General features: G+C 70.7%; 100 protein-coding genes and 2 pseudogenes (2 of these 102 only partly in view). 50 read left to right on the top strand and 52 right to left on the bottom strand.

Translation table 11 applies throughout. The annotated features are described in order from the left end of the window. Positions 1-3,801 carry the 3' portion of a helix-turn-helix domain-containing protein gene (locus tag ACZ7LE_RS08385; protein WP_470402829.1) on the top strand. Its footprint begins 285 nt before the window's first position, so the window shows 3,801 of its 4,086 coding nt (coding positions 286-4,086); the start codon falls outside the window, past its left edge; its stop codon occupies positions 3,799-3,801. A gap of 390 nt (positions 3,802-4,191) precedes the next feature. Here the strand turns inward: ACZ7LE_RS08385 and ACZ7LE_RS08380 are convergent, their stop codons facing one another. The 3 genes from ACZ7LE_RS08380 to ACZ7LE_RS08370 all read right to left on the bottom strand — a co-directional run bounded on the left by ACZ7LE_RS08380 (position 4,192) and on the right by ACZ7LE_RS08370 (position 7,016). Continuing rightward, the gene (locus ACZ7LE_RS08380) at positions 4,192-4,917 is read right to left on the bottom strand and encodes a hypothetical protein (RefSeq protein WP_470402828.1); all 726 of its coding nucleotides are present in this window, start codon (positions 4,915-4,917) and stop codon (positions 4,192-4,194) included. 183 nt (positions 4,918-5,100) lie between these two features. Continuing rightward, complete coding sequence (locus ACZ7LE_RS08375; RefSeq protein ID WP_470402827.1) at positions 5,101-5,598, bottom strand: SAM-dependent methyltransferase; 498 nt, start codon at positions 5,596-5,598, stop codon at positions 5,101-5,103. Between the two features lie 14 nt (positions 5,599-5,612). Continuing rightward, entirely contained in the window at positions 5,613-7,016 is a 1,404-nt protein-coding gene (locus ACZ7LE_RS08370; RefSeq protein ID WP_470402826.1) for a hypothetical protein, read from the bottom strand. Between the two features lie 242 nt (positions 7,017-7,258). Between ACZ7LE_RS08370 and ACZ7LE_RS08365 the strand changes: the two genes are divergently transcribed. The 8 genes from ACZ7LE_RS08365 (at position 7,259) to ACZ7LE_RS08330 (ending at position 14,645) form a co-directional block, all read left to right on the top strand. Next, positions 7,259-7,525 carry a hypothetical protein gene (locus tag ACZ7LE_RS08365; protein WP_470402825.1) on the top strand — a complete coding sequence of 89 codons (267 nt, stop codon included), beginning with the start codon at positions 7,259-7,261 and terminating at the stop codon, positions 7,523-7,525. Next, entirely contained in the window at positions 7,522-8,640 is a 1,119-nt protein-coding gene (locus ACZ7LE_RS08360) for an HAD family hydrolase (protein ID WP_470402824.1), read from the top strand. The genes ACZ7LE_RS08365 and ACZ7LE_RS08360 overlap by 4 nt, the downstream gene beginning before the upstream one ends. Before the next feature lie 196 nt (positions 8,641-8,836). Next, positions 8,837-10,177 (top strand): hypothetical protein, encoded by a 1,341-nt coding sequence (locus ACZ7LE_RS08355; RefSeq protein ID WP_470402823.1) that lies wholly within the window; start codon positions 8,837-8,839, stop codon positions 10,175-10,177. Further along, positions 10,174-11,379: a metallophosphoesterase gene (locus ACZ7LE_RS08350; protein WP_470402822.1), complete on the top strand. Its 1,206-nt coding sequence runs from the start codon at positions 10,174-10,176 to the stop codon at positions 11,377-11,379. Before ACZ7LE_RS08355 ends, ACZ7LE_RS08350 begins: the two co-directional genes overlap by 4 nt. Further along, the gene (gene dcd, locus ACZ7LE_RS08345; protein WP_470402821.1) at positions 11,376-11,909 is read left to right on the top strand and encodes a dCTP deaminase; all 534 of its coding nucleotides are present in this window, start codon (positions 11,376-11,378) and stop codon (positions 11,907-11,909) included. The genes ACZ7LE_RS08350 and dcd overlap by 4 nt, the downstream gene beginning before the upstream one ends. Next, positions 11,906-12,442 (top strand): dCTP deaminase, encoded by a 537-nt coding sequence (locus tag ACZ7LE_RS08340; protein ID WP_470402820.1) that lies wholly within the window; start codon positions 11,906-11,908, stop codon positions 12,440-12,442. The genes dcd and ACZ7LE_RS08340 overlap by 4 nt, the downstream gene beginning before the upstream one ends. After that, positions 12,439-13,524 carry a glycosyltransferase family 4 protein gene (locus ACZ7LE_RS08335; RefSeq protein ID WP_470402819.1) on the top strand — a complete coding sequence of 362 codons (1,086 nt, stop codon included), beginning with the start codon at positions 12,439-12,441 and terminating at the stop codon, positions 13,522-13,524. The genes ACZ7LE_RS08340 and ACZ7LE_RS08335 overlap by 4 nt, the downstream gene beginning before the upstream one ends. A gap of 77 nt (positions 13,525-13,601) precedes the next feature. After that, positions 13,602-14,645 carry a serine hydrolase domain-containing protein gene (locus ACZ7LE_RS08330; protein WP_470402818.1) on the top strand — a complete coding sequence of 348 codons (1,044 nt, stop codon included), beginning with the start codon at positions 13,602-13,604 and terminating at the stop codon, positions 14,643-14,645. Between the two features lie 405 nt (positions 14,646-15,050). Here the strand turns inward: ACZ7LE_RS08330 and ACZ7LE_RS08325 are convergent, their stop codons facing one another. Continuing rightward, the gene (locus tag ACZ7LE_RS08325) at positions 15,051-15,290 is read right to left on the bottom strand and encodes a response regulator transcription factor (RefSeq protein ID WP_470402817.1); all 240 of its coding nucleotides are present in this window, start codon (positions 15,288-15,290) and stop codon (positions 15,051-15,053) included. Between the two features lie 545 nt (positions 15,291-15,835). Between ACZ7LE_RS08325 and ACZ7LE_RS08320 the strand changes: the two genes are divergently transcribed. The 5 genes from ACZ7LE_RS08320 to ACZ7LE_RS08300 all read left to right on the top strand — a co-directional run bounded on the left by ACZ7LE_RS08320 (position 15,836) and on the right by ACZ7LE_RS08300 (position 22,204). Next, positions 15,836-16,414 carry a hypothetical protein gene (locus tag ACZ7LE_RS08320; RefSeq protein WP_470402816.1) on the top strand — a complete coding sequence of 193 codons (579 nt, stop codon included), beginning with the start codon at positions 15,836-15,838 and terminating at the stop codon, positions 16,412-16,414. A gap of 682 nt (positions 16,415-17,096) precedes the next feature. Then, positions 17,097-18,146, top strand: a complete 1,050-nt coding sequence (locus tag ACZ7LE_RS08315; protein WP_470402815.1) for a CBASS cGAMP-activated phospholipase — start codon at positions 17,097-17,099, stop codon at positions 18,144-18,146. Next, a complete protein-coding gene (locus ACZ7LE_RS08310) occupies positions 18,143-19,168 on the top strand; it encodes an SMODS domain-containing nucleotidyltransferase (protein ID WP_470402814.1) in 1,026 nt (341 codons plus the stop codon). Before ACZ7LE_RS08315 ends, ACZ7LE_RS08310 begins: the two co-directional genes overlap by 4 nt. Further along, the gene (locus ACZ7LE_RS08305; protein WP_470402813.1) at positions 19,165-21,045 is read left to right on the top strand and encodes a ThiF family adenylyltransferase; all 1,881 of its coding nucleotides are present in this window, start codon (positions 19,165-19,167) and stop codon (positions 21,043-21,045) included. The genes ACZ7LE_RS08310 and ACZ7LE_RS08305 overlap by 4 nt, the downstream gene beginning before the upstream one ends. Continuing rightward, positions 21,032-22,204 carry an SAVED domain-containing protein gene (locus ACZ7LE_RS08300; protein WP_470402812.1) on the top strand — a complete coding sequence of 391 codons (1,173 nt, stop codon included), beginning with the start codon at positions 21,032-21,034 and terminating at the stop codon, positions 22,202-22,204. The genes ACZ7LE_RS08305 and ACZ7LE_RS08300 overlap by 14 nt, the downstream gene beginning before the upstream one ends. Before the next feature lie 78 nt (positions 22,205-22,282). Here ACZ7LE_RS08300 and mobF read toward each other — a convergent pair whose 3' ends face one another. Beyond that, positions 22,283-27,616 (bottom strand): MobF family relaxase, encoded by a 5,334-nt coding sequence (gene mobF, locus ACZ7LE_RS08295; RefSeq protein WP_470402811.1) that lies wholly within the window; start codon positions 27,614-27,616, stop codon positions 22,283-22,285. Positions 27,617-28,015: 399 nt separating this feature from the next. On the opposite strand from mobF, the gene ACZ7LE_RS08290 reads away from it, so the two are divergent. Further along, positions 28,016-29,434: a hypothetical protein gene (locus tag ACZ7LE_RS08290; RefSeq protein ID WP_470402810.1), complete on the top strand. Its 1,419-nt coding sequence runs from the start codon at positions 28,016-28,018 to the stop codon at positions 29,432-29,434. A 466-nt stretch (positions 29,435-29,900) separates the two neighbouring features. Here ACZ7LE_RS08290 and ACZ7LE_RS08285 read toward each other — a convergent pair whose 3' ends face one another. The 8 genes from ACZ7LE_RS08285 to ACZ7LE_RS08250 all read right to left on the bottom strand — a co-directional run bounded on the left by ACZ7LE_RS08285 (position 29,901) and on the right by ACZ7LE_RS08250 (position 35,773). Further along, complete coding sequence (locus ACZ7LE_RS08285; RefSeq protein ID WP_470402809.1) at positions 29,901-30,908, bottom strand: methyltransferase domain-containing protein; 1,008 nt, start codon at positions 30,906-30,908, stop codon at positions 29,901-29,903. Further along, the gene (locus tag ACZ7LE_RS08280; RefSeq protein ID WP_470402808.1) at positions 30,905-31,345 is read right to left on the bottom strand and encodes a lasso peptide biosynthesis B2 protein; all 441 of its coding nucleotides are present in this window, start codon (positions 31,343-31,345) and stop codon (positions 30,905-30,907) included. The genes ACZ7LE_RS08285 and ACZ7LE_RS08280 overlap by 4 nt, the downstream gene beginning before the upstream one ends. Next, a complete protein-coding gene (locus tag ACZ7LE_RS08275) occupies positions 31,342-31,551 on the bottom strand; it encodes a PqqD family peptide modification chaperone (RefSeq protein WP_470402807.1) in 210 nt (69 codons plus the stop codon). Before ACZ7LE_RS08275 ends, ACZ7LE_RS08280 begins: the two co-directional genes overlap by 4 nt. Before the next feature lie 10 nt (positions 31,552-31,561). Further along, positions 31,562-33,322: an asparagine synthase-related protein gene (locus tag ACZ7LE_RS08270; protein ID WP_470402806.1), complete on the bottom strand. Its 1,761-nt coding sequence runs from the start codon at positions 33,320-33,322 to the stop codon at positions 31,562-31,564. A gap of 125 nt (positions 33,323-33,447) precedes the next feature. Then, entirely contained in the window at positions 33,448-33,594 is a 147-nt protein-coding gene (locus ACZ7LE_RS08265) for a lasso RiPP family leader peptide-containing protein (RefSeq protein ID WP_470402805.1), read from the bottom strand. Between the two features lie 312 nt (positions 33,595-33,906). Next, the gene (locus ACZ7LE_RS08260) at positions 33,907-34,368 is read right to left on the bottom strand and encodes a deaminase (protein ID WP_470402804.1); all 462 of its coding nucleotides are present in this window, start codon (positions 34,366-34,368) and stop codon (positions 33,907-33,909) included. Next, entirely contained in the window at positions 34,365-35,021 is a 657-nt protein-coding gene (locus tag ACZ7LE_RS08255) for a RibD family protein (protein ID WP_470402803.1), read from the bottom strand. The genes ACZ7LE_RS08260 and ACZ7LE_RS08255 overlap by 4 nt, the downstream gene beginning before the upstream one ends. 17 nt (positions 35,022-35,038) lie before the next feature. After that, positions 35,039-35,773 (bottom strand): helix-turn-helix transcriptional regulator, encoded by a 735-nt coding sequence (locus ACZ7LE_RS08250; RefSeq protein WP_470402802.1) that lies wholly within the window; start codon positions 35,771-35,773, stop codon positions 35,039-35,041. 294 nt (positions 35,774-36,067) lie between these two features. On the opposite strand from ACZ7LE_RS08250, the gene ACZ7LE_RS08245 reads away from it, so the two are divergent. Together ACZ7LE_RS08245 and bglS are read left to right on the top strand one after the other, a co-directional pair. Next, a complete protein-coding gene (locus ACZ7LE_RS08245) occupies positions 36,068-37,366 on the top strand; it encodes a glycoside hydrolase family 6 protein (protein WP_470402801.1) in 1,299 nt (432 codons plus the stop codon). 63 nt (positions 37,367-37,429) lie between these two features. Continuing rightward, positions 37,430-38,233: a beta-glucanase gene (bglS, locus tag ACZ7LE_RS08240; RefSeq protein WP_470402800.1), complete on the top strand. Its 804-nt coding sequence runs from the start codon at positions 37,430-37,432 to the stop codon at positions 38,231-38,233. A gap of 17 nt (positions 38,234-38,250) precedes the next feature. Here bglS and ACZ7LE_RS08235 read toward each other — a convergent pair whose 3' ends face one another. Continuing rightward, entirely contained in the window at positions 38,251-39,273 is a 1,023-nt protein-coding gene (locus ACZ7LE_RS08235) for a LacI family DNA-binding transcriptional regulator (RefSeq protein WP_470402799.1), read from the bottom strand. Positions 39,274-39,423: 150 nt separating this feature from the next. On the opposite strand from ACZ7LE_RS08235, the gene ACZ7LE_RS08230 reads away from it, so the two are divergent. Beyond that, a complete protein-coding gene (locus ACZ7LE_RS08230; protein ID WP_470402798.1) occupies positions 39,424-39,675 on the top strand; it encodes a hypothetical protein in 252 nt (83 codons plus the stop codon). 95 nt (positions 39,676-39,770) lie between these two features. On the opposite strand, the gene ACZ7LE_RS08225 is transcribed toward ACZ7LE_RS08230, so the two are convergent. Then, entirely contained in the window at positions 39,771-40,685 is a 915-nt protein-coding gene (locus ACZ7LE_RS08225; RefSeq protein WP_470402797.1) for a phosphotransferase, read from the bottom strand. 60 nt (positions 40,686-40,745) lie between these two features. Further along, a complete protein-coding gene (locus tag ACZ7LE_RS08220) occupies positions 40,746-41,093 on the bottom strand; it encodes a cupin domain-containing protein (RefSeq protein WP_470402796.1) in 348 nt (115 codons plus the stop codon). Between the two features lie 82 nt (positions 41,094-41,175). Here ACZ7LE_RS08220 and ACZ7LE_RS08215 point away from each other — a divergent pair, with 82 nt between their 5' ends. Continuing rightward, positions 41,176-42,177, top strand: a complete 1,002-nt coding sequence (locus ACZ7LE_RS08215; RefSeq protein ID WP_470403293.1) for a DUF1990 family protein — start codon at positions 41,176-41,178, stop codon at positions 42,175-42,177. Between the two features lie 10 nt (positions 42,178-42,187). Continuing rightward, positions 42,188-42,685, top strand: a complete 498-nt coding sequence (locus tag ACZ7LE_RS08210; protein ID WP_470402795.1) for a hypothetical protein — start codon at positions 42,188-42,190, stop codon at positions 42,683-42,685. Positions 42,686-42,708: 23 nt separating this feature from the next. On the opposite strand, the gene ACZ7LE_RS08205 is transcribed toward ACZ7LE_RS08210, so the two are convergent. Genes ACZ7LE_RS08205 through ACZ7LE_RS08195 form a run of 3 tightly spaced genes read right to left on the bottom strand, consistent with a single transcriptional unit; the run spans position 42,709 to position 44,512 of the window. After that, positions 42,709-43,245 (bottom strand): flavoprotein, encoded by a 537-nt coding sequence (locus tag ACZ7LE_RS08205; protein ID WP_470402794.1) that lies wholly within the window; start codon positions 43,243-43,245, stop codon positions 42,709-42,711. A gap of 46 nt (positions 43,246-43,291) precedes the next feature. Then, positions 43,292-43,759: a hypothetical protein gene (locus ACZ7LE_RS08200; RefSeq protein ID WP_470402793.1), complete on the bottom strand. Its 468-nt coding sequence runs from the start codon at positions 43,757-43,759 to the stop codon at positions 43,292-43,294. A gap of 27 nt (positions 43,760-43,786) precedes the next feature. After that, the gene (locus ACZ7LE_RS08195) at positions 43,787-44,512 is read right to left on the bottom strand and encodes a DUF2625 family protein (RefSeq protein WP_470402792.1); all 726 of its coding nucleotides are present in this window, start codon (positions 44,510-44,512) and stop codon (positions 43,787-43,789) included. Between the two features lie 91 nt (positions 44,513-44,603). Between ACZ7LE_RS08195 and ACZ7LE_RS08190 the strand changes: the two genes are divergently transcribed. The 4 genes from ACZ7LE_RS08190 (at position 44,604) to ACZ7LE_RS08175 (ending at position 49,427) form a co-directional block, all read left to right on the top strand. Beyond that, on the top strand, positions 44,604-45,806 hold the full coding sequence (locus ACZ7LE_RS08190) for an MFS transporter (RefSeq protein WP_470402791.1): 1,203 nt from the start codon (positions 44,604-44,606) through the stop codon (positions 45,804-45,806). A gap of 43 nt (positions 45,807-45,849) precedes the next feature. Further along, the gene (locus ACZ7LE_RS08185) at positions 45,850-46,887 is read left to right on the top strand and encodes a DNA polymerase III subunit beta family protein (RefSeq protein ID WP_470402790.1); all 1,038 of its coding nucleotides are present in this window, start codon (positions 45,850-45,852) and stop codon (positions 46,885-46,887) included. 1,460 nt (positions 46,888-48,347) lie between these two features. Continuing rightward, complete coding sequence (locus ACZ7LE_RS08180) at positions 48,348-48,893, top strand: GNAT family N-acetyltransferase (protein ID WP_470402789.1); 546 nt, start codon at positions 48,348-48,350, stop codon at positions 48,891-48,893. Between the two features lie 87 nt (positions 48,894-48,980). Continuing rightward, a complete protein-coding gene (locus ACZ7LE_RS08175; RefSeq protein WP_470402788.1) occupies positions 48,981-49,427 on the top strand; it encodes a DUF7144 family membrane protein in 447 nt (148 codons plus the stop codon). Positions 49,428-49,431: 4 nt separating this feature from the next. Here ACZ7LE_RS08175 and ACZ7LE_RS08170 read toward each other — a convergent pair whose 3' ends face one another. After that, complete coding sequence (locus ACZ7LE_RS08170; RefSeq protein ID WP_470402787.1) at positions 49,432-50,298, bottom strand: helix-turn-helix transcriptional regulator; 867 nt, start codon at positions 50,296-50,298, stop codon at positions 49,432-49,434. Positions 50,299-50,459: 161 nt separating this feature from the next. Here ACZ7LE_RS08170 and ACZ7LE_RS08165 point away from each other — a divergent pair, with 161 nt between their 5' ends. Continuing rightward, positions 50,460-51,299: an SDR family oxidoreductase gene (locus tag ACZ7LE_RS08165; RefSeq protein WP_470402786.1), complete on the top strand. Its 840-nt coding sequence runs from the start codon at positions 50,460-50,462 to the stop codon at positions 51,297-51,299. A gap of 28 nt (positions 51,300-51,327) precedes the next feature. Here ACZ7LE_RS08165 and ACZ7LE_RS08160 read toward each other — a convergent pair whose 3' ends face one another. The 3 genes from ACZ7LE_RS08160 to ACZ7LE_RS08150 all read right to left on the bottom strand — a co-directional run bounded on the left by ACZ7LE_RS08160 (position 51,328) and on the right by ACZ7LE_RS08150 (position 54,264). Beyond that, positions 51,328-51,876, bottom strand: a complete 549-nt coding sequence (locus tag ACZ7LE_RS08160; protein WP_470402785.1) for a chorismate mutase — start codon at positions 51,874-51,876, stop codon at positions 51,328-51,330. Positions 51,877-51,896: 20 nt separating this feature from the next. After that, on the bottom strand, positions 51,897-53,297 hold the full coding sequence (locus ACZ7LE_RS08155) for an FAD-binding oxidoreductase (protein ID WP_470402784.1): 1,401 nt from the start codon (positions 53,295-53,297) through the stop codon (positions 51,897-51,899). A 100-nt stretch (positions 53,298-53,397) separates the two neighbouring features. Next, positions 53,398-54,264: an alpha/beta fold hydrolase gene (locus ACZ7LE_RS08150; RefSeq protein WP_470402783.1), complete on the bottom strand. Its 867-nt coding sequence runs from the start codon at positions 54,262-54,264 to the stop codon at positions 53,398-53,400. A gap of 68 nt (positions 54,265-54,332) precedes the next feature. Here ACZ7LE_RS08150 and ACZ7LE_RS08145 point away from each other — a divergent pair. Further along, positions 54,333-54,608 (top strand): annotated as a pseudogene (locus ACZ7LE_RS08145) (GrpB family protein); the annotation flags it as partial. A gap of 190 nt (positions 54,609-54,798) precedes the next feature. Next, positions 54,799-55,431, top strand: a complete 633-nt coding sequence (locus ACZ7LE_RS08140) for a dihydrofolate reductase family protein (protein WP_470402782.1) — start codon at positions 54,799-54,801, stop codon at positions 55,429-55,431. Positions 55,432-55,560: 129 nt separating this feature from the next. On the opposite strand, the gene ACZ7LE_RS08135 is transcribed toward ACZ7LE_RS08140, so the two are convergent. Beyond that, on the bottom strand, positions 55,561-57,171 hold the full coding sequence (locus ACZ7LE_RS08135) for a HEAT repeat domain-containing protein (protein WP_470402781.1): 1,611 nt from the start codon (positions 57,169-57,171) through the stop codon (positions 55,561-55,563). A 207-nt stretch (positions 57,172-57,378) separates the two neighbouring features. Between ACZ7LE_RS08135 and ACZ7LE_RS08130 the strand changes: the two genes are divergently transcribed. From ACZ7LE_RS08130 to ACZ7LE_RS08120, 3 genes are all read left to right on the top strand, one after another. Continuing rightward, a complete protein-coding gene (locus ACZ7LE_RS08130; protein ID WP_470402780.1) occupies positions 57,379-58,182 on the top strand; it encodes an alpha/beta fold hydrolase in 804 nt (267 codons plus the stop codon). 13 nt (positions 58,183-58,195) lie between these two features. Then, a complete protein-coding gene (locus ACZ7LE_RS08125; protein WP_470402779.1) occupies positions 58,196-58,975 on the top strand; it encodes a MerR family transcriptional regulator in 780 nt (259 codons plus the stop codon). A 207-nt stretch (positions 58,976-59,182) separates the two neighbouring features. Continuing rightward, complete coding sequence (locus ACZ7LE_RS08120; RefSeq protein ID WP_470402778.1) at positions 59,183-62,413, top strand: discoidin domain-containing protein; 3,231 nt, start codon at positions 59,183-59,185, stop codon at positions 62,411-62,413. A gap of 104 nt (positions 62,414-62,517) precedes the next feature. Here the strand turns inward: ACZ7LE_RS08120 and ACZ7LE_RS08115 are convergent, their stop codons facing one another. The 3 genes from ACZ7LE_RS08115 to ACZ7LE_RS08105 form a co-directional block, all read right to left on the bottom strand. After that, positions 62,518-62,709 (bottom strand): hypothetical protein, encoded by a 192-nt coding sequence (locus ACZ7LE_RS08115; RefSeq protein ID WP_470402777.1) that lies wholly within the window; start codon positions 62,707-62,709, stop codon positions 62,518-62,520. Between the two features lie 42 nt (positions 62,710-62,751). Beyond that, the gene (locus ACZ7LE_RS08110; RefSeq protein ID WP_470402776.1) at positions 62,752-63,042 is read right to left on the bottom strand and encodes a UBP-type zinc finger domain-containing protein; all 291 of its coding nucleotides are present in this window, start codon (positions 63,040-63,042) and stop codon (positions 62,752-62,754) included. A 70-nt stretch (positions 63,043-63,112) separates the two neighbouring features. Beyond that, positions 63,113-64,138 (bottom strand): LacI family DNA-binding transcriptional regulator, encoded by a 1,026-nt coding sequence (locus tag ACZ7LE_RS08105; RefSeq protein WP_470402775.1) that lies wholly within the window; start codon positions 64,136-64,138, stop codon positions 63,113-63,115. Between the two features lie 290 nt (positions 64,139-64,428). Between ACZ7LE_RS08105 and ACZ7LE_RS08100 the strand changes: the two genes are divergently transcribed. Then, positions 64,429-64,953 carry a GNAT family N-acetyltransferase gene (locus ACZ7LE_RS08100; protein WP_470402774.1) on the top strand — a complete coding sequence of 175 codons (525 nt, stop codon included), beginning with the start codon at positions 64,429-64,431 and terminating at the stop codon, positions 64,951-64,953. A 120-nt stretch (positions 64,954-65,073) separates the two neighbouring features. Then, positions 65,074-67,404: a glycoside hydrolase family 43 protein gene (locus tag ACZ7LE_RS08095; RefSeq protein ID WP_470402773.1), complete on the top strand. Its 2,331-nt coding sequence runs from the start codon at positions 65,074-65,076 to the stop codon at positions 67,402-67,404. Positions 67,405-67,432: 28 nt separating this feature from the next. Here ACZ7LE_RS08095 and ACZ7LE_RS08090 read toward each other — a convergent pair whose 3' ends face one another. Then, positions 67,433-68,317 (bottom strand): helix-turn-helix transcriptional regulator, encoded by an 885-nt coding sequence (locus ACZ7LE_RS08090; protein WP_470402772.1) that lies wholly within the window; start codon positions 68,315-68,317, stop codon positions 67,433-67,435. 192 nt (positions 68,318-68,509) lie between these two features. Here ACZ7LE_RS08090 and ACZ7LE_RS08085 point away from each other — a divergent pair, with 192 nt between their 5' ends. After that, the gene (locus tag ACZ7LE_RS08085; protein ID WP_470402771.1) at positions 68,510-69,376 is read left to right on the top strand and encodes an SDR family NAD(P)-dependent oxidoreductase; all 867 of its coding nucleotides are present in this window, start codon (positions 68,510-68,512) and stop codon (positions 69,374-69,376) included. Between the two features lie 165 nt (positions 69,377-69,541). Here the strand turns inward: ACZ7LE_RS08085 and ACZ7LE_RS08080 are convergent, their stop codons facing one another. Further along, positions 69,542-70,447, bottom strand: coding sequence for an SDR family oxidoreductase (locus tag ACZ7LE_RS08080; RefSeq protein WP_470402770.1), 906 nt, complete (start codon positions 70,445-70,447; stop codon positions 69,542-69,544). A gap of 91 nt (positions 70,448-70,538) precedes the next feature. On the opposite strand from ACZ7LE_RS08080, the gene ACZ7LE_RS08075 reads away from it, so the two are divergent. Beyond that, complete coding sequence (locus ACZ7LE_RS08075; protein WP_470402769.1) at positions 70,539-71,129, top strand: TetR/AcrR family transcriptional regulator; 591 nt, start codon at positions 70,539-70,541, stop codon at positions 71,127-71,129. A gap of 6 nt (positions 71,130-71,135) precedes the next feature. On the opposite strand, the gene ACZ7LE_RS08070 is transcribed toward ACZ7LE_RS08075, so the two are convergent. Both ACZ7LE_RS08070 and ACZ7LE_RS08065 read right to left on the bottom strand, forming a co-directional pair. Continuing rightward, the gene (locus tag ACZ7LE_RS08070; protein ID WP_470402768.1) at positions 71,136-71,912 is read right to left on the bottom strand and encodes an ABC transporter permease; all 777 of its coding nucleotides are present in this window, start codon (positions 71,910-71,912) and stop codon (positions 71,136-71,138) included. Next, entirely contained in the window at positions 71,909-72,664 is a 756-nt protein-coding gene (locus tag ACZ7LE_RS08065) for an ABC transporter ATP-binding protein (RefSeq protein WP_470402767.1), read from the bottom strand. Before ACZ7LE_RS08065 ends, ACZ7LE_RS08070 begins: the two co-directional genes overlap by 4 nt. A gap of 113 nt (positions 72,665-72,777) precedes the next feature. On the opposite strand from ACZ7LE_RS08065, the gene ACZ7LE_RS08060 reads away from it, so the two are divergent. After that, on the top strand, positions 72,778-73,875 hold the full coding sequence (locus tag ACZ7LE_RS08060; RefSeq protein WP_470402766.1) for a histidine kinase: 1,098 nt from the start codon (positions 72,778-72,780) through the stop codon (positions 73,873-73,875). Continuing rightward, positions 73,872-74,516 (top strand): response regulator, encoded by a 645-nt coding sequence (locus tag ACZ7LE_RS08055; RefSeq protein ID WP_470402765.1) that lies wholly within the window; start codon positions 73,872-73,874, stop codon positions 74,514-74,516. Before ACZ7LE_RS08060 ends, ACZ7LE_RS08055 begins: the two co-directional genes overlap by 4 nt. A 73-nt stretch (positions 74,517-74,589) precedes the next feature. On the opposite strand, the gene ACZ7LE_RS08050 is transcribed toward ACZ7LE_RS08055, so the two are convergent. From ACZ7LE_RS08050 to ACZ7LE_RS08040, 3 genes are read right to left on the bottom strand one after another with little or no spacing between them, the layout of a single operon-like run. Continuing rightward, entirely contained in the window at positions 74,590-75,489 is a 900-nt protein-coding gene (locus ACZ7LE_RS08050; protein WP_470402764.1) for a carbohydrate ABC transporter permease, read from the bottom strand. Further along, positions 75,486-76,415: a carbohydrate ABC transporter permease gene (locus tag ACZ7LE_RS08045; protein ID WP_470402763.1), complete on the bottom strand. Its 930-nt coding sequence runs from the start codon at positions 76,413-76,415 to the stop codon at positions 75,486-75,488. Before ACZ7LE_RS08045 ends, ACZ7LE_RS08050 begins: the two co-directional genes overlap by 4 nt. Then, positions 76,412-77,740 carry an ABC transporter substrate-binding protein gene (locus ACZ7LE_RS08040; RefSeq protein WP_470402762.1) on the bottom strand — a complete coding sequence of 443 codons (1,329 nt, stop codon included), beginning with the start codon at positions 77,738-77,740 and terminating at the stop codon, positions 76,412-76,414. The genes ACZ7LE_RS08045 and ACZ7LE_RS08040 overlap by 4 nt, the downstream gene beginning before the upstream one ends. A 127-nt stretch (positions 77,741-77,867) precedes the next feature. Here ACZ7LE_RS08040 and ACZ7LE_RS08035 point away from each other — a divergent pair, with 127 nt between their 5' ends. After that, the gene (locus ACZ7LE_RS08035) at positions 77,868-79,394 is read left to right on the top strand and encodes a glycoside hydrolase family 43 protein (RefSeq protein WP_470402761.1); all 1,527 of its coding nucleotides are present in this window, start codon (positions 77,868-77,870) and stop codon (positions 79,392-79,394) included. On the opposite strand, the gene ACZ7LE_RS08030 is transcribed toward ACZ7LE_RS08035, so the two are convergent. The 7 genes from ACZ7LE_RS08030 to ACZ7LE_RS08000 all read right to left on the bottom strand — a co-directional run bounded on the left by ACZ7LE_RS08030 (position 79,359) and on the right by ACZ7LE_RS08000 (position 88,016). Continuing rightward, complete coding sequence (locus ACZ7LE_RS08030) at positions 79,359-80,369, bottom strand: LacI family DNA-binding transcriptional regulator (protein ID WP_470402760.1); 1,011 nt, start codon at positions 80,367-80,369, stop codon at positions 79,359-79,361. The two genes, ACZ7LE_RS08035 and ACZ7LE_RS08030, sit on opposite strands and share 36 nt — an antisense overlap. A gap of 106 nt (positions 80,370-80,475) precedes the next feature. Then, positions 80,476-81,663 (bottom strand): AI-2E family transporter, encoded by a 1,188-nt coding sequence (locus tag ACZ7LE_RS08025; protein WP_470402759.1) that lies wholly within the window; start codon positions 81,661-81,663, stop codon positions 80,476-80,478. Between the two features lie 98 nt (positions 81,664-81,761). After that, a complete protein-coding gene (locus ACZ7LE_RS08020) occupies positions 81,762-82,802 on the bottom strand; it encodes a 1-aminocyclopropane-1-carboxylate deaminase (RefSeq protein WP_470402758.1) in 1,041 nt (346 codons plus the stop codon). 3 nt (positions 82,803-82,805) lie between these two features. Beyond that, positions 82,806-83,510, bottom strand: a complete 705-nt coding sequence (locus tag ACZ7LE_RS08015; RefSeq protein WP_470402757.1) for a GntR family transcriptional regulator — start codon at positions 83,508-83,510, stop codon at positions 82,806-82,808. Positions 83,511-84,071: 561 nt separating this feature from the next. Beyond that, entirely contained in the window at positions 84,072-85,715 is a 1,644-nt protein-coding gene (locus tag ACZ7LE_RS08010) for an N-acyl-D-amino-acid deacylase family protein (RefSeq protein WP_470402756.1), read from the bottom strand. Continuing rightward, positions 85,699-86,949, bottom strand: coding sequence for a glycoside hydrolase 5 family protein (locus ACZ7LE_RS08005; RefSeq protein WP_470402755.1), 1,251 nt, complete (start codon positions 86,947-86,949; stop codon positions 85,699-85,701). The genes ACZ7LE_RS08010 and ACZ7LE_RS08005 overlap by 17 nt, the downstream gene beginning before the upstream one ends. A gap of 44 nt (positions 86,950-86,993) precedes the next feature. Continuing rightward, positions 86,994-88,016, bottom strand: coding sequence for a LacI family DNA-binding transcriptional regulator (locus tag ACZ7LE_RS08000; protein WP_470402754.1), 1,023 nt, complete (start codon positions 88,014-88,016; stop codon positions 86,994-86,996). Between the two features lie 158 nt (positions 88,017-88,174). Between ACZ7LE_RS08000 and ACZ7LE_RS07995 the strand changes: the two genes are divergently transcribed. The 6 genes from ACZ7LE_RS07995 to ACZ7LE_RS07970 all read left to right on the top strand — a co-directional run bounded on the left by ACZ7LE_RS07995 (position 88,175) and on the right by ACZ7LE_RS07970 (position 96,081). Further along, positions 88,175-89,461 (top strand): ABC transporter substrate-binding protein, encoded by a 1,287-nt coding sequence (locus ACZ7LE_RS07995; protein WP_470402753.1) that lies wholly within the window; start codon positions 88,175-88,177, stop codon positions 89,459-89,461. Positions 89,462-89,490: 29 nt separating this feature from the next. Continuing rightward, positions 89,491-90,426 (top strand): carbohydrate ABC transporter permease, encoded by a 936-nt coding sequence (locus ACZ7LE_RS07990; protein WP_470402752.1) that lies wholly within the window; start codon positions 89,491-89,493, stop codon positions 90,424-90,426. 42 nt (positions 90,427-90,468) lie between these two features. Beyond that, the gene (locus tag ACZ7LE_RS07985) at positions 90,469-91,332 is read left to right on the top strand and encodes a carbohydrate ABC transporter permease (protein WP_470402751.1); all 864 of its coding nucleotides are present in this window, start codon (positions 90,469-90,471) and stop codon (positions 91,330-91,332) included. Beyond that, positions 91,329-93,668 carry a glycoside hydrolase family 3 protein gene (locus ACZ7LE_RS07980; RefSeq protein ID WP_470402750.1) on the top strand — a complete coding sequence of 780 codons (2,340 nt, stop codon included), beginning with the start codon at positions 91,329-91,331 and terminating at the stop codon, positions 93,666-93,668. Before ACZ7LE_RS07985 ends, ACZ7LE_RS07980 begins: the two co-directional genes overlap by 4 nt. Continuing rightward, the gene (locus ACZ7LE_RS07975) at positions 93,656-94,999 is read left to right on the top strand and encodes a glycoside hydrolase family 125 protein (RefSeq protein WP_470402749.1); all 1,344 of its coding nucleotides are present in this window, start codon (positions 93,656-93,658) and stop codon (positions 94,997-94,999) included. The genes ACZ7LE_RS07980 and ACZ7LE_RS07975 overlap by 13 nt, the downstream gene beginning before the upstream one ends. A 149-nt stretch (positions 95,000-95,148) precedes the next feature. Continuing rightward, positions 95,149-96,081 (top strand): patatin-like phospholipase family protein, encoded by a 933-nt coding sequence (locus ACZ7LE_RS07970; protein WP_470402748.1) that lies wholly within the window; start codon positions 95,149-95,151, stop codon positions 96,079-96,081. A 4-nt stretch (positions 96,082-96,085) separates the two neighbouring features. Here the strand turns inward: ACZ7LE_RS07970 and ACZ7LE_RS07965 are convergent, their stop codons facing one another. The 3 genes from ACZ7LE_RS07965 to ACZ7LE_RS07955 form a co-directional block, all read right to left on the bottom strand. After that, on the bottom strand, positions 96,086-97,117 hold the full coding sequence (locus ACZ7LE_RS07965) for a DNA topoisomerase IB (protein WP_470402747.1): 1,032 nt from the start codon (positions 97,115-97,117) through the stop codon (positions 96,086-96,088). A 135-nt stretch (positions 97,118-97,252) separates the two neighbouring features. After that, entirely contained in the window at positions 97,253-98,869 is a 1,617-nt protein-coding gene (locus ACZ7LE_RS07960; RefSeq protein WP_470402746.1) for a helix-turn-helix transcriptional regulator, read from the bottom strand. Between the two features lie 417 nt (positions 98,870-99,286). Then, positions 99,287-102,112 (bottom strand): DUF7507 domain-containing protein, encoded by a 2,826-nt coding sequence (locus tag ACZ7LE_RS07955; RefSeq protein WP_470402745.1) that lies wholly within the window; start codon positions 102,110-102,112, stop codon positions 99,287-99,289. Between the two features lie 369 nt (positions 102,113-102,481). Between ACZ7LE_RS07955 and ACZ7LE_RS07950 the strand changes: the two genes are divergently transcribed. Continuing rightward, positions 102,482-104,293, top strand: a complete 1,812-nt coding sequence (locus ACZ7LE_RS07950; protein ID WP_470402744.1) for a M15 family metallopeptidase — start codon at positions 102,482-102,484, stop codon at positions 104,291-104,293. Positions 104,294-104,320: 27 nt separating this feature from the next. Here ACZ7LE_RS07950 and ACZ7LE_RS07945 read toward each other — a convergent pair whose 3' ends face one another. The 3 genes from ACZ7LE_RS07945 to ACZ7LE_RS07935 are packed head-to-tail and all read right to left on the bottom strand — an operon-like array spanning position 104,321 to position 105,805. After that, positions 104,321-104,725: a pilus assembly protein CpaE gene (locus tag ACZ7LE_RS07945; RefSeq protein WP_470402743.1), complete on the bottom strand. Its 405-nt coding sequence runs from the start codon at positions 104,723-104,725 to the stop codon at positions 104,321-104,323. Between the two features lie 52 nt (positions 104,726-104,777). Further along, on the bottom strand, positions 104,778-105,167 hold the full coding sequence (locus ACZ7LE_RS07940) for a VOC family protein (protein WP_470402742.1): 390 nt from the start codon (positions 105,165-105,167) through the stop codon (positions 104,778-104,780). Further along, entirely contained in the window at positions 105,164-105,805 is a 642-nt protein-coding gene (locus ACZ7LE_RS07935) for a TetR/AcrR family transcriptional regulator (RefSeq protein ID WP_470402741.1), read from the bottom strand. The genes ACZ7LE_RS07940 and ACZ7LE_RS07935 overlap by 4 nt, the downstream gene beginning before the upstream one ends. A 100-nt stretch (positions 105,806-105,905) precedes the next feature. Between ACZ7LE_RS07935 and ACZ7LE_RS07930 the strand changes: the two genes are divergently transcribed. From ACZ7LE_RS07930 to ACZ7LE_RS07915, 4 genes are all read left to right on the top strand, one after another. Continuing rightward, entirely contained in the window at positions 105,906-106,559 is a 654-nt protein-coding gene (locus ACZ7LE_RS07930; RefSeq protein WP_470402740.1) for a CatB-related O-acetyltransferase, read from the top strand. A gap of 2 nt (positions 106,560-106,561) precedes the next feature. Then, positions 106,562-107,767: a macrolide family glycosyltransferase gene (locus ACZ7LE_RS07925; protein ID WP_470402739.1), complete on the top strand. Its 1,206-nt coding sequence runs from the start codon at positions 106,562-106,564 to the stop codon at positions 107,765-107,767. 82 nt (positions 107,768-107,849) lie between these two features. Then, complete coding sequence (locus tag ACZ7LE_RS07920) at positions 107,850-108,071, top strand: hypothetical protein (protein WP_470402738.1); 222 nt, start codon at positions 107,850-107,852, stop codon at positions 108,069-108,071. Between the two features lie 102 nt (positions 108,072-108,173). Further along, entirely contained in the window at positions 108,174-108,566 is a 393-nt protein-coding gene (locus ACZ7LE_RS07915; RefSeq protein ID WP_470402737.1) for a BlaI/MecI/CopY family transcriptional regulator, read from the top strand. A gap of 350 nt (positions 108,567-108,916) precedes the next feature. Here the strand turns inward: ACZ7LE_RS07915 and ACZ7LE_RS07910 are convergent, their stop codons facing one another. Beyond that, positions 108,917-109,633, bottom strand: coding sequence for a DUF5134 domain-containing protein (locus ACZ7LE_RS07910; protein WP_470402736.1), 717 nt, complete (start codon positions 109,631-109,633; stop codon positions 108,917-108,919). 116 nt (positions 109,634-109,749) lie between these two features. Between ACZ7LE_RS07910 and ACZ7LE_RS07905 the strand changes: the two genes are divergently transcribed. Next, positions 109,750-109,962 carry a heavy-metal-associated domain-containing protein gene (locus ACZ7LE_RS07905; RefSeq protein WP_470402735.1) on the top strand — a complete coding sequence of 71 codons (213 nt, stop codon included), beginning with the start codon at positions 109,750-109,752 and terminating at the stop codon, positions 109,960-109,962. Here the strand turns inward: ACZ7LE_RS07905 and ACZ7LE_RS07900 are convergent. From ACZ7LE_RS07900 to ACZ7LE_RS07885, 4 genes and pseudogenes are all read right to left on the bottom strand, one after another. Beyond that, complete coding sequence (locus ACZ7LE_RS07900) at positions 109,946-111,406, bottom strand: PepSY-associated TM helix domain-containing protein (protein ID WP_470402734.1); 1,461 nt, start codon at positions 111,404-111,406, stop codon at positions 109,946-109,948. The two genes, ACZ7LE_RS07905 and ACZ7LE_RS07900, sit on opposite strands and share 17 nt — an antisense overlap. Positions 111,407-111,419: 13 nt before the next feature. Further along, positions 111,420-111,569: pseudogene (locus tag ACZ7LE_RS07895) on the bottom strand (Dyp-type peroxidase); the annotation flags it as partial. Between the two features lie 88 nt (positions 111,570-111,657). Continuing rightward, entirely contained in the window at positions 111,658-112,296 is a 639-nt protein-coding gene (locus ACZ7LE_RS07890) for a hypothetical protein (RefSeq protein ID WP_470402733.1), read from the bottom strand. 100 nt (positions 112,297-112,396) lie between these two features. Next, positions 112,397-113,008, bottom strand: coding sequence for a TetR/AcrR family transcriptional regulator (locus tag ACZ7LE_RS07885; protein ID WP_470402732.1), 612 nt, complete (start codon positions 113,006-113,008; stop codon positions 112,397-112,399). A 147-nt stretch (positions 113,009-113,155) separates the two neighbouring features. On the opposite strand from ACZ7LE_RS07885, the gene ACZ7LE_RS07880 reads away from it, so the two are divergent. Next, positions 113,156-113,434, top strand: partial view of an alpha/beta hydrolase gene (locus ACZ7LE_RS07880; protein WP_470402731.1) — the beginning only. The gene runs 582 nt beyond the window's last position; the window shows 279 of its 861 coding nt (coding positions 1-279); the start codon lies at positions 113,156-113,158; its stop codon lies beyond the right edge, outside the window.

Here is a 113,434-nt window from a genome sequence, read left to right as displayed (position 1 = left end):
CGGTTCGAGGACCTGCTCGCCGAACTAATGGCCACGATGCACTCGAACGGTCACGCCAGCAAGTACGGCGGCCGTGGTCACAAGCAGTACGGGATCGATATCCTGGTCACCGACGGCGGCACGAACCTCGCGACCGGACAATGCAAGCGGCACCGTGAGTTCGGACCGGCAGCCGTGCTCAAGGCGATCACTGAGGTGACCATCACGGCGCCCAACAACTACCTGTTCCTATCTCGCCTCACCGCGACCCCTGCCGCCCGCGCCGAGGCCGGCAAGCACAGAGGGTGGGAGCTCTGGGACGGCGAAGACATCTCGCGGTACATCCGGAACCTGCCGCGGGAACGGGCCGTGCGGATGGTCGACACATACTTCCCTGGACACCGGGAGTCATTCCTCGGCATTGCCTCGCCAGGACCATGGCTACTGCCTGAGGAGCACTTCGATGCCACCCGGAGCTCGATCTTCAACCATGAATGGAGCCTGGCCGGCCGGCGGGAGCAAGCCGAACAGCTCGTTTCCGCCGCGTACCAGCCAAACGCAACTCTCGCGCTCGCCATCGGCGCCGGGGGCGTCGGCAAGACCCGACTTCTAAAAGCTCTCACCGATGCCGCGCCGTCCGGTGCTTGCGTTCGGATTCTGCCAGGCGACGCGCGGGTGACCGCGACCGACTTCGAGCTCCTCCCTCACGATGGCGGGTTGACCGTTGTCATCGACGATGCGCACGAACTCACCGAGATCACCAACGTCGTCGCCGGTATTTGGCGCCGCAATCGCGATGCCAAGATCGTTCTAGCTACCAGGCCATACGGTCTGAGAACGCTTAAGGAGGAACTAGCCCGCAATGGCCTTCTCCCGGAACCGCACATCGAGGTAAGGCTGGGTGACCTGGACATCGACGCCGCGACGGCCCTGGCACAGGAGGCGCTGGGTGGCGACTCACCCCCGGCGGTTGTACAGCGCTTGGCCAGGCTGACGATTGACTCGCCTCTCGCAACCGTCGTCGGTGGTGTACTTATCAAGCAAGGACGTCTCGATCCTCGAGCGTTGGAGCAGGACGACGACGTCCGACTCCACATCATGCGCGGATTTCGCGACGCGCTCGTGAAGGATCCGCTCGCTAATGATCCGCCAACGCGCAGCGCCGTGCTTGACGCAATCGCTGCCTTGCAGCCGTTTCGGACAAATGACGCCAGTGCCAGACAGTCGCTAAGTGCGATCGTCGGGAAGCCTTACGACGAGTTACACAAGCACCTGCGCAGTCTTGAGAACGCTGGCATAATCCGGCGCCGCGGCGAGTCGCTGCGAATCGCACCTGACCTGCTCGGCGACGTGATCTTGACTGACGCGGCTTTCGACGACAGCAGTCCCCTCGGCACTGGATATCTCGCTCGCATTGAACCGCTGGTTGCGGACACTAGTGCCGAGCATCTGTTTGTGAATGTGAATCGAGTCGACTGGCAGGTTCGCAACAAGCAGCATGGCGCACCGAGCCTTTCCGACTCCCTCTGGGCTGCGTTTCAGGCCCGGATCGAGGCGGCCGACCTGATCGACCGGCGGAGCCTCTCAGAACTACTGGCCAAGGTCGCGTATTTTCAACCTAAGCGCACCCTCGCGGTGACTCGCTGGCTCATCGACAACCCGACCGACCACATCAGCGACGAGAACGCCGCCTGGAAGGTGTTTCTTGCGGCCGACTACAACGCTGTTTTGCAAACTCTTCCACCGACTCTCAAACTCGCTGGAATGACGTTGGACAGCCTTCCCGAGGCGTTGATTCAACTGTGGGAACTTGCTCAGAACGATGACCGTCCAACTAATTCAAACCCTCAGCATCCACTTCGAGTCCTCTGCGAGCTATCGGCGTTTGACCAAGCGAAACCCGTTATGTTCAACAGTCGGATTGTCGACATCGCTTCAACATGGTTTGCCGATGGTCAGCGAATTTCGCCGTTCGAAGCGTTGGAGCCAATGGTTGCAACCGAGGGTGAAGACTCAACGTTCCGCGGTCACACAATCACCTTCCAGCGCTACTCTCTCAATCCGGGGAGCGTGATGACACTTCGGCAGCGAGTGATCGATCTCGCCTTTGACGAGATGAAGTCGCCAAATCGCCGGCGGGCCGGGGCCGCCGTTAAACTCCTGAAGGCGGCGTTGCATTTCCCAGCCGGCACGTTCGGCCGCGACGTATCGGGCACCAAGCGGGACGGATGGACACCTGGGTTCGTGAAGACCATCGAACGACTCGGCACCACTGCGACCACCCTCACGCTGGATCCTGCTGTGTTGGTCAGCATTCGTGACGCCCTGTATTGGCATGAGAACTACGCGGAAGGTCCGACCCGTAAGGCGGCAAAGCAGGCCGTGGAGTCACTCCCCCGCGGAGTCGAGCCGCTGCTGGCGCTCATGATTCACGACGGATGGGGGCACCTGGTTCGCGACCGAGGTGACGACTATGAGGCGATGGAGGCCAAGCGCATTCAGCTCGTCGAGGATGTCGTGGCGGGTTTGGCCTCGTACAGCGATCAGCAGGTGATCGACTTGCTCGTCGCACGGCTGCGGGCTGAGCGTGAGGTCCTGGGGCCTTCCGAAGGTCACCCGGGCCCGGTCGTCACTGCGCTAATCAAGGCACGACCCTCGCTAGCACCGGCCATGCTTCGATACATCGGTACAAATCCGTATCCCAACGATCTTGACCCGGTGTTGCCCGTCGTTCTTGCCGCGTTCGCGGATCTCGACCCGGAGCAGGCGCTCGCAGATGCAAAAGACCTGCTCGCGAGCACGTCAGAGGAACGGCGGCGCCTCGTCGCCCAGGCAATCGGCTGGAACCGTGGCTTGCGCGCGCTCTACGACGGAGAGCTCGAACTGCTCCTACAACTCGCCCGTGATGCAGACCCAACCATCCGGCGGAACGTCGCTCGGGCAGCCCAGCTCCTGGCTCGAAGCCAACCTGTCGAGGCAACACGGCTGCTCGCTGCACTCCGATTCTCCGATGATGAACAACTCGCTTCCGACGTCTTCTTGAACTTCCGTAGCGACCTCGGTATCTCGTGGAACAACTTCTCCGAACCCGAACTTGAACTGATTTGGAAGGATCTCGTGGCACTGCCACGCATCAGCGATTACTCGGTCGCAGAAGCGCTCGCGACTCGATCGTCAACCGACCCAGAGTGGGTAATACGACTACTTAAGGAAAGGATTGAGCATGCCGAGACTCTTGAGTCTCTTCACGGGTACGAAGCGGTTCCATTCTCTTGGGACAATGGCCTTCGCTTCCGAGAGAACTCCAATTTCAGTGCGCACCTGGTAGGAATCCTCGACTGGATAGCCGAGAACCTCGACTCCTGGGCTCGGCGGAGGATGGGCGCAGAACTTTTTGCAGTCGTCGCAACGCGATACGACAGCCAGGTCGTCAGCGTGCTTACCAGGGCGCTAGCGACTGGCTCTAGCGAGAAAGTGCGGGCCGTGTCCGCTGTGCTAAATGAGGCTTCACGAACCTTCATTTGGGAACAGGCGGAATTCGTTAGCACTGCACTGCACGCTGCCGACCAATTTGGCGAGGACCTTCGACGAGAGATGGCTGGCGCGCTGTGGGCCGCGACGATCTCAGGCGTTCGCTCGGGAACAATTGGCGAGCCATTCCCCGAAACTATCGAACAACGGGATCGCTCGCGCCAGATCGCAAAGCGCCTTCCTGCGGGCTCGCTCGAAGAGCGTTTCTACAGCAATATGGCAGATTCCGCAGAGAAGGATATCGCCAATGAAGCCGCAGAAGATGCGGTTGGCGACGGGCGTATCTGGTAGTCGAGGAACCAGCGCTCCGGGCGGCCCGCAGGTATCCCTGTTCAGCGGCGGACGAGCCGGCTTGTGCACCTGGTTCTCCCAGAGGGTGGACCGGTATGTCTCGCGGCGTACGACGAGTTGAGCCTCCGAATTTCGTAGGCTCCGTTTTCCAGAACAATCTCAATGACTCAACACAACGCCTTCTCGCACCCAAGCACGTGAACGGGGCTTGATACATCCACACGGGAAACGCCGTGAACGTCGATATGAACAACTGGGTCGAAAGCCTGACGTGATTCGGTAGTACGATCCGATCAGGCGGGACACGCGAACTGTTCCTCTGCAAACGCCAAAGCCTCGCCAACCCGCGCAGGGGTAAATTCAGGGTGCCCTATCCCGGGTCGGCCGCAGTCAAGCGGCTTGGAATCGGCCTGCGAGAACTCTCAACTCAATGTGGAACGCCTCGATGCGAGCTACCGCAGGCGTGCCGACCGTCTGGAGGAGATAGGCACGCAGGGCCCGCACGTCGAGGTTACGACGTGCAGCATCGACCCGGAAGACCTGTGGGACGGTGGCCTGACGGATGATGCCATTCACGTTCGATAGTGCTGACTGAGACTGATGGGCAAGCGTGTTGCGCACGAGGCGCCCGACGATCGCGGGCATGAGCTGGTACGCCGTGACGGTGGACGCTGCCTTCCTGTACGGGCCCGCGAGCCACCTTGAGACATGGCGTCGGAGTTCCTTGTGGTCGCGTACCGCGATGTTGAAACCGTCCGGCTCCAGGATGCCGCGCACCGCCGAGACCTTGAGGTGCGAGGTTGACAGGAGCGTCTGAGACAGAACATCAGCAGGTATCCCGAGATTGTCTGTGGCGTACTCCGTCAGTTGATCAGCAAGTCGAATCGCGGCTGCTGACGGGTCTCGGTTCACAGCGGCGATCATCCACTCGGAGTAGAACGACTCCCATGAACTGAGCAGCGCCAAGAGCGAGTCGCTCGCCACGCGGCGCCGAAGACGCAGAGAGTCAGACGCGTGTGCGGCTATCGCCGCATCGATGGCACGCCAGTCGGCGAGGGCCTCGAACGTCCGGTCCTGGAACCCGACGACGACGTTGTTCGGATCAGCCTTCCTCATGTGTCAAGACTGCGGTGTGTGGCGGCACCCCGCCTCCGCTGAGCTCGCGTGGGCTGTTAGTCGCCCCCAGCAACTCCCGCGGCGGCAGGGCGGAACAGCACATCGGTCGCTCAGATCGTCCACTACCAGAGGCATTTTGTGAGCCTGCTGCGGGGAGCCCGCGCGGGCGTGAACTGCGCACAGTCAGGGCTGAGGCTGTTCGCTCTGTACCGGGGCGAAGTAGTCGCCAAGCATCTCGGAAACCCACGATGGCTGATGCGTCTCGCCGCGAGGCCCCATCTCAGCGAACCACGGCTTGATGTCGAGTACCGGAGTCCCATCGACCGCGTCGAGATCCTCGACGTGCAAGTCCGAGCCGTCGATGGACAGCAGCCGGCAGCGCGAGACGCCGAGCCAGTTCTGGCGTCGCATGTTCCGGTGCCCGAAGATACCGACCACGGGCCAGTCCGGATTGTTGCGCGGGCGACGCGCACCGGGGTGGAGGTCGGACTGGTCGGTCAGGTGGAAGAAGAAGGCGACCTCCAGGTGGGAGAACTCGTCGAGTCCAGCGACTGACTCCTCGGTGTAGGCGTCCGGGTCAATCCGGATGATCGAACGCGTCCCGCCCCAGTAGTCGTCGGTCGGTTCAATGCGACCGCCGACGACGTGCGCAACGGGGGTCATGACGATGGGGTCGGTCAACGTTCCTCCGCAGGTCAGTTGGTGGCAGCGAGATAGGCGCTGGCTCGCTCGTCGAGAATAGCCGCGTCTGAGCTGGTGATCTTGTAGACCGCGAGTGCGGAGCGCATCTCCACGATGGTCTGGCGGGCCCGTGCTGACTGCACGCCGTCCATCGCGTCGAGAGCCGCGTTCCACGTCTCTACTGCTTGCTCAAGTTCGCCGCGCCTGGCTTGCACGTCCCCGAGATACCCCAGCGTGACCGCATGCGTTCGCTTGAAGGTGGACGCCTTCCGAGTCGCGACCGAGTGCTCCAGTTGCTGTTCGGCTCCGGCGAGGTCTCCGATGTCACGCAGGGTGTTGCCAGTCTCGTGCGCGAGGGACGCTTCGCCGAAGAAGAACACCCGCGTGGGCTCGTCCCCGCCTTCCGTCGCTGCGGAGAGGTCGCGCTCGGCCCGGAGCAGCGCGGACGACGCGGCACTCCCCTGGCCAGTCGCGGCAAGTGCACGGGCATGCACCACGCCTAGGAGAGCGCGTTCGCGGGGTGCGGCAGCCTTGTACCGGTCGCCGTCGACCGATGCTGACGCGAGTTCCTGGGCCTGGTTCGGATGGCCGAGGTCTATCGCCTGGTGCGCCATCGCGCGGAGCGTGTGGGCTGCCATTGCAGGATCGTCAGCCTCCGCCGCGAGCTTGACCGACGAGGTGAACAGCCCCTGGGCGATGCCGTGCTCTGCATTGTCGAAGGCCATCCAGCCGGCGACGTAGGCCAGCTCGGAAGCGGCGGAGAACATCTCGCTCCGGAGGGCGTCGTTCGGGAACGATCCGTTCAGGAGACGGTGGACGTCGTCGGTCAGGTACTGCATGGCGGCTGCCCGTGCGTGCCCGCCGCCGTGCCGTTGGTCCATTCGAGAGAAGAACGAGACCGACTCCTGGACGGCTTCGAGATCGCCACGTCCGACCGAGCGCACACCACGTGCAGCGCGCTCGGCTGATCTGCGGACCATCTCGGTCCACCACAACTCACTCGGTAGTGCGGTGGCGACGGCTGAGTAAGCCGCCAGACCGAGCAGGCCCCGTCGGGTGAGATCCACGTACTTGCTCCCCAGGTCGGCCAGCCCGGCAAGCGTATCCAGATCCCATGTGGACGAATGACCAGTTTCTCGCGCCGCGTTCCCCCGCTTGGTCGGGTAGAACCCGATCTCGATGTCCGTCGAGACCCCCAGGACAGCGCGAAGACCGTCGCGATACTGCTGGCCCGGCCAGCGCGACTGGCCACGCTCGTACCGAGCGATCGCATGGGCATCGAGAGCGATGCGCTGCCCGGTCAAGGCCCAGACGTGTGCGTTCACAGCCTCCGCTAGCTCTGCGCGTGACATGGGCTCGCCAGGGCGCTGGCGTGACAGGAGGGCTTCGCGCCGCTCGCGAAGCAACTCGTTGACCATCTCCTCGCCCCCTCCCAACCTGTGGGTCGCCCGCGGAAGGCCTTCGCCAGATTGTCCCGTTGATTGCCCTGCCCTGGCGAGTGAATCGCAACAAGAGTAGCGAGCAGACGCATTCCAACGACCGATCGCAGACGGCCCGGCAAACTTCGGAGAGTCCCGTGAACCACAGAGCACCAGCGACGCGACACCTTGAGGCACCCGCTCCACCGCGGAGCACGACAAGTCGTCAGACGCGACGCGCCGTGGACATCAATGATGGTCTGGCGGCAGCGTCAAGATTCCTTGACCTCATCGGAGCCGACCGCATCGAACTGGTGACTGTGACCGCCAACCGGGTCAGCCTCCTGCCTGCAGATCTGAAGGAGGGCGAGCAGATCGCCCGCGCGCTTGGGCTGACCGTTCCGCTGGATCACCGGATGTTCGTGCCCGGCAACACGGTATGGACTGGGGAGCGCGAGGACCTTGAGATCCAGGTTCGGTCGATGCTGCGTCAGGTGGTCGCTCGATGAACGCCGTGACGGTCACAGAGACCCGCACGCTCGTAGCGCTCGACATCGACGGCACTTTGGTGGACGACGGGCGGATCCCGTCTGGAACGGTCAAGGCCTTGGACCTGGCCCGTGCCGCTGGTCACCAGATCGTGCTCGCCACAGGGCGGTCCCTGGTCGGCCTGTTGCCGATCGCTACCCGTCTGGGGCTGGGCGACGGGTGGGCCGTCTGCTCGAACGGTGCGCTGACCGTACGGTTGGAGCGGTCGGCGCCTTCGGGGTACGACGTCGTGGAAGGCCGGACCTTCGACCCGGCCCTGGTGATCCACCGCGCCCTGGACGTCGCCCCCGGCGTACGCGTCGCGGTCGAGGAGGTCGGGTGGGGCTGGAAGACGAGCCAGCCGTTCGAGCCGGGAGAACTCAACGGGCAGCAGAAGCTCGTCACCATGGATGACCTGACCGCACGGCCTGCCACCCGGATCGTTCTCGCTGCGCCGGGGATCCGGCAGTACACCGACGCACTGCACGCGACCGGGGTCACGGTGACCGCAATGGGCCCGGACTGGGCCGATATCGCGGGCCGCGGCGTGAACAAGGCGGTTGCGCTGGATGGTGTCCGCCAGCACCTGCGCGTACGTCCCGAGCGGACGGTCGCTGTTGGGGACGGCGTGAATGATCTGCCGATGTTGGCCTGGGCCAGGCGGTCGGTAGCGATGGGTCACGCCCCGGCGATCGTACGCAGCGCCGCCGACGAGACCACCGGCACGATCGCGGATGGCGGTGTGCTACCGGTGCTGGCCTCCCTCGTCCCTGCCGTGGACAGTTCTCTGTCTCCGTTGGCCGCCCAGATCGCCACAGCCGAGACCAGCGCTCCCGGACCGGTGGTGCTCCGGGTGTGGCACGGCGCCGGCGCGGAGCTCTCCCGGTGCGAGGCATGGAGTCTCCAAGACGGGCGATGGGCCCGGCACGCGCCGATTCCGTCCGGAGTCGGCACCACCATGCGCGCAATCGAGACCGCCGCCCTGGAGGCCGGTCTCCCCTACCCCCGTGGTGAAGAGGGTCGCCGCCGGGCGCAATGGCGCAGCGTGACCGGTCACGGACCAGCCGGGTTCGAGCTTCCCCTGAATGGCGTGTAGCCAGACCACGCTTTCCGAACTTGCGACTGTCCTTGCCCCGGACTGGTCGCGAGCCGCCCCCAGACGGCGGATCTCAGGCTGAGGTTCCCACCCCCGGGAGCCTCAGCCGCCCCAAGCGAGCGCTCCGCACAGCAGAAGCCGCAGCGCACGTGAGCCGTCGTGCGGCGCGGCGAGGTTCCGACCAAAGGAGAGAGGCATGAGCCAGACCGCGGACATGACTGCACGGATGCCACGGCCCCACGGCCGGGACGGCGCGGCAGCACCCACGATCGTCGTCCGTCCGCGCGCCCGCCTGTCGGGCGCGGTCCGGGTCGACGGCTCGAAGAATGCGGCGTTGCCTCTGCTCGCCTGCGCTGCGGTCACAGGACGACCGGTGCAGGTGACGAACATCCCATCCAGCACGGATGTGGGCGTGATGCTCACGCTTCTACACCTTGCTGGCTTTGGGGTCGACCACCCGCCGAACGATCGGCAGTCCGTGACCGTTCGGCCAGCTTCCGGGCGCCGCCCTGGCGACCTGAGTGCCGCTGGAGCTATCCGGGCGTCGTACTACCTGGTTCCCGCGCTCCTGGGAGCCCACGGCCGCGCCGACCTGCCCTGGCCCGGTGGCTGCCGGATCGGGGATCGTGGGATGGACCTACACTTCGACGTCTACGCCGCGTTCGGCGATGCGATCGCCCTCGACAGCACCGGGTACCGCGTAACAGCACAGGAGACTCCGACCCAGGTGACGACAAGTCTCCCGTTCCGTTCCCGGGGCGCGAGCGTCGTGGCCGTGCTCCGAGCCGTCGTCGGGCGAGTACGGATGGAGCTGGGTAATCCGAACCTGTCTCCGGAGTTCACCGGGATTCTCAACGCTCTGCGTTCGGTCGGCTGGCGCATCGATCTGCACCCGTCCCGTCTCCGGATGGAACCGCCGCACGGTGCCGACGATGCTGCGGTGTCGTGGCGGGTTCCGGGGGACAAGATCGAGGCAGGAACCCTTGCGTGCGCCATCGCGGCCACGGGCGGCAATGGACGTGTCGACGGAGTTGCGGGTCGTGATGTCGAGTACGTCGCCGGGCTGCTCAACGGTGTCGGCATTCGCGTGCTTGTCGAGGACGATGGGTTCGCCGTCCTCGACGAGGGTGAGCGCATCGGCGACGGTCTGCGCGCCATCTCGTCTTTGGACCCAGGAGGTCTGGACGCCGACTTCGAACCGGCCCTGATGGCCCTGGCACTGGGGTTGCCCGGCACCCACGAGTTCTCCGACCCGATCAATCCAGGGCGGCACGGAAACCTGCTGACGCAGTTCGCCCGCCTGGGTGCCGACATCGAAGCCTTGACTTCGACCACGGCCCGCCTGACCGGACCACAGCATCTGGCGGGAGGGACCGCGGAGGCCACGGACATTCGGACAGGTTCGGCCCTGCTGATAGCAGGCTTGGTCGCCCACGGCGAGACGACCGTGACCGGGGTGACACAGCTCCAGCGCGGCCACGCTGACCTACCCGGCAAGCTTCGTGCTCTGGGCGCAGACATCCAGGAACTCCCATGATGGAACGCGTCCTGGAGCGGATCGTAGCGACGACCGACGTGCACTCTCAGCTCGGCGAGGTCGTCCCGTTGCTCGCTGGGCTGCACCGCGCACGCCGCGACGCTCTGGTCGTGGACTGTGGGGACTTCTTCGAGGGGACTGGCTACTACCGTCTCGGCCAGGGCCGTATCGAGATGGAAATCCTGGTCTCGCTCTACGACGTTCTCCTCCCAGGTAACCACGGCTGGCGCCATCATCTCCGACCAGGCCTACGCGAGAAGACCGTGTGCGCCAACGTCGTCAACGAATCGAGCGGCGAAGCACCCTTCCGCCACCTTCACCCAACCGTCATCCGCGGACAGCGGGTGGCCGTGACCGCAGTGATCGGCGCGCAGGCGTTTGCCGCAATCCCCATGAACGAGAGATCTGGGTACCGAGTCGTCGACCCTGCCGAGGCGCTCACCGACGTGTGGGAGAAGCACCAGCATGAGGTCGATGCGTGGGTGTTGCTGTCGCACTCCGGCTTCGACCAAGACCTTCGTCTCGCTGACGTGTGCCCGTTTCTCGACGTCATCTTCGCGGGCCACTGCCACAGTGAGCGCCGTGGACCGGAACAGGTCGGCTCAACTGTCGTCGTCAAAGGGCCCGAACTCGCGGCCGGCTACTCGACCGCTGCACCAGAAGGCGGAGGCTGGCGCGCGAGTGCTGCCCAGTTCGAGGCCGGGGACACGCTTCCGACGCCGCTGGAGCCGATCGGTCGTTCGGTGGAAGTTCTCCGTGACCAGTTGACGGTACCGCTCGTCCCGCTCGATTCCTCCTGGAGAGACCACTTCCTTGACCGTAGGGCGGTGCTCGATCAGGTCGCCAGAAATCTTGCAACGGGCACCTCCGCCGCCGTCGTGATCCTCAACGAGTCAGCGCTGCGGCAGGTCCATCTCGGGCAAATGCTGACCGTCGACAATCTGATGGCCATCGAGCCGTTCGGCAACCACATAGTGCACGCACAGTTCGAGCCGGAAGTGTGTCTCGCAACCCTGCTCGCTGAGTTCGAGGAGCGGTCCGGTCCCCTGATCGTCGAACCCTGTCCGGCGCCCGCCCGGGTGACAAGCGTCCTGACCACGAGTTACCTCGCCGAAGCGCTTCCGCTGGCTAGCCCGCCCAGCACGGTTCTCAGACTTAGCCGGGCCGTCCGTCATGCCCTCTGCTCGGAGGTAAAGCCATGATCCTCACAGGTCCCGAGATAGCTGAATCAGTACGTGACGGGCGTCTTCGCGTCACACCGTTCGAGCCCGCGCAGGTCAACCCGAACAGTTACAACGTACGCCTCGGCTCGACCCTCATGACGTACGTGGACCCCATCATCGACGCCCACCGCCCGAACCCCACAGCCAGCATCGAGATCGGCCCGAAGGGGCACGTCCTCCAGCCGGGTCAGCTCTATCTCGGGCACACGCTTGAGGAGGTTGGCTCGGATGTGTTCGTGCCGCTGCTGTTCGGACGGTCCTCGGTCGGGCGACTCGGCCTCTTCGTGGAGATCACCGCCCCGATCGGCGACATCGGGTTCCACGGCCAGTGGACCCTCATGCTCGCGCCCACCCGCCCGCTGCGGGTCTACGCCGGGATGAAGATCGGCCAGATCATGTTCTTCGTCGCGGCCGGACCGCTCGAACTGTACGCGGGCAAGTACCAGGCAGCGCAGGGACCGCAGGCCTCGCGCTACTGGCACGACGTCCCTCACTCGGCGGCCTCATGATCCTGACCGGACCCGCAATCGCCGCAGCCGTCGCTGCCGGGGACATCACCATCGATCCGTTCGACCCGGAACGGATCTCCGCGAACGCGTATGACTGGCGACTCGGTGCAGCACTCCGGGCTTGCACGACGGACCTGGACGCCGCATTTCCAACACCCTTCACCGAGGTCACTATCCCCGAGTCGGGGTACGTCCTGGAGCCCGGAGTCCTGTATCTCGGGGTGACCTTGGAGCGCACAGCCTCAGACCGGTACGCCCAGATGCTCAATGGCGACCGTGTCACTGGTCGCCTCGGCATCTGGGTTCACGTCTCCGCGCCCCTCGGCCATGTAGGGCACGCGATCCGCTGGACACTGGAGATCCGCACTGTCAGACCGGTTCGCGTCTATCCCGGGATGACATTCGGCAAGCTCATCTTCCTGCGCACCTACGGGCCGGCGGCCAGCTACCAACAGCTCGGCCGCAAGTACACCTCAACCGACGGCATCGACATCTCCCGGCTCCACGAAGAGTTTCAGGAGAACGCTCCATGACCGCTCGTGTGGCGACTTTCCTCGATCTGCCGGCCGCAAGCCCCGGCGGCAGTGTGGAACTGTTCCGCGACCTGTACACCGGCACCGAACCGCTGATCTCCGCACGAGCATTCATGCTCGACGCCGGCCACGACAGACGTCCGGCCGTGCCGGGCCTGGACCTGCTCGCGGTCGAGGGCAAGTGCCTCGACGAGCCCGGATTCGCGCAGTACGTCACTGCCCTGCACCGCGCTTTAGCCGATGCGCTCGACCCCGGAGACGTCGACGTTGTCCACCTGCAACACCTCGCCTTCGGTGCCACTCCGGCTCTCCTGAAAGCGCTCCCGGACCACCCAGCGGTTGCCTTGGTCCATGGGACCGACCTGCTGTTCGCCGAGACCCACCCCGACCAACTGCGAGTCCTGCGCGACACGATCCGCCGTGCGGATGCGATCGTCGTACCCACCTCCGCGATGGCAGACCGACTCCAGACGCTCGCTCCTGGCACTGGCCGGATAGCGAAGATCCCCTGGGGCATCCCCGACGAACTTCTCGCCGGGTCACCTCCACGAGGCTCATCCCCCAAGGGCGCGCAGCGACTCCTGTATGCGGGCCGACTCACCCCCGAGAAGGGCGGCGGCCGCCTTGTCCAAGCCCTCGGGAGCGCCGTGGACTTGACGGTCAGCATCGCCGCGCCACCCTACGAGTTCGGCGAGCTCCAGCCAGCCCTGCGGCACGCCGGGCTCGATGTCAACTACCTCGGGTGGCTTCCCAGGCGTGAACTGTGGAAGGCATTCGCGGAGCACGACGCCCTGCTCATGCCCTCCACCACCCTGGAAGCCATGGGTCTGGTCGCCCTCGAAGCACAAGCCTGTGGACTGCCGGTGCTCTACCAACCCGTACCGGGCCTCGACGAGGCCCTCGGCGTGTCGGCGCTGCCCACGGACTTCACCGACCCGGATCGCGTCGCGAGGAACCTACGTCACCTCGTCACACCTGGCGTAGCCGACGAACTCCGCGAATCCGCCCGCGCCAACGCCGCTCGATTCCCCTTGTCCGTCACCGCTTCCGCGCTGACCGCTCTTGGCGACAGCCTCGCCTGACCACACACATCCATCTCTTACCGCCCCGGTCACCCCTACGCTGGCCAGGACGGCTCATCCAAGAAGCAGAGGAACCGATGCCCTCCACCACCGAACAGCTTCGTGACCTGGTGACCACTGGAGTACACGACCGTGTCTACCCGGGCGCGGTATGGGCCGTAGGCGACGCAACTGGCATCACCGACCGCGGCGCAACGGGCCTCCTGGACCCAGCTCGACCCGATGAGCCCATGGAACCGGACACCGTGTTCGACGTCGCCAGCCTCACCAAGATCCTCGCCGTCTGGACCGCCATCGGGACCCTCTGGCAGGACGACCACCTGGACCTCGATGAACCCCTGGGCGCGTTCTGGCCCGACGTCGCCGGACACCCGCTCGGACGCGTGACCGCGCACCAGCTCCTGACCCACACCGCCGGGCTTCCCCTGCGCGCCCAGCTCAAGAAGCTCTACGGCACCAACCCTGACGTCATCCGGAACGGCGTCCTCCATGAAGCCCTGAACCGTGAGCCCGGCCAGGCCGTGGAGTACACCGACCGCGCCGCCCTCATCCTCGGCTACCTCGCCGAGTTTCTCGGCGGCGAACGACTCGACCGACTCGCCACCGCCCGGGTCTGGGGCCCGCTCGGCATGGGAGAGACCCGCTTCGGACCCCTGCCGACGGAACCGGCCGCGCGCTGCGCCCCGACCGAGTTCGACGACGAGACCGGCACCCACCTCAAGGGCACCGTCCACGACTTCTCCGCCCGCCTGCTCGGCGGCGTGAGCGGCATCGCCGGAGTGTTCTCCACCCTCGACGACCTGACCGTGCTGCTGCGTTACCTCCTGGACCCCACCACCGCCGTGGCCCCTGCGGGCTTCGGTCCCGAGTGGACGCGCGAGTCCCTCAACGTCCACACCGGCAGCCTCGAACCAGCTCGGGGCTTGTTCTGGCATCCGGCGCCCGGAACCGATCCCGCCGACCAGTCCTGGACGCACTACGGCTTCACCGGCACAGCCATCTGGCTCAACCCGAAGCAGAACCGCTGGGCGGCCTTGCTCACCAACAAGCTCTACTACACCCGGGACCGCGAACCCCTCGCCCATGTCCGCGACCGGTTTCGCGAGATCGTGTTCGGCTGACTGGATAAGGCTCCGGACCGCGTCCAGCACAACCTGAGTCTGCCCCCGGTCTGCCTGGTCGCGGCGGGCATGTTCGCCGACTTCACGGTGTAAACCGTGGAATTCGCCCTGACCTGCACGGACGCCTCTCCAAGACCTGCTCGTGGGCATCCCACGGGCATTCGAGGTTTATGTGCTGGTGCATGGCCTCAGACTCCCATTCGGGAGCGGCGTTCTGCCAGATCCGCAACGGCAACGCACGTGTGTCAGCCAGATCCAAGTAGCCGCGGCACTCACGACGCCCGCGGTCTCCGAGGCTGCTCCAGCCCGGTCTCGCTGCCCATCCGGCGACCGTCTCGGCGGAGCCAGGAGGGCGGCCCTTTGCGACGCGGCGGGCCGCTTGGAGCGCACCGATTCCGTGCGGCGTCAGCCGGTCCCGGCGGCCCCGAGATAGGTCGGCACAGCGAGGACGCGCCGGTTGCTGCCGTCGTCGGCCGCGATCCCGAGCTTCGCGAACAGCGCGGTAGTGTGCTTGCTGATCGCTTCTTCGCTGAGGTAGAGGCGCTGGGCGATGGCCTGGTTGGACAGGCTCTCGGCCATCAGCGCGACAACCTCGCGCTCGCGGTCGGTGAGCGCGCCGAGCGATGAGCCGGTGCCCGCGTTCACGATCTTCGCGACGACGGCGGGATCGAGGGAGGTGCCGCCCTGGGCGACGCGCTCGACCGCGTCGATGCGGCTGACTGCGGCTGACTGCGGCTGACTGCGGCCAAGCTTGCTCCCGATCGAGCCAAAGGGCTTCCATCTCGCGGCCCCGCCGGTAGGCCAATGTCAGGCATCGCTTCAAACCGACGATCCTCGCGGTCGCGCGATCGATCCTCAATTCGTCCTTCGATCGCGTCGCAGACAGACTGGACGAGCCGGTCCACCGCCTGTCTCAAGAACAATGCAGCGAAGACACACCCAAGTACAGCATCGCGTGGCTCGAGCCCGGGCGGGGCCACAAGCAGCCTCGTGAAGCTATCGATGCTCATGACAGTGCCGCGAGTCGGGTGCGGCAGCGACCCGGACGAAGCGTCTTGCCGTCGGCAGGACCGCCATTGCTTCGCCGGCGAGGTCTCCGGTGGCCGTTCACGCCGCATCACGGGCCACTGCCAGGGCAGAGACCCCCTCTCTCTGTCCAGCAGTCCCGTACCCTCGGTGGAGTGTCAGTGATGGAGTTCGTCGCGACGATGACGCAAGCGCTTGCTTGGCCGCTCGCTGTGTTCGGGGTCGCGTTGATCTTTCGAGCAAAGATCTCCGCACTGCTGTCCTCTGATATGAAGCGGCTGAAGGTCGGGCCCGTCGAGGCGGAGTGGGATCGGACGATCGCGGCGGCCGAGGTGGACCTAGAACTGGCGGGCGTCTTACCCGCCCGGGTGACCTCCTCTCAGCCCTCGGGACGACGCTCCGAGGTCCAAAGTGCGATCGATCTAGCACGGGCTTTGCTGGAGGGAGGCCACACCAATGCCGCCGTCGTCGAAGGCTTCAGAGCGGTCGAAATGAGCCTCTATTCGCTTTTGGAGGACGCTGGTGTTGAAGCGACACAACTCCGTCTGGGCGGTGCAGGCTTGGCCAAGCTCGCAGCGGAGCAAAGCCTTATTGCGGAAGAAACGTTGAGAGCCGTGGAGGGCTTAGCCGTGCTCAGAAACCTCGCAGCCCATGGCCACGTCGATACGGCTCAAGACCGCGTGGTCAACTACCTTGCGTTGACGGACACAGTCCTATACGCGATCGAGAACGTACAGGAGTAGTTGCGATCGCGGCCAAGACGCCTCGCCCCCTAGCACTTACACGCTGGTCATAAACTGCCCAAATCGCCACGCTCCTCGAACCACTTGCGCATGTTGCTGCGAACCGCGGCAACATCATGATCAGCCAGCCGCCGCAGCCTTCCAGAGGAGGCGGGCCTGCAAGTGAGCGGCTCTGGCGTTCCATAACTACGCAACTGCGTCAGCGGAGCCGCTTCCCGCACCTGTCCAGCCCGACAGCCTCAAGCCCCAGCACTCTGGCGAATTCCGCCAACTCCGAGCCCAACGAGCACGGCGATTGGCAGACGCCCCTCGGCAACGGTGATTCAAACCTCCAGCTTTCTCCGGGGCGCCGAGCTTCTTCGACCAGCTCCTACGACACGGCAGGCACGCTCGCACGAGGCCTCCGCCTGCCGCACCTGGTCCCTGAGCACGTATCGCGGACTCGGGACTCGGGACTCGGGACTCGGGACTCGGGACTCGGGACTCGGGACTCGGGACTCGGGACTCGGGAGGAGCAGAACGCCTTCGCCCGCCGCCGGTCCAAGCGACCGCATGTCGAACCGGGTGAAGGTCGCCCTGGGACCCTGAGCATGTCAGTGGCGGAGCGTAGATTCGCCATATGGCTGTAGCTTCCGCAAGTTCAGCAGAGCCCGACGGCGATAGGCCGCCCGGGCGGTCTGGTATGCCTAGTCTGCAGGATCAGCAGACTTCGACGAGCGAGAGTGCTGACGAACGGCGTCATCGCTTCCAGATTCTCGCGCTCGACGGCGGCGGAGCAAAGGCGCTCTTCACAGCCCACCTGCTCGCCCGCCTCGAAGAAGACCTCGGTGTCAGCATTGGCAAGTCCTTCGACCTGATCGCTGGCACCTCGGCCGGCGGCATCGTCGCGCTCGGTCTCGGAGCTGGCCTGAGCCCGGGCGAGATCGTCAGCCACTATGAAGAACTGGTCGATGCAGTCTTCCCGTCGGCACGCCGTCGCTTTTGGCGGCGACCGCGCCAACTCGCGGCGCCCATCTATGAAGCTGGCGTGCTGCGGACAGCGCTGAAAAAGGTGTTCGGGGATCGACCACTCAGCGCCAGCACGAAGCGGTTAGTCATACCTGCATGGGACGTCCAGCGAGGCGCTGTACACATCTTCAAGACGCCGCACCATCCGCGACTGCGCCGCGACGGCCGCATTCCAATGGTCGACATCGCGATGGCAACGAGTGCTGCACCGACCTATTTCGAAGCCGCACGTGTCGACGGGCAACGACTCATCGATGGTGGCGTCTGGGCGAACAACCCCTCAGTTGTGGCGATCAGCGAGGCCGTAAGCATGCTCAACGTGCCACTGGAAGCCATCCGAGTGCTCAACGTTGGCGCGGTCGATCAGCGGACCAATCACCCCGAGCGACTCGACACCGGCGGTTTGCTCAACTGGGCCAGACCAGCAGTCGACCTCGTGATCACCGCGTCGAGCCGGGGTACGCAAGGCACCGCCATGCACCTGATCGGCAAGGACGACTTTGTCCGCTTCGACGCTCTGGTACCTGGCAGGGTGTTCGCACTCGACCGAGCTAGCCCTGAAGCACTCGCGGGCCTAGCAGCTGGTGAGAGCCGATCGCTAAGCCCCCTGTTTACCGAGCGCTTCGCTGACCACGTCGCGAGCGTCTATACGCCCACGTCCTCACAGGACCGCGGCCACGCAGTCAACTCCGAAAATCCGATGACGCCGGGAGGCGCAGCATGAAACACGCCGACTACTTCAAGAACTTCCTCGACAACACCGTTAACCTGCCCCAGTCGAAGGTCGACCTGCTCAGCACAAGAGTTGACGCGATCTACAACTGCCTGAAAAACGACCCAGACCTGAAGCCGCTGATCAAGAAGAAGATCCCTCAGGGGTCCTGGCCCCAACGCACAATCATTAAACCCGTCAACGGCAACGCATTCGACGGCGACTTCATGCTCCAGATGGTCGAGGACCCCGACTGGGCCGACAACCTGAAGATGTACGGCGACGCCATCTACACCGTGTTGCACAAGACCTCGCCGTACAAGAACATGCCGCACGGTCGCAAGTGCCGTTGCGTCTACGTCAACTACGCCGAAAACGCGATGCATGTCGATGTCGTACCCTTCGTGCTGCGCGCCGACGGCACACAATGGATCGTCAACCGCGACGACAATAAGTGGGAACGCACGGACACCGATGGCTTTACCAGCTGGATGAAGGAAAAGGACGGCATCGCGAACAAGCACCTGCGCGAGGTCATCCGGATCATGAAGTTTCTGCGCGACCACAAGAACTCCTGGACGGGCACCAAGTCGGTGCTGCTGACGACGCTGTTGGGCGAGCGGGTCGAAAAGTGGCGGAAGGTGCTCGACAGCGGCTACTACAGCGACCTCCCGACCGCCCTGCTGCACATCGTCTCCGACCTCGACGACTACCTCCAGGTCAACCACTACAAGCCGGCCATCATGGACCCGTCAGGCTCCGGTACGTCGTTCGACCACCGCTGGACTCAGGAGACCTACGCTCACTTCCGCAAGCGGATCCACGTGCATGCCGCTGAGATCAAAGACGCCTACAAGGAGACTGATTTCGACGAGAGCGTGAAGAAGTGGCAGGCGCTGTTCGGAGACGGCTTCAAGGCACCGGCAGGTTCGGAGTCGTCCGCCTCCTCAGGCGTGGGCAAGTTCAGCGCTGTGTCCAGCGCCGCCGCTGCCGCCTCGCTGTCTACCGTCAAGCATTCGGGTCGCGCTGGGTGAGCACGCGGCGAGCCAGCGAGTGGCAGGCTAGGGTTCTTACGGACCTGGCCGCGTTCGCGGTCGCGTTCCCAGGCGAAGTCGAGCTGATCGGCAAGCCGCGGCATAGCGCCAGCGAAATGCGCGTGCGCCTGAGAGTTCGCACCGCGGGGCTAGAACATGTGGACGGTGGACTCCGGCTCCGCGACCACGAGGAGTTCCAAGTCACTGTGGGCCGGTCCGACGTCGCTCCTCCGCGAGTCGAGGTCGATCACCTTCGGTTCCTCAACCACGCTCACGTGCTTCAGGGCACGCGGCTATGCCTGTACCTCGACCCGTCCAGGGAGTGGGATCCCGGGGACGGATTCGGCGGCCTTGTCGACAGGCTCATGGAGTGGCTTAGCGACGCGGCAGCTGGACGTTTCGATGCTCAGACCGCTCTCTACCACGCTGTCGGCGGGGTGCTGCATGAGACGGATGGTGCGCCAAGCGTCGTTGTGCGCGACTCGCTCCCTTCGAACAGACTCGTCCAGCACGGATGGCTCATCGAGCGGGCGCCCAAGCGTTTGGACTTGGTCCTCAACCATGGCCAAGCACATTGGGGTCCCGCCGGTGACTCCGCTCAACACGCACCGATCTTCGACCTCGATGCTGCGCTGCCTCTGGGAGCCGGCACCACGTTGCTCTCTCTGCTGAGCCTCGTCGAAGATCCTTACGCAGGGCACCTGGCCCCCGGTGACGCGTTCACTACCAAGCGCTTCCGGACCGGGCTAGCCGTCCCGCTGCTGGCCGTTCTTGCCGCGAGCGCAATTCGCAAGCCGACCGGCACGCCTCAGCGCCTCGTCATCGCAGTCCCCCATCCCACTGGCGGCCCACCGCACCTGTTGGTCGCCAGCCTCCCGGCGTCGGGAGCCGACCAAATCCGGGACCTGGCCCGCGACACTATAAAGAGTAGCTCCTTGGCCAACATCGATCCCGCTAAAGTTGACCCCGATGCAGAGGTTGATTGGCTGCCCGTCTCCGATCAACGACCCGAGGTAACGACCCGCCGCGACTCGACGCGACCGGTATCTTCTTTCGCTGGAAAGACCGTGCATATCTGGGGCTGCGGCGGTCTGGGCTCGTGGGTTGCGGAATTCGTCGTCCGAGCAGGCGCTACGAAGGTCGTGCTATGCGATCCGGGCCGGATCACGGGCGGCCTCCTAGTCCGGCAGAATTTCGTCGAGACGGACGTCGGCGAGTCGAAGGTGGAGGCTCTGGCTGCGCGCTTGCGCGCAATCAGCGACTCCGTAGAGGTGACGCCTCGCGAAGCACCATTCCCCGTAGCCTCAGATCTCACCGATGCTGAAGTCATAATCGACGCAACCGTCAGCGTCGCGGTTGGCCGCATGCTCGATGCAGTTGCTACAACCTCTGGGCGACCAGTCTTGGCGCAAATGGCCTGCGACGTGCGAACCGGGACGCTTGGAATACTCAGCGTCTCGATGCCACCAGCGACCACAGGCTGCCTGACGATCGACCAGCAGGCCGGCAAGGCGGTGAGGGCCGACAGCGAACTGGAGCCGTTTCACGAGCTGTGGGGGGCCACCGACATTGAAGAGATCATTCCAACTAGGGGCTGCTCTGCACCGACCTTCCACGGCTCTTCTGCAGATTTGAGTGGCGTTGCAGCGAGCCTGACCAGCCTGCTCGGCTCTCATCTCGGTTCGAACGAACCTATATCCGGGACGCACTTGATCTCGCTACCGCATGGTGAAGCGGGACCGCGGCGGGCCTTCGTGGCAGCGTCCCACACTAAGTCACCGACAACGGCCCCGGGGTTGTCGCCAGGCCAGACAGACAGCGAATCTGCGGAGTCGAACCAAGACCTTCTTGGAGGAAAAACAGATGGCCTCATCTGACGCGCGCGACACCACCGTCAAACGCGATCGCATCAAGGAATCGGTGCGCAACGCTCTGTGGGCGCGCACCGCCGGACGCTGCACAATCTGCAACCGTCGCCTCCTCGGTGACCATCGAACGTACCTGCATTCAGTTCTCTTGGCGGAGTTGGCACACAATATCGGCGCCACCGATGGAGATGGATCACCCCGGAGCACGGACAATGACGGTGTCGATGACACGGAGGCCGAGGAGAACCTGCTTCTCTTGTGCCACGACTGTCACAAGATCATCGACAACCCCGACCACATGGACTTCTTTCCGCCCGAGAAACTGCGCGAAATAAAAGAGTCCTTCGAGCGACGCGTCGAGATGGTCACAGAGAACGGTGGCCTCACGCGTACCGCCGCCCTGCGAATTGGCTGCACGATTCGTGGCTCATTGGCGATAGCATCCCGGCGCCAGATCGCTGAAACGCTCCTTGCCGTCAACTACCTGGGGCTCGTCGAGACACAGCGTAGTGGCGACTTTACTTGTCGAATCAGCGGCTCCGCTGGCGGCCGCGGCTTCTGGGATGCCGCCCAGCAATCGATTGAAGACACCATCACCCAGGTCAGTCAAGCGGTCGAGAGTGGCGACGTTGAGCACATTTCTGTCTTTGCCATCGCACCGGTGCCTCTTCTCGTCTTTTTAGGATGGCATCTTGACGACAAGACACCAACACGCCTCTTTCAGAAGCACCGAAATCAGTTCCAGGGTTGGTCTTGGAGTGACCAGGGCGCCCCCATAGACTTTGAAGTCGTTGCCCCGGAGAAGGATTCCACCGCCCAGGAAGTTACACTGGTCTGCGCACTGACGAGCGAAGTGGCTCGCACGGCCTTTCCGTCCGCTCTCGACGGCGCACCGGTCATCGAAATAAGGCCGGTCGGGGAGCCGCCTGGGCCAAACCTGCTTTCGCATGAGCAGTCCCTATCTAGTTTCGCCGACCAGTGGCGGGCCGCGCTGGCGATGGCTGAGGCTCGTTTTCCAAGCGCGAAGCGCTGGCATTTCATCGCGTCGGCGCCAGTCACGGCTTCAATTGAGGCGGGGCGCGCAATTGTGCGAGACATTCACCCACCTGTGACGCTCTACGAGCACACAGGCGTCGCCTATGTGGCGGTGCTCAGCATTAACGAATAGCACCCTGACCTATTCCGCCAGTCAACGCTCCACACCCCGGTTCAAGGTGGCTCCAGGCATCACAAGCCGTCGATGCTCCTACCAGCCCCAGCCGTCGGAACGGTCAGCTACCCGGTCAGCGGCGTCGCGTCGCGCGCGCTCGTCCGCGTCGCGGCGCATCTGGGTGGCGCGGGCTCGCGCGTCGGCCAGGACCACCGGGACACGCTCCATCGACCGCGGCCCACTACGACCCAGGCGTGCGGTTCCGTATCCCTGGTTGGTCGTGATGGCTTCCAAGGCGCGGGCGGCCGCTGCGTACGCCTCACCGCGCTCCCCGTCCGGCGACCGTGGTCCGAGCGGAGTATCCGGGTCAGTGATCTGGTACCGGTCGCGGTAGGCCACCACCTGCCGCATCGCCGTCCGCCAAGTCTCCCGTTCGCGACCGGCTGAGGGAGGCGGTGTGATGGTCTCCATCCACAGCCGTGGGTTCCTCACCGCATCCTCGACCAAGGCATCCAGGCGGGTGGCGATCAGGTCGGCATGCCGGGCGAGCCACGCCTGCACCAGCGGATCAGTCGATGGCCGCTCATGCCGCGTCTGCGCGCTGACGGAAGCCTCGTCCGCCCCGTGATAGCCAGGGTGTGCGTCGGTCCGGGGTCCGTTCGTGATGAGGCCAGCCAGGTGGTCGGTCATGACCTTGCGCACCGCGCCGACGCCGAGCTGCTCGTGGTTCTCGGCACCCGATGCATGACCGACTCTGTCTGCGACGTGCTCGATCAGGGGCCACCACTGGTCCAGCGCGACGCGGTCGTAGAGGTGGTCGACCAGGGCCCGTAGCTGTGGGATCTGGCGTTCGAAGTGGTCCAGGTCTCGGATGGTCTGCAGGTTGGGGGCCATCGCGAACCAGCTCAGCGGCATGGTCTGGGCCAGTGCGGTGGCAACGACCTCGGGGTTGTCGGTCGCAGTCTGTGCAGGATCGGTCGGCAGGTCGAGTGCCTGGGCATGGGCTGCTTCCTCGGGTGTGAGCATGGCCCAGACCCGGGCCGCCGCGGTGCGCCCGGCGGTGTCGGGGTCGAGGGCGATGATCAGGTCGGTCAGGTCCCGACCGGTCGCGTCTCGTAGGGCTTGCAGGTGCTGTCCGGTGATGCTGGTGCCACCCGCGGCGACCGGCACGATCTCGACCCCGGTCTGGTCCGCGAGGCCGGCGGCGGCCAGGTGCAAGGCCGCGTGGTCGGTCGGCCCCTCGACCAGGACCGGTCGGGCACCCGCGGCCAGGCGTGTGATGGCGTCGAGGTCCAGGCCGTAGACGAGCTCACCCTTCCGGTGGGCCGCGGTCTCTGGGGTGTTCAGGTACTTCGGTGCCCGCCCCTCACCGGTGTCTGCCTCGGCGGGGTTGATGCGCCCGGTGACGCCGACGACCTGCCCGGTCTGGTTCCGGTAGGGGAACACGATCCGATTGCGGAACTTATCGATGACCGGCCCATTCTTGGTCCGGGTCGCCACCCCAGCGGTGACGAGCTGGTCGGGCGTGTACCCGAGCGACTGCAGGTGGTCGGTCAGACTGGTCCACGTGCCGGGAGCAACGCCCCACTCCGCGTCGACCAGGCCCCGACTGGTCATGTACCGGGTGGCCCAGGACTGGGTGGACTTCTGTCGGGTCCACCAGGCCCAGGCGTGCCCGGTGATCTCGACGACCAGGTCCCGCTCACCGACGTCGACGACACGCTCCTGAGCGCCCCTATTCGCCTCACAATCCGCATCAGGTCCGGCCTTGGGGAGCTGGTCAGGGCCTGAAGCTTGCGGCGCCCCCTCGTGCTGCGATGCTGCCCCGGCCAGCTCATCGAGCGTGTCCGATCCGATGGACGTCACGGCCGTTGGCGTGGCAACTTCCCAGAGCACCTTGTCGGTGGTGTCCGGGGCAGTTGTGATCCAGGCCGGCAGTCCCCGCTCGTCGCGGTCGTGGGGTCGGGGTAGACCGATACGGTGGTGCAGGACCTTCGCGACCGACCGCGCGTTCCCGAACCCGGTCCCGGCCGCGCGGCGGACCACGGTCTCCGGGTCGGTGCCAGCTGCTTCGTGCATGGACAGGCGCTTGGCCAGCACCGGCCAGACCTCGTCCGCGAGCACCTGGTCCGCGACTCGTCCGGGCAGCACCGACTGGACCGCCTCGGCCAGGCGCGAGGTGCGGTCGGGTTCGAGGAAGGCGAGGTAGGCGTCCTCGTACTCGGGGACCAGGCGGGCCAGCGAGTGGGCGTAGTCCCACTCGTCCTCGATCGCCCGAGACGCCGATTGCTCCCCGCCATCACGGTCCAGGACCCCCTTCAGCGCGTTCAGCACCGCGCGCTCCTGGTCTGGCTGACGGTGCGGATCCAGCTCCAGGACGTCGTCGGTCTCCACGTAGACCCGGTTGGAGTGCGCACCGCGGGTGATGGCGGTGTAGAGCTCGTTGCGGGTCATGCCGACCCCGACCATGGCGTGGGAGGTGTCCACGGTCATGCCCTGGACGCGGTGGATCGTCGCGGCGTACCCGAGCTCGACGTGGGCGGCGACATAGTCCACAGGGAGAACGACCGTGGCGCCGGTGTCCAGGTGCCGGGCCTGCAAGGCACCGTCAGCGCCGCGGGCCTCGATTCGCCACAGGTCGCCGTTCTTGACCCAGTCCCGGCCCGAGTCGATGTGCCCGTCATCGTGCTTCGCGCGTAGATGCCGGTTGTTCAGCCGGGTCACGATCACGTCCCCGACCCCAGCGCGGTTCTTGTCGTGCAGGGTGACGCCGTCGTCCTCGACCTCGCCACGGGTCACCCGGTGCAGGCGTGCTCTCGCGGAGAGTTCAGTCACGAGGGTGTTGGTCGCGGCGATCATGATCGTCTTGCGACCGGTGTCGGAGTCGGTCTGCCAGTTCGCGAACATCTCCTCCGCCATCTGCGCCGCACTGCCGCCCTGGGTGCGGCGGTTTGTGACGTAGAAGTCCAGGCCCCGGTGGTCGCCGTCGCGGAGCTGGAGGGAGGCTTTGGCTTCGCCCCTGGCGTGGAAGCGGTGGATCTGGATCAGCTCGACCGCACCTGCCTGCTGCGCAATGAGCCGCAGCGCACCACCCGCGGCGACGGCACCGAGCTGTGCCGGGTCCCCCAGCAGCCGGACACTCCCACCAGCAGCCTGGGTAATCGCCAGGACATCAGCCAGTGCGAGCGTGCCAGCCAGACTCGTCTCGTCGACCAGGACCACCGTCCCCGGCTCCACCGCGAGTCGCTCCCGCAGGCGCTGACCACCAGCACCCCGGCTAGCCAGGATGAACATGTCCAGGGTCTCCGCAGTGATCCCGTCACCCAGGTCAGCGCCAAGGACTTCCGCGGCGGCGGCCGACGGCGCCAGCGCGATGAACTTCGCGCCGGCGTCCTGGACCGCCGACGCAAACGCGCGCATCGCGGTGGTCTTCCCTGTCCCGGCCGGACCAATCCCCGCAGCCAGCACCGTGCTGGACGCGAAGTGCGCCACCAGGTCCCGCTGCCCCCGGTTCAGCACCCGCCCCCGGTCGACACGCACGTGCTCAATCGCCGCCTCCACCGCGCCTGGGCCGATGACCAGGCCACCGGGGGTGCGCGCGGCGGCCAGGAGCTGGTCCTCGGCCTCCAGGACCGCCAGCGAGGTGTACCGGGTGGAACCGTGCACGAAGTAGACGCTCTCGCCGTCCTTGCGACGCATCACATCCGGCGACTCATTCAGGTCCGGCGGCGTGATCACCAGGCTGGCGGCTTCGGCATGCCCCGCGATCGTCGCGGCCAGGACCAACAGATCGGTCCCAGTGGGGGCGTGCTCGCGGGCCAGCCGGGTGCCCTCGGCCTGTAGGTGGTAGGTCGTCCACGTCGCCCGCTTGCCCGCCACGTTCGTCAGGCACGCGTCCACCAGGTCACCCTGGGCGAGCACCTGCTGCGTGAGTTCCACCAGGACGGCCCGTCTTCCGGCCGGTGTGCGCCACCGCAGCGGTCGGAAGACCTGGGCGCGCGGCCACGTGTCGGCCAGCCGCTCGACCGCCTCGGTGACGTCCTGAGCCGCCCACCGGGCCATCCCCCGACCGGCCAGATCCTGCGCGACGGCGGGCCACAGGTCTTTGAGCCCGTCGACCGTGACCCGATCCGTGTCCGGGCCGGGGTTCAGGGCACCGGCGAGCATGCGTGCCACCGCTTCCGGCCCGCCCACGACCTCGGCAGCCATCTGCGCCCACTGCGGGAGCCGGTGGCGTAGGCCAACCGGGGCGCCCTTGGCCCGGCGAGTATCTAGATTGGCTTGCTGCGTCAGTCTGTACGCGGTCTTCGGGTCCGGCTCATGCCCGTACTTCGCCCGGTAGGCAGCTCGCAGGGACTCGTAGGACTCCTGGATCACCGCACGCCGCCGAGAAAACGCGTCCCGCAGTTGCTTAGGGATGCCGACGATCTCCCGCACACCCTGCTTGCCCCGGCCCCTGGTCTCGGTGTGGAACGCGACCCCGAGCATCTCGATCACGAGCTGCTCGACGCGGGTGTTGTACCGCTCCGACGCCGCCACCTTCAGCCCCAACAGCACCCGACCATCCACCGCACGCCAGATCCCATCCACCCCCAGCACCTTGGTCGAGACCGCGACATGCGTGTGCAAGTTGGGGTCACCGGCCCGGGAGTCGAGATGGTCGAACGCGACCGCCGTCAAACCGTGGGTGTCGATCTGCCGCACACCACCCGCACCCCCACGGGTCAGCGCGGCCTCGGACTCGATCCACGCGAGGGTGTCCTGCCAGGCCTGGGTGTGCGCCTTCGTGATCGCCTCCCGCGTGGCCGCATCGCCCAGGCCCCACAGGACACTGATGCTCTTGGACGGCGTGAAGACCAGGTCGTAACCCGCCACCGCCTTGCGGGGCTGCTGGCCGCGCTTGGCCAGCCAGATCGCGATGTCCTTGTCCGAGACCTCACCCGGGGCGCCCTTGTCGTTGCGCTCCTGCTGCGCGAGCGTGCGGGCGACGTTCCACCGGATCAGGTCCCGCTCGACACCCGCCTCCGGCGGACGATCATTCTCCGCAGCGAACCGAGCGAACGCTGCCTCAAGGGCGGCGGTGTAGCCGTCGGCGGCCTTGCCTTTGAACTCCGGGAACGCCCGCCCCAACGCACCCACCCGGGCCGAGTCCCGCTTCGACATCCCGCGGGCCAGGGCCTCGACCTCCAGGCGGTCGGCGTCCGGGTGGCGGCCCTGACCGAACAGGGACTTCATCTGCCGCTCCAGCACCTGCCCCGACACCCCGAGCTGGTCCAGGCCGGTGCCGACCCACCAGCCAGGCGGGTTGCCGTGCTGCAGGTAATAATCCGTCAACGACATCCCCCGACCCCGCGGCACGTCCCCGGAGGCGACCTGCTGGGTCAGGTACGTGTATCCGCTGCCGGCGCTGAGCACGTGGGCCGTCATCATGTCCCCCACCCCCTTCCCCAGGCGCTTGTCGGGCTGTTCCAGGTCGCCTTCGGCGGCCTCCGCTCACGGCTTGTGCATTAGGTGTGTGGCCTTCGTCGTGGCGGTCCGCGGGACCCGCCATCCCGCTGCCCGCCTACCCGCGCCACGCAGCCGCGCTCGTCGTCGTGCGTGCGTGTCGTCGCGTACCTACCGCGCGTACACATTCGTCGCGTGTGTGCGTCGCCGTCGTCGCTCGTCGCCGTCGTCCGTACTGCCTGGCGCCATCAGAGACGCAGGCGTTGGTACCCCGGATGAAGCGCTTGCTTCACAGCGCGTGGCGCAGCACCGACCTGAGCCGAGACGAGCGCAACGCCGCACGATGGTCGGCCAGTGGAATCGGTCTGGAACTACGCTCGAAGCGTGGGACTACGCGACGTGAACGCCCGCCAGGTGGAGGTTCTGCAGTGGATCGCCGACGGATGCCCTGCTGGTGTAATGGACGGGTACACCTACAAGACAGTCGCTCTCGCGCTGCAGGGACGCCGGCTGGCATCCGTCTCGCGTGCGGGCGGTACTTGGTCCGCCACACCGACCGACGCGGGACGCTATTACCTGAAGCACGGTCGTTTCCCGGATGGCCACTGGCCGGCACGCAGCAAGGTACAGAAGACCGCCATACGCGACGCTCGGCCGCAAGCCCGCCCGGTGTCGGACACGCGCGTCGAGGATGCGTCTCAGCACCCTGCGAAGGCTCAGGACGTCGCGCCTCCCCAGGAGAAAGCGATCGACCCCGCCGCCCAGCTCGTGGCAGATGTGGTCGCCGCAGGAGGGTCACTTGTCGTCGACGACGGGGATGGTGCCTATCAGAGGCTTGCCGCCCTTGCACGCACGTCGAAACTGGTACCGACAGGCCAACGGCTCGTGGTCGGCTACGGCGGGGGCTGGTCAAAGAAGGAGATCTCGCTCATAGACCGGCCAGCCTGGATGGACGAAGCGCTGCCTGATGTCCCTGTTGGTCAGACTCTCAGGAGCCCGCACCCAGTGATCGCCGAGCTCCGCGCCGACAAAAACATGCTCCAGTTCTCGAAAGGCGCCCGTCAGCGTGCACTACTGATCCTGGACGCCGTCGCCAAGGAGGCTCGACGGCGCGGCTGGACGGTGGCCCACGCGCCACGCACGGGGGCCATCCAGATCGCGGTGCGCGGCCACGAGGTCAACATCATCGTCAAGGAGCGCTCCACCCGTTCAGACCACGTCCTGACCGCAAAGGAGCAGCGCGACAAGGAGCGGTACTCGTGGTCGTACGCCCCAAGGTACGACTTCACACCGACCGGACGTCTGCATCTGGAACTGTCAGGCGGCGGCGCCATCCGACAGGGCACTTTTCAAGACACCAAGACGCAGCAGGTGGAGACCAAGCTGGCGGTCCTGCTCCAGGAGATCGGGCTGCGTGCCGACGCCGCCGACGAGCATGAACGACGTCTCGAACGAGAGAGGCAGGCACGAGAGGCGCACTGGGAACGCGTCCGGGCTCGCGCCGCCGTACGGCTCCAGGAGCATCATCGGGCCGAGACACTGGCGACCCAGGTCGACCGATGGCACCACCATCGCCTGGAAGGCGACTACATCGCCGCACTGGAGCAGCGCACGAAAGAGCTGGCGGGCGATGAACGCGCCGCGGCCGAGGAGTGGGTCTCGTGGGCCAGGCGGCACCACGATTCGTCCGACCCGTTGCAGGAGGCCATCGCCATGCCGGGAGAAGTGAAGCCGACGCCTGACGCGCTGGCCCCGTTCATGGAAGGTCTCTCCCCGTATGGTCCGCGGCACCAATCGTGGTAGCGGGCAGGCCCCCAGGCTGGGCCCTTATGGGCCCTAACTCATCCCTACCTGGCCCCACTTGAGGCCAATCTGGACCACAGATAACCCCACGCGCACCCATTACAGCATTACAATAGGACCAGGTCAGCGGTCATTTTCGACCGGTTGGCCCACATCAACCGAACTCCATGCAGCATGGCTTCCAAACTAATTACGCGGGTTCGATTCCCGTCGCCCGCTCAGAGTACGGAAGCCCAGGTCAGAGACTGTTTCTGACCTGGGCTTCGTACATTCTGGAGGGCTGGAGGCGGCGCCGACTGGCCCTCAATGGCGCTCAATCTTCCGGGACGGGGCCAGGAGCTGAAGTCCCAATGTCCGCTTCACCTGCTTCGCTCGGTCGGCCGGCGAAGGCCACGATCCAGACCAGGCCGAGCGCTTTGGTCTACCGCCGAACACGTCCTCAGAAGAGTTCAGCCGCGGTACGCACTTATAACGTCAAGCGCACTTTCCATCCCTCGACACTCGGCACGACGACACCTGCTACGTCGGACCAGCCCGGGCGTCCTGCTTCCCGCCACTGTTCGATCCACCCACTGAGCACTCGCACCGCCTCGGCGTCACCCGAGATGACCAGTTCGTCGTCCGTGAGGACAGCGGCCCCGTCTTCATTGGCCATACCGATGCTGGTGAAGCGATCAGAGAGCCCGGCAGTAGCCAACTCGTCCGGAACGGTGGCATACAGCCAAGCCCTGAAGTCGTCGAGTTCTTCCGCCGCTTCAAGCGGCGTGTTCGACACGACAGACGCGGACCTGAGCCGGTCCAGTACCAGTCCGAGCGCCCCGGGGACCTCCCGTGGCGCCAAGCTGCTGATCCACCACGGTTCGGCATCGTCAGGGACGTGGGATGCCCCAACGTAGCGGAGTGGCAGCCCGAAGACGGTGACAGGTTCGGGATGCATCTCGATGTACCCACCGGGCCGCACCGAGACAACCTTCGGCTGCCCGTCCGTCACTGTGATGGCAACGATCGCGTGCGCAGTCGCAAGCTCGGCGACCTTGACCGGTGCCACGATGACGGCGTCCCGGGCAATCTGGTCGATCCAAGCAGACGGGATCACGTGCGGGGTCGCCCAGGCCACGACACGGTCGTAAGGCGCCCCGCCCGGGTCGCCCGCATAACCATCACCGTTGCTCACAGTCACGTTTGTAACGCCGGCCACCTCCAGGCGAGCATGCGCGCGCGGCACCAGGTCGGCGAACACCTCGACCGACCTCACCAGTCCGCTCGGGCCGACAAGGTTGGCGAGCAGCGCGGACGTGTACCCGGATCCGGTGCCGATCTCTAGGACGCGGTGTCCGGGCCGGACATCGAGGTCTTCAAGCATCTTCTGGATCGAAGCGACGCTGGAAGACTGAGGGAGTGTGGAGCCGTCCGGCTCAGTGACGAAGTGGTCGTAGTCGACAGCGGCGACCGCGTCGGCAACGGCGGTGGTCATGGGTGGCTCCTTCGAGTCCGGGCGGGGATCGTCATGGTTCGCAGGAAAGAAGGCGTGGTCGCGGGTTCGTCGACCGGAACGCCGTCGGCCTCGACCCACGCATGGAACGTGTACGGGTGGACCTGCACGCCGTGGCACCACACCACGGCTCGCCCGCGTAGGGCTGCCAGCCACGTCGTCGTCAGTGAGATCTCGAGACAGGCTGCTCGACCTGGCCACCAGGTCGCCGCGCGGCGAACGGTCCGCATCAACGCGTGGGCCTGATCCGCTGTCGCCAGCTCATGCGCGCGACCGTTGAAGCACCTCGTGGCCGCGAGTACGACCCGAAGAGGCAAGAGCCTCAGGAAGGCGATCACCAGCACCAGGACGATGATCGCCAGCATCGTCTTTGATCTGGACGTCCGCGCGATCTGTGGAGCCGCCATCGTGACGCTCATGTCTCCGCCTCCTGGATGAGGTGGCCGCCGAGCAGGGTGGCGCGCAGATGTTCGGTCCAGGACACGGCCTGCGTGTAGTCCTGTCGCGCGAGGCGCTCGACGATGTCTGGTATCGATCCGCCCGGCCCGTCCACGAGCGTGCAGAGCAATGCGGCAGCGGTGGGGTTCAGGGCGTAGACACGGTCACGCGCAACGTCGATCAGCACGCTGCCACCATCAGGCGTCGGTGTGGACGTGACGTGGTCGGCCAGTCGATAGCGGGGCGTCATCTGCTGCCTCCCCTCGGGTGATCCAGGAAATGCGGGAACGAGCCTCTTCGGAGCGAAGCCAGACCTCGGTAGCGATCAGGTCGTTGATGCCGGCCAGGCGGACATCGGCACCGCGGATCGCCCGGTCGAGCACCATGGCTGCGTGCCCGTGTTCGACCAGTCCGGAGCCGACCATTCGCGAGCTCGCGAAGAGGGCACGCAGGTCGCCGGCGTTGCGGGACAGGCCCGCGTAGTGGAGCGCGGTGTAGTCACCCTTGGTGGACCGGTCCAGAACCGATGCAGGAACGTGCTGGTTCAGGGCCGCCCGCAACAGAGGCTTGGCGACGAAGGCGCTGGTGCGTTCTCGCACGGGTACCGAGAGGCACGCACGCACCACACCATCGGTCACGAAGGGAGCTATCTGACGCAGACCATGCGCCTGAGTTATCTCCAGATCAATGCGGTGGTCCCTGCCGAACGTCAGGACTGCGTTGCCGGCGATGCGATCCCCGATTGGTCCCTCGTCTCCGGCGACGTCGTCGGGCAAAGGCACACAGTCAGCGGCCGCACGGCGGCCCTCGATGGTAAGCCAGGCGGCGTCGGGTGCTCCGAACCACCGCAGCCGGCCTGCCGCTCCTTGGTGCGACGAACGACCGGTACGAAGCTCACGGACGAGTCTTCTCAGTGCGTACCGCTCCGACGTCCTGGCCAAGCGTGTGGCCGCGACGACGATCGGGAGCGGTGCTCCCGTGCGCAGCTGTGCCCAAGCACGCGCTTCGCGGGCGAGGCGCGGTACGTCACGGCCGAGATCCGCAAAATACGCCAGCGACCCGGACAGGACGGCGTCACCGCCATCGCCCGTCAGATGAACAGAAGATCCGAGGTCCACCAGCTGTTGATGCCACCAGCGGGTGCGGGCAAACAAGACGGCGTCGGACCACGGCTCGTCGGTATACGGGACCCGGTCAAGGTCCGTGTAGGGAAGGACTGCTTCGGGGATCTGACGCACCTCGTGCCGGAGCATCGGCAGCGTCGCGGCGATCCGCGTGGCGTGTGCGAGGTCCTCATTGCCCGCCTGTGCCGCATCAAGGGTGAGCCCGATCAGCGGCACCGCTTGTGCGGCAAGCGCCGCGACGGAGCTTGAGTCAAGGCCGCCTGAAAGGTCTGCGGTGACACGCCCGGTCAACGGAGCATCCACCTCGGCACGCAGCGCCTCGTGCAGCCGGGCGCCACCCGCAGAGAGACTCAGCTCAGTGTTCCTCTGTGGCCGGTCCACGGTCGTCGGCTCGTGGCCGGACCGCAGGACGAGCATCCTCGTCGGCGGCACCGCCGCAACACGTTCGTACGCCGATCGTGTCGAGCGCGGAACGACGTCCGGACACGACAGTCGTAGTGCCAGCCATCCCGGATCGACTCCGGTGCCGAGCAGATCGGCCAGGACGTGCGACGACGACGCAAAGTGTGCGGCGCCGTCATGGACCGCGTGGAACACGAGGCGGGTCCCGGCGACGTCACCAGTGACGATGGTCTTCCGGGCATCCGCCCAGACGACGTGGCTGTTCCCACCCCGGTCGATCAGCGGCTCGACCTCCAGCCCGCTGGCGAACCGACGTGCCTGGCGAGCCAGGTCTGTGTGGCCACACGTGACCTCGCCCAGAACGACGCACCACCAGTCCGGACCATCGAGGACGTGCACCTGATCGTCCGGCCAGTCAGCGAACAACCACACCACTGCGTACCGTGACCGCAACAAGCGACTGCCCGCAGGACGGGACGGGAGGCCCGTCCCCGTCGCGATCGATCCACCAAAGCTACGCATCGGATCAGGCCCCCCGTCTCGTCGCTGCAGGTCGGTCAGTAGTAGTACTTCTTCATGTCGGCGGTGTCGTTCTTGCCCTGGCCCAGCGTCAGGCGCGTGAGGGTGCCCAGCTCAGTCACCACCGGCGGCTCGACGGCCACGGTGTCGACGTCGGCGCGTACATCCGAGGACTTGGTCTCCATCGCATACTCCTTCTCGTGAGGTGTCCGAACGGCCGTGGAGCTGGCCGCGAGCAGACGACGGTTTCGGACCGTCGCTAGCCTGTTGGACCCATCGAATCCGAGCAGGAGTGCCCAGCCCATCGCAGCGATAGCGCAGTGCTGTAGCAGAGTTGTGGCATCAAGCCCGTGACCAGTGCCGATACCGCGAGCCCGCGGGAGGCCGACGCCGGCGGCCACATGACCCAGGGCCGAGGTTCCCGGCCCTGGGTCAGGTCAGACCGTCAACGGAGTCACGCGTCGTGGGATCCGTCGCTGTCGGACGCAGACTGCGGTTCACGGGAGAAGGTGCGCATTGGGTTCACGCGCAGCGGCGGCCAGTTCGGCCAGCTCAAGGACCTCACGGCCAGCGGCACGCAGTGTCTCGGCACCGACGCAGTCGACAAACAAGTCGGGCTCGCGCCACGCAAACACGACCCGCGGGATTCCGGCCTGCAGGATGTGCTGGGTGCAGGTGACGGGGCGTGACGCACGCGTGCTGCACGGTTCAAGCGAGGTGTAGAGCGTGGCAGTGGCAAGCAGGTCGCGATCCGCCTCGGAGACATCCGCCAGCGCGGCTTCTTCGGCGTGCTCGTGAGGATCGCCCCGGCGCGACCACCCCGTGCCCAGCACCGTCCCATCATCGGCCACGATCATCGCCCCGACCGAGAACGCAGTCTCGGACGGAGGGCAGCGCCATGCCAGTCCGATGGACTGCTCGAGAAGAGCCCTGTCTCGGGACTCGCGAAACTCGTTCATCGCTGCGGAAGGTAGCGCAGCAGCACGCAGTCACCGATAGCACGCGTCTCGACAAGAGCCATTCGATGCTTGCTGTCTTGCGGGAAGCCGCTGGGGTTGACGAAGCGCGGTGCGCTCGCATCGCCGACAAAGAACGGTGCGAACACCACGTGCAGCTCGTCCACGAGTCCAGCGGACAGGAACATCGTATGAATCGTCCCGCCGCCTTCGACCATCAAGCGCTCCACGCCACGCTCGGCCAGGTCGGCCAGGACATCGGCCGGATCGACACCGTCCCCGAGTCCCACGACCGTAGCGGCAGGTCCCATCCGATCGGACAAGGCCGGTGCAGCGGCAGCCGTGGTGTACACGATCTTGTCGATGTCACCGGTCGCGAAGAACTTCGCTTGGGGATCGACATCTCCGCTGGCCGTGATCGTCACCTTTACGGGGGTCTCCGGCTGCCCGTCGGCAAGCCGCTTCGCACGACGATCCTCCGAGCGGACCATCAGACGAGGGTTGTCCGCCCGGATCGTGCTCGCCCCCACGAGGATCGCGTCGACACCGGCACGCACGCTGTCGACCCTGTCGAAATCCTCGTCGTTGGACAACAGCAACCGCTCAGGCGTCGCGTCGTCGATGTACCCGTCCAGACTCGCCGCCACAGAAAGCACGACATACGGTCGGCTGGTCAATTTCGGGCCTCCACCTTCATCGAGACGATGCGCTCTACGAGCATTCCGTACTGTGCCGCGTTCTCACAGGCCCCGATCTCGTCGAGAACGGACCCCGCAAGGCCACCATGATGACGTGGATCAGCTCGCATCTGTTCGTAGCAGCGACTCGCGGTGCCGCCGGTGCGGGGGAACGGCACGATCGTCTTGCCAGCCTGCCGTGCGAGCGTCACCTCCGCAGCGGTCCCCGCTCCACCACCGACGACGAGGAACAGGTCCGCGCCACGGACCACGTTCTCGTGCTCGAACAGCGCCGCAGTCATGGTGAATCCAGAAGGTCGGAACTGGTCCGCCACGTACGTCATGACTTCGATGCCCACGCCGATCGGACCATGGTTGACGTCGAGGTTCTCCGACACCACGAGCCGGGCAAGCTCGGCGACTGTCGCATCGATTAGTCCTGCGTCGCTGCCCGCGACCCGGCTGCCGCAGATTGCGATACGTAACCTCGACTGCTTGCGCCCACCAGTGTCAGCATGCTCATCGACATTACGGATCATCACGTCAAGGTCGTCAACCGAGAGCTGAAGGACGTTGGCGAGACGCGGCCGGAACCACGCCAAGGGCTGGGTCTCGCCGGACTCCCAGCGAGCGACCGTGGTGCGCTCAATTCCCAGCCGCTCGGCAAGTGCCTCCTGGCTCAGGCCCAGTGCCCGACGTCGGCCTGCCAGCCGATCACGTCGCCGCTTCATCCCCGTACCCCTGTCCGCAATCCCCCGGAACGCACAACGCGGCGTCCGTGGGGCAACGATGCCGCGCCCGCACTACGAACGCCAGCAACCAGGCCGGGGCGCGGCCGCACAGGGCAGTTTCTCGTTGACCGAAGCGCCTCATCCCAGCCCGGCCACCCTTGACACGCTCCCCCACCTCCCAACACCGTGGTCGAACTGGGAGCGCTTCCACAATGTTCCAGTTCTGTGCACGTCCCATGCAGCACCGCGACGAACACGCAATGACGCGTTCGCAGAGACCTTGGGAGAACCCGCATGAAACGACCCCGCCGGCTCCTGGCCGCACTCACCGCGTGCGCACTCGGCACCGCCCTCCTCAGCAGCGGCGGCGCCACCCACGCCTGGGCGGCCAACGACGTCCTCGGCCCCGGGACCACGCTCTACAACAACCCCCAGAGCTCCACGAAGGAGGCGGCGCACGACCTCCACGGGCAGGCCAAGCGCGACGCGCTGCTGCTCAGCACGATCCCCAGCTCCACCTGGTTCACGGACGGCACGCCCGCCGAGGTCAAGAAGGACGTCCACAAGCTGGTCAAGCGCACCGGCACCAAGGTCCCCGTGCTGGTCGCGTACAACATCCCGTTCCGCGACTGCGCGCTCTACTCGGCCGGCGGCGCCCGTGACGTCGAGGAGTACAAGGCGTGGATCGACGGCTTCGCGGCCGGCATCGGGCGCGAGTCGGTCGCTGTCGTCCTCGAGCCGGACGGGCTCGGCGTCATCCCCTGGTACACGACGCTGGACGGGCAGCTCGAGAACTGCCGGCCACCCGAGTACGACCCCGAGACCACCGGCCGGGACGCCGCGGCGGAACGCTTCGAGATGCTCAACTACGCCGTCGACCGGCTGCAGGAGCTGCCGAACGCCGTCGTGTACCTCGACGGCACGGGCGCGTCCTGGCTGAACGTCGGTGAGTCCGCCGACCGGCTCGTCAAGGCCGGCGTCGAGCGCGCGGACGGGTTCTTCCTGAACGTGTCCAACTACGAGTTCACCGAGAACAGCGTCGCCTACGGCACCTGGGTGTCCCAGTGCATCGCCTACGTCACCCACGTAGCGCCCGGCGACTACGCGGGCTGCGGCAACCAGTACTGGAGCGGCGGTCCGGCGAACGACTGGACCGGCGTCACCCTGTCCAACCAGGGCGTCTGGAGCCCGACGGCGACAGACCCGGCGCTGAACACGGCCGGCATCGACTCCCGCTACGAGCTGGTGCTGGGCGACGTCGAGCCCACCACGCACTTCGTCGTCGACACCAGCCGCAACGGCCGCGGCGCCTGGGCCGCGCCCGCGGGGGTCTATCCCGACGCCGAGACGTGGTGCAACCCGCCGGACCGCGGACTGGGCCTGCGGCCCACGACCGACACCGGCAACGAGCTGGTCGACGCCCTGCTGTGGATCAAGATCCCCGGCGAGTCCGACGGCGAGTGCTTCCGCGGACTCGGCGGACCGGAGGACCCCGAGCGCGGCATGGTCGACCCGCCCGCCGGCCAGTGGTTCCCCGAGCAGGCACGGGAACTCATCGAGCTCGCCCAGCCGCCGCTCCACACCCACCCCTGACGGCGTCCGCCACTGAGGGCGCCGCGCCACCACCACCCGCCACACCTACCAACGGAGGCACGCATGCGATCAACGACGACCCAGCACCGCTCCCCCTCCCGACGCCGACGCCGAATCCTGGGCCTGGCCCCGGCGCTGGCCCTCGGCCTGCTGCTCGGCCTCTCGGCGACACCAGGCCTGACGCCCCCGGCCGCCGCGGTCGGTGGCAGCTTCACCGACAACCTCGACACCTACAACACCGGACGCTGGCACAAGGCCGACGGCTGGACCAACGGCGGCATGTTCAACGCGGGCTGGCGGGCCGACCACGTCTGGCACAACGGCGGCGTCCTGGGCCTCAACCTGGACAACTCTTCCTGCCCGGGCGGCTGCTCCGGCAGGCCGTACGCCTCCGGGGAGTACCGCAGCAACGAGCTGTACTCCTACGGGCGCTTCGAGGCCCGGATGAAGGCGGCGTCCGGGTCCGGGATCGTCACCTCGTTCTTCACCTACACCGGGCCGAGCGACGGCCAGCCGTGGGACGAGATCGACGTCGAGATCCTCGGCAAGAACACGTGGCAGATGCAGACCAACTACTTCACGAACGGCGTCGGCGGCCACGAGTCGGTCATCAACCTCGGCTTCGACGCCGCGGCCGGGTACCATGACTACGCCATCGAGTGGTGGAACGGCGGCACGATCAACTGGTTCGTCGACGGTCGCCTCGTCCACCAGGAGAACGGCTCGCGCGGGCCGCTCCCCACCCGCCCGCAGCGCATCATGATGAACCTGTGGCCGGGCACCGGCGTCGACGGCTGGCTCGGGCCGTTCAACTACACCGGCCAGCGGACGGCGACCTACGAGTGGGTCAGGTACACGCAGTACTGATCCCGCCCGGAGCAGGGTCAGGCCCAGCCCGGCGCCGATGCCCGCACGACCAGGCGGGTCGGCAGGATGACCGGGGTCGGCGACTCACCACCGATCAGGCGCACCAGCATCGTGGCCATCTCCTGACCGAGGCCACGGATCGGCTGGCTGACGGTGGTGAGCGCCGGCTCCGTGTGCCGGGCGATCTCCAGGTCGTCGAAGCCGACCACCGCGACGTCGTCGGGCACGCGCCGTCCCTGCGCCTTGAGGGTGCGGACGGCGCCGGCCGCCATGTTGTCCGAGGCGGCGAAGACGCCGTCGAGGTCGGGGTGCACGGCGAGCAGCCGCTCCATCGCGCGGGCACCGCCCTCGAAGCTGAAGTCGGCGTGCTCGACCAGGTCCGAGCGACGTCCCGCCACCGCCATGGCGTCGACGAACCCGTCGTACCGGGCGACCGACGCCTGCAGGTCCATCGGGCCGGTGATGGTGGCGATGCGGGTGCGCCCGGATCCGAGCAGGTGCTCGGCGGCGAGGCGGGCACCGCCCCGGTTGTCGACGTCGACGTACCACCGCGCCTCGCCGCGCAGCGGCCGGCCGCCGACCACGACCGGCAGCTCGGTCGCCGCCACGAGCCGGTTCAGCGGGTCGTCCCCGCGCAGGGCCATGAGCATCAGCCCGTCGGAGCGCCGGGACCGCAGCACGCGCTCGAGCCGGGCCTGGCCGCGCTCCGACGACGCGAGCATGAGCGTCAGGTCCAGCTCCGACCGGTCAAGGGCACCCGCCACGCCGACGAGTACCTGGGAGAAGAAGGGGTCGCCGAACAGCGCGGGGTCGTCGTCGGACACGGCGAGGACGACCGAGCCGCCCGTGCTCGTCGCCAGGGCGCGGGCCGTCGCGTTCGGGACGTAGCCGAGCTCGGTCGCCGCCCGGGCGACCGCCTCTCGCTTGGCCGGACTCACGTTACGGGCGTTGTTCATCGCCCGGGACGCCACCGAACGCGACACCCCTGCCCGCTGCGCGACCTCGTCGAGGGTGGGCACCTTGAGCACGCGGTCGGGCATGCGGCTCAGCCTAGTGCGGGACGTCGCGACGTCGGCCCGGACGCAACGGGACTTTGGTCCCTGGCGGGGCGGCCGTCACCCGGCGACGCTGGATCAGTGCTCACCGCGACAACGGTGGGGGAAGAGACCACCGACCGACGGGACCGAGGCATGAACCGTGCGTGGAAGGCCGCGATGGAGCTGCTCGACGCCGGCGGTATCCGGCGCGACAACCCGGCCGCCGCTTTCGACGTCGCGCACTCCACGCCGACGGGTCCATGGCCTGAGGTCCCCGGGTATCTCGTGCCCGGCGGGGACTACGCGGTCCGTCGGATCATCGAGGAGCTGGCACGCGCGAAGTCGCTGGCCGATCAGCTGGCCAGCCGGCTGGGGCGAGCTGCCACGCCGTCGTCGCGCGCCTAGCTCTGGGAAGCCGCCACCTCCACCGGCCTGCCCTCATCCACGCGCCGGACCCCTCGCAGGTTGAGACGGTACCTGGACCCGGATCGGCGTTTGATCTAGCGCGCGTTCAGTTCGTCGAGCGTGCGATGGCCCCGCTCGACCACCGCCGGAACGGCATCGTGACGCCCGAGACGGACGGGGATCTCGAGCATGTGCAGGATGTGCGCCGCGGCGAGCATCACCGCTCCGTCCCCGCCGACCAGGTCGACGATTCTCGTCCACAGCCGCCCTCGGACGCCGTCCAGCAGCGGATCCTGGAAGGTGTACCACGCGAGGGCGGTCAGATCCGTTGCCCGCGTGCCGCTCCCTGCGTTCCCGATGTCCACGACCGCCACCACCGCATCGTCGCGGACCAGGATGTTGCTGGGAGTCGCGAGATCGGCATGGACCATGTCAGGTGCCTCTGGTGGTGGCGGGACGGCGGCACACACGAGGCGCAGGCGCTCGACCAGGGTCGACACCTCGGAGGAATAGCCCGAGAGTCCGGCAATGGACCGGCGGAGGAACGACTGCTCCGGCGTCTCGTCGAGATCCGGCCGGGCGGCATCCTGGCCGGTGGCGACCCGCCAGGCGTACGACCAGTGGTCGTACGGCTCGGAGGCCTGGCCGGCCTGGAGCTCTATGATCTCCATCAGCTGCTCGACGAGGGACGAGGTCAACTCGGGCGCGGGAGCGGCGTCGACGAGGTCCGTCAGGTGCCACACCTGCGTGGCCGTGGCCCCCACCCCGAGCCAGGCCGGGGTCGGATAGCCGCGCCCACGCATGTGCTCGACCACTCTCTGGGCACGCAGTGTCTCGTCCAGGTGGCCGGGGTGTGCGCGGGGTACTGCCTTGAGCACGGCATCCGCTCTGCCGGCCAGGCGAACACGTACGGCACCTCCGTTGACGCCTCCGGGTAGGCGGCCGAGGAGGGTGACCTCTGTCCCGAGCACGCCGGCGACGTCGTCCAGGACCTCGCGCTCGTCGGTCATGGCCTGGTGACGTGAAGGACTCACGCGGCCAGTATGCCGGGAGCCTCCTCACGAGGGGCGTCAGCCGGTGACCACCTTGTCGTCGACCGCGGGACCACGAATGGTCAGGCCCCGTGCTGGGTACCGCACAGCGACAAGCGCATGGGAGACGCCTGCACCGACTGTCAGCGCCTCCCCTGCCGCCACCGTGATCCGCGATCCGTCGACCTCCACGTCGATGGCGCCCTCCAGTACGACGTAGACCTCGTCGCTCGACCGATGCAGGTGTGTCCCGTCGTCGGCGAACGGTTCGTCGACGCGCCAGTGCAGGACCTGGAGCCGATCCGAGCAGAAGCCGTCGGCCGATGGCGGCCGCGGGCCGGCGATCACCGTCAGCCGGCCCTCCAACGAGATCTTCCGGAACGGCATCGAGGCAGTCTGCCAGGCGGCTCAGCCGTGCGGCGGTAACCTGCCCGATCTCGCCTCGGGCAAGATGTGGCGCGTGAGCAGGATGGCCGACGAGGACAACAGTCGCTGGTTCGGCGTCGCCGACGGCGCGGATCGCAGCACCACCGAGGCTGCGATCAGGGGCGCCCTGATCGCCCAGCGCGACCGCTTGGCCAGGGTCGAGGTCGACATCTACTCCGACCGCGACTGGCCGGAGAGCGTGGGCAACACCGTTCGGCGGGCCGAAGACCGTCTGGCAGCGAACCGAGGCAGTGACATCTCACTCACGCTTGATCCCCGCGTCCACGAGGACTTCGATCTCGCTCTGACGCTGTCGCCGTTCAGCATCGGCTGCACCGGCATCGGCGTACATGGTCGGCCCATCTGGGATGCGAACGACACAGGCACCAGCGCTGCCTTCGCGCTCGCCCCCGCCGAGGAGGCCGCCGTGCGGTCCGCCATCGCCGACAACGGCGGCGATCCGGACAGCCTGACGAGCCTTTCGACCATCCACCTCAGCCGCCACGCGATCGGCTACACCGTCGTGGGCGGCACAACACCCGCCGAGGAACAGTGGCAGCCGCCCGACGGATGGCGCGCGTACGAGCAGACCATCCGACTGGGCTCCGGCGCCGACCTCTGGGACATGGCCTCGGCGGCGGTGCTCTCCTGGGGCATCAAGACCCGCAGTGGCTTCGCCGTCGACCCGCCGCTCGCCGCCAAACAACAAGCACGTCCGGGCGAGCGTTACTGGCTCGTCGCCCGCATCGGCCCCTTCCGCGTGCGCGAACCCGTCGAGATCATCACGACGGTCTCGACCGACGCCCGGGCCGCACTTGCTTACGGCACCCTGACGGGTCACCCGGTCTCCGGGGAGGAGGCGTTCATCGTCCACCGGGACGACGACGGGACCGTGAGCCTCACGCTGCGCTCCCTCACCCGTGCTGGGCGTGGCCTGTGGCGAGGGCTCTTCCCGTTCGTCCTGATCGCCCAACGCGCCTATCGACGGCGATACCTCCGGTCCCTGGGGCCGGATGGTTCAACCGGCGCCCCATCGCGGCGCTAGGGTCTCGGCCATGCCAGTACCGGACGTCATCCCGATCGCCTACAGGCCGGACTACCGCACCGACACGATCGGCCGCTTCGAGGGCGGCCAGTTCTTCGCGTGCGTCACGTCCGCGTTCCGCCAGGGCTATACCCACGCGTGGGGGCCGTGGGAGGACCACAAGCACATCTTCGCCGTCCTGCACAGGTTCGACGCCGAGGGGCACCACGTCGGCTCGGACATCTGGCGCGCCGGATCCTCCGGCGAGGAACGCCGACTGCAGGACACCGCGCCTGGCGACGCCCCGGTGACCCGGGCGTACGCGCGACTCGACCAGCTTCTCGAGTCACTGCCAGGTCGTGAGTACACGGACATCGCGATCCGCCCGTTCCAGATCGAGTTCGACGAGGTTCTCTTCGGGCTGGTGATCGAACAGCACGGCGAGGACGAGACCGACGACAACTGGGCCGAGCTGTACCCGAACCAGCTCGGATTCTCCGAGCCGTGGGACGGCATCTACGACACGTGACCCGGATGCGTTGACGGCAGGCGTCACGGCTTCCCCGCGGGCCTCACCGTCGCGAGGATGTCGTCCCACGGAAAGTCGTCCGCCGCCCCATCACCCGGCTCGTGCGGCTCGCTCGGACCGATCACGACGTTCACGCCCCACTCCTTGAGGGTGGTCAGACTCCCCTGGTAGGTGGGGTGGGCGGCGAACCGGACGTTCGTGTAGGGCGCCGCGGTGATCGGGACACCCCGGCCGACCTGCTCGGCGAGGCGGGTCAGGACGTACGTGTCCGCAATGCCGAGTGCCCACTTGGTGATCGTGTTGTAGGTCGCCGGCGCCACGATCACGGCGTCCGGATCGGGCAGCGAGTACCCGACCGTCGTGTGGAAGTCCGTCCGCACCGGGCGCCCCGTCGCTTTCGCGATCTGCCGTATCGCCTCCGGGAAGCTGTCCACCGCCTGCTCGGTGGCCAGGACGTGCACGTCCCAGCCCTGGTCGGCAGCGAGCGGCAGAAGCCGGGACGGCACCTGCCGGGTCGCTCCGGCAGCGGTCACCACGACGTACAGCACACCCAGACTCATGGCCCGGAGGCTACTGGGTCACCACCTGGTCGGATCAGTCCGGCGGTCAGCCGGCGCGTTCGAGCAGCCGATCTCTGAACCCCCGCGCCCGGGCGACGATCAGCCACGCCACGACCGGTCCAGCGGCCGCCATGAGCCAGGAGAACATCCAGGTCTTGTCGTCGGGGTAGTAGACGGTCTCACCACCAGGTGCGACGACGACGGGGTACACCGTCACCCCGGTAGCCCTCGGCGGGTCGCCGCTGCCGCCCAAGCTCCAGAGACTCGCGTCAGCGAGCTCGTAGGTTCCGTCGTAGGACCGGAACTCACCGTCGTTCCAGCTGCAGCGCCGGAAGCACTCGGGACCGTACGAGGTGAACTCCCCTCGGATCCCACCGTGCGTCGCCCGCCAGCTGTCGATCGTCATGGAGGCGCCTGCGGCGACGAGCGCGAGCGCCAGGGCGACCCCGAGCACCCCTGCCGGTACGACGATCAGCCAGAGGGTCAGGTGTCGACGCAAGCGAGTCGGCGGCATGACCAGGGACCTTATCGGTACCCCGGATCAGCCGAACGTCCCCAGCGCCCCGAGATCAACCCCGTCGATCTGCTCAGCGGTAGACCGCGCCATCCCGACCAGCTCCGACATCGGCACCACCGCCCGGCTCGTCGCACCCAGGTCTTCGTGTGCCTCCTTCGACCACAGCGGCGGGTAGAAGTTCAGCCCGCTGTCGCCGCTCAGGCCGCGGGTCTCGGCGTCCCAGCCGTCCCACCGCAGGCCCTCCGTGAAGTCGGCCAGCCCGCCGTCGAGCACCCACGCGAGCCACGCCGCGTAGCCCGCTTCCAGCGGCTCCCACTGGAGCGTGTCAGGCGCGAGATAGGTCATCTCGCCGGGATTCCCCGGCCGCCCGACCGATCCGGGGTGCGGCCCGTTGAGCACGTACGTCCCGCCAAGCACGTCGTGCGCGACGACGAGCCCGTGCGCCGCATACCAGGAGGTCTCGGGCACGAGCGGGAACTCGTTCACCCCGGCCAGCCCCGGCACGCTCCCCGAGCCACCCGGGCTCCCGTACACCCGCAACCACCCGTGATCGATCAGCAGCCCACCGGTATGCACGACGACGGCGCCCAGGTACGACGCCGTCGTCACCTGGAGCTGTTCGAGCGTGCGCCGGCTGGTCGCGTCGTCGGGGGCAAGGATCTCGACGGAGACCGAAGCCTCGCCGACGAGCCTCTGGAGCTCCGGCCAGGCAGGACGCTGCGTCGCGGTCAGGTTCTCGAACAGTCGCACACTCGATCGTAGTCCGGCGTCGACCACCCCGAGCCCCTCGGCAAGCGGGCCGGTTGACCCTCGACCCGCTCGATCCCCCAGGCTCCCAGCCATGCCCGTCAAGCTCCCCCGCGCCTGGCTCGCCTTCCTCGCCGCGAGCACCCTCAGCCAGCTCAGCAGCACCGTCCTCTGGTTCGCCCTCGGCTGGGCCGCGGCGTCGCACGGCGGCCAGGTCGCGGCGCTCGTCCTGACGGCGTCCGGCCTGCCGCGGCTGCTCCTGGTGCTGGTGGGCGGCTCGGTCGCGGACCGGGTCGGCGCCCGACGCCTGCTCCTGTGCACCGAGTCCACCATGGTCGCGGTCTGCCTGGCCCTCGCGATCGCGCTCCGCGCCACCGGTCCGACGCCGTGGCTCCTCCTCGCCGCCGCCCTCGCCTCCGGCGTGGTCTCCGCGTTCTCCCTGCCCGCCCTCGGCTCGATGCCCCGCCGCCTCGTGGACGACGCCGCACTCCCCCACGCGATGGCCCTCCGCCAGGGCCTGAGCCAGGCGGTGCTGCTGGTCGGCGCCCCGCTCGGCGGCATCCTGGTCGCCACCGTCGGCCTGCCCGCGATCGCGGTCGCCGACGCCGCCGGCTTCGCCGTCGTCCTGCTCGTCCTCTCGGTGATCCGGCCCGCGCGCAGCGTCGGCCCTTCTGCGGAGCCGTTCTGGCGCTCCCTGTCCGACGGCGCCCGCGTGGTCGCCCGGACGCGCGGCCTCGCGGCGGCACTCGGGCTGACCGGTGCCGTGGCCGCCGCCGTGCTGCCGGTGTCGTCGCTGCTCGTGCCGCTGCTGGGGCAGGCCTCCGGGTGGGGCGCCGGGACGACGGGGGTCGTGGTCTCCGCGCAGGCCGCAGGGTCGATCGGCGCCGCGCTCGTCGTCGCCCGGACCGGGACGACCCGCCGGACCGGGCGGGCCGTGGCGCTGGGGCTGGCAGCGACGTCGGCCGGCGTGGCGTTGCTCGCCTCCGCGAACACGCCGGTGCTCGTGGCCAGTGCGGCCGTCGTCGTCGGGGCGGGGACGGGCGTCGCCGTCGCGCACCTGGCGCCGTTCGTGCTGGGCAGCGCGCCCCGCACCCACCTGGCGCGGGTCCAGGCGTGGACGGTGCTGGCGCAGCTCGCGCCGGTCGTGGTGTCCAACAACCTGCTCGGCGCGCTCTCCGAGCAGGTCTCCCCCGGTGCCGCCCTGGGCTGCTGCGCCGTCGTGCTCGGACTCTGCGCCGCGGCGGCAACGCGGCTTCGCGCGGGCCGCGCGGTCGTGACCGACGAACCGTCGTCGTGAGCCGACTGGACCCTCGACCGGGTCGAGGGTCGATGCTGTACCCGTGCACCTCGCAACGATGCTGACCGTCGGCGCGTTCTCGCGCGCGTCGGGCCTCCCCGTCAGCGCCCTCCGCTATTACGACGCCGCCGGCCTGCTCCGCCCCACGCGCGTCGACCCCGCCACGGGCTACCGCTGGTACGCGCCCGACCAGGTGGAACGCGGCCGGCTGGTCGCCCGGATGCGCCAGACGGGCATGCCCGTCGCCGACATCTGCCGCGTCATCACCAGCGACTCCGTGACCGCCCGCCGGGTCGTCGACGCGCACCAGCGCCGGCTGGAGGCCGAGCTCGCCACGGCGTCCGCCCACCTCACCGACGTGCGCGAGCTCCTGGCGACGACCACCCACTTCACGGTCGACGCCGCGGCGCTGCGCGCCGCGCTCGGATCCGTGCGGCACGCCGTCGGGCACCACCCTGACTGGCCGGCCCTGCACGGCGTGCTGTTCGACGTCGACGACGCCGGCCTCCGGCTCGTCGCCACGGACCGCCACCGGATGGCCGTCGCGGGCGTGCCGGTGGCGTGTGTGACGGGTCCGGCGGTCCGTGTCATCGTGCCGGTCACGGTCGTGGACGCCTATCTGGACCGCGCGGAGACGAGCCGGGTCGACGTGTCCCTCGCCGCGCACCGAATAGTTCTTGGCGGCCTGGACGGCGGGCCCGTCGATGCACTGTTCCCCGACTACCAGGCACTTCTCGCGGCGCATGCGTCTTGGCCGGGAGAGCCCGTCCCCGCCGGCATGACCGTACCGGCGCCTGAACTGCTGGAACAGGTCCTGCGGAACCCCGCAAGGAGCGGGGCGGAGGCCGGACGGCGCGACCTGGTCCTGATCGGCCTCGATCCCGCCGAGGTCCGTGTCGGCGACGCGCCGGGCACCATCGCCTTCGACCGGGCGTACCTCACCGAAGCCGTCCGCTCCTTCGGCGACGCCGACCTGCTGCTCACCGTCGGCGAGCGCGACGCGATGCGCCTCGCCGCGGTGCACGGTCCGAACGCCGTCGTCCTCCTCATGCCGGTACGGCGGGACAGTTGGGTCGCTTGAGCCAGGTCGTTCCTTTTGGGGAACCGCGAACGTTGTATACCCATGGCAAGTCTTGCCATCGATCTATCTTGGATCCAGAGGAGTCGGCTCTCGATCACCAAGAAGCCTGCGCAGCAATACCGCTGCCTCGGCCCGAGAAGTATCGGACAAGCGTGCAAAATCTCCAAAAGAAATTCCGAGAGTAAACGTGCGCATGCGCAAATCATCGCCGTCCGGGACCACGGAGCACCGATACCAACCAGGATACTCGAGTGAAAACACAGTTATAAGAGCGTGGTCAATACTATCCGCGTGATCGGCGATCCAACGAGGCCGCCCAGTCGCACTGACTTCGTCGCCATTTAGCGCCGCATTCTGTAATTGAACGAGAGTTGAGACCGATGCAGTCTTGACGTTCCCGGGAAAACATTCGGGCCTAGCCGAAATGGCGGCCATCGTCGCTCAAACAACGCAGTCAACCCTCGAAGTTGGCAAGGCATTTCCCACGTGCTGGACGGCGCCGAGTGCCATTCAGCGCCGCGGTCGTGCCCATGAGTGATCTGCGTTCCGAACTGCGGCGCCGCTGGTCAGAGGAAAGGAATAGCAGATAGCACCGCGGTCCTTGCGTCCGGTCGGCAGGTTGTCTACGCCAGGTCCCGAGCCGATGTGGTGTCACAGCACGACTGGGCCGAGTCCCGCTATGCGACCGAGCTGATCACCCGGACCTGCCATTCCCAAACCTGCCCACCTGAACAGCACCAGGACTTGGCCATGGCGTCCGGGCGCGCGGTCACACTGGTGCTAACCTACGCGCGCCACAACCTGCCCTAGTAGGTCACCAGCGATGGCGACATCAACTTCCATACCACCGATAGTCGGTCCATGACCCGTCCCTGAACTGCCAAGCCCTGCGCGCTGCCGCTATGAGCGCAACCGTCTCCGCCACTCCGATCAGGGGCTCAATGAGGCGGTTCGGGTTTGTAGTTACTTGTCGATCAATTGGCCGGTCCGCTGCATGAGAAATCTCAACCTCGTAGACTGGACGCCTAAGGATCTTTGTCTGCGAAATGCGGCGCAGTCTAATCAATTCTGAAAATCCCTCCAGACATTTCCATACCCAACAAGCTCCTGCTGCTCCATTTCGTAGAATTCGCTCGACCTGAGAGTGCTTGCACCCGAAACACGGTCACCAACATCTACGATACTCGAACCGGAGCGAACTTCCTTCCGAATCCAGCGGCGATTGAATGCGAGGTCAACCTTGTCCCGCAACCTGGAAGATACTGCACCAATCGCTTCTCGCGGAACCCACTTAGGCGTCCCCTTGTAGTAATCTGCGCCAATCTTCTCGGCGTGCGGAATCACACGACACTCCATCGGACAGCTCTGTAACTTGTCCGGGTTGAGCCCTCGACTGCACCAGGACCTCCGCTGAGACCCCCGGCCATGGTCTCGGATCCCACGCCCGCTACTCTGCGCAGATGGCAGACCTCGGACCCATCGCCTGGCCACCCGCCCCCATCAGGACCGAGCGGCTCCTGCTCCGGCAGCCCGTCGCCGCGGACCGCGCGGCGATCATCGAGCTGAGCGCCTCCCCCGAGGTCGGCACGTACATCGGCGGCGCCCGGCCGCGCGACGAGCTCGAGCGCACGATCTCCGCGGTACCGAAGGCGCACCCGGGCCAGTTCGTCGTCGACCTCGACGGAGCGATGATCGGGCTGGTCCAGCTCGACCGGCGCGACGGGGACTACCTGATCGGCCCGGCCGTCGGAAGGGTCGAGCTGGGCTACCTGTTCCTCCCGGAGTCGTGGGGACAGGGGTACGCCGCCGAGGCCTGCGCGGCGGCGCTCGACTGGTTCGCCGGCGAGATCCCGGACGAGCCGGTCGTGCTGGTCACGCAGTCCGCCAACGAACGTTCGATGCGCCTCGCGGCCAGGCTGGGGTTCGTCGAGGAGGAGCGGTTCGAGGCGTGGGACGCCGAGCAGTGGTTCGGCGTGCGGCCGGCGGCGACGTCCGGACGCGCCTGAGGTTCACCAGGAACGGGTGAGGCCACGGGGCCACCGCAGCGCTGAGATGAGGAGACTCACCGCAGGTGCCCTCGGCAAGGAGCCACCATGACCGGCACGCACGCCCCCGGGGCCGATCCGTACCCCGGGCTCACCCCGGTCGCCAGCTACGGACCGCCGACCTCCGTCACGTTCACCTCGTCCGGCTTCGCCGGGACGGTGCTCGTCCTGGCGGCTCTGTTCCAGATCTTCCAGGGGATCTCGGCCCTGGTGTCGGACAGGTCGACCATGATCAGCCTCGAGTACGTCTACGAGCTCGACGTGACGACGTGGGGCTGGATCCACATCGGCGTGGGCGCCGCCGCGTTCGCCGCGGGCCTCGGCGTCCTCGCCCGGCAGACCTGGGCGTACCTCGCGGGGCTCGCGCTCGCCATGCTGGCGAGCATCGCGAACTTCGCGTTCCTGCCCTATTACCCGGTCTGGAGCTCGATCATCATCGCCCTCACCCTGGTGGTGATCTGGTCGCTGGTCATCCTCCTCGCGCGGCGGGGATGAGCGGTCAGCGGCGCTGCGGCACACGCGGCGCCGCCGTGTTCGCGGCGAGCAGCCGCAACGCGTTCGCGGAGCCGGAGGCGGGCTCGGTGTCGTACACCATCAGGGTCTGGTCCGGGTCGTCGCCGGGTACGAGCGCCTGGTAGGTGACCGTGAGGTCCCCGACCAGCGGGTGGTGGTAGCGCTTGGTGCCGGTGCCGCGCTGGTGGACCCGCTGGCGCGCCCACAGGCGCCGGAAGTCGGGGCTCTGGATCGACAGGTCCCCGACCAGCCGGCTGAGCGCCGGGTCGTCGGCGTGCCGGCCCGCGTCCATCCGCAGCATCGCGGCGGTGTCGGCCGCGACCTCTTCCCAGTCGACGTAGAGCTCGCGGGCGTGCGGGTCGAGGAAGACGAACCGCGCCTGGTTCCGCTCGGCCGCCGGCAGGCTCTCGAAGTCCGCGACGAGGAGCGCCGCGAGCCGGTTCTGGCCCAGCACGTCCAGCCGGCGGCCCAGCACGAAGGCCGGCCGGTGCACGGTCTCGAACGTGTCGAGCAGGGCCCTGGTCGCCGGGTGGAGGCGCTGCGGCCTGGCTGCCCGACGGCGGCGCGTCGGTGCGGGCCGCGCGATCGCGTGCAGGTGGGCCCGCTCGGCGTCGTCGAGCCGTAGTGCCTCGGCGATGGCGTCCAGGACCCCGGGCGACGCGCTCTTGCTGCGGCCCTGTTCGAGGCGGGTGTAGTAGTCCACGCTCACGCCGGCCAGCATCGCGAGCTCCTCACGGCGCAGCCCCTGGACGCGCCGCCGCCCGACGTCGGCGATGCCCGCGCGCTCCGGCGTCAGGCGGGCGCGCGCCGCGCGCAGGAAGTCGGCCAGCCGGGGCTCGCGTTCGTCGGACATGACTCCAGTCTGCCGCCCCCGCCCAGCCCTCGCTGCCGCCGAGGGGTGCCCAATCTGTCCCAGGAAACAACGGGCCTTCACCGCCCGGCGCCCGCTGCCGACGATGGATCGGTCGCGACCACCGCGGCACAGCAGGAACACCCACGAGAGGAAACCGTCCCATGTCTGTCTGGATGATCACCCGCGCCGCCCGCGGCCTCGGGCTCGAGATCGCCCGCGCCGCGCTGGCCGGCGGCAACCGCGTCGCCCTGGCCGCCCGCCGTCCCGAGGCACTGCCGCAGGACGTCCGCGACCACTCCGACGCGCTGCCCGTGCGCCTCGACGTGACCGACCAGGGCCAGGTCGACGACGCCGTCAAGGCCGTCGTGGACCGGTTCGGCACCATCGACGTGCTGGTCAACAACGCGGGCCGCGGCCTGCTCGGCGCGCTGGAGGAGATCTCCGACGACGAGGCGCGCTCGCTGTTCGACGTGAACGTCTTCGGCCTGATCAGCACGACCCGCGCCGTCCTGCCGGTCATGCGCGCCGCGGGCAGCGGCACCCTGGTGCACATCGGGTCCCGGTCCGGGTTCGAGGGCGAGCCGGGCGTGAGCATGTATGCCGCGTCCAAGTTCGCCGTCGCCGGGATCAGCGAGGCCCTGGCCGCCGAGCTGGAGCCGTTCGGCATCCGGAGCATGGTGGTCGAGCCCGGCGTGCTCCGCACCGACTTCCTCGACCCGTCGTCGGTGCAGCTCCCCGCGCACCGCATCACGGCCTACGACGGCAGCCCCGCGCACGCGACGCTCGAGTGGGCGGACGAGGCCAACCACACCCAGCTCGGCGACCCGGTCAAGAGTGCGGCGCTCATCTACCGGGTGGCCTCGGGCGAACGTCTTCCGCTGCACCTGCCCGTCGGTCCGGACGCCCTGGACCGCCGCGCGGTGATGACCGAGCGGATCGAGCGCGAGAGCGCGCCCTGGCGCGCGGCCTCGGCTGCGACCGCGCACGCCGACCAGGGCTGACCGGCCGGGCCGACGACGCAGGCCGTGCTCAGGGCCGCGCGGCGTGCTCGCGGGGTTGGCACACGGACCGTGTCGCCACCGCGAGCGCCCGCTGGTGCAGCGGGTCCAGCCGTGCCGCCCCCGACCTGCCGGCGACGGCGAGCCGTGCGGTGCACGCCGCGGGCTCGTCCCGCCGGGAGGTCCCGAGCTCCCGGAGCAGGCCCGCGGTGAGCGCGTCGAGCCGCTCGCGGATCCGGCCGAGGTCGGGCCGCGTCGTGGGGGCCTCCTCCGGGTGCGTGGTCCAGCGCGCGAACAGGCCCTGCTGCACCACCTTGCTGGCCGTGATCTGGTCCCGGAAGAACACCACGGCGGCCTCCGGGCTCACCCCTGCCTCGGCGGCCTGGCCGCGCACCTGTTCCAGCACCCGGTCCTCACGTTCGGGGTCGTCGATGGGCGAGCCCGTGGCGAACTTGGACGCCGCGACGTCATCGGTCACGAGGAGGCGCTCGACGACGAGGCCGGTCAGCGGCCCGAGCCCGCCGGGCGGCCTGGCCGCCGGGGCGGCACCGACAGGGGCGGTGCTCGCCGGGACTTCCACGGCCGAGGTTCGCGGGGCCGTCAACGGTCCGCCCCGGTCCGGGCGGGCGTGGCCGGCTCCGGCAGCGCGATCGCCTGGAAGACGCCGTCCGGGTCGAGGCGGTGCTTCACCGCGAGCAGCCGCTCGGCGTTCGGGCCGTAGGCGTGCGCGGTCTGCGCGGCGTCGTCCGACCCGAGGAGGTTGGGGTAGCCGCCCGGCAGGGCCTCGGGCTCCAGGGCACGGGTCACGCCGTCCGCCCAGGCACGGTGCTCCGCCGCGCGGGTGTCGGCGGGCTCCCAGAGGGCGATGACCTCGACCATCAGGTGCGGGTCGCGGTTGCCGAACGCCGTCTCCGTCGCGGGTACCCGCGCGGCCGCTCCGTGCAAGCTGTGCAGCGACACGGCGGAGAGTGGCGACGTCAGGGTCGATCCAGCGTGACCCAGCGCGTCCCGGACCCCCGAGGTGAGAGCCGGTACCGACCGGGTGCGGATCTCGACGTGCCGGCCGAAGGGGAACTGCGCGTCGATCCCCGCGAGCATCTCGGGCAGCGTGGTGGCGGCAACCTGCGAGACCAGGGGTGTGCCGAGGGTGTCGAGCCGCGCCAGCGCGCGTTCGCCCGCCGCGGCGTCGTCGCCGCTCCACGTGGGCGAGAGGAAGACCACGGGCGCGCCGTCCGGACCGGCCAGGACACCGCACTGGACCGTCAGCTCGTCCGGCCCGTCGGCCAGCACGTCCGATAGCCCGGCCAGCACGGAGTCCGCCTGTGCCCACGGGTACAGCACGAGGCCGGAGAGCAGCGTGGGCACCGCGTGGAGGCGCACGCGCATCGACGTGACGACCCCGAGGTTGCCGCCGCCCCCGCGCAGCGCCCAGAACAGGTCCGGCTCCCGCTGGACGTCGGCCGTCACGACGGAGCCGTCGGCGAGCACCACGTCCGCCGACAGCAGGTTGTCCAGGGCGAGCCCGAACCGGCCGCTGAGCGGCCCGTAGCCGCCCCCGAGCGTCAGACCGGCCAGGCCCACGGAGCCGGCGGTTCCGGTTACGGGGACCAGGTCGAAGGGCCGGGCCGCGAGAGCGACGTCGGCGGCCGTGGCGCCTGCGGACACCTCCGCCACCTGCGCCGCCGCGTCCACCCGCACGGAGCGCAGGCCGGAGAGGTCGATGGTCAGGCCGCCGTCGCGCAACGCCCGGCCGGCCCAGTCGTGGCCGGCGCCGCGCACCGACAGCGGTACCCCGAGCTCCCGCGCGGCCTGCACGGCGGCGCGGACGTCGGACGGGTCGGCGCACCGGACGACGACGCCCGGACGGGCGGTCACGGCGCCGTTCCAGACGCGCAGGGCCGCGTCGTAGGCGGGACCGGTGGTGAGCACGTCGCCCGCTGGGACGGTGCGCTGCAAGGTCTCGACCAGGCGGCTGATCTGCTGGTGCGTCGGCGATGACATGGGTTCCTCCGTCGGGTCGTCAGGTTCAGTAGAGTTACTAGTAAGTCTACTTAGAGCACCGTAGACCCTTTCACCCTGACCGCACAACCGAGGGCCCGGGTCAGCCCCGTGCGTCGCCCTGCTGCCCGACGGCGCTCCGCAGCGCCGCCCGGAACTCCCCCGGCCGCTCCAGCCAGGGGTGGTGCCCCGCGCCGGGGATGACGGTCACGCCGCAGCCCAGCTCCGCGCCGAGCTGCCGCAGGAGTGCGGCGGGCCGCGGGTCTCCCGCACCGCCGATGATCGCCGTGCCGGCGGGCAGCACATCCCGCAGCCGGACGACGGCGTCCTCCAGCGGGTCGACGCGCTTGTCGGCGTTGAGCTGGGCGTTCATCGTCCAGTTGATCGGCCGCATCGCGCGAACGGACGCCTGCGCCCACTTCCAGGCGTTGTCCCGGTCGGCGTGGTCGGTGAACCACGACAGCGCGAGGTACTCGATCTCCTCGTCGTCGGTGCAGACGGTGAGAGCGTCGAGCTGGTCGAGCCGCGCCTGCTGGGCGTCCGAGCGGCGCGCGCGTTCCGCGGAGCGGGTCGGTTCGCGCCACGGCCCCACAAAGGGGCCGCAGAGGTAGACCACACCGGCGACCCGCTCGGGGTGCGCCAGCGCGAAGAAGCTGACCAGATCGGTCCCGTAGGAGTGCCCCACCAGAACCATCCGGTCGTGGCCCCAGGCGTCCATCAGGTTCTCGAGGTCCTGCACGTGGCGGGCCACGGTGTGCCGACCGCTCCACCCGGACCCGCCCGTGCCGCGCTGGTCGTAGCGGTAGACCAGGGTCAGGTCGTCGATCAGGGCCGCGACCGGACCGAGGTAGTCCGGGAGCCCGGGCCCGCCGTGGACCAGGACGACCGGCGCCCGCCCCGTACCCGCCGGGCCCGACCGCCAGGTGCGCAGCCGAACGCCGTCATCCATCTCTTCCCAGGCCACCGTCATGGTGCCGACACCTTACGGCGACGGGTCGGTGGGCGGCCCACTACCCTCGGGTGGTCGGGGAGGCGAAGATGCTCGTGGAGTATGACCCGCGGTGGCCGGAGAGCTTCACACGGGCAGCAGCCGAGCTGTCCCAGGTCGAGCCGTCCTGGATCGTCGAGCACATCGGGTCCACGGCCATCCCTGGGATGACGGCCAAGCCCGCCATCGACCTCGCCGTCCGGGTCGGGGCGTTCACGGAGGTCCAGGACCGGTTCGAGAGCCTCTCCGCGCTGGGGTGGCTACGCATCGCCCGGGGCCCGCAGGCACATCTGGTGCTGGTCAGGCAGCAGGGCCCACGGCGTACCGACATCGCGCACTTCTTCACCGCGCCCGCAAGACCGCGGTGGTGCAGGACATCGTCGACCGCGCCCGCACCGCCCGCGGGCTCCCGCTGGTCGACGTCCGGGAGAAGTAGCCGAGCCGCCCGGCCGATGAGTCTGCCGGCTCCCCCAGGTCTACCCGACGAGGCAGAGACCACTCATCAGGGAGCACACCATGGGCATCATCCAGATCGAGCTGTTCGCGACCCTCGACCTCGTCGCGCAGGCACCCGGCGGCCCCGAGGAGGACCCGGACGGCTTCCCGTTCGGCGGCTGGCAGGCACCCCTGATCGACGACGTCGCCGGCACCCAGATCGACGCCGCCTACGAGGGCACCGACGCCCTGCTGCTCGGCCGGCGCACCTACGACATCTTCGCCGCCTACTGGCCGCAGTACGAGGGTGACGAGGACTTCAAGATCGCCGAGCTCTTCAACCGGGTGCCCAAGTACGTCGCCTCCCGCGGCACGCCCGACCTCCCGTGGGCCGGGTCCACGCAGCTCGGCCCCGACCTGCCCGCCGCGATCCGCGAGATCCGCGACCGCCACGAGAGCATCCGGGTGGTCGGCAGCGTGAACCTCGTGCAGACCCTCCTGCGCGAGAAGCTCTTCGACCGCCTCGACCTGTGGGTGCACCCCATCGTGCTGGGCGTGGGCAAGAAGGTGTTCGACGACGGCGCGGTGCCCTCCAACCTGTCGCTGCTCGAACCGCCGGCCGCCACCCCGAACGGCACCGTGTACCTGCGCTACGGCCTGGAGGACGGCGTCCCGGCCACGGGCGAGATGGGCGCCCCGGACCGCGGCGTGTGAGCCGCCGGCCCGGCGCCGACAACTGCCGAGCCGCGCCCGTCGAACGTAGGGTTGATCGCCTCATCAGCGCTCACAAGCCGACCAACCCTACGTTCGACGTCGCCGGCGGCGATGCGTGCGGCGGCTACCTCAACGGCCGGCGCGGCTCGCCAGCGCTTCCCGCAGCTCAGCCCGGAACAGCTCGTCGGCCGCGATGACCGACCCCCGGATGCCTCCGCTGACCAGCCGCCGGTCCTGATCGATCACCTCCTGCCAGCGCCGCACGCTCACCTCGGACAAGAGCGGGGCGAGCGTGGCCAGCGCCGTCACGGTGTCGTCGTCGCCGTACTGGCCAGCCTGGCCGGCGAGGCGCCCCGCGACGTCATCGACGTCGAGATCGTAGCCGGCCCGGACCAGCGCCGTCGCCGAGGCTGCGAGCGCGATGGGATCGGCCAGGAAGCTCCGCAGACTGGCCTCGACGGGTGCTGCTGCCGGGCCGAGCAAGGCCGCGGCGCGCGCGGCTGCCGCACACTGGTATCCCCACCAGCTGTAACGGTCCCGGGCGGACAGCCGGTCGGCGACCTCCGTCACCGCCTGGAGCACGAGCGAGGGGTCGTTCGTGCGCTCCCAGACAGCCTGTGCCGCGACCAGCTTCCGGTCGATGTCCGGGGTGGTGAGCTGGGCGTAGTCCGGCAGCGGCGCCGCCGCCAGCTCGCGCAGCTCGTCGATGCCGGGCTCCGTCGTCATGCGGAGCGCCTGGGTGGTCGTCAGCTCACCGGGGTGGAACACCGGCGTCCGACTCGGACGCAGTCCGATCGCCTCCGCGAGCCAGCGACCGTCGTCGCTGTCCGCGTGCTGCACGGCGAGGGGGCGCAGCAGCTCGGTCGCGGCACGGGACGCCTCGACGGCTTTGCGTGCGGCCCAGAGCACCGCCCGCAGGTCGGCGGTGTCACGCTCGGCGGCGTCGAGCAGGAGCCTGGCCGCCTGGTCCCCCTGCTCGCCGTCACACAGTTGACCAACCACCCAGGACAGTGGTTCGGCCCGGTCGACGTCGAGCATGCGCGCGCCGATGCCGTTGTAGCCCCTGACGGACAGCAGGGCATCCCGGAGGTGGTCGCTCCACGACAGCCCGGCGTCCAGGGCACTGAAGACGCTCGCCAGGCGCACCGCGTCGGCATCGTCCCCCTGAGCTGCCGCGATCAGCGCTTCGCGGTCCGGCGCGCCGCAGCGCACCAGGGCGATCAGCGCCTCCGCACGCACGATCGGCGCCGCGTCGTGCTCCAGCACCGCTCGGAGGGTGGGCAGCACCTCGGCGGTGCGCGCCTGCCCGAAAGCGTGCACGGCGGCCTGGCGGACGTCGGGGTCCGCGTGCGACGCGAACGGAAGGAGGCGGCCGACCTCGGTGCGGAGCGCGTTCCGCACGTCCTCCTCCGCGCCCGGGGCCGTGTCTTCACTCTCGGCCATCGCGCCGAGCAGCCAGACGCACTGCTTGGTGGCCGCACCGGCGACCGCAAGACCGGCCAGGAACGGAACCGCCGCGGCCGAGGCCGAGTACACGGTGCCCTGGTGGCAGATCGAGCCCCACAGGTCACCGGCGGCACTGTCGGGCCCGGTGTCCTCGTCGAGGGCGAGCGCCCGGAGCATCTCCGGAAGGTCGGTGGCGTCCCCGTAGGCGTGCGAGACGGTGGTCCAGTCGAAGGCGTCGACGGCGGCCAGGACTGCGGCCACCTCGGCACTCGGGGTCGTGATCTGCTGCGACATGGCGCACACCATGCCACCAGCCACCGACACCCGATCAGTGCCCGGCCTCGGCCTCAGCCGAACGTAGTGTTCGTCGGCTCATGAGCGCTCATGAGCCGATCAACACTACGTTCGACGGCCTGCCCGCGGCCGCCCCGCAACGGACCGACGGCCGGCCTCGGAAACACCTCTTGACCTTGACCCGAGGTCAACCCGGACGCTCCTCGTATGACCACTTCGAGCGCAAGCACACCGACCACCGCGACCTGGACCGGGATGGTGCCGGTCGACGACACGACCCTTGCCGTCACCGACAGCGGCGGTCCCGGCATCCCCGTCCTCTACCTCAACGGCTCGTACGCCTCGCAGCGGCACTGGCGCGGCGTCGTCGCCGGCCTCGGGCCGGGCTACCGGCACATCACCTTCGACGAGCGGGCCCGCGGCCGGTCGGGGCTTGCCACCGACTACTCGTTCGAGGCCTGCCTCCGCGACGTGGACGCCGTCCTGGCCGCCCGGGGCGTGGACCGGCCGCTGCTCGTGGGCTGGTCCTACGGCGCACTGCTCGGCGTGCACTGGGCGAACCGTAACCCGGAGCGCACGCGGGGTGTGGTCGGCGTCGACGGCCCGTACCCCGCCGGCTGGACCGACGAGGCCGGCCACGAGGAGATCCGCAAGGTGTTCCGGCGGATGCGGCTCATGATGCCGCTGGCCCGCCGGACGGGTCTCGCGGCGCGGTTCTCCGCCGAGGTGCACGCCGACCTCGCCATCGAGGCGCACCGGCTGCACGCCGCGCTGGCGCCGGTCCTGGAGGAGCTGACCGTGCCGGTCCGCTACGTCGTCGCCTCTGGCGAGGCGCTGGGCAGCCGGGACGACCTGCAGGAGCAGATGCGCAGGACCATCGAGCCGATCCTGGCCCGCAACCCCCACCTGAAGGTGAGCTCCAAGGTGACGAGCAACCACGGCAGTATCCTGCGCAAGGACTCCCCCGCTGTCGCCGACGCCGTGCGCGAGCTGGCGGCGTCGGGCCGATGACGGGACACCACACATGACGAACAGGCGCGCCGGCGTCACGATCGGCCAGGCGGCGGTGTTCGCCGGCGTCACGATCAAGACCGTGCGGCACTACCACAAGCTCGGGCTCGTCGCGGAGCCCGAGCGGGACACCTCCGGGTATCGCCGGTACAGGTCGGACGACCTGCTGCGGCTGGTCCAGGTCCGAGCGCTGGCCGACGCCGGTGTGCAGCTCGCCGACGTCGGCGAGCTGCTCGACGCCGACGCCGACCGGTTCGCAGCCGCACTGACCGACGTCGAGCGGCAGCTCACCGAACGCATCGAGGCGCTGACCGCCCGTCGCGACACCCTGCACCGCCTCACCGACGATCGGGCGCTCCTGCCCGACCGGGCCTGCGCCGTCCTGGACCGGATGCGGGACCTCGGCTTCAGCACCGACTACGTCGCCGGCCAGCGCGAGGCCCTGGTGCTGTTCCGGGCGCTGGTCCCGGCGGGCTTCGACAGCTTCGTGACCCAGCTCGAGCACCGGCTCACCGATCCCGAGTACGTCGACCTGATCCAGCGGAGCTGGGACGCGATGTCCTGGGACCCGGACGACCCGCGGCTCGAGGAGCTGGCCTCCGCCGTCGCCGACAACCTGCTGGCCCGGCGCGAGCTGCTGACGATGCCCGGCGTCGGGGCCCAGCCCGACACCGCCGCGCGGTACGGGATGGTCAACACCCACCGCCAGGAGGAGTGGCCGACGTCGGCCCGCCTGACCGCACTGGTGGAGACAAAGCTGCGCGCCGCGGGCGTGCCCGTGCCGCACCAATGAGGGACCCAACGTAGGACTGGTCGCTCTCTGAGCGCTCAGAGAGCGACCAACCCTACGTTCGACTGCGGCTCGACCGACAAGACCTACGGTCGGCGCCGCCCACACCCGCACTGATAGGTCTCATCACGGCATGGCCCCGCGCCCACCTGGTGCGATAGCCTCCGGAGAATACAACCCATGACAGCGCTGTCAGCACGGGAGGAACCCATGGCCACCCACCGCATCCGACCCGGCGCGGGGGCGTCGTTCCGCCGAGCGGTCGCCGGCCTCGCCGTCGCCGCCCTGGCCCTGCCGATCGCCACCCTCGCGATCACCCCGGCCCAGGCCGCCGCCCCGCGCACGGGCCCGCTCCCGGCGACGCAGGCCGCGTTCGGCGCCCCCGACGACACCGCCGCGAACTACTACGCGGCCCTCCTGCGGCACACCCGCTGGGTCGAGACGATCTGGGACGAGTCCGCCGGGGTCTACCAGGCCAAGGACATGAACTTCGCCGTGGTGCTGGGCAACGCGGTGCTGCTCACGCACGGCGAGTACGACGCCGACCTGGCCGGCGTCCCCGAGGACACGCTGCGCGAGCACACGCTCGCGACCATCGAGCACTACGCCGCGACCAACCGGCTTGTCGACCCTGCGGGCACCTGGGGCCGCCAGCTCTTCTGGGACTCGACGTTCCAGTCGTACTTCCTGGCCGCCGGCACCCTGCTCTGGGACGAGCTCGACGCGGGGACCCAGGCTAACCTGACCACCATCGCGACCGGCCAGTCCCGGTACACGGCGGACCTCGACTTCACCGACGACCCCATGTCGGGCAGCTGGACCACCGAGTGGCCCGCGGGCAAGTACCGGGGTGACACCGCGCAGGAGGAGGTCGGCGTCTACACGCAGGCCCTCGCCCCCGGGCTCGCCTGGGCGCCCGACGATCCCGACGCCGGCCGCTGGGCCGAGCAGCTCGCCGACTGGGGCCGCAACGCCGCCGGCCAGCCGACCGCGGACCGCAACAACCCCGCCGTGGTCGCGGGCAAGCCGGTCTCGTCGAACACGATGCACAACATCCACGACACGTACATCGTGGAGAACCACGAGTCGTTCGGGCCGCACTACCAGTCCGACTCGTGGCGCTCGGGGGCCCGCAACGCCATCCACTTCCTGCTGCGCGACGAGCCGCTGCCCGAGATCCTCACGCGGCAGCCCAACTCGGCCGAGCTGTGGGAGTCCATCAAGCTCGTCATGTCCGACCAGGGCGAGCCGTTCATGCCCATGGTCCGCGACCGCGAGTTCCTCTACGGGCGCGACGTGATCCCCATGGCGTTCCTCGCACAGGTGCTGCGCGACCCCGACGCCGCCCGCGCGGAGGTCAACCTCGCCGCGGCGCTGGCGGACTACCAGGCGTACGCGCCCGTGAACCGCCTGACCAAGTTCTCGGGCGAGCCCAAGTACGAGCCGGAGGCGCGCGCCGAGATCGCGATCTCCTACCTCCTGCACGTGGAGGCCGCCGACTCGACCGAGGGCCCCGTGGAACCAACGCCGCAGGACGTCTTCTTCGAGCGGCTGTCCGGCGTGCGCGACTTCGGCGCGGTGCCCGGCCTGACGGTGCAGCAGACGCCGGACGCATGGGCCGGCGCCGTGAGCCGCAAGGGCTTCGTCAAGTTCCCCTGGGTGCCGGAGCACAATTCGTGGCTCTTCTACGCCTCGGGGTCGTCGACCTTTCTCTACCCGGACTCGAACGCGACCGTGGCCGACCGCCACGTGACCACGTACACGGGGCCGCGCGACGGCTTCGAGGGCACGTCGTCGGTGTTCCGGATCGGCGACGGGTTCGCGGGTCAGGCCACGCTCCCGAGCGGTGCGGCGGTGTACGCGTCGTCGGGCGCGGGGCCGGACGACGCGAGCCTGTCCGTCCGCACCCTGGCGATGGGCGGCTACGCCGGCCTGGACGGCTCGCGCACCTATACGACGACCGAGGACAGCACGACCGTGACGACGCCGGAGCCGGACCCGGCCGACGTCAACGTCGCCCGGCTCGACACCCTGGACCTGGTGCCCGCGGGCGCGACCGAGCCCGCTCCCGTCACCGCCCGCTTCGTGCGGATGCAGGGCGTGCAGGGCCACCCGCAGTACGGCTACTCCCTGTACCACCTGCGCGCGTTCTCCCCCGCGGGGGACGACGTCGCCGCCGGCCGCCCCGCGACGGCGTCGAGCGCCGACACGGGCCGCGCCGCGAGCGCCGTCACGGACGGCAGCCCGACGACGCGCTGGGCGGTGTCCCGCGCGGACCGGATGCGCCCGGACTCGTGGGTGCAGGTGGACTTGGGCGCGCCCACGGAGGTGGCGCGGGTGCAGCTCGGCTGGGAGTCCGCCGCGGGCGAGCGGTACCGGGTGCAGACGTCGCTGGACGGCGTGACCTGGCACGACGCGGCGTCCTTCGATGCCGCGGAGCCCCTGCTGTCGAGCGCGGGCTCGTGGCTGAACGTCGAGGGTTCCGCGGGGTTCGTGGTGCGCGACGGCGGGGCGCCGATCACGGTGTCGCGGGCGGACGCGACGCGGCACGTGGTGCGGCTCGCGGACGGCGCGGCCGGGCCGCGGCTGGTGGAGATGGTGCCGGGTGACGCGGCGGCGACGTCAGCCCAGGCGGCTCGGCCCGTGCCGGTGGCGGACGCCGAGGGGGTCCGGGTCAGCCTGGTCGACGGCTACCTGGTCGCGTTCAACCTGACCGCCGCGGACGTGACGACGACGGTCACCGTGCCGCACGGGGATGGTGGTGCCGTGCCGGTGTTCGCGGGTGAGCAGCGGATCGGCGCGGTCTCGTCGGCCCTGGAGCTGACGATCCCCGCGGGCGACGCCGCGGTGCTCGCCCCGCGCGCGACAGTTGCGGGCCCGCACGGGCGGACGCCGGAGGGCGTGACCGTGCAGGTGCCGGACGCGCGTACGTTCACGCTGACCGGCCGGGGTCCGGTGACGGTGCGGCATGCCGAGACCGGGGCGACCCGCCCGGCGACCGCGACACCGCACGGCACGACGGTGCATTTCCCGGCCGGGACCCCGTACCCCGTGGCGGACCTGGCGCTGAGCACGCTCACGTTCCCGGCGTCGGTGCTGCCGGAGGGCATGACGTCGCCGTCGAACGCCGTGGACGGGAACCCCCGCACCACGTGGACCCCGGGCCGGGACGGCCGGATGGTGACCGACCTGGGCGAGCCCCGGGAGATCGGCACGGTGGTGGCGGAGTGGGCCCGCGGGCGGGCGCCGTCCGCCGTCGTCTCGGTGAGCGACGACGGGCTCGCGTTCACCGACGTCGGCACGCTGCGCGCCGGCCGGCCCGAGGCGACCCTCGACGTCGGCCGCACGGCCCGCTACGTGGCGATCACGACGACGTGGCACCCGGGCGCCCCTGGCCTGACGGCCCTGAAGGTGCTGCCCCCGGCAGCAGCAGAGAACTGACCGGCGGTCAGCAGGCTCCTGGGTACCGCGTGCCGGCGCACACCGTAGTTAGGGGCCTGCTGAACCCACCTCAGGAACGCCTCGGGACGAGGGCGGCGAGCCGCTCAGCCCGAGCGGCCTCGACGCATCGCCCCGACGATCAGCACGATCCCCACGACGGCGAGGATCGGCCCGACGATCGCCCACAGCGCCACGCCCGTCATCGGGCTGCCCGCGAGGTAGCCGAGCCCCTGCACGGTGAACACGCAGCCGATGGCGACGAGCACCAGGCCGGCCACGATCAGGCCAGATCTCATCGTTGCCTCCGAGGACGAGGACCAGTCATCCCGACCGTACCGTCAGTACTTGTGGGTGCCCAGGGTCGTCGACGAGATCATCGCGTCGTCGGTGTAGCAGTAGCCCCAGCCCTCGCCCGGCTCGACCGAACGCATGAGCGGGTGGCCCGAGTCCTTGAAGTGCGCCGTGGCGTGCTTGGCCGGGGAGGAGTCGCAGCAGCCCACCTGCCCGCACACCAGGCAGCTGCGCAGGTGCACCCAGGTGCCGCCGAGGGCGAGGCACTCGGGGCACCCGTCCCTGTTCTCGGGTTCGAGGACCGCGACCTGGTCCAGATGCGTGCACTCGTCGGTCATCGTTCGATCCTCACGTCGCTCCGGTGGGTCCCGCCGCGGTCGGTACCACCCCCGGCGGATGGCACCGAGTCTAGGCCGGGGACGACGCCGCGGGCAGGCCGCCGCCGGTGCTCTCGCGCGCCGTGATGCGGTGGGGCACCACCACGTGCTCGGCCGGAGCGTCCGGGTCGGCGATGCGCCGCATCACCAGGCGCACCGCCTCCGCGGCGAGGCGGGGCAGGTCAGGGGTCACCGTGGTCAGCGACGGCACGGAGAACTGCCCGTCCTCGATGCCGTCGAAGCCGGCCACGGCCACGTCGTCCGGCACCCGCACGCCGCCGTCGTGCAGGGCGCGCAGCGCGCCCAGGGCCATCAGGTCGTTGAAGCAGAACACCGCGTCGAAGTCGACGCCGCGGGCGAGGAGCTGCGCGACGGCGTCGGCGCCGCTGGCCCGGTGGTAGTCGGTGCACTCGACCACGAGGTCCGGGTCCACGGCCACGCCGGCCTCGGCGAGCGCGGCCAGGTAGCCCGCGCCGCGCAGCCGCCCGGTCCCGTCACCGCTCTGCAGGCCGATCCCCGCGATCCGACGTCGGCCCAGGTCCAGGAGGTGCCGGGTGACATCCCGGGCCGCCGCCACGTTGTCCACGCCCACGTGGTCCACGCCGGCCGGCTCCCCGTACTCCCCCAGCAGCACCAGCGGCGTCCCGTCCCGCCGCTCCGCGACCTCCGCCACCGACGTGACCAGCGGGCTGAAGACGACGCCGTCGACCAGGTGGCTCGGCAGCCCGTCGAGCACCGCGCGCTCCCCGGCCAGGTCGCCCGACGTCTCCTCGATGAGCACCGACTGCCCCACGGCCCGGGCCGCCGCCGCCAGCTCCGAGGCCAGCCCGGCGAAATAGGGCGAGGCGAGCTCGGGCAGCGCGATCGCCAGGAACCCGGCCCGCCCGTGCCGCAGGCTGCGGGCCGACGTGTTGGGTCGGTAGCGCAGCTCCGCGATGGCCGTCTGGACCCGCTCCCGGGTCTCCGGGCGCACGTTCGGGTGCCCGTTGATCACGTTCGACACCGTCTTGAACGAGACCCCGGCGCGGTCCGCCACGTCGCGCAACGTCACCCTCACGGACTCCCCCTCTCCGGCTCGCGTCGGCGCCCCCGCCGTCGGCACCCTTGCTGCACACCCCGCTGCGGGGAGCCACTGATCGTACCGTCGCGAGCCGCCGCGACGACCGTTCCCCGGGGAGGACATGGGGCTGCGGGGGTGTGTCGCTCTGCGTCGACATTGTCGACACAGAGCAACAAGGCTCCCCGGCAAGACACCTGCCCGGACCCGCCGGACGGCCCGGCGGGGATACCCTCGGCCCGCGGCGCCGGGACGTCCGCGGTAGGCGACAGTCGTGAGAGGAAGAGGCATTGGATCGAACCCGAGTCCGCGAGACGACCGACCAGGACGAGGCGGTCGTGCTCCAGCTCATGACCGAGTACATGACGTGGGCGCTCGCGACCTTCGAGGAGACCTACGGGTTCGCGATGGGTCTGGACGCGCGGCACACCAGCGCCGACCTGGACAAGTTCCGCCGGCCCACCGGACGGATGGCGCTCGCGGAGGCCGGGTCGCCGGGCGCGCAGGACGCCGAGCCCGCCGGCGTGGCCGCGCTCCGCGCACAGGACGACGGCGTGGTCGAGATCAAGCGGATGTTCGTGCGCCCCGAGCACCGCGGGACCCACGTCGGCTCGGCGATGCTGGACTGGCTGCTGGAGCGCTCCCGCGCGGACTTCGGGGCGCGGACCGTGCGGCTGGACAGCAACCGCTTCATGACCGGGGCGCACCGCCTCTACGAGTCGCGCGGGTTCGTCGAGCGCACGCCCTACCCGGGCTCCGAGATCCCCGGTGAGCTCCAGCACCTGTGGCGGTTCTACGAGCTGTCGCTGGACTGATCGACCCCTTGCCGACTCCAGGTTATCCGTTGTAACTTCGCGCGTGGTTATCCGTTGTAAAGGAGCGACGGCCACGTCATCGAGGACGTGGCGCGCGGCCGCCCGAAGGGACGATCACCCATGGAGATACGGTTCGTAGCCGCCCTCGCCACGCTCGCGCTGGTCGCCGGCGCCGTGGCCCTGCCCGGCACCGGAGGCGCCCCGCCCGCGGCCGCCGCCCCGGCGGAGGCCGCCCCCGGGCAGGCCGCGCCACCGCCGTCGGGCACCACCTACACCAACCCCGTCACGGACCCGTTCGCGGACACCTACGCCGACCCCGCGGTGATCCGCGGCAAGGACGGCTGGTGGTACCTGTACGCGACGAGCGACCCGCTGGTGACCGGCGGCCCGTTCGGCAACATGCACGTGGCGAAGTCCCGCGACCTGGCGAGCTGGGAGTACGTCGGCACCATCTTCGACGACGAGAACAAGCCCGCGTGGGCCGCGGACGCGTCCTACTTCTGGGCGCCCGACATCCGGTACGTCGACGGCCAGTACGTCATGTACTACACGGTCACGGACACGGCGGCGAACCCCGACGCCTGGGACTACACGATCGGCGCGGCGACGGCGCCCACCCCGACCGGACCCTGGACGGACTCCGGCGGCCCGGTCCTGGACCCGCGCCCCGCTCCCGGCGGCGGGTACCTCAACACCATCGACCCTGCCCTGTTCGCCGACGACGACGGCTCGCGCTACCTGTACTTCGGCGGCTTCAACGGCGGCATCTGGGTCACCGAGCTGGACGAGACCGGCACGCGCGCCGTGGGCGAGCCCACCCGCGTGACGGTCGCGGACCGCTACGAGGGCGCCTTCGTAGTCAAGCGCGACGGCTGGTACTACCTCATGGGGTCGTCGGCCAACTGCTGCTCCGGCCCGGTGACCGGGTACAGCGTCTACACGGGCCGGTCGCGCTCGCCGCTCGGCCCGTTCACCGACCACGAGGGCGTGGGCATGAACGAGTCGCGCGTGGGCGGCACCCTCGTCGTCGCGCAGAACGGCAACCGGTGGATCGGCGTGGGGCACCACGCGGTGTTCTCCGACGTGTCCGGGCAGGACTGGATGCTCTACCACGGCATCGACCGCGACAACGCGTGGCTCAACCAGCCCGGCGGCGTGAACCGCCGGCCCACCCTGCTGGACCGGCTCGACTGGATCGACGGCTGGCCCGTGGTCAACGCCGGGGCGGGCCCGAGCGAGGGCGCGCAGACCGCGCCCGTGGCCGCGAGCGAGCTGGGCGTCGTGAGCGCGGACCCCGCCTCCGGGCACGCGCTACGGCGCGTGACGGGCACGTTCGCCCGGGGCACGGACGACACCGGCGACGCCGGGGCGATCGCGCGGCTGGTCCCGGACCGGCGGCACGCCGCCGTCGTGCGGACGGCGCCCGCGCCGCGGGACGTGCGGATCGAGACGGACGTGCGGCTGCCCGACGCCGACGGCTCGTTCACGGTGCGGGTCGGCGGGGCCGGCCCGGCCGCGGTGTCGGTACGGCTGGACGCCCGGGAGCGCGAGCTCGTCGTCGGGCAGGGGCGGCACCAGGTGCGGACGGCGCTGCCCGCGAACGCCGACCTGACCTCCTGGCACGTGCTGAGCGTCGAGGCGCGCGACGGCGTGGTCGCCGCGCGGTTGTCGTCCAGCGGGCTGGGCGACGTGGACGCCGAGGCGCGGTTCGAGCCGCGGACGCCACTGCCCCGCAGGGCGCCGGTACGCCTCGTGGCCGACGGCGCCGAGGCGCAGCTCGACAACCTGACCGTCGTGGCGGCGCACGAGCCGGTGACCGAGCGGGTCGCCGAGCCGGCCGCCGGTGCGGTCACGTTCGCCGAGGAGTTCGACGGCGAGCTGGACGCCGGCTGGCGCTGGCAGCACTCCCCCGCGGCCGTCGACGTCGCGGACGGCGCCCTGACCTGGCCGCTGACCGGCCACGACCTGGTGGGCACGCGGAACGACGCGCCCGTGCTGCTGCGCGACGCGCCCGACGGCGACTACGTGCTGGAGGCCACCGTGCACCTGCCGCTGGGCGAGGACACGGTGCGCAACTTCCAGCAGGCGGGCCTGTTGGTGCACGCGGGCGACGACGACTTCCTGCGGCTCGGCTCGGTGGCGATCGGCCGGACCCGCCAGGTGGAGTTCGGCAAGGAGCTCACGGCCGACGGCGCCGTCCGGTTCGGCGGCTTCGTCTCCGGGCCGGTGGCCGACACCATGCACCTGCGGCTGTTCCACACGACGGATCCGGCCACGGGCGAGCACCGATACCGGTCGGCGACGTCGCGCGACGGCGACCACTGGCGCTTCGGGGCCACGTGGACGCTGCCCGCCGGCACCGACCCGGCCATCGGGATCTACGCGGGCGGCGGCGCAGCGCCGGCGGTCAGCGCGGTGTTCGAGAACGTGCTGGTCCGCGAGCTGGGCTGACGGCGTCCGCGGGGTCCGCCGCGCCGGCTCACGGTGCGGCGGGCCCCGGCCCGGGCGCGGGCGCGGGTGCTGGGGTCAGGGACCAGCTCGCCAGGAGGTCGAGCGCGCGCCCCGACGGCGACCCCGGCTCGGCCGAGTAGACGTACAGGGTCGTGTCGGGGTCGCCGGGCAGCGTGAGGGTCTCGTACTCCACGGTCAGGTCGCCGACGACGGGGTGCCGCAGCCGCTTGGACCCGTGGGTGCGCTGGTAGACGCGGTGCTCCGTCCACCATGCGGCGAACTCGGCGCTGGCCTCGCGCAGCTCGGCGATCAGCGCGCCCGTCGCGCGGTCGGCCGGGTCGTTCCCGGCCTCCAGCCGCAGGTTCTCGACGGCGGCCCGGGCCTGCTCCTCCCAGTCGACGAACAGCGACCGGGCGCCCTCGTCGAGGAACATCCAGCGCGCGTAGTTGCGCCGCGCCGCCGGGAACCGCTCGAAGTCGGTGAACAGGGCCCGGCCCATGCGGTTCTGGGCCAGCACGTCGGCACGGCGGCCCAGCACCAGGACCGGCACGTCGTCGAGCGCGCCGAGCAGCTGGTACAGCCCGGGGCGCACGCGCTGGACGGGCCGGGTACGCGGCCGCGCCGACGCGGAGCCCAGCCCGATCAGGTCGGCGAGGTGGGCGCGGCCGGCCTGGTCCAGCCCGAGCGCGCGCCCGATCGCATCCACCACCGACGGCGACGGCACGATGCGCCGCCCCTGCTCCAGGCGCGCGTAGTAGTCGGTGGAGACGCCGGCCAGGAACGCGACCTCCTCGCGGCGCAGACCCGGCACCCGGCGCACGCGGCCGTCGGCGGGCAGGCCGGCGCGGGAGGCGTCGCCCTGGCTGCGTGCCCGGCGCAGGAAGTCCGCCAGCTCCGTGTTCTTCTCGGCCATGCGTCCATTCTGGGCGGGCGGATCCGGGGAGCGCACCCCTCAGGGTGGACCTCCGCGTCCTAGTCGGCGGCGTCCTCGTCCGCGGCGTCCGCGGACGCGGAGGGCCGACGATGACGCCCTGGGACGCGGTTCCGCGCGGAAGTCTTGAGGGGCCGGCAGATCCGCCGGCCCGACCTTCCGAGGAGAGCCACCATGTCCTACCCCACCGACCGCCCCGCCACCTGGTTCGTCACCGGCGCCTCCCGCGGCCTCGGCCTCGAGCTCGTCCGCCAGCTCCTGGAGCGCGGCGACAACGTCGCGGCCACCACCCGCTCCGCCGAGCGCCTCACCACCGCGCTCGCCGACGCCGACACGTCCCGCCTGCTCGCCCTGCCGGTCGACCTGGCCGACCAGGCGCAGGTGAACGAGGCCGTCGCCGCCACGACGGAGCGCTTCGGCACCCTGGACGTCGTGGTGAACAACGCCGGGTACGGCTACCTCGCGGCCGTCGAGGAGGTGTCCGACGCGGACGCCCGCGCGATGTTCGACGTCCAGGTCTTCGGTGTCTGGAACGTGCTGCGCGCGGTGCTGCCGGGCTTCCGTGCCCACCGGAGCGGGCACGTGATCAACGTGTCCTCGATCCTCGGCCTGCTCTCCTTCCCGGGCTGGAGCCTGTACGCCGCGGGTAAGTTCGCGGTCGAGGCGATCAGCGAGTCCCTGGCCGCAGAGGTCGCCGACCACGGCATCCGGGTGAACGTGGTCGAGCCCGGCTACCTGCGCACGGACTTCCTCCGCCCGGTCTCGCTCGGCCTGCCGCAGGACACGAACGAGGCCTACCCCGCCGTCCGCGAGATGGTCGAGCAGCACCTCGGAATGCCGGGTACCCAGCTCGGCGACCCCGCCCGGGCGGCCGCGGCGATCATCACCGTCGCGACCACGGGCGAGGCGCCGCTGCACCAGCTCCTCGGCTCGGACTCACTCGGCCTGGCGGCCGGCCGCCTGCAGAGCCTGTCGGACGATGTCGAGGCGTCCCGTGCTCTCGCGACCACCACTGACATCGCCGAGACGCCGGCGGCCTGAGACGTTGCCGACCAGCCCGGCCTCGCCCCCGCCGGGGCGGTCGTCGCGCGACGGGTCACCCTCCCCTTTGAGGCCCGGGTTTCTTCGCTTTGAGCGAGTTCAAAGCGAAGAAACCCGGGCCTCAAAGGGGATTGGTTGGCCGCGTGCCACGAGCGGACGCCGCCCCTACCGCCCCGACGGCGTCCTGTACGCGCCCGCCGCGATGTCCTCGACCAGCGTCGGGCCCGTCGGCGTCCAGCCGAGCAGCTCGCGCGTCGCAGTGCTCGTCGCGGAGCCGTCCATGCCGAAGAACCCGCCGATCCAGCCGAAGTGCGCCGGGACGTCGTCGGGCGCGACCGAGGTGACCGGCAGGTCGAGGACGGCACCGATCGCCTCGGCGATCTCGCGGCTCGTGACCCCCTCCTCGGCGACGGCGTGCAGCCGGGAGCCGGCAGGGGCCTTGGCGAGGCCGAGCGCGACGAGGCGGGCGGCGTCGGAGCGGTGCACGGCGGCCCAGCGGTTGGTGCCGTCGCCCGGGTAGCCGGACACGCCGTTGCGCCGGGCGGCGTCGGTGATCGCGGCGATGAAGCCGTGGTCCCCCGCGCCGTGCACCGTGGGGGAGAAGCGCAGGCTCACGGCACGCACGTCGCGGTCGACGTACTCCAGCGCCAGGTTCTCGGCGCCGCCGCGCGGTGAGTCAGGCCCGTGGGCCGACGAGGTGTCCGCCTCGGTGGCGGGCCTGCCCTGCGCCAGCCCGGCGGTGCCCGCCGCGAACAGGAACGGCCGGCCCGAACCGGCGAGGGTGTCGGCGATGGTCTGCACGGCGGCCCGCTCGGCCGCGTTCGACACGGCCGGGTTCGCGAAGTCGTGCTTGTTGGCGAGGTGCAGCACCGCCTCGGCGGCGTCGGCGCCCCGGCGGAGGCCGTCGAGGTCGTCCAGGTCGCCGCGTTGCACGCGGACACCCTTCGCCTCGAGTGCGGCCGCAGACGCGTCGGACCGGGCGAGCGCGGTGACGGCGTGGCCGTCCGCGAGCAGCTCGTCGACAGCGGCCGACCCGATCCAGCCGGATGCTCCGGTGACGAAAACCTGCATGGTGAACCTCCAGTGATGTCAGTGACTGTTGTCAGTCACAGACATCACCATACGCGTGACGTCAGCGTCTGTCATCACCTAGACTGGAGGCATGGTCAGATGGCAGCCCGGTACGAGCGAGCGGCTGCAGGCCGCCGCCCTGGAACTCTTCGCGGAGCGCGGCTACGAGCAGACGACGGCGGCGGAGATCGCCCAGTCGGTCGGCCTAACCGAACGCACCTTCTTCCGCCACTTCAGCGACAAGCGCGAGGTGCTGTTCCACGGGCAGGAACTCCTGGTCGAGGCGTTCCTCGGCGGGGTCGTGGCCGCGCCCGACGACGCGTCACCCATGGAGCTGGTCGGCGCGGCACTGGGGGCGGCGGAGGAGTTCTTCCCCGCCGAGCGCCGCGACCACTCCCGGCTGCGGCAGAGCGTCATCGACCAGAACCCGGCGCTGCAGGAACGGGAGCGGCACAAGATGTCGGTGCTGGCCACGACGCTGCGCGACGCGCTGCGCGAGCGTGGTGTCACCGAGCCGGCGGCCACGCTGGCCGCGGAGTCCGCGGCCACGGTGTTCGGCGTCTCCTTCACGCAGTGGATCGCGCCGGGCGAGGAGCGCTCGATCGGGGAGATCGAGCGGTCGGTGCTCGCCGAGCTGCGCGGCCTGACCGCCGTCGGGCCCGGGCCTGCCGCGGGAGACTGACGCCCGTCAGTCCCAGCGGAAGAGCACCGCGGCGGTAACACTGCCGACCACGACCGTCACACCCAGGCTGACCAGGTGTGCCGCCTCGACGGGCGCCCCCACCCAGGCCCCCGCGAGCGCCTGGACCGCAGCGCCGAAAGGCAGCCGTTCGCCAAGTGCGGCGAGCGGTTCGGGCAGGCTGCCGGGGCCGCCGAACATGCCACCCAGGGCGCCGAGCGCGAAGAAGCCGACGAGCCCGATCGCGACGGCCGAGTTCGGCGTCGGCGCGACGGCGGCCACGATCATCCCGACGGCGTACATCGCCGCCATCGCGAGGGCGTAGACCCCGATCGCCGTGCCGAGGTGCGCGGGCGGGCTCGCGCCGAAGCCGAGGAACGCCACGCCGAGGGCCAGGACGAGCCCGAGGAGCGTCTGGAGCACGCTGACCACGACCTGGGCGACGAGCACCATCGCGGGCGACGCCGGCGTGACGGCGAGCCGGCGCAGGATCCCGGAGCGCCGGTAGTACGCCAGGAAGCTCGGCATGTTGATCACCCCGATGGTGGCGATGACCATGGTGAGCACCAGCGGCAGCACGTACGCCTCCAGGGCGGAGAACCCGGCGACCACCTCCTGGTCGCCGGCCGCCTGGGCGCTCGTCAGGAGGATCAGGAGCGGCAGGCCGAGGGGCACGACGAGGCCCGCGGTGTCACGCGCGACCATCTTGGCCTCGCAGACCACCAGGGTGAGCCAGGCCCGCGGGCCCGGCCGGCGTACGGTGACGGGAGTGGCGACGGTGCTCATCCGGCTGCCTCCAGCTGCTTTCCGGTCAGGGCGACGAACGCGTCGTCGAGGGTGTCCGCACCCGCCTCGGCGGTCAGCTCGCCCGGTGTGCCGACGGCGACCAGCCGTCCGGCGTCGAGCAGCGCGACCCGGTCGCAGAGCCGTTCGACCTCCTCCATGGCGTGGCTGACGAGCACGATGGTCACGCCCTCGTCGCGCAGGCGCTCGACGGTGCCCCACATGCGGCGCCGGGCGAGCGGGTCGAGCCCGGTCGTGAGCTCGTCCAGGATCACGACGCGCGGCCGGCCCACCATCGCGAGCGCGATGGAGACCCGCTGCTGCTGGCCGCCGGACAGCTTCTCGAACCGCACGCGCCGCTGCTCCGCCAGGCCCACCAGATCGAGGAGCTCGGCGGCCGGGCGCGGGTCGGGATAGAAGCTGCGGTACAGGTCCAGGAGCTCGGCGACGGTCAGCGCGCCGTGCAGGTAGGCCGCCTGGAGCTGCACCCCCAGCACCTGGCGCACCTTCGCCCGGTCCCGCCACGGGTCGAGCCCCAGCAGGCGGACGCTCCCCCGGTCCGGCCGGCGCAGCCCGGCGATCATCTCGACGGTGGTGGTCTTGCCCGCGCCGTTGGTGCCGAGGATGCCGAGCACCTCGCCCAGGCCGACCGTCAGGCTCAGGTCGTCGACCGCCACCTTGTCGCGGTACCGCTTGCCGAGGCCCTCGGCCTCGACGGCCGGCGGCCGGCCGTTCCCGTTCGTGTCGCTCCTCATGGACGACGACGCTAGGTACCCCGCCCCACCCCGCGCCTGTGCCGCTGGTCAGGGATGTGAACCATGACTTTCGGCACGGGCCGGCCGCGGACCACGCCCGTAGGGTGGCTGACATGCGGCTCGGGACGGAGGAATGGTCAGGACTCGCGATGCTCGTGGTCGCGCTGGCCCTGGCCGGCCCGGTGCTGTTCGGGTACGCGGACCCGAGCATCCCGCGCGGCTGGTGGATCGCCCTGTTCGTGCTGCTGATGGTCACCCTGCTGGGCTCCCTCGTGCGCGAGCGCGCCGACCTGCTGCGGCACGCGCTGTTCGCCACCGCGGTCGTCTCGTCCTGGGCCGTGGTGCTCACCGCGCCGCAGGTCGGGCTCATGCCGGTGCTGCTCGTCGTCATCGCGAGCGTCAGCGTCTACGTGGCGCCGCTCCGCGTGGGCTTCGTCGTCATCGGCCTGAACACGCTGGTGCTGGTGGCGCTCGCGGGGCAGCGGGACAACGGGCTCGCGGACGCCCTGATCGGCGTCGGCTTCTACCTGCTCATCCAGGTGGCGACCATGCTGAGCTCGATGACGCTCCTCCGGGAGCAGCGGCTGCGCCGCGAGCTGAGCCAGGCGCACGTGGACCTGCGGGCGGCGTCGGCCCTGCTCACGGAGTCGGCGCGGACGGCGGAGCGGCTGCGGATCTCGCGCGACCTGCACGACCTCATCGGCCACCAGCTCACCGTGCTCACCCTGGAGCTGGAGGCGGCGCGGCACCGGGACGGCACGCAGGCGCGTGACCACGTGGAACGGGCCAACCGGGTGGCGCGCGAGCTGCTCGCCGACGTCCGGACGACGGTCGGCGAGCTGCGGACGGCGTCGTCGGACCTGACCGAGGCGTTCCGGGAGGTGGTGCGCGACCTGCCCGACCTGGACGTGTCGATCGACGTGGGGCCGGACGTGCGGGTGGACGAGGAGCAGACGGCGGCCCTGGTGCGCGCCGTGCAGGAGATCGTCACGAACACGCTGCGGCACGCCGAGGCGCGGGCGCTCCGGATCTCGCTGACGGCCGGGCAGGACGGCGTGGTGCTGACCGCGCTGGACGACGGCCGCGGGTTCCGCGAGCTGGTGCCGGGCAACGGGCTGCGCGGCCTGGCCGAACGGTTCGAGGCCCTGGGCGGCGGCGTCGAGTTCGACGGCGCGGACGGGTTCCGGGTCACGGCGCGGGTGCCGACGTGACGCGGGTGGTGATCGTCGACGACCAGACCCTGGTGCGGCACGGCATCCGGGCGCTCCTGGAGATCGCCGACGTCGAGGTGGTGGGCGAGGCCGACGACGGCGCGGCCGCCCTGGAGGTGGTCGTCGACGTCGCGCCCGACGTGATCCTGCTGGACCTGCGCATGCCCCGGTACGACGGCCTGTGGACCCTGGAGCGGCTGCGCGCGCAGGGCAGCGACGTGCCCGTACTGGTGCTCACGACGTTCGACGACGACACCCTCGTGCTCGACGCGCTGCGTGCCGGGGCGCGCGGGTACCTGCTCAAGGACGTCACGGTCGAGCAGCTCACCCGCGCCGTGCACGCGCTGGCCGGCGGCGGGACGCTCGTGGCGCCGTCGATCACGGACCGCATGCTGCGGGCGCTGCGCGCCGTGCCGACGGCCGACGACGGCGACACGCTCGCGGTCCAGCAGCTCACCGACCGTGAGCTCGAGGTGCTGCGGCTGATGGCCGAGGGCTACACCAACCGCGAGATCTCCGGCGCGCTGAGCCTGGTTGAGGGCACGGTGAAGAACCACGTCTCGACCATCCTGCTCAAGCTCGCGGCCCGGGACCGGACCAACGCCGTGCTCCGCGCCCTCAGGCTCGGCGTGCTGGGCTGACGCGGCGCGCGGCGCCGACCGGCGGCGTCGTCCGGCGACGCCGACCGCGAGGCCGGCGCCGCCCGAACGCGCCCTACCCCTTGAGCCCGCCCGCGAGCAGGTCCGCCCGCCAGAACCGCTGGAGCAGCAGCACCATGGCGATCAGCGGGACGACCGAGACGGCCGAGCCCGCGATCACGAGCGGGTAGAGGTCGGAGTCGCCGGCGCCCTTCGAGAGGAACGAGTACAGCCCGAGGGTGATCGGGTAGAGCCGCTGGTCGCTCAGCATGATGAACGGCAGCAGGAAGTTGTTCCAGATGCCCACGAACTGCAGCAGGAACACCGTGACCAGGCCCTGGGCCATCATCGGCAGCACGATCGTGGTGAAGATCCGCGCCTCGCCCGCGCCGTCGAGCCGGGCCGCCTCCAGTGTGTCGGTCGGGACGGCCGACTGCGCGAACACCCGGCACAGGAAGATCCCGAACGGGTTGATGATCGACGGCAGCAGCACCGACCACATCGTCCCGGCCAGCCCGAGCTGCGCGAGCAGCAGGTACTGCGGGATCGCCAGCACGATGCCCGGCACCAGGACGCCGGCGAGGATCGCGGCGAACAGCGTGTCGCTCCCCCGGAACCGGAACTTGGCCAGCGCGTAGCCCGCCATCGCGGAGACGATCGTCGAGGCGACCGCGCCGACGCCCGCATACACGAGGCTGTTGGCGCCCCACTGCCAGAACACGCCGCCGCCGTAGGTGGCCAGGTCGACGAGGTTGTCGGCAAGGCCGGAGCCGGGCAGGAACGAGAAGCTGGTGAACAGCTCGCGGGGCGACTTGGAGGCCGCGACGACAACCCAGGCCACGGGGACCAGGCAGTAGACGGCGCCCACGAGCAGGACGATGGTCGCGGCCGGGGCGAACCGCGGCCTGCGCCGCGTCGTGGTGCCGGGGGTGGCCGCGGGCGCCGTCGGACGCCGGGTCGCGGTGCTGGTGCTCATGAGGCCTCTCCGAACGTGCGGCGCTGGAAGAAGCGCAGGATGACCAGCGAGACCACGAGGGTGCCGACCGCCAGGAGCACGGACGCCGCGGCGGCGCCGCCCAGGTTGTCGTTGCCGAACGCCTCCTGGTAGATCGCCATGAGCGGCACCCAGGTGGACGAGATGGTGCTCGTCAGCGGGCGCAGCGTGGCGGGCTCGCTGTAGAGCTGCACGGTGCCGATCACCGAGAACAGGCCGGTCAGCACGAGCGCGGGCGCCACCAGCGGGATCTTGATGCGCCAGGCGATGGCCCACTCGTTCGCGCCGTCGATCCGCGCCGCCTCGTAGATCTCCTGCGGGATGGCCCGTAGCGAGGTGTAGATGATGATCATGTTGAAGCCGACCCCCGACCACAGCGCGATGTTCGCGAGCGCGAAGTACAGGGTCGGGTAGCCGAAGAAGTCGACGTTGCTGCCGCCGAGCTCCCGCGCGACGTAGCTGACCGGGCTGGTGCTGGGCAGGTAGAGGAACCCCCACAGCAGGCTCGCGATCACGCCGGGCACGGCGTACGGCAGGAAGATCGCCGTCCGCGAGAAGCTCGTCAGCCGCGCCCGCGGCGTGTCGAGCAGGAGCGCGAAGAGCAGGGCCAGGCCGAGCACGCTGGGCACGGCGATCGCGCCGTAGACCAGCGACCGGCCGAACCCCGCGAGCAGCTCGGGGTCCGTGAGCGCGGTGACGTAGTTCTCCAGCCCGACGAACCCCTCGGTGCGCCGCCCGAAGGCGCCCGCGCCCTCGATGCGGAGCCCGCGGAAGCTGAGGTACAGCGCGTACCCGATGGGCACGAGCAGGAAGCACACGAACAGGACGATCGCCGGGGCCGCGAACAGCCAGGGGGTCAGCTCGCGGCCCCGGCGCCCGCGCCTGCGGACAGGTGCGACGGCGGTCATGGGTTCTCGACGGTGTACCCGGACTTCTCCAGGTCCGCGACGACGGCCGTCTGGGTGGCGCCGTACACGTCCCGGAAGGACGTGCCGCCGAGCGCCGCCTCGTTCAGGGCGTCACCGAAGGCGTTGGTGGCGACGTTGACGTTCGGCCCCCACACGACCGGGATGGTCGTGTCGTCGATGACCTGGTCGGCCACCTCGTAGAAGTCCTTCTGCTGCGGCATGAGCTTCGGCGGGTCGTTCGAGAGGGTCGCCTCCCGGCCGGCGTTGCCGCCCGGGTACAGGTCGAGGGTGAGCAGCAGCTTCGAGCCCTCGTCGGACGCGCCGAGCCAGGCGGCGAACTTCGCGGCCTCCTCGGCGTGCTCGGACTTCTCGGGCACGAGGTAGGTGGACCCGCCGAGGAACGGCACGGACGCGTCGCCCGGCGTCCACTGCGGCAGCGGGATCGAGGCCCACTTGCCCGCGGTGTCGGGGGCCACCGAGTAGATGACGCTCGGCGCCCAGGCGGCGGCCGCCCAGCTCAGGATCTTGCCGTCGTTGACCTTGGCGTTCCACTCCGGCGTGAGCAGCGGCTCGACCGTCAGGAGGTCGCGCTCGACGAGGTCCTGCCAGTAGTCGGCGGTCTCCAGCGAGGCGTCGCCGTCGATGCCGACCGACCAGGCGTCGCCGTCGGTGCCCCACCACTGCGCGCCGGCCTGCGCGGCCTGCGCCGCGAAGAACTCGAGCTGGGTCGCCGAGAAGCTGGCCAGGTACACGTCGGGGTCGGCGGCGTGGATCTTCTCGGCCGCCTCCGCGTACTCGGCCCACGTGGCCGGCGGCTCGACGCCGTACTTCTCGAACAGGTCGGTGCGGTAGGTGAGCATCATCGGCCCGATGTCCTGCGGCACGCCGTAGACCTGGTCGCCGAGCGTGCTGAGCGCCCAGATGTTGTCGGCCACGGCGTCGCGGTTCGGCTCGACGTCCTCGGTGATGTCCCGGACCACGCCCGCGGTCACCAGCGACGGCAGCGCGCGGTACTCGACCTGCACGACGTCGGGCGCCTCGTCGGCGCGGTCGGCCGCCAGCAGCTTCGACGAGGTCTCGGGCGTGCCGCCCACCTCGGAGAGCTTGATCGTGACCCCGGGGTTCTCCTTCTCGTACTGCTCGACGATCGCCTGGGCGGCGGGGTCGGCCTCCTTCAGCGACCAGGTCCAGAACTCCAGGGTGACCGGGCCGTCCGCGGCCGGTTCCCCGGCGCAGCCGGCCAGGCCGAGGCTCATCGCGACCACGGCGGCGCCGAGGCCGAGAGCGCGGCGGGCGCGCCTGGACTCACTGCTGTGTGTGCTCATCGCACATCTCCTTCGATGTGTTCCGGCCGGCCCCGGCGGCTCGTCGCGGGGTCCTCGGGAAGTGCCCCTATGCTGATGGCAACGTTGCCATTTCGTCAAGCGCGACCCCTCGCGCAAAGGAGCGCACATGCGTCTGGTCCCCAATCCCGTACTGCCCGGCTGCCACCCCGACCCCTCGGTGTGCCGCGTCGGCGAGGACTACTTCATGGTGACCTCGACCTTCGCCTACCACCCCGGCATCCCGGTGCACCACAGCCGTGACCTGGTCACCTGGGACCTGGTCGGGCACGTGCTGGCCGGCGCGAGCTGGCTCCCGCTGGACGGCAGCCAGGTGGCGGACGGCGTCTGGGCGCCCACGATCCGCCACCATGACGGCGTGTTCTACGTGGTGTTCACGATCGCCCGCGACCGCCAGGGCTCCGCCACGTACCTGACCACGGCGCCCGACGCCGCCGGGCCGTGGCGGGTCCCGGTGCCGCTGGAGGCCGACGGGATCGATCCGTCGCTGTTCTTCGACCACGACGGCCGGGCCTGGTTCACCGCCGCGCGGGACGCGACGGCGCACGGCGCGACCGGGCCCGGCGAGATCTGGCTGCGGGAGCTCGACCTGGCCGCGCTGGAGCTGGTCGGACCGGAGCACGTGCTCTGGCACGGCGCGGTGACGGGCGCCTGGGTCGAGGCCCCGCACATCTACGAGCGCGCAGGCCGCTACCACCTCGTGGGCGCGGAGGGCGGCACCGAGCGCAACCACGCGGTCACCAGCGCGACCGCCGACCACGTGACCGGCCCGTACCGGACGGACCCGCGCAGCCCGCTGCTGACCCACCGCCACCTCGGCGCGGCCGAGCCCGTGCAGAACGTGGGCCACGCCGACCTCGTCGAGTCGCCCGACGGCGCGGCCTGGGCGCTGGTGCTCGGCGTCCGCCCCGTGGCGCAGCACCACACGCTCGGCCGCGAGGTGCTGCTCGTCCCCGTCGAGTGGGACGAGCACGGGCCGGTCCTCGCGCCCGGTACCGGGCGCGTCCAGGGCGTCCGGCCCGGGCTGCCCGTCACGGCCGACCGCCCGGCCGACTGGCTGTCGCTGCGCGGGCCGGTGACCGCAGACGTGGCCGCCGACGTCGCGGGCGAGGTGGTCACGCTGCACCCGCAGCCCGTCCCGCTCTCGGCCCGCGAGGTGCCCGCGTTCCTCGCCCGCCGCCAGGACATGCACGCGTTCGAGCTCGACGCGGTGGTGGACACCGCCCTGATCGGGGCGCACGACGCCGGGGTGGTCGCCTTCCAGGACGAGAACACGTTCCTCGCGGCGCGGGTCCGGCGGGGCCCTGGCGGGTGTGTGGCGCGGGTGACGGGCCGGCTGAACGGCGCCGACGTCGCCGGCCAGGAGGTGCCGGTCGCCGGGGACGTGGCGCTGCGGATCCGGTCGGACGGCGAGTCCTACGAGTTCCTGTGCGCGCAGGGAGCCGAGGAGCAGACCCTGGCGGCCTTCCCGCACACCGTGCTCAGCACCGAGACGGCGGGCGGCTTCACCGGCGTCCTGCTCGGGCTCGTCAACGAGGCCCCGGTCGGGGCCGCCCCGCTGGCCTTCCGCGGCGTCCGGTACGGGGTGCCGGCGTCCGCCTCAGACCGCGCGGGTGCTGGCGCGCACCACGAGTGACGGCGGCAGCAGGTGGTGGCGGGCGTCGCCACCACCGATCAGGTCGAGGAGCACCTCGATCGAGAGGCGGCCCAGCGTGACGAAGTCCTGCCGGACGGTCGTCAGGGCGGGCACGAGGTAGTCGGCGCCGGCCATGTCGTCGAAGCCGACGAGCGACACGTCACCAGGGACGGTCAGGCCGCGGGCGGCCAGGGCCGAGAGCACGCCGAGCGCCATCTGGTCGTTCCCGCTGAAGATCGCCGTCGGCAGCCGGCCGGCGTCGATCAGCTCGGTGGTCAGGGCGTGCCCGCTGCGCGCGCTGAAGTCGCCGTGCAGCAGGCGCGGCTCCTCGATGCCCGCGCGACGGAGCTCGGCGCGCCAGCCGTCGACCCGCGCGCGGGCGTCGAAGGTCTCCATGCGCCCGCTCAGGTGGACGATGTCGCGGTGGCCGAGGTCGAGCAGGTGGCGGGTGGCGAGACGCGCGCCCTCCTCCTGGTCGAGCTCGACCGACCCGATCGCCGGGTTGGCGACGTTGCCGGACATGACCACGGAGATCGGCACGCGGGTCACGGTCCGGTCGAGCGCCTCCAGGGCGACGGGTCGGTCCGCGATGACCGCCACGCCCGCGGCGCCCTGCCCGACGAGCCGGCCGAGGCACTGCTCGAGCTGCTCGTGGGTGCCGCCCTGCCAGCTCGCGAGGCTGACCCAGTGGCCGGCCTCCTTGGCCGCCTGCTCGATGCCGAGGAGGACGCGCGGCAGCTCGAACAGCTCCGAGCCGGCGAGGACGACGCCGAGCATCGTGGACCGGCCGCTCTTGAGCATGCGGGCGCTGTCGTTGCGCCGGTAGCCGAGCTCCTCGATGACACGCAGGACGCGCGCGCGGGTCTCGGGCTTCACGGTGGGCTCGTCGTTCACGACCCGGCTCACGGTGATGTGGGCGACGCCGGCGGCCCGCGCGACGTCGACCATGGTCGGCGGCCGTCTGCCCTGCGCCATCCCTCGCCCCTGCTCTCGCCCGGCTCGACTCCCGGTACGGACGGGCCGGCCGGGATCTGTTGTCCGGGGATCCTATCGGTCGGAGCGCCATCAGCGCTGGTGAGCGCTACCGCGTCTCCTGGTACGGGATGACCACGCGCTTGATGACCAGCAGGCCCGCCGCCGCGACCGGGACCGCGACGAGGGCCCCGAGGATGCCGCCGAGCGCCGCGCCGGCGAGGGCCGCGACGATGACCAGGACGCCGGGCATCGACACGGCCCGGCTCATCACGCGCGGGGACAGGACGTACGCCTCGACCTGCATGTAGACCAGCAGGCACGCGCCGACGACGATCGCCGCGACGGGACTCACCGTGAGCGTCGCGAGCGTCACGAGGATGGACCCGATGACCGTGCCCACGACGGGGATCAGGGCCGCGACGAACGCGATGACGGCGAGCAGGATCGGCGCCGGGCTGCCCGCGAACAGGGTGAGCACCAGCGTGAACGTGGCGTTGATGGTGGCCAGGATGAGCTGCCCGGAGACGTACCGGCCCACGGAGTCGAGCACCTCGTCCAGGAGCGACCCGGTCATCTCCCGCCGGGAGCGCGGCACCAGCCGCAGGACGGCGGCGACCATGGTCGGCAGCGTCAGGGCGAAGTAGATGGTCAGGGCCGTGACGATGATGACGGCGGTGACGCCGTTGATGAGCCCGGTGCCGACCTGCAGCACGCCGCCGGCGATCGCCGAGAGCTGCCGGGGGTCGCTCAGCAGGTCGGTCAGCGAGGACAGCAGCCCGTTCAGGTCGAGGGCGCCCAGGTTGCTGGTCGCCCAGGCGTACCAGGCCTGGTCGGGCAGGGTGCGCAGCAGGTCCACGAGCTGGGCGCCGAAGCTGCTGACCTGCGGGACGGCGATCGGCAGCACCGCCACGACGACCAGCGCGATCACCACCAGCGACCCGACGACCATCACGGTCGCCGCCACCCAGCGCGGCAGCCCCCGGTCGGTCAGGGCCTCGGTGCCGGGTTCCAGGGCCAGCGCCAGGAACAGCGCGAGCCCGACGTACACGAGCACCGTTGCCACCGCGGAGAGCGCGCCGAGCACCGCGAGGCCGGCGCCGACCCCCAGGGTGGCGAGCATCGCGTAGCCGAACGGGTTGGCCGGCAGACCCACCACGGCACGGCTCCGGCCCCCGGCCCGCTCGCCGGCGATCCGCGGCGAGCGCGCGGGCCCCGCCGGGCGGAAGCTCGCGTCGAGGTCCCGCCCTCGGGGCAGGCGTGGCGGGGTGCCGGGGCGGTGCAGCAGGCGGGCCATGACGCTCCATCTCGATCCCGGGTGTCCGCGGTGAACACCCGGCGCGTGCCAAGCCTCCCCGAAAGCGCGCCGCTTGTCGCCGTCTCGGGCGCGCGTCGTCAGCCGAGCACGGAACGGGTCTGCGTGAACAGGCCGCTGTAGGCGTTCAGCGCGGGCTGCCCGCCCAGGTGGGCGTACAGCACGTTGCTGGTCGCGGGGATGTCGCCGCTGGTCACGAGGTCGATCAGCCCGGCCATCGACTTGCCCTCGTAGACGGGGTCGATGATGACGCCCTCCAGCTCGCCGGTGAGCCGGATCGCGTCGAGCGTCGACTCCACCGGGATGCCGTAGAGGTCGCCGGCCCAGCCGGGCAGCACCGTGATCTCGTCGTCCCGCAGCGGGCGGCCGACACCGATCAGCTCGGCCGTGGCGCGCGCGATCCGCGCGACCTGGTCGCGCGTCTCGTCGAGCTTGGCGCTGGCATCGATCCCGATGAGCCGGCGCGGCGGGCCGCCGGCCTCCTCCAGCGCCGCGAACCCGGCGATCATGCCGGCCTGGGTGGAGCCCGTCACCGCGCAGACGACGACGGTGTCGAAGAAGACACCGAGCTCCCGCTCCTGCTCCTGGACCTCGTACGCCCAGCGGGCGAAGCCGAGTCCGCCGAGCCGGTGGTCGGAGGCGCCCGCCGGGATGGCGTACGGCGTGCCGCCGCGCTCCTTCACGTCCTCGATCGCGCGGGACCAGGAGTCCTTGAAGCCGATGCCGAAGCCGGCCGGGTCGAGCCGCACCTCCGCGCCCATGATGCGGCTGAGCATGATGTTGCCGACCCGGTCGGCCACGGAGTCGGGCCAGTCGACCCAGTTCTCCTGTACCAGCACGGCCTTGAGGCCGAGCGACGCGGCGACGGCCGCGACCTGGCGCGTGTGGTTGGACTGGTAGCCGCCGATGGAGACCAGCGTGTCCGCGCCCTGCGCGAGCGCCTCGGGGACGAAGTACTCCAGCTTGCGGGTCTTGTTGCCGCCGTAGGCGAGGCCCGCGTTGCAGTCCTCCCGCTTGGCCCAGACCGACGCGCCGCCGAGGTGGGCGGTGAGGCGCGGCAGCGGGTGGACGGGGCTGGGCCCGAAGGTGAGCGGGTGGCGGGGGAAGTCGGACAGGGCCATGGGTTACTCCTCGCGGGCGGGGTGGTCGGCGTCGGTGGGCTCGTCGGCGTCGGTGGGCTCGTGCGCGTCGGTGGGCAGGGTGCTCCAGGTGTCGAAGGCGACCGCCGCCGCCCCCTCCGCCTCCCCGGCGGCGCACAGCCGGATCAGCTCCTCGTGCCGGGCGAGCGACGCACGCCCGCCCAGCGACGAGAACCGCAGCCGCTCCGCGCGCCGCAGCACCGGCGTGAACTGGTCGAGCACGGCGGACAGCGCCCGGTTGGCCGCCACCGTCACGGGCACGCCGTGCAGCGCGTCGTCGGCGCGCAAGGCCGCCTCGACGTCGCCCCGCTCGATCGCCTCGCGGAACTCGCGCTCGGCCGCGCGCATCGTGTCCAGGTCTGCCTCCGTGAGGCCCGGCACGGCCGCGCGCACGGCCACCTCGTGCATCGCGGCGACGACGTCGCGTGCCCCGCGCACCTCGCGCAGGTCCAGCGAGCTCACGGTCGTGGAGCTGCCCGGCCGGGCCACGACCAGGCCGGCCTCGGCCAGCCGCAGCAGCGCCTCCCGCACGGGCGTGCGGCTGACGCCGAGCCACGCCGCGAGCTCGAGGTCGCGCAGCTGCTCCCCCGGCGCCAGGCTGCCGTCGACGATCGCGTCGCGCAGCCGGCCGTAGACGTCGTCACGCAGCAGCCGGCGATCGATCGCGGGCACGCTCCTCGGAATGGGCATGCAATATATTAGCTGCACGGGCGCTCGACCTGGCAAGTCCCGCACTCCTGCACGGCCCGCCCGCTCTCCCAGCACGCGCACGCCCCAGGGGCGCTCCGCGCTTGGCACACTATTCCTGCTCGCACACATGAGATCGGTCGGTGGCATCGAGGCCGGTCCAACGCCCGACCGGTCTCGATGCCACCGACCGATCTCACCAGCTCACCTCAGGGAACTGCCGAACTCGGGGCGCCACCTGGCCGGCCTCGGGGCGGATGCACCGGGCGGAGCCAGCACACCAGGTCCGCACATCGAGCCGGCACAGCAAGCCGGCTGTCCGACCTCGGAGCCGGTCGGCGCCCCGATTGGCTGGCCGGCCACAGGGCGCGTACATGCTTTCGAGGGGGTATCGGGAGGGCCAGACTTCGTTCACCTGGGACCCGAGGTATTCGCCTGCGCCGGACTGTCCGGCTGGCGTGAACTCAGCGGGTCCTGGGTGAGCGAAGTATGGCCCAGGCGGCACCCTCTGCAGGCACTACATGCCCTAGGTCTAGCCGGCCCGACAAGCCCGGGCCCACCGGGCTAGGCCCCGCGCCGCTTCGCACCCGCCGGCCGGTGCCGCAGCGCCACGCCAGGACGCGCAGCCGTGCGCGCGCCCTCCTCGATCACCGGCACACCGCCCACCAGCACCCACGGGATGCCCGCGGCGGTCAGCCGCGGCTCGGCCGGGGTCGCCCGGTCGGCGACGGTCGCCGGGTCGAGGACGACGACGTCCGCCACGTAGCCCTCGGCGATCCGGCCCCGGTCGTGCAGACCGAGCCGGGCCGCGGGCCGGGCCGAGAGATGCACGATCATCTCGGCGAGCGACAGCACCCCCTCCTCGCGCACGTACCGGCGGAGGTAGCGCGGGAACGTGCCCGAGCCGCGGGGGTGCGGCTTGGCGCCGACCAGGATGCCGTCGCTCCCGCCCGTGTGCCGGGGGTGCCGCATGATCTCGCGGACGTTCTGCTCGTCGCCCACGTGCTGCAGGATGCTCGTGCCGAGGCGGTCCGCGACCAGCAGGTCGAGGAACACCTCGGCCGGCGGCCGCCCCTCGTCGAGGGCGATCCGCGCCACGGTGCGACCCACGCGGTCGCCGAGCGCGGCGTAGCGCACCCCGGCGATCTCGATGCTGTCCCAGTCGACGGGCACGCCGTGGCAGCCGTCGCTGCCGACGACCTCGACCTCGTGCGCGATCCACGCCCGCTCCCCCGGGTCGCGCAGCCGGGCCAGCGTCCGCTCCGGGCCGCCGACCGCCGCGCGGCTCGGCAGCAGGGCCGACAGCGTGGTGGAGCCCGGCAGGTAGGGATAGGTGTCGAGCGTGACGTCCACGCCGTCTGCGATCGCCTGGTCCACGAGCGCCAGCAGCTCCCCCGCGCGGCCGCGGTTCTCGGGAAAGTTCATCGTCGCGTGCGTCAGGTGCAGGGCGCACCCCGAGCGGCGCGCGACCTCGACCATCTCGGCGTAGGCCCCGATGGCACCCGCGCCGTAGGACCGCTGGTGCGGGGCGTAGTAGCCGCCGTGCTCCGCGACCACCTCGGCGAGGGCGACGAGCTCGTCGGTGTCGGCGAACATCCCGGGCACGTACGTGAGCCCGGACGACAGGCCGAACGCACCCTCCCGCAGGCCCTGGCGGACCTGCGCGCGCATCTCGGCGATCTCCGCGGGGGTGGCGCGCCGGTCGCCGGTGCCGACGACGTTCATCCGCACGGTGCCCTGCGGCACGAGGTAGGCGACGTTCGTCGCACTGCCGCGCCGGTCCACCTCCGCCAGGTACTCCGCGACGGAGCGCCAGGCGAAGTCGACGCCGTCGGGGATGCCGTTCCAGCCCGCGATCTGCTCGCGGACGAGCGCCATCGTCTCGTCGGTGACGGGCGCGTAGGAGATCCCGTCCTGGCCGACCACCTCGGTCGTCACGCCCTGCGTGACCTTGGCGAGGTGCTCGCCGTCCGCCAGGACGGCCAGGTCGGAGTGGGCGTGCATGTCGACGAAGCCCGGCGCCACGGCCAGCCCGTCGGCGTCGACGACCCGCACGCCGGGCGCGTCGATCCGGCCGCGGGGACCGAGGCCGACGGCGGCGATCCGGCCGTCCCGCACCAGCACGTCGCCGGTCACCGGCTCCGCCCCGCTGCCGTCGACGACCAGACCGCCGCGCAGCAGCAGGTCGCCGTCAGACGGCGTCGACACGGACGAGCTCCCGGATGCCGCGGGCCTCCAGCGCCGCGGGGTCCGCGGCGGCGGCGCTCGTCACGACGGTGACCTCCACACCCTCCTCGCGCAGCGCGTGCCACCGCTCGAACACGGTGCCGCCGGGCCCGAGGGACGGCCGGGACAGCGGCAGGTCGTCCGCGTCGACGTCGACCACAACGGCGACCGAACGACCAGCAGAAGCCGGACGCGCCCCACCCCGCCGCGCCTCCGCGACCACCTCGGCGAACCGCCGGCCGAGCGGCTTGACCCGGTTCTCGGTGTCGAGCAGACCCAGCGAGTACTCCAGGTCCTTGTAGTCGGCGAGGTCGCGCGTCACGTCGTGCGAGCACCACCAGGTGACGGCGTACAGGTCGTCCGTGGTGAGCGCGGCCTCGATGGTGCGCGCGCAGAACTCGGGCATCTCCGACTCGGCGAGGTTCATCGACGGCGCGCCGACCTCCTGCAGCCAGACCTGCCGGCCGGGCTGCGCGGCGAACGCCTTGGACAGCTCGATCATCCACTCGGCGTGCCGCACCGACTGCGGCGACAGCGCGCCGTAGGTCGCGGCCGTCCCGTTGAAGATCCAGGAGTGCACGGTGGTCACGTCACCCAGGCGCGAGGCGTGTGCCGGCACGAAGGGGTGCTCGTCGCGGTACCAGAGGTGGTCGTTCTCGCTGTGCGTCACCAGGTGTCCCGGGTCGCGGTCGCGCGGGGCCTCCAGCAGCGACGTCAGCCAGTGCGTGATCTCGTCGCGCTTGGCGGGCATCGCCGCCGGGTTGGGCCGCTGGAACTGGTTGAGCTCGTTGCCGAGCGTGAGCCCCAGGAAGTTCGGCTTGTCGCGGACGGCGTCGTAGACCGCCGCGACGAGCGCCGCCTGCGCGTCGATCGCCGGCTGGTCCGTGAACATGTTGCCGTCGTGCCAGTTCACGAGCCACGCCGGCACGAAGTCGAAGCCGGACATGTGCCCCTGGATCACGTCGACCGCGATGTCCAGGCCCTGCTCGGCCGCGAGGTCGGCCACGAGCGCGATGTCGTCCAGGGCGCGCTGCCGGATCAGGGTGCGGTTGGGCTGCAGCACGGGCCAGAGCGGGAACACCCGCACGTGGTCGACGCCGAGCGCCGCGATCGCCTCGAAGTCGGCGCGGACGACGTCCGGGTCGATCGCCATCCACTGGAACATCCAGTCCTTCGACGGGGTGTAGTTGACGCCGAAGCGCGGGGTGGTGGTCAAGGGCCTGCCTCTCAGGTGGATCAGATAACCAAGGCGTGGGGTGGTCAGGAGCGGTCGCCGGGCGCCGCGGACGTCGACTCGCGCACCATGAGCTGGCGCCCGCCGACCGTCTGCGACGTGACGTCCTCGCCCCGCACCAGCCGCTCCAGGAGGGCGACGGCGGTGCGGGCGCTCTCCTCGACCGGCGCGTCCAGCGCGGTCAGGCGCGGGCGCACGAGGGTGGAGACCCAGGAGTCCTCCCAGGCGACCACGGAGAGCTGGCCCGGCACGCTCACCCCGAGCTCGGGGGCGTGCGCGACGATCTCGGCGGCGATCACCTCGCTGTCGACGATGATCGCCGTGACGTCGCCGATCCGGCCGAGCAGGTCGGCCACAGGGTCGGCGGCCTCGGCGTCCCAGACCGCGTAGGACGGCTCCACGCCGCTGTCGGCGGCCGCCGCGGCGAACCGCCGGTCGCGGGCCTGGGTGTGCGCGAGGCCGGGCGCGTCGTTGATCCGCGCGACCCGGCGGTGCCCGTGCTCGACCAGGTGGGTCAGCACCGCCGCGAACGCGGCGTCGTCGCGCACCGTGACCGCGGGGACCGCGGCGTCGACGGGCGCGCCGAGCACCACCGCGGGGGCGCCGAGCTGGCCGACGAGGTCGAGCCGCGGGTCGTCCGTCCGTGCGTCGACCAGCAGGAACGCGTCGACGCGCTGCTCGGCCCACCACTCGCGGTAGACGCGCGCCTCGTCGTCGACCGCCACGAGCGTGAGCGAGAGCGACCAGCCGATGTCGGCCAGGGGCTGCGTGAGCCCGGCCAGCAGCCGCATGAAGAAGGGGTCGCGACCGAAGGTGTCGCTCGCCCGGGCGATCACCAGCCCGAGGCTGCGCCCGCCCTGGCCCGACACCTTGCGGCTGGCGTAGTTGGGGCGCCAGTTGAGCTCGTCGGCCGCCTGGCGGATGCGCTCGGCCGTGGCGGCCGAGACGTTGGGCCGGCCGTTGAAGACGTGGGACACCGCGGACGGCGACACGCCGGCACGGCGAGCCACCGCGGCGATCGTTGCTCGTTTCGGGGGTGTTTCGGTCACGTGCCAGACCCTACGGGGGTTGACCCTCGAAAGTAAAGCGGTATACATTCGCGGCCAGCCAGATTGTGTACCGCTTTACAAGGCCCGGCACGCGGATGTGCCCCGCCCCTCTCGATCGACACACCGAAGTCCCAGGTCGACAAGCTCCAGGAGGTTCCGTGTCCCACGGCATCAGCAGGCGCACCTTGTTGGGCGCCGCGCTCAGCGGCGGGATCATCACGCCGCTCCTCGCCGGATGCGGGGCGCTCGTCCCCGCCTCCAGCGGCCCGAACGCCCTGACCGTGCACACGCAGATCAGCGGTGCCGTCGCCGGCGCCCAGGTGTTCTCCGACGTCGTCGCCGCCTACCAGCGCGCCACCGCGCGCAAGGTCGCGCTGCTGAAGAACGGCTCCGACCTGCCCATCGTGTTCGAGACGAGCACGCTCGCGGGCAAGGAGGCGGACGTCGCCATCGTCAACATGATGGGCCGCACCCTGTCCTGGACCCGCCTGGGCGCGACCGTACCCGTGAACGACTACCTCGACGACTGGGGCCTGCGGGACCTGATCATCCCGGAGGCGCTGGCCGAGTGGACCGACGACGAGGGCCGCCTGCGCGCCTTCCCGTTCACCCGCACCAACTGGCCGGTGTCGTTCAACACCGGGCTGCTGGAGGAGGCGGGCGTCGGCGCCATCCCGACGACGTCGGACGAGCTGATCGCCGCCGCGGACGCCCTGCGCTCCAAGGGCATCGGCCCCGTGACCGTGGGCGGCTCCGACTGGAGCGGCCAGAAGATGTTCCTGCAGATCATCCAGGGCTTCATCACCCAGGACGAGGCGCGCACCGTGTTCTCCACGGGCAAGATCTCCGAGAGCCGCGGCGCCATCGCGGGCGTGGAGCACTTCGTGGAGCTGCGCGACGCCGGCGTCTTCGTCGACAACGTCCAGGGCTACACGTCCGACTCGGAGCTGACGCAGTTCAACACGCGCAAGGCCGCGATCGTGCCGGCCATGTCGTCGGCGCTGGCGCTGGTGCCGAACGAGCGCGCGGCGGAGGTGACCGTGGGCGGCTGGCCCAAGCCGTCGAGCGGCGGCGTGCTGGAGCACCCGAGCGTCATCAAGAGCTTCAACGGCCACGGCATCTGGATCAGCGAGAACGGCCGCAAGAAGCTCGACCTCATCAAGCCGTTCGTGCAGAACCTGTACACCCCCGAGGTCACGGACGAGTTCATCCTCGGGTCCGGGCGCGACATGAGCCGCATCACCGACACCGTGAGCCAGGACTTCCCGCTGGTCGCCCAGGGCTCGCGCCTCACGGACGACGACGTCACCCCCGTGATGCTGCCCGACCTGCTCATCCCTGACGCCGTGTTCGAGCCGATGATCCAGGCGACCGCGCTCGCCTACGGGTCCGCCCCGGCCGACCGCATCATCGACGCCTTCGAGAAGTCATACCAGGCGGTCTGACCGCTCGAGCTGGGAAAGGACCCCCACCCATGACCGCGCTCCTCGACGCCGGCCGCCCCGACACGACCGGCGACGGCACGACCGCCGCCCCCCGCACCCGCCGCCGCGGGACCCTCCGCGACCGGTTCCCCGGCCTCGCCCTGCCCGCGCTGATCTGGTACGCGGTGTTCATGATCGGCCCCGTGGTCGCGATGTTCGTCATCGCGTTCCTCTCGTGGCCCGGCATGCTCACCACGCCGACCCCGGCGGGCCTCGACAACTTCGCCCGCGTCTTCGCCGACGAGACCTTCTGGACGGCGACCGCCAACTCCGCGATCCAGATCGTGGTGGGCCTGCCGATCATGATCGGCCTCGCCTTCCTGCTCGCGTTCTACGTGGTGCAGAAGCCGCGCGGCCACCGCGTGCTGCGGTACCTGCTGTTCATCCCGGCGCTCATCTCCGCGCCCGCCACCGCGATGGTCTTCTACGCGATGCTCAACCCGGACGGCCTGGTCAACGGGTTCCTGCGGCCGCTGGGCCTGCAGGGCAACGAGTGGCTCGCCGATCCGACCACCGCGCTCGGCGCCATCATCGCCGTCGAGCTGTGGAGCGGCATCGGCTACTCCGCGGTGCTCATCGCGTCGCGGCTCGACGGCGTGGAGAGCGAGATCGTGCAGGCCGCCCGCCTGGACGGGGCGAACGACTGGCGGTTGGCCTGGCGCATGTACTGGCCCATCGCGCGGGACTTCATCGGCGTCGTCGCGATGCTGCAGTTCCTGTCGATGCTGTTCAACTCGGCGCAGACCGTGCTGCTGCTCACGCAGGGCGGCCCCGAGAACGCGACCACCACGCTCGCGTACCTCATCTACCGCAAGGCGTTCGTCGAGACCGACCTGGGCTACAGCCAGGCCGTCGGCGTCGTCCTCTTCGTGATCGGGCTGCTCGGGATGTGGGCGATCCGCCGCACGCTCCGCGCCACCCACTGATCCCCGCCCGATCTGCCTCCCGAACCTGCCCTGGAGACCCTCATGGCTCAGAGCGCCACAGTCGCCCGGCGACTCCCCCTGCGCGACCGCATCGGCTCGATCACGAGCGGCACGCTCGCGTGGATCTACGCCGCACTGCTGGTCATCCCCTTCTACTACTTCATCGTCTCGTCGTTCAAGACGAACGAGGAGATCTTCGAGTCGCCGCTGGCCCTGCCGACGACGTTCGACTTCTCCAACTTCACGACGGCGATCCAGCAGGCCGACCTCGGCCTGGCCGTGGCCAACTCCGCGCTGACCACGGTCGCGGCGCTCGTGCTGACCCTGCTGCTCGCCCTGCCCGCGTCGTTCGCGCTGGCCCGGGCGCGCGGCCGCGCCGGCAAGGTCGTCGAGAGCGTCTTCGCCCTCGGCTTCCTCATCCCGTCGTTCGCCGCGCTGTTCCCGACGTTCCTGCTCGCCGCCGCGCTCGGCCTGTTCCACACCCGCACGTTCGTGGTGTTCCTGCTGCCGGCGACGGCGCTGCCGCTGTCGATCGTCATCCTCACCTCGTTCATGCGCACCATCCCGCGTGAGCTGGAGGAGGCCGCCTCCATGGACGGCGCGTCGTCGCTCCAGGTGCTGCGGCAGGTCTACCTGCCCATCTGCGTGCCGGGCATCGCGACGGTGCTGCTGCTGAACTTCCTCTCGTTCTGGAACGCCTACCTGTACCCGCTCATCCTGATCGGCCCGGACACCGCGCAGCGCACCATCCAGGTGGCCCTGCCGACGCTCAAGGTCGACGCCGGGACCGACTACGGCGTGCTGATGGCCGGCACCCTGTTCACATTGTTGCCCGTGTACCTCGTCTACACCGTGCTCCAGCGCCAGATGCAGCGCGCGCTGCTCTCGGGGGCGGTCAAGGGATGACCCTCGGCACCACCCTCCCGGCGGGCGGGGCGGCCGCGCTCCCGCTCGCCACCCGCATCGGACAGGTCAACCAGCGGCTCAAGGGCTGGGAGGCCGTCCGGTGGGTCGACGGCGCCCCACGCGTCACCGACGTGCTGCGGCGCGAGGTGGACCGCTGGGGCGGGCTCGGAGCCCTGTACGGCGTGCTCCGCGCCGACCCGTGGTCGGCGGTGCGGTGGGACAACGGCATCCCGCCCGAGCGCAGCGCCGAGGCCTACGCCGCGGTCCAGGAGCACGTGAACACCTTCGGCGACGGCATCCCCGTGCTGTTCGTCGAGGAGGCGCCCCACGGCCTGATGGCGCTCGGCGGCACCACGCTGCCCGTGAACCTCGCGCTCGGCGCCGGCATGGACGCCGACCTGACCGAGGAGCTGGCGGCCGCCGTCGCCGCCGAGGCCCGGGCGCGCGGTACGCACGTCGCCCTCGTCTCCGGGCTGGACGTGCTCCGCGACCCGCGCTGGGGCCGCGCCGAGGAGTGCTTCTCGGAGGACCCGGCGCTGGCCGCCGCACTCGTCGCGGCGACGGTGCGCGGCATGCAGGGCACCACCTCCGCGGGCGACCTGATCGACGGCTCGCACGTCGCCGTCGTCGCCAAGCACCTCGCCGGGCAGGGAGCCGGGATCGGCGGGCGCAACGGCTCCGGCGCGCCCGTCGGCCCGCGCGAGCTCGGCGAGATCCACCTGCGGCCGGCGCACGCCGCCGCGCGGGTGGGCGTGGCCGGCTTCATGGCCGCGTACAACGACGTCGACGGCGTGCCGTGCAGCGCCAACGAGGAGCTGCTCACCGGCACGATCCGCGAGCAGTGGGGCTGGGACGGCGTGGTCATGGCCGACGGCACCGCGATCGACCGCCTGAGGGACAGCTCGCCCGACCCCGCCTTCGCCGCCGCGCTCGCCCTGCGGGCCGGCGTGGACCTCAGCCTCTGGGACGAGGCGTTCACGCACCTGGAGCCCGCGATCGAACGCGGGCTCGTCGAGGAGGCCGCGCTCGACCGCGCCGCCGACCGGGTGCTCGCCCTCAAGCGACGGCTGGGGCTGTTCGGCGACGCCGTCCCGGCCACACCCGCCCCGTCCGCGCCGGCGCGGCGCGACCTCGTCGAGCTCGTGGACCGCGCGGCCCGCCAGTCCGTCGTCCTGGTGGACGACCGCGGCGTGCTGCCGCTGCGCCCCGGGACGACGATCGCCGTCGTCGGCCCGAACGCCGACGACCTTGACGCCCAGCTCGGCGACTACACGCCGCCGCGACCCGCGCCCGACCCGCGTGCCTCGACCGTGCGCTCCGCCCTGACGGCGCGGTTCGGCGCGGACCGCGTGCGGTACGCGGAGGGCAGCCGCCTGCGGGGCCCGCTCGACGTCCCGGCCGCTGACGCCCCGAACGCTGATGCCCCGGACGCAGACGAACCGGACGCGCTCGACGCCGTCCGGGCCGCGAGCGCCGATGCCGACGTCTGCGTCGTGGTGCTCGGGGGAACGAGCCGCCGCACCTACGACGACGAGTTCGCCGACAACGGCGCCGTCGACGGCCCCGCGCTCGACACGACGAACGGCGAGGGTGTGGACCTGTCGTCGGTCGCGCTGCCGCAGGCGCAGCTCGACGTGGTGCGGGCGGCGCGGGCGGGCGGCACGCCCGTGGTCGCCGTCGTGCTGGACGGGCGGCCGCGGGCCCTGACGGAGCTGCGCTCCCTGGTCGACGCGCTGCTGGTCGTGCCGTTCCCCGGGCCGAGCGGGGGCGCCGCGATCGTCGCGGCGCTGTGCGACGGCGCGGCGTCGGGCCGCCTGCCGGCGACCTTCCCGGCCGCGGACGGCGTCATGCCGGTGGCGCACGACGAGCGGATGGAGACGGCGCGCGGGTACGTGGACACCGACGTGCTCCAGCGGCTTCCCCTGGGCACGGCGCACCTGCCCGGCGTCACCCTGCGGCTGGGCGACGAGGCAGCCTCGGTCGCCGCGTCCGCGCTGGTGGACGGCGGCACGGCGCACGTGACCGTCGAGGTGACCAACGCGGGCCCGGACACCAGGTCGTTCCCGGTGCCGCTGTACGCCCGCCGGCACGAGCCGGGGATCCGGCCGCGCCGCCGGCAGCTCCTCGCCGTCCGGCGGGTGACGCTCGCGCCCGGTGCCACCACGGAGGTCGCCTTCGACCTCGGCCTGGACGAGCTGGGTTCGTGGGCGAGCGGCGCACCGGTCGCCGCGCCGGTCACGCTCAGCGTCTGGTGCACGCCGGAATCGGACCCGCCCGCCGACGCCCTACCGGTCCGCGTGACCGACCAGAACGGAGCCACCCCATGGGAGCGATGACGCGCACCCCGCTCGACCCGGCGATCACGGCAACCCTGACGGAGGCGGCCGACCGCGTGCGCGCCACCTCGGGCACGCAGGTGGGCGACATGGTCGAGGCCGCGCTGCTGCGCACGCTGACCGACACGGTCACGACGAGCGACGACGGCACGGCGTTCGTGATCACCGGCGACATCCCGGCGATGTGGATGCGCGACTCGACGACGCAGCTCACGCCGTACCTGCGCTTTCTCACCACGTGCCCGCCGCTGGCCGACCTGGTCGCCGCCGTGGTGCGGCGCCAGCTGGCGTGCCTGGACCACGACCCGTACGCGAACGCCTTCAACGACGGCCCGACGGGCGCGCACTACGACCCCGAGGACGTGTGCGACGACCCGCACGTGTGGGAGCAGAAGTACGAGATCGACAGCTTCGCCTATCCGGTCACGCTCGCGCACACGCTCTGGCGGACGACGGGCCGCACGGACGTGTTCGACGGGCGCGCCCACCAGGTGCTGCGCACGATCGTGGACCAGCTCCGCGCCGAGCAGGACCACGACGCGTCGCCGTACCGGTTCCGGCGCGACACCGACATCCCGACCGAGACCCTCGCGCGTGACGGTCGCGGCACCGCCGTCGGCCGCACGGGCATGACGTGGAGCGGGTTCCGGCCGTCGGACGACGCCTGCACGTACGGCTACAACATCCCCGCGAACCTGTTCGCGGCGCAGGCGCTGCTCGCGATCGGCGACATCGCGGAAGGGGTACTCGCCGACGCCGCCCTGGCCGCCGACGCGCGGACGCTGTCCGGCGAGCTCGTGGCCGGCGTCGAGGCGTTCGGCGTGGTGCCCGGTGCGCCGGGCGAGGAGCCGGGCCTGCCGGGCGCGGGGCCTGGCGACGCCGCCCCGATCTACGCCTACGAGGTGGACGGGCTGGGCGGGGTGCTGCGCATGGACGACGCCAACACGCCGTCGCTGCTGTCGCTCCCGCTGGTCGCGCCGGACGTGTACGACGCCGACGTCTGGCGCGCGACCCGCGAGTTCGTGCTCAGCCCCGCCAACCCGTACTACGTGACGGGCACGGCGGCGAGCGGCATCGGCAGCCCGCACACGAAGCCGGGCCGGGTGTGGCCCATCGCGCTGGCCGTCGAGGCGCTCACGGGCACCCCCGAGGACCGGGTCCGGCTCCTCGGCGTGCTCGCCCGGACCGACGGCGGCACCGGCCGCATGCACGAGGCGTTCGACGCCTCGGACCCGACGGCGTACTCGCGGCCGTGGTTCTCGTGGGCCGACTCGATGTTCTGCGAGGTGGCGCTCGTGGTGGCCGACGAGACTGCCCCTGACGTGTGCTAACGTCGTCGCGATCGTGAACCGCAGGCCGGAGGAGGTGAGACCCGTGAACGCTGTGTCCGTACCGGGTGCTCCCCCGCTGCCCACGATCGCGCGACGGCGCTAGTCGCCACCGGGAGCGCCCGCCAGGCAACTCGCGAGAGGCGACCCCCATGAACACCTCATCTTCTCCTTCTGCTCTGCCCTCCGCCGCGCCCACGGCCGCCCGTGAGCGCGCTCTCGTGCTCGGCGGCGGCGGCTCCACAGGCAACGCGTGGCTGCTCGGCGTCGCGGCCGGCCTGTTCGACGGCGGGCTGGACGTGACCACGGCCGACCTGACCGTCGGCACGTCGGCCGGGTCGACGGCGGCGGCGCAGCTCTCCGGCGCGACGCCGGGCGAGCTGTACGCCGCGGCGCTGACCGCGCCGCCGCAGCCCGCCACGTCCCGGCCCGCCGGGTCGCAGACCCACAGCACCCGGCCCGTGACCGACCACATGGAGCGGACCCGCCGGGTCATCGAGGCCGCCACCGGCCCCGCCGACCTGCGCCGCCGGCTGGGCGCGATGTCGCTCGACCTGCCCGGGTCCTCGGACGACGCGGTGCAGGAGCGGTGGCGGGCGACCGTCGCCGCGCGGCTGCCCGCCCAGACCTGGCCGGAGCGGACGGTGCTCCTCACGGCGGTCGACGCCATCACCGGGGAGCCGGTCGTGTTCGACCGGACCAGCGGGGTCGGCCTGGCGGACGCCGTCGCGGCGAGCTGCGCCAGCGGCTTCGCCTACCGGATCGGCTCCGGCCGCTACATCGACGGCGGCTACCGCGCGGGCGCCGAGAACGCCGACCTGGCCGCCGGGTACGCCCGGGTGCTGGTGCTGTCCCCGTTCGGCGGCCGGTCCCGGACCCCGGCGGACTGGGGTCTGGACCTGGCGACCCAGGTCGAGGACCTGCGCGCGGGCGGCAGCAGGGTGGCGACGATCTTCCCGGAGCGCGAGCACGAGCACCTGTTCGGCCTCAACGCGATGGACGGGTCGCTGCGTCCGGCCGCCGCCCGGGCGGGCTACGACCAGGGCAGGGCCCGCGCCGAGGAGCTCGCCGAGCTCTGGAGCTGACCGGTCAGGCGGCCCTGCGGCGGGCGCGCTCCGCGACGGTGAGGAACCGGAGCAGAGCGCGCTCGTCGGCCGCCATCCAGCGGGACGTGCGCACGTCGTCGGCGCCCGACCGCGCGATCAGGCGGTCGAGCTCGGCACGGTCGTCGGCGAGGATCGCCGGGTGCACGTAGCTCTTGCGGCACACCGCCGGGGTGTTGTGCAGGTGACCGGCGGCGATCTTGACCGCCTCGACGCGCTGCGCGTCGTGCTCGGCCTGGTCCGCCGGTTCGAGCCGGCGCAGGTGCCCGAACGCGACGGCGCTGGCGCCCCACGTCCGGAACGTCTTGGCCGTCCAGCCGGCCCCGGTCACCCGGCCGAGGTAGTCGTTGACGTCGCGCGAGCCGACGTCGCGCACCTCGTCGCCGTCGACGTACCGCAGGAGCTGCTGGCCGGGCAGCTCCTTGCAGCGGCGCACGATGTTCGCCACGCGCCGGTCGTCGACCACGACGTCGTGCGGCGCGCCGGACTTGCCCGCGAAGCGGAACCGCACCTCGGCGCCGTCGACCCGGGCGTGCCGGTTGCGCAGCGTCGTCAGCCCGTACGACTCGCCGGAGCGCACGTACTCGTCGTTGCCGACGCGGATCAGCGTCTCGTCGAGCAGCCGGACGACGGTGGCCGCGACCCGGTCGAGGCTCAGGCGCGGCGCGCCCATGTCGGCGTCCACCCGCTTGCGCAGGGCCACCAGACCGTCCCCGAAGCCGGTCAGCTCCTCGAACTTTGCGGCGTCGCGGGTGCGCCGCCACTCGCGGTGGTACAGGTACTGCTTGCGGCCCTTGACGTCGCGCCCCGTGGCCTGGACGTGCCCCGTGGCGTCCGCGCAGATCCACACGTCGGTCCACGCGGGCGGGATCACGAGCGCGCGGATCCGGTCGAGCGTGCGCTCGTCGGTGACCCGGTCGCCGCGGTGGTCCGTGTAGGAGAATCCCGTGCCGCGCCGACGGCGGTGGATACCCGGGTCGGCATCGCTGCTGTGGGTCAGTCCGTCCCCGTCGCCCATCGTCGTCCCTCCCCGTGCCGGCACACCCCGTCCGGAAGCCCGTGCTGCCGGCCGACCTCGTCTGGAGCCACTATGGCCCGGCGGCCCCCGACCGGCACGCGGATGAGTCCGCCGGTCGGGGATGCCGGAGGGCGGTCAGGCGCTGCGCGGGGTCTCGGGCGGGATCAGCCCGAGCTGGCCCGCGCGAGCGAGGGCACTGGTGCGGCTCGACGCGTTGAGCTTGCGGTAGACCTTGCGCACCTGGGTGCGCACGGTGTTCACCGAGACACCGTGGTCCGCGGCGATCCGGACAGCGCTGTCACCGGCGGCCAGGCCGACCAGCACCGCCCGTTCCCGCCGGGTGAGCAGCACGATCGGGCCCGAGACGGGGTTCCTGGCGTCGTCGGGGATGCGGGTGATCCCCACGTGCCGGGGGTCGGTGCCCGTCCGGTGGCACAGGTCCAGCATCTCCTCGCGCGGGAACAGCGCGAACGGCGCCAGCAGACCCTGTCGCCCGAGCTCCGCGGCGTGCAGGAACCGCGCGCGGGCCTCGTCGGGCTCGCCCGTGCGCAGGTGCGCCACGGCCATGACGAGCTGGAGCTCCAGCGCGTCCCGGGGCGTCACCGCCGCGTCGCGCATCGCCCGTCCGGCGACCGTCAGCGCGCCGTCGGTGTCGCCGGCCAGGAGCCGCACCCGGGCCGCGGGCGGCAGCAGCCGGCTGGCCGGGGCGGACTCGGCCAGGGCCACCACGCGGTTGCCCTCGCCGGTCGCGGCGAGCAGGTCGGCGTGGGCCCGCAGCAGGACCGGGTGCGCGTCCGGGCCGGGGCGCGCGCCCATCCCGTGGGCGAAGCAGGCGGCGTCGAGGCCCAGCAGACCGTGCACGGGCTCGTCGAACGCCACGGCGTACGCCGCCCGCGCGGCCGCGAGGAACGGCCAGAGGTCGCCCGGGTCCTCCCCGCTGCCGGCCTCGTCCAGGGCCTGCGCGGCGGCGTAGGGGTCCAGCCGGTCGATCGCGAGCAGCGCCCGCGCGATGACGGCCCCGAGCAGCAGGTGGTGCTCCAGCCACTCCGGGACCGGACCGCACTCCCGGATACGCCCCAGCCAGTTCTCGGCCATCGCGTGGTGCCCGCGCACGGCCGCCAGCAGCGCCAGGTTCGCGCACGCCGAGGCGCCCGCGAAGTGCTGGAACGGCGGCGGGCCGGCCTGCTCGTAGGCGCGGCGCAGGTGCCCGATCGCGATCGCCGGGTGCCCGGCCAGCATCGCCGTCACGCCCCGGTTCAGGGCGATGAGGCCCGGCCGCCCCACCCGGCGGTCGCCGGTCCAGGGCAGCGCCCCGGCGTCGTCGGTCCGGAGCAGGTGCTCCTCGACCCAGGCGCCGATGCCCTCCGCCGTGCGGTACTGACCGCGCATGCGGGCCGCGTGCATCGCGAGCGCCCCCGCGGCGACCAGGTCCCCGGCCCGCGTGAACGAACGCAGCCGCTTGGACAGCCGCACGCCGTGCAGCTCGAACAGGCGCATCGTGGCGCGGAGCTGCGAGTCGTCGCGCGCCTCGGCGAGCTGGTAGGCCAGCACGCCGGCCATGAGCAGCCGTGGACGGCGGGCGGCCGTCGTGGCGGGCAGATGTTCGAGCAGGCCGAGCAGCTCCGGGCCGAAGCGGGCGGGCAGCTCGAACCACCACACGTCCGCCAGGTCCTCGAGGGTGTCCAGGTCTCCGGAGGCGATGGCGCTCAGCACGCCGTGCTCGCCGTGGTCGTCCGCTCGGTCCGCTATCACCTGGGTGTCCGGTTCGAGCGTGACGAACCATCTCAGATCGTCTGACAAAGTCGTTGCGTCCCATTTCCACCAGAGTGTCGGCGCATTCGTTGGCGGGGTATTCGGCCTGGGGTGCCGGCCCGGCCACCCGGCGTGATCGCTCGGGTGCAACGAGGGGGCAACTCCGGCATCTCCCCTGCTCAGGGCTACACCAGTGCTGGTTCGTCAGGAGTGGATCATCGTTTCGCATTGAGTACCGCGACGGCACTATAAGTCATTCCACAAACCCATGGAAAGGGCTGTCCGGTCCGACCTGGCATCACCCGCCAATACAGCGAAAAATGCCCGGAAAAACGCACTGCACCTTATTGCACGCATTCCGGCCGAGGCCGGGCCCCTCGCCCCGCCGCGACGACGACGGGACGAGGGACCCGACGGTCAGCTCGCCGTGCGGCGGCGGCGCACGACCAGGAGGGTCGCGGCACCGGTCAGGAAGAGCAGCGCGGCGAGGCCGGCCGTCCACCCGAGATCGGCGCCGGTCGCGGCCAGCGAGCCACCGGGACGGTCCGGCTGCGTCGGAGCCGCGGGCGCCGGGTCAGCGGGGTCCACCGGGACCTTCGCCGTCGACGGCGGCGAGGTGGGCGGCGGCGTGCCGCCCGGCGGGGTGCCGGTGGCCGTGGCCGTGTTGGTCAGCTCGCCCGTGTCGAGGTCCGCCTGGGTGACCAGGTACGTCGCGGTGCAGGTCACCGAAGCGCCGGGCGCGAGGTTCTCCGCCTCGGCGGGGCAGTCCACCGGCGAGAGCTCACCCGACCCGGAGAAGTCGGAGTCGTCCACCGTGACGTCGCTCAGGGCCACGTTGCCGGTGTTGGTCACCTCGAAGCTGTAGGTGACCTTCTGGCCCACCGTCGTGATCTTGTCGGTGTCGGAGGTCTTGACCACCTCGATGCCGGGCGCAGGGGTGCCCGGGATGTCGACGGTCGACGGCGGCGAGGTCGGCGGCGGGGTGTCCCCCGGCGGCGTACCCGTGGCCGTCGCGGTGTTGCTCAGCTCGCCGGAGTCGAGGTCGGCCTGCGTGACCACGTAGCCGGCGGTGCAGGTCACCGACGCGCCCGGCGCGAGGCCGGCGGCCTCCGCGGGGCAGTCGATCGCCGACAGCTCACCCGAACCGGAGAAGTCCGAGTCGTCGACCTCGATGTCCGTCAGCGTGACGTTGCCGGTGTTCGTCACCGCGAAGCTGTAGGTGATCTCCTGGCCCACCTCGGTGATCTCCTCGGTGTCGGAGGTCTTGACCACCTCGAGTCCCGGCTCCGGGGTGCTGGGGATCTCCACGGTCGACGGCGGCGACGTCGGCGGCGGGGTGTCCCCCGGCGGGGTGCCGGTGGCCGTGGCCGTGTTGGTCAGCGCACCGGAGTCCACGTCCTCCTGCGTGAGCGTGTAGCTCGCGGTGCAGGTCACCGACTCCCCCGGCGCCAGGACGACGTCGGCGGGGCAGGTCGCGACCGGGGCCTCGCCCGAGCCCGAGAACTCGGTCTCGTCGACCGTGATGTCGCTCAGCGGCACGTTGCCCGTGTTGGTCACGACGAAGTCGTAGGCGATCTCCTGGCCCACGGTGTACGCGGCCGGGGCGGACGGCGTCGCGGACTTCACGACCTCGACGGCGGGGTCCGGGGCCTCGGTGGGCGTCGTCGTGGTCGAGGGCGGCGACCCGATCGGGGTGTCCGTGCCGGGCGGGGTGCCCGTGGCGGTCGCGGAGTTGTCGACCGAGCCTGCCGCGACGTCCTCGTCCGTGACCACGTAGGGCTCGTCGGTGGCGCAGGTGACGGTGTCGCCCGGAGCGACCGAGGTCGCCTCGCAGGTGATCGCGCCCACCGTGGGGTCGTCGATCGCCAGGTCGTCGATCGCGACGTCGCCGGTGTTGGTCACCTCGAAGGTGTAGGCGATGGTGTCGCCGGTGTCCGTGATGCCGTTCTCGTTGACGTCGACCGGCTCACCGGCGGTCTTGACGAGCTCCAGGCTCGGGTCGCCGAACGTCACGGTCGACGGGTCCGGGTAGTCCAGGCCGATCGCCGAGATGTTGTCGGGGCCGTTCGTGTAGCTGCCCGCCTCGTCCGAGGTCACGTTCACCGAGATGGTGCAGGAGGCCATGCCGGCGTCCAGGTTGCCGGTGCCCGAGAGCGAGGTGGCGCCGGCCGTGGCGGTCACGTCGCCGGCCGGGCAGTCCGTCGCGACGGCGGACGGGTCGGCGACGACCAGGCCCTCCGGGAGGGTGTCGGTGAACGACCAGCCGTTCTTGGCGGCCAGGTCGCTGGTGTTCGTGATGGTCAGCGTCAGCGTGGAGACGCCGCCGGTCGCGACCGACGTCGGGCTGAACTCCTTGTCGAGCTGCGGCGTCACGTCGAGCACGCGGATGTTGTCGTAGGCGCCGTCGTTGCCCTGGCCGCTGCCGTTCTCGTTGCGCATCACGATGCCGAACGAGCCGCCGGTCACGAGGTTCGAGCCGTCCGCGGGAAAGCGCCCGCCGATCACGACGCGCGGCGTGCCGTCCTGGGCGGGCGAGTTGTACTGCGTGCCGCGCGGGTCGGTGCACGGGTCGATCGCGGCGCTGGAGACCGCGATCTCCTCGCCGGCGCCGTCGACGAGGTAGAAGCGCAGCTCCGGGTGGGTCGAGGTGCAGTTCTGCGCGACGGCGTCGACGGAGAACGTCACGAACCGGCCCGCGGTGGGCAGGGTCAGCGGATCGGCCGTGCGGAACTGGATCTCGTTCGGCGTGGTGTTGCCCGAGGTGTAGGACGACGCCGCGGCGTTGCTCGCCGGGTCGGTGCCGTTGATGGTGCCGAGCGTGTACGGCAGGGACATCAGCGAGTTGTACACGCCAATGCCCCCGGCCTCGCCGCCCTGACCGACGCAGTCGCCGACGACACGCGGGCTGCTGTAGTTGACGATGAACCCGTTGCACGCCGCGCGGTCCACCCAGAAGGGGTCGGCCGCGTAGGTCGTCCCCTCCGCCCCCGTGTAGTCCGTCAGGAGCACGTTCGAGTCCGCGGCCCGGTTCTCGAAGTCCTCGACGAAGAGGACCGTCGGCTCACCGGGTACGCCGGGGTTTCCGGGCGCGGCGACCGCACTCGGCGTGACCGCCGTGAGCGAGGTGGCAACCAGGCCCGCCCCGACCAGGCTGAGCGCTGCCAGGACCGCGGGAACTCGTCCGCGGCGCCTCCTGGCCGTTCCGCCCCGGGTGGTCCTCGTCGTTGACCTTCGTACTCGCATCTGCTGTTCCCCTCGCTCACGGGCCACACGGCCCGTATCCAGTACGGCGTGTTCTATGCCATCCCCTCGGCGCTCGATCACCAGTCGGGGATCAAGAAATCACCAACCGAATCACCAACCCGCGGGCGCAATTCACCCGCTCCCCGACGTCCGGCCAGGAAACGAGGGGTGAGCAGCCGCAGCGCTCGGCGGGGTCGGGCGGGACAAGAACCGAGGCTTCGGCGTCGAGGGCCCGGGAACGGCCGCAAGACCGGGGCATCCGGACCTCGTCCTGTGCACCCCGCCGACTCGTGATAGTTCTTTGACTGCCACGCAGGAGTTCTTTACCTGTGATCGGCGTGCCACCGCACCGACCTGAAGGAGCGACGCGTGCAGGACCAGGCGAACGAGCTCGTGCCCCCCGCTTCCCGCCCCGACCCACGCCGGGTGCTGCGCACCGCGTGGGCGGGCGCCGTCGCGACCGTGACGGCGGGAGGACTGTTGTTCGCAGCGGCGCCGAGCGTGCCGGGCGAGCCCGCCGCCGGGGACGGCCGGGACCGGACGGACCGGCACCAGGAGCTGATCGCCGCGGTGGCGGTCGCCCGCTCGGCGACGACGACGCCGCACGTGAACACCACGCCGCGGCACGTGAGCATGGAGCAGATCACCGCGGTCCTGGCCCGCGCCGACGAGGAGGCCGAGCAGCAGGGTCCGCGGCTCAGCCCGGCGGTCGCGCAGGCCGCCGCCGAGCTCGGCATGCTCTACACCACGTACCGGATGCAGCAGCTCGCCTTCGGTGAGGCGACCGAGGGCCTGCGGGTCCAGGACGCCCCGGTCGCGCGTGCGGCCAGGGACGACGACGGCCCCGCGACGTCGGCGGACGCGGGCCGGCTCCCGGCCGCGATCCCGGTGTCGGACGTGCACGGGGCGGCCGCCGGCACGGAGGGCGAGGACCTGCCGTCGGGCCGGATCACCTACGAGCAGGTGGTGCTGGCGGCGGTGCGGCTGGCGAACCTGCTGGATCCGTCGGTTCCGCTCGCGCTGGTCGAGGTGGAGGCCGTCGACCCGGACCAGGAGCCGTCGTCCCGCGGGACCGGCGACGTGCTCGCGGGCCGGGACCGCGCGGGCGGGACGCTGCGCGCGAGCCTGCTCGACGTGGTCTCGACGTTCGGCGGTTCGACCCTGGAGTACGCCAACGGACGCATCCCCGCCGCCGTGCTGTGCCCGCTGGACTTCGCGCCCGGTCACCTGCTCCGCTGCGACGCCGCTGAGCGGTTCACGGCGCTGAACGCGGAGTTCGAGGAGGAGTTCGGGCACCCGATCCCGATCACCGACTCGTACCGGTCGTACGTGCAGCAGGTGGCGGTGGCCGACGCGAAGCCGCACCTGGCGGCCGTCCCGGGCACGTCCAACCACGGCTGGGGCCTCGCGGTGGACCTGGGCGCCCCGATCTCGGGCGGCGCGTCCGCGCAGTACGTGTGGCTGCGGGTGCACGGTCCGGACTACGGGTGGGACAACCCGTCGTGGGCCCGCCTGGACGGCACCAAGCCGGAGCCGTGGCACTTCGAGTTCTTCGCGGCGGGCTCGGTGCCGGACCGCGCGATCGACCCGTCCGACGTCGGCCGCTGGACCTCGGACGACGCGTCCGAGCCGGTCTACGAGGCTGCTGCGCGCGATCCCCGGTCCGAGGGCGGCCCGTCCGCCGACACGCCGCGGACGCGGGACGACGAGCCGCGGAACAACCCGCCGACGAAGAAGCCGTCCGAGCCCGCCACGTCGCCCAGGCCGAGCGACCCGGCATCGAAGCCCACGCCGAAGCCGTCACCGAAGCCGACGCCGAAGCCGTCACCCTCACCGTCCCCGAGCGACCCGTCGCCGAAGCCCACGCCGCCCCCGACCCCCACGCCGTCCCCGTCGGACCCGGGCGAGCCGTCGGCGTCGCCGTCCCCGACGCCGTCGCAGCCGGCACCGACCCCGTCGCAGCCGACACCGAGCCCGACGCCCGCGCCGAGCCAGTCGGCGCCGTCGCCCAGCCCGTCGCAGAGCGCGCCGAGCCCGGCGCCGGAGCCCGCCCCGAGCGACACCGGGACGCCGGCCTCGCCGGCGCCGTCGTCCAGCCCGTCGTCCAGCCCCTCGACCAGGCCCGACTCGCTGCTGGGCCTCGCGGAGGAACTGGGCCTGACGGACGACGACCGGGGCTGACCGCCGCCGTGGGTCAGCCCCGATCGCTCAGCGGCTCAGCTCGATGAGCGCCAGCAGCGCCAGTCCGTAGGCCTCGGCGGGCTCCGGGTCGGTGAAGACCCGGGGCTCGCCCAGCAGCTCCGTCTCGACCTCGAAGCCGTCGCCGGTGCGGCGCAGCGTGCGGAAGGCCGAGCGCAGCAGCGCGCGCAGCTGGTCCTCGCGCGGCAGCCAGAGGGCGTCCTCGATCGCGACCGAGTCCAGCGCCCACTCGGTGGTGCCGTTGAAGCCGAGGATCGTGCCCGTCGGGTAGTCGTGCGCCTCGATGGTCATGGTGCTCACGGTGAAGACGTCGCCCGCGAGGTCGGGCGCCCGGACCCGGAACTGGTCGCCGTCGACCGGCGTCCAGACCAGGCCGGCGTCCCGCAGCTTCGTGGCCAGCTCGGTGGAGATCATCGAACCATTCTGGCGCGCCCGGCCCGTGGTATGTCCGATGCTCACCAGGTCTCTACGGCGCGAGCGTACGCAGGACGCAGAACTCGTTGCCCTCGGGGTCGCCCATGACCTGCCACGTCGCGTCGGCGCCCTGGCCGAGGTCCACCGTGGTGGCGCCGAGGCCGATCAGCCTGGCCACCTCGTCCTCGGTGCTGCCGTCGATCGGGCTGACGTCGAGGTGCAGCCGGTTCTTCACGATCTTGTCCTCGGGCACCGGGACGAACAGCAGCGTGGGCGCCATCTGCGCTGCCCGGACGTCCTCGACGGTCGGCTCCCACGAGCCGATCTCGACCTTGCCGCCGGCCCGGTCGAGCACCCGGAAGCCGAGCACCTCGCACCAGAAGGCGGCGAGCCGCTCCGGGTCATGGGCGTCGACGACCAGTTCGGTGAACCTGCTTGTCATGTCTCTCCTTGGTGGGGTGGGACGCGGTGCTGCGGATCGGTGAACGCGCCCGCGGCGGCCGCCAGCACGGCCGCCGTCGCGGCCCGCTCCGGCAGGAGCGGGTCCGGGTCGGTGCGCAGGAGCACCAGCTCGTGGTAGACCGGCGCGGTCGCGGCGACGAGCAGGCTGCGCGGGTCCGGCAGCCCGGAGACCTCACCACGCTCGACGGCACGGTCGACGAGGACCTCGCACTGCGCGTAACGGTCCGCCCACAGCCGGGTCTGAGCCCGCGCGGCCTGGTCGGAGTGGAACGAGGCGGCCATCAGGGCGACGGCGAACGACGGCTGCACGAGCAGCGACTCCTGGATCTCCCGGTTGAGCTGGGTCAGGTCCCCCTGCAGCGAGCCGGTGTCCGGGGGCTGCCAGTCGATCTCGCCGGCGGCGGCGATGGTGTCGGCCAGCAGGCCGCCCACGTCACGCCAGCGCCGGTACACCGTGGCCCGGTGCACGCCCGCGCGCGTCGCGACCGCCTCCATCGTGAGGCCTTCGTGACCGTTCTCGGCGAGCTCGGCGCGCACGGCGTCGAGCACCTGTGTGCGGACTCGGGCGGTGCGCCCGCCGGGGCGGCGGTCGGCGGCGGTCGGCGGCGGTTCTGTCATCGGGGATCCAGTATCCGGTTGATCGGGGCACGGGTGATATGCCAGGATCTTAACGCGACACTCGTCGCAATAGTAGTCACCGAGAGGAACCACCCTGCCGATGCCGCAAGCTCCTGCCGACCCCACCGTGCTCCACCCGATGCCGGAGCACCCCCGCGTCGTCCTGCTCAAGCCCCTGGTGACGTCCCCGCTGATCGACGTCGGCGAGTTCTCGTACTACGACGACCCCGACGACCCCACCGCGTTCGAGACCCGCAACGTGCTCTACCACTACGGGCCCGAGCGGCTCGTCATCGGCCGGTACTGCGCGCTCGGCACCGGCACCCGGTTCATCATGAACGGCGCCAACCACCGCATGGACGGCCCCTCCACCTTCCCGTTCCCCACCATGGGCGGCTCGTGGGCCGAGCACTTCGACCTGATCACCGGCCTGCCGAGCCGCGGCGACACCGTCGTCGGCAACGACGTCTGGTTCGGGCACGGCGCCACCGTCATGCCGGGTGTGCGCATCGGGAACGGCGCGATCATCGCCGCGGGAGCCGTGGTCACCGGTGACGTGCCCGACTACGGCATCGTCGGGGGCAATCCCGCCCGGCTCATCCGCACCCGGTACGAGGCCGACGACGTCGCCCGGCTGCTCGCGATCGCCTGGTGGGACTGGCCCGCGGAGCACGTCACCGAGCACATCCGGACGATCATGTCGGGCACCGTCGACGACCTCGAACGGGCCGCCGAGCAGGTGGGGCGGCCCTGACCATGCCTGTTCGCCCTGCCCACATCGCGATGATCGGCGTGCCGATCGTCAGCCACGTCCTGCCCAGCCTCGCGGTCGTCCGGGAGCTGGTGGCCCGCGGACACCGGGTCACCTACGCCAACGACCCGTTCGTGGCCGACCGGATCGCGCCGACGGGCGCGGAGCTGGTGCCCTGCACCTCCACGCTGCCCGTGGCCGACAACGACTGGCCCGCCGACCCCATCGCCGCGGCGAGTCTCTTCCTGGACGACGCCGTGCAGGCCCTCCCGCAGCTGCGGGCCGCCTACGACGACGACCCGGCCGACCTGTACCTCTATGACATCGGCGCCTACGCCGCGCGCGCCCTCGCCGAGGCGCAGGGCCGCCCACTCCTGCAGCTGTCCCCGACGTTCGTCGGCTGGGACGGCTATCAGGAAGAGGTGGCCGCCCAGCTGTGGCAGCTGCCGGGAGCCGACACGTACCGGGATCGGTTCGCGCGCTGGCTCGCCGGCTGCGGCGCGACCACCACGGACGTGGACGCCTTCTCCGGCCCGCCCGACCAGGCCCTCGCCCTGATCCCGCGGGCCATGCAGCCGCACGCCGACCGCGTCAACTCCGACACGGTGGCCTTCGTGGGACCGTGCTTCGACGACGCCGGCGCGGACGCCGAGGGCTGGACCCGCCCCGCGGACGCGGAGAACGTGCTGCTGATCTCCCTGGGCTCCGCCTACACGCACCAGCCCGAGTTCTACCGCCGGTGCCTTGCCGCCTTCGGCGACCTGGCCGGCTGGCACGTCGTCCTGCAGATCGGCAGGCACACCGACCCCGCGGAGCTCGGCGACGTCCCGGCCAACGTGGAGGTGCACCCCTGGGTGCCGCAGCGGGCGATCCTGGAGCGGGCCGACGCCTTTGTCACGCACGCCGGCATGGGCGGCTGCGGCGAGGGCCTGCTGGCCGGCGTCCCCATGATCGCCGTGCCGCAGGCCGCCGAGCAGTTCATGAACGCCGACCGCCTCGTGGAGCTCGGCGTGGCCCGCCGGGTGGACACCGAGGACGCCACCGCCGAGACGCTCCGCGCCGCGCTGGACGATTTGGTCGGCGACCCCGCACGCGCCGAGCGGTCCGCGCGGCTGCGCGCCGCCGCACGGGCCGAGGGCGGCACCGCACGCGCCGCCGACCTCGTCGAGCACCTGGTGGCGGAGGCACGGACGACCACAACCACATCTTGACGTGTTGTAGAGATAGGGCGACCCTCGTAGAGGGCATCCAGCACGCGCCCGAGACCCGTCCGTTCCAACAGAGGAGACAGCGATGAGCGAGAACTCTCAGCTACTTCACGTGGCGACGTTCTGCGGCAAGTGCGACTGCGGCTGCCCGGAACTGTTCGTCGACCCGACCGCCGAGCCCCTGAAGCAGATCGTGATCACCGACGACTTCGGCCAGCGCATCCAGATGAGCCACGACCAGCTCGCGGACCTGGTGGAGCAGGCTCGCAGCGGCGCGCTCGACGCGACGGCGCTGCAGCCGGCCTGACGGCAAGGGCGTTCCGTCCGGTATTCCGGACGACGGCAAAGGTGGCTGTCCACTCACCGGTGGGCGGCCACCTTTGCAGTATGGTCCTGCCAGGAGGGCACTATGTCAGGCAGGACTCGCGCACGCGGACAGCTCGAGGCGGAGGTCATGCGCATCCTCTGGGACCACGAGGACGCGATCGGGGCACGAGCGATCCAGGAGAGGTTCGGGGACGAGCACGTCCCGGCCTACACCACGCTCCTGACGGTGCTCGACCGCCTGGAGAAGAAGGGCGAGGTGGTCCGCATCGCGGCCTCCCCGCGCAAGGTCCGGTTCCGGCCCACCCGGTCCGACGGCGAACGCGCCGGCGCCGCGATGCTCTCCGTGCTGGAGGGCACGGGCGACCGCGAGGGAGCGCTGCTCCGGTTCGCCGACCACCTGACCGCCCGGGACGCCGAGATGCTGCAGCGCGCCCTGCGCCCCAAGCAGCCCGCCGGACGCCGCCGCGCGGGCTGATCCCACCCTCGGTCGCGGCCGCAGACGCAGGACGCAGGACGCAGGACGCAGGACGCAGGACGCAGATCAGCAAAACATCTAGTCATGCGTGGGACCAGGGTGCACTCTTGCAACACCTGTCGGGAGACGTGAACTCTGTGCGGCTGCGCCCCTGTTTCTCTGGCCCAGCAGGATTGTCCCGCCCAGCCGAACTCGCAGGGTCAGGACCGAACGATATTCAGCAGAGCCGGCCGGTGCTCATCGGCATCGCTCCGCCACGAGGCGGTTTGTCCGGATTCCTGCCGCGCGCCTGATCCCGGTCGGCGTCGAGCTCGGGCCCGACTCGGCTCCCGCAGGGGGTCCTGGTCCGATCACCGCGCGAGCATGAGCCCGCACATCGCAGCCATGCCGAGGCTCATCAAGCCGCCCGCCAGCAGGTCGAGCCCGGCAGGGTCGCCCGCGGGTCCACCTGCGCGCGCGTGCCGGACCGCAGCGACCAGGAACAGCGCACCCCCGCCCGCGAGCAGCACCGCGAGCAGCGCGCCGGCGAGAGCCGTCGGGGTGTCCAGCGGCACGGCCGCCAGCGCCCGCTCGGCACCATGCCCGGCGGCGCGATGTCCCGCGGCACCGTGCCCACCGCGCCAACCGTGCCCACCGGGCCGAGCCATGACCGCGAGCGCCCACACCATCGCGAGCATCAGCACGGCGTGCGTCGCCTGGCACCAGGCGCTCTCGTGGTGGCCGGCCCGAGCCCTGCCCGGCCCCCGCCCGTCCGCCGTCGGACCGCGGCCGTCCGCCGTCGGACCGCGGCCGCCTGCCGGGCGGCTCAGGGCGTCGAGGCCGTACCAGCCCGCCGCGGCGGCGAAGCAGGCCGCGCCCACGGCGAAGAAGGCGACCTGGGGCAGAACCGGCAGGCGCGCCCACCACGGCCAGACCATGGCCGCCATCGCGAGGCTCATGCCCAGGTGGAACAGGTGGCTCGCCGCACGGAGGGGGCGGCGGGTCGCGCTCAGACGCCAGAGGGACCAGGCGCTCAGGGCACCGAAGAGGGCTGTCGCCGCCCACTGTGCGACTGGGTCCGACGTCACTGGCGCCCCCGCGTCCCGAGAAGTTGAAGCGGTCGAACCGCCGCGACAGTACCACATGATGTAGAGATGTTGTACGGTTCTGGGGACCGGGGCGGACGGGGAACGGGGTGGTTCCGGTGCGCACGACCGAGCTGTACGTGAACACCGGAACCTGCGAGCACTGCCGGCGCGCGCTCTTCGCCGAGCTGTCCGCGGTGCCCGGCGTCTGGCGGGTGCGGATCGACGCGGCGTCGGGCCGGGTCACGTTCGAGACCCTCGCGCCGGTCGACCACACCCGCGTCGCGACGGCGGTCGCCGACGCCGGGTTCGAGGTCAGGGCGTGGCGCTGACCCGCTCCCCGGCGCGCCGCGCCTGCACCAGCCCGACGACGACGTCGACCACCACGAACGCCATGAGGGTGTACCCGACCAGCGGCAGGAACGTCCCCACCGTGATCGCCACCGCGGCGACCGCCGCCAGCCCCCACCACGGCGTGCCCTGCAGCACCCCGCGCCGCGGAGCGGGACCACCGAGCCTGCCCATCCCGCGCGGCTCGCGCGTGGGCCGCCGCTTCCACCACATCAGGTAGCCGAGCACCACCATCGAGCCGATGCCGAGCGCGAGCACGAACAGCACGGCCTGGTTGAGCGGGCCGAGCAGGAGGCCCATGTGCAGGTCGGTGCCCCAGGTGGTGAGCTTGGCGGGCAGCGGGAAGCTCACGAAGTCGGTCCGGTGCACCACCTGCATCGTGGTCCCGTCCACGGCCACGGCGTCGGCCTCGGTGGGCACGTCGCTCTTGTTCTCCTGGACGGTCCACGCGGTGCCGGCCTCGGCCGGCGGCTTGATCTCCACCTCGTTCGTGTTGACGTTGATGCCCTGGGCGACCGCGAGCACGGCGTCGAACGTCGCGGGGTCCACCGCGCCGTCCGCCCCGGGGGCGCCGCCCCCGTGCCCGGCGTGCTCGTCCGCCTCGGCGGGGGCGCCGCCGGCCACGCGGGTGTCCAGGGCGGGCGTGGTCCAGCCGAGCGCGCTGCGCAGCTCGCCGACATTGGCGCCGCCGTACTGGGACCAGGTGATCCCGGTGACCGACAGGAAGAGCGCACCCAGCACCACCACGGCGCCCACGACGGTGTGCCAGGACAGCAGCCGCCGGTACCCGGTCTGCCGGCGCTTCGGCCGGACGACGCCGGCGGCCCGGCGGGACGCGCGCAGCCGGGCGATCCACAGGATCAGCCCCGCCACCACGACGATGCCGAGCCACGACGCCGCGAGCTCACTGTACAGCCGCCCCGGATCGCCGAGGTGCAGGCTGCGGTGCAGGTTGGAGATCCAGGTGCGCAGCGGCAGCGCGCCGCTGGAGCCGTAGACGGTCAGGTCGCCGCGCACCTCGCCGGTCGCGGGGTCGACGAAGATCGCCCGGGACTCGCTGGGGCCCAGGCCGTCCTCGCCGAACATCACGCGGGTGGTGTCGCCGGGTTCGGGCGCGGGGCGGACGGCGGTGAGCACGGCGTCGGCACCGACCTGGCCCTGGGCGATCTCGACCTGGTCACCCAGGCTCAGGGCGGTGTCGGCGACCGGGGCGTGCAGCTCCTGGTCGTAGACCACCTGCTCCAGGGCGGGAGTGAGCGCGTAGAGGGCGCCGCTGGTCGCGGCGACCAGGATGAACGGGCCCACGAGAAGGCCCGCGAAGAAGTGCAGCCGCCGGAGCAGCGGGCCGAACCAGGGCGTGCGGCCGCGCGGAGGTGCGGGGTCGGCCGCCGTGGGGACGTCGGAGCCCGTGATCGTGTCGGTCATGTGGGTCCTGCTTTCAGGTGAGGAGGGATTCGCCGATGAATCCGCCCTCGCCGCACCCGGGTGGGATGGCGAAGACGGCCGAGCCGATGGGCACGGTCCATTGGTTGAGCAGGTCGAGCTGGTCCAGGCGGCGCTGGAGCGGGACGAACTGTCGGTCGACGTCCGTCGCACAGGGCAGGACCGCGCAGGGCGGAACCCCGCGGGCGAGCGCGGAACAGCCCACGGGCACACGTGCGCCCGTGGGGCAGAGCTCAGACCGCGTGCGGTGCGGGAGGTCCCCTGCGCAGGTGAGGGGTGATCCGCGGCCCCGGGTGGAGCGGGCGGAAGGCCTCGGCGCGCACCCGGGAGCGGGCGGGCGCAACAAAGGTGAGCGCGTGGCCGGCGACGGCCCAGCCGCGCAGGAGCCAGGCCGCCATGCGGCCGCCGAGCTCGCGCAGGCGCCGCAGCAGCAGCTCCCCGCGGTGCAGGACGATCACGGTGACCGCCGCCGCGAGGCCGTGCCAGAGCCACATCTGCGGGCCGCCGTGCAGCAGCTCGGCCTGGAGCGGCGCCCCGGACATCGCCAGCGGGGCCATGTCCCCGTGCGCGCCGTGCGTCCCGGGGTTCGCGGCCTGGAGCGTGCCGGCCGGGGTACCGAGCTGGAAGAGCAGGTGGAACAGGAGCTGGCTCGCCGCGACCGAGACCGACAGCCGCGGCAGCGTGAGCCGGCGGGCGACCAGGGCCGTGCAGACGGGCAGCGAGAGCACCCACGGCACGAGGATCCCCAGCCAGCCCGGGAGGTCCCCGCCGCCGGCGAGGTGCGAGGCGAGCGCTACGAGGGTCGCCGCCGACGCCGCGAGGACGCCGCGCACTCCGCGCGCGGTCCCCCGTCCTGCGTCGGGTGCGTTCATCAGGCCGTTCCCCCTCGTGACGGTCGCGCGACGGACGCCAGGATATGGGTCAACGCTCGGCAAAGGGAAGTCTGGAACTGGCCACCGCCCGGCACAGCCCTCAGCCCGCCGGCTCCAGGCCTGCCGCCTGGCGGGCGGCGCTCACGAACGCCACGCGCACGTTGTCCCAGCCGTCGAGGTAGCCGCCGACCAGCGCGGCGTCACGCAGCAGCACGAGCTGTCCGGCGCGGGTCACGGCATCGTCGACGCCGGCGTCGGTGAGCACCTGTTCGAGCGCACCCCGGAACCAGGCGCGGTGCGTGTCGACGGCGCGCCGCACCCCACTGTCGGCGTCGGGGTACTCGGCGGCTGCGTTGATGAACGGGCAGCCGCGGGTGTGGTGCCGGGCGACGTCCTCGGCGATGCCCTCGATGACCATCCCGACCAGCTCGACCGGGTCGTCCGTCGCGGCCCGGGCGCCGTCGAGCGCGGCGCGGAGGTTGGCGTCCTCCACGCCGAGGTAGGCCTCGACCAGGTCCTCCTTGCCGGGGAAGTGCCGGTAGAACGTGGCCCGCGTGACGCCGGCCGCGGCAACGATGCGATCCACGCCGACCACGTGGATGCCCTGGGCGTAGAACAGCTCGGACGCGGTGCGCAGCAGGCGCTCACGCGCCTCGGAGCCTCCTTCGGCGGTCTTGCGCGGGGCGCGGGAGGCAGTGGATCTGGGTGCCATGTCAGTCAGCATAGAACGATCTTTCTCCTTAGGGGTTGACGGCCACCCGAGGCGGGCGTACCTTCTCGGAATAACAGAGAAAGAACGATCGTTCTTCCTGACGACGACGGACCGGGTCCCCGGCCCACCGAACCTGAGGAGCCCGACATGAACGCCACCGCCGACACCACCGCCAGCGGCACCACCCCCGCCCCCGCCAAGCTCCCGATCGTCCTGGTCCACGGCCTCTGGATGACCCCCGCGAGCTGGGACACCTGGGCCGAGCGCTTCCGCGCCGCGGGCCACGAGGTGATCGTCCCGGGCTGGCCCGGCATCGACGACCGCAGCGTGCAGGACGTCCGCAGCAACCCCGCGGCCCTGCGCGGCGTCGGCCTCAAGGAGATCACCGACCACTACGAGCGCATCATCCGCGCCCTGCCGGTGAAG

It is taken from the genome of Promicromonospora sp. NPDC110617 (genome assembly GCF_055598465.1).
The sequence above is the reverse complement of the archived record's forward strand: the minus strand, read 5'-3'. Positions and strand labels throughout refer to the sequence as shown.

Excerpts from the sequence above, each read along its gene's own strand:
- ACZ7LE_RS08380 (WP_470402828.1), bottom strand. The coding sequence starts at position 4,917 with ATGAGGAAGGCTGATCCGAACAACGTCGTCGTCGGGTTCCAGGACCGG.
- ACZ7LE_RS08370 (WP_470402826.1), bottom strand. The coding sequence starts at position 7,016 with ATGGTCAACGAGTTGCTTCGCGAGCGGCGCGAAGCCCTCCTGTCACGC.
- ACZ7LE_RS08360 (WP_470402824.1), top strand. The coding sequence starts at position 7,522 with ATGAACGCCGTGACGGTCACAGAGACCCGCACGCTCGTAGCGCTCGAC.
- ACZ7LE_RS08355 (WP_470402823.1), top strand. The coding sequence starts at position 8,837 with ATGAGCCAGACCGCGGACATGACTGCACGGATGCCACGGCCCCACGGC.
- ACZ7LE_RS08350 (WP_470402822.1), top strand. The coding sequence starts at position 10,174 with ATGATGGAACGCGTCCTGGAGCGGATCGTAGCGACGACCGACGTGCAC.
- dcd (WP_470402821.1), top strand. The coding sequence starts at position 11,376 with ATGATCCTCACAGGTCCCGAGATAGCTGAATCAGTACGTGACGGGCGT.
- ACZ7LE_RS08340 (WP_470402820.1), top strand. The coding sequence starts at position 11,906 with ATGATCCTGACCGGACCCGCAATCGCCGCAGCCGTCGCTGCCGGGGAC.
- ACZ7LE_RS08335 (WP_470402819.1), top strand. The coding sequence starts at position 12,439 with ATGACCGCTCGTGTGGCGACTTTCCTCGATCTGCCGGCCGCAAGCCCC.
- ACZ7LE_RS08330 (WP_470402818.1), top strand. The coding sequence starts at position 13,602 with ATGCCCTCCACCACCGAACAGCTTCGTGACCTGGTGACCACTGGAGTA.
- ACZ7LE_RS08320 (WP_470402816.1), top strand. The coding sequence starts at position 15,836 with ATGGAGTTCGTCGCGACGATGACGCAAGCGCTTGCTTGGCCGCTCGCT.
- ACZ7LE_RS08315 (WP_470402815.1), top strand. The coding sequence starts at position 17,097 with ATGCCTAGTCTGCAGGATCAGCAGACTTCGACGAGCGAGAGTGCTGAC.
- ACZ7LE_RS08310 (WP_470402814.1), top strand. The coding sequence starts at position 18,143 with ATGAAACACGCCGACTACTTCAAGAACTTCCTCGACAACACCGTTAAC.
- ACZ7LE_RS08300 (WP_470402812.1), top strand. The coding sequence starts at position 21,032 with ATGGCCTCATCTGACGCGCGCGACACCACCGTCAAACGCGATCGCATC.
- mobF (WP_470402811.1), bottom strand. The coding sequence starts at position 27,616 with ATGATGACGGCCCACGTGCTCAGCGCCGGCAGCGGATACACGTACCTG.
- ACZ7LE_RS08285 (WP_470402809.1), bottom strand. The coding sequence starts at position 30,908 with ATGACCACCGCCGTTGCCGACGCGGTCGCCGCTGTCGACTACGACCAC.
- ACZ7LE_RS08280 (WP_470402808.1), bottom strand. The coding sequence starts at position 31,345 with ATGAGCGTCACGATGGCGGCTCCACAGATCGCGCGGACGTCCAGATCA.
- ACZ7LE_RS08265 (WP_470402805.1), bottom strand. The coding sequence starts at position 33,594 with ATGGAGACCAAGTCCTCGGATGTACGCGCCGACGTCGACACCGTGGCC.
- ACZ7LE_RS08260 (WP_470402804.1), bottom strand. The coding sequence starts at position 34,368 with ATGAACGAGTTTCGCGAGTCCCGAGACAGGGCTCTTCTCGAGCAGTCC.
- ACZ7LE_RS08250 (WP_470402802.1), bottom strand. The coding sequence starts at position 35,773 with ATGAAGCGGCGACGTGATCGGCTGGCAGGCCGACGTCGGGCACTGGGC.
- ACZ7LE_RS08245 (WP_470402801.1), top strand. The coding sequence starts at position 36,068 with ATGAAACGACCCCGCCGGCTCCTGGCCGCACTCACCGCGTGCGCACTC.
- bglS (WP_470402800.1), top strand. The coding sequence starts at position 37,430 with ATGCGATCAACGACGACCCAGCACCGCTCCCCCTCCCGACGCCGACGC.
- ACZ7LE_RS08235 (WP_470402799.1), bottom strand. The coding sequence starts at position 39,273 with ATGCCCGACCGCGTGCTCAAGGTGCCCACCCTCGACGAGGTCGCGCAG.
- ACZ7LE_RS08230 (WP_470402798.1), top strand. The coding sequence starts at position 39,424 with ATGAACCGTGCGTGGAAGGCCGCGATGGAGCTGCTCGACGCCGGCGGT.
- ACZ7LE_RS08225 (WP_470402797.1), bottom strand. The coding sequence starts at position 40,685 with ATGACCGACGAGCGCGAGGTCCTGGACGACGTCGCCGGCGTGCTCGGG.
- ACZ7LE_RS08220 (WP_470402796.1), bottom strand. The coding sequence starts at position 41,093 with ATGCCGTTCCGGAAGATCTCGTTGGAGGGCCGGCTGACGGTGATCGCC.
- ACZ7LE_RS08215 (WP_470403293.1), top strand. The coding sequence starts at position 41,176 with ATGGCCGACGAGGACAACAGTCGCTGGTTCGGCGTCGCCGACGGCGCG.
- ACZ7LE_RS08210 (WP_470402795.1), top strand. The coding sequence starts at position 42,188 with ATGCCAGTACCGGACGTCATCCCGATCGCCTACAGGCCGGACTACCGC.
- ACZ7LE_RS08205 (WP_470402794.1), bottom strand. The coding sequence starts at position 43,245 with ATGAGTCTGGGTGTGCTGTACGTCGTGGTGACCGCTGCCGGAGCGACC.
- ACZ7LE_RS08200 (WP_470402793.1), bottom strand. The coding sequence starts at position 43,759 with ATGCCGCCGACTCGCTTGCGTCGACACCTGACCCTCTGGCTGATCGTC.
- ACZ7LE_RS08190 (WP_470402791.1), top strand. The coding sequence starts at position 44,604 with ATGCCCGTCAAGCTCCCCCGCGCCTGGCTCGCCTTCCTCGCCGCGAGC.
- ACZ7LE_RS08180 (WP_470402789.1), top strand. The coding sequence starts at position 48,348 with ATGGCAGACCTCGGACCCATCGCCTGGCCACCCGCCCCCATCAGGACC.
- ACZ7LE_RS08175 (WP_470402788.1), top strand. The coding sequence starts at position 48,981 with ATGACCGGCACGCACGCCCCCGGGGCCGATCCGTACCCCGGGCTCACC.
- ACZ7LE_RS08170 (WP_470402787.1), bottom strand. The coding sequence starts at position 50,298 with ATGTCCGACGAACGCGAGCCCCGGCTGGCCGACTTCCTGCGCGCGGCG.
- ACZ7LE_RS08165 (WP_470402786.1), top strand. The coding sequence starts at position 50,460 with ATGTCTGTCTGGATGATCACCCGCGCCGCCCGCGGCCTCGGGCTCGAG.
- ACZ7LE_RS08155 (WP_470402784.1), bottom strand. The coding sequence starts at position 53,297 with ATGTCATCGCCGACGCACCAGCAGATCAGCCGCCTGGTCGAGACCTTG.
- ACZ7LE_RS08150 (WP_470402783.1), bottom strand. The coding sequence starts at position 54,264 with ATGACGGTGGCCTGGGAAGAGATGGATGACGGCGTTCGGCTGCGCACC.
- ACZ7LE_RS08140 (WP_470402782.1), top strand. The coding sequence starts at position 54,799 with ATGGGCATCATCCAGATCGAGCTGTTCGCGACCCTCGACCTCGTCGCG.
- ACZ7LE_RS08135 (WP_470402781.1), bottom strand. The coding sequence starts at position 57,171 with ATGTCGCAGCAGATCACGACCCCGAGTGCCGAGGTGGCCGCAGTCCTG.
- ACZ7LE_RS08130 (WP_470402780.1), top strand. The coding sequence starts at position 57,379 with ATGACCACTTCGAGCGCAAGCACACCGACCACCGCGACCTGGACCGGG.
- ACZ7LE_RS08125 (WP_470402779.1), top strand. The coding sequence starts at position 58,196 with ATGACGAACAGGCGCGCCGGCGTCACGATCGGCCAGGCGGCGGTGTTC.
- ACZ7LE_RS08120 (WP_470402778.1), top strand. The coding sequence starts at position 59,183 with ATGGCCACCCACCGCATCCGACCCGGCGCGGGGGCGTCGTTCCGCCGA.
- ACZ7LE_RS08115 (WP_470402777.1), bottom strand. The coding sequence starts at position 62,709 with ATGAGATCTGGCCTGATCGTGGCCGGCCTGGTGCTCGTCGCCATCGGC.
- ACZ7LE_RS08110 (WP_470402776.1), bottom strand. The coding sequence starts at position 63,042 with ATGACCGACGAGTGCACGCATCTGGACCAGGTCGCGGTCCTCGAACCC.
- ACZ7LE_RS08095 (WP_470402773.1), top strand. The coding sequence starts at position 65,074 with ATGGAGATACGGTTCGTAGCCGCCCTCGCCACGCTCGCGCTGGTCGCC.
- ACZ7LE_RS08090 (WP_470402772.1), bottom strand. The coding sequence starts at position 68,317 with ATGGCCGAGAAGAACACGGAGCTGGCGGACTTCCTGCGCCGGGCACGC.
- ACZ7LE_RS08085 (WP_470402771.1), top strand. The coding sequence starts at position 68,510 with ATGTCCTACCCCACCGACCGCCCCGCCACCTGGTTCGTCACCGGCGCC.
- ACZ7LE_RS08080 (WP_470402770.1), bottom strand. The coding sequence starts at position 70,447 with ATGCAGGTTTTCGTCACCGGAGCATCCGGCTGGATCGGGTCGGCCGCT.
- ACZ7LE_RS08075 (WP_470402769.1), top strand. The coding sequence starts at position 70,539 with ATGGTCAGATGGCAGCCCGGTACGAGCGAGCGGCTGCAGGCCGCCGCC.
- ACZ7LE_RS08070 (WP_470402768.1), bottom strand. The coding sequence starts at position 71,912 with ATGAGCACCGTCGCCACTCCCGTCACCGTACGCCGGCCGGGCCCGCGG.
- ACZ7LE_RS08065 (WP_470402767.1), bottom strand. The coding sequence starts at position 72,664 with ATGAGGAGCGACACGAACGGGAACGGCCGGCCGCCGGCCGTCGAGGCC.
- ACZ7LE_RS08060 (WP_470402766.1), top strand. The coding sequence starts at position 72,778 with ATGCGGCTCGGGACGGAGGAATGGTCAGGACTCGCGATGCTCGTGGTC.
- ACZ7LE_RS08050 (WP_470402764.1), bottom strand. The coding sequence starts at position 75,489 with ATGAGCACCAGCACCGCGACCCGGCGTCCGACGGCGCCCGCGGCCACC.
- ACZ7LE_RS08045 (WP_470402763.1), bottom strand. The coding sequence starts at position 76,415 with ATGACCGCCGTCGCACCTGTCCGCAGGCGCGGGCGCCGGGGCCGCGAG.
- ACZ7LE_RS08040 (WP_470402762.1), bottom strand. The coding sequence starts at position 77,740 with ATGAGCACACACAGCAGTGAGTCCAGGCGCGCCCGCCGCGCTCTCGGC.
- ACZ7LE_RS08035 (WP_470402761.1), top strand. The coding sequence starts at position 77,868 with ATGCGTCTGGTCCCCAATCCCGTACTGCCCGGCTGCCACCCCGACCCC.
- ACZ7LE_RS08030 (WP_470402760.1), bottom strand. The coding sequence starts at position 80,369 with ATGGCGCAGGGCAGACGGCCGCCGACCATGGTCGACGTCGCGCGGGCC.
- ACZ7LE_RS08025 (WP_470402759.1), bottom strand. The coding sequence starts at position 81,663 with ATGGCCCGCCTGCTGCACCGCCCCGGCACCCCGCCACGCCTGCCCCGA.
- ACZ7LE_RS08020 (WP_470402758.1), bottom strand. The coding sequence starts at position 82,802 with ATGGCCCTGTCCGACTTCCCCCGCCACCCGCTCACCTTCGGGCCCAGC.
- ACZ7LE_RS08015 (WP_470402757.1), bottom strand. The coding sequence starts at position 83,510 with ATGCCCATTCCGAGGAGCGTGCCCGCGATCGATCGCCGGCTGCTGCGT.
- ACZ7LE_RS07990 (WP_470402752.1), top strand. The coding sequence starts at position 89,491 with ATGACCGCGCTCCTCGACGCCGGCCGCCCCGACACGACCGGCGACGGC.
- ACZ7LE_RS07985 (WP_470402751.1), top strand. The coding sequence starts at position 90,469 with ATGGCTCAGAGCGCCACAGTCGCCCGGCGACTCCCCCTGCGCGACCGC.
- ACZ7LE_RS07980 (WP_470402750.1), top strand. The coding sequence starts at position 91,329 with ATGACCCTCGGCACCACCCTCCCGGCGGGCGGGGCGGCCGCGCTCCCG.
- ACZ7LE_RS07975 (WP_470402749.1), top strand. The coding sequence starts at position 93,656 with ATGGGAGCGATGACGCGCACCCCGCTCGACCCGGCGATCACGGCAACC.
- ACZ7LE_RS07970 (WP_470402748.1), top strand. The coding sequence starts at position 95,149 with ATGAACACCTCATCTTCTCCTTCTGCTCTGCCCTCCGCCGCGCCCACG.
- ACZ7LE_RS07965 (WP_470402747.1), bottom strand. The coding sequence starts at position 97,117 with ATGGGCGACGGGGACGGACTGACCCACAGCAGCGATGCCGACCCGGGT.
- ACZ7LE_RS07955 (WP_470402745.1), bottom strand. The coding sequence starts at position 102,112 with ATGCGAGTACGAAGGTCAACGACGAGGACCACCCGGGGCGGAACGGCC.
- ACZ7LE_RS07945 (WP_470402743.1), bottom strand. The coding sequence starts at position 104,725 with ATGATCTCCACCGAGCTGGCCACGAAGCTGCGGGACGCCGGCCTGGTC.
- ACZ7LE_RS07940 (WP_470402742.1), bottom strand. The coding sequence starts at position 105,167 with ATGACAAGCAGGTTCACCGAACTGGTCGTCGACGCCCATGACCCGGAG.
- ACZ7LE_RS07935 (WP_470402741.1), bottom strand. The coding sequence starts at position 105,805 with ATGACAGAACCGCCGCCGACCGCCGCCGACCGCCGCCCCGGCGGGCGC.
- ACZ7LE_RS07930 (WP_470402740.1), top strand. The coding sequence starts at position 105,906 with ATGCCGCAAGCTCCTGCCGACCCCACCGTGCTCCACCCGATGCCGGAG.
- ACZ7LE_RS07925 (WP_470402739.1), top strand. The coding sequence starts at position 106,562 with ATGCCTGTTCGCCCTGCCCACATCGCGATGATCGGCGTGCCGATCGTC.
- ACZ7LE_RS07920 (WP_470402738.1), top strand. The coding sequence starts at position 107,850 with ATGAGCGAGAACTCTCAGCTACTTCACGTGGCGACGTTCTGCGGCAAG.
- ACZ7LE_RS07915 (WP_470402737.1), top strand. The coding sequence starts at position 108,174 with ATGTCAGGCAGGACTCGCGCACGCGGACAGCTCGAGGCGGAGGTCATG.
- ACZ7LE_RS07900 (WP_470402734.1), bottom strand. The coding sequence starts at position 111,406 with ATGACCGACACGATCACGGGCTCCGACGTCCCCACGGCGGCCGACCCC.
- ACZ7LE_RS07890 (WP_470402733.1), bottom strand. The coding sequence starts at position 112,296 with ATGAACGCACCCGACGCAGGACGGGGGACCGCGCGCGGAGTGCGCGGC.
- ACZ7LE_RS07885 (WP_470402732.1), bottom strand. The coding sequence starts at position 113,008 with ATGGCACCCAGATCCACTGCCTCCCGCGCCCCGCGCAAGACCGCCGAA.